At 71.1% G+C, this 115,343-nt stretch carries 103 protein-coding genes and 5 tRNA genes (1 of these 108 only partly in view); 76 read left to right on the top strand and 32 right to left on the bottom strand.

Annotation, left to right across the window (positions count from 1 at the left end; all coding sequences use genetic code 11):
• Window positions 1-216: 216 nt before the first annotated feature.
• The 9 genes from OG521_11475 (at window position 217) to OG521_11435 (ending at window position 13,631) form a co-directional block, all read left to right on the top strand.
• The gene (locus tag OG521_11475; GenBank protein ID WUW21371.1) at window positions 217-1,191 is read left to right on the top strand and encodes a LacI family transcriptional regulator; all 975 of its coding nucleotides are present in this window, start codon (window positions 217-219) and stop codon (window positions 1,189-1,191) included.
• Between the two features lie 113 nt (window positions 1,192-1,304).
• The gene (locus OG521_11470; protein WUW21370.1) at window positions 1,305-2,981 is read left to right on the top strand and encodes an ABC transporter substrate-binding protein; all 1,677 of its coding nucleotides are present in this window, start codon (window positions 1,305-1,307) and stop codon (window positions 2,979-2,981) included.
• A gap of 39 nt (window positions 2,982-3,020) precedes the next feature.
• On the top strand, window positions 3,021-4,082 hold the full coding sequence (locus OG521_11465) for an ABC transporter ATP-binding protein (protein WUW21369.1): 1,062 nt from the start codon (window positions 3,021-3,023) through the stop codon (window positions 4,080-4,082).
• Window positions 4,079-5,059: an ABC transporter permease gene (locus OG521_11460; protein ID WUW21368.1), complete on the top strand. Its 981-nt coding sequence runs from the start codon at window positions 4,079-4,081 to the stop codon at window positions 5,057-5,059. Before OG521_11465 ends, OG521_11460 begins: the two co-directional genes overlap by 4 nt.
• Window positions 5,060-5,064: 5 nt before the next feature.
• A complete protein-coding gene (locus tag OG521_11455) occupies window positions 5,065-6,042 on the top strand; it encodes an ABC transporter permease (protein ID WUW21367.1) in 978 nt (325 codons plus the stop codon).
• The gene (locus tag OG521_11450) at window positions 6,039-7,055 is read left to right on the top strand and encodes an ABC transporter ATP-binding protein (GenBank protein WUW21366.1); all 1,017 of its coding nucleotides are present in this window, start codon (window positions 6,039-6,041) and stop codon (window positions 7,053-7,055) included. The genes OG521_11455 and OG521_11450 overlap by 4 nt, the downstream gene beginning before the upstream one ends.
• Window positions 7,056-7,086: 31 nt before the next feature.
• Window positions 7,087-8,505, top strand: a complete 1,419-nt coding sequence (locus tag OG521_11445) for a GH1 family beta-glucosidase (protein ID WUW21365.1) — start codon at window positions 7,087-7,089, stop codon at window positions 8,503-8,505.
• Between the two features lie 55 nt (window positions 8,506-8,560).
• Window positions 8,561-10,435 (top strand): discoidin domain-containing protein, encoded by a 1,875-nt coding sequence (locus OG521_11440; GenBank protein ID WUW21364.1) that lies wholly within the window; start codon window positions 8,561-8,563, stop codon window positions 10,433-10,435.
• A 115-nt stretch (window positions 10,436-10,550) separates the two neighbouring features.
• The gene (locus tag OG521_11435; GenBank protein WUW21363.1) at window positions 10,551-13,631 is read left to right on the top strand and encodes a glycoside hydrolase family 3 C-terminal domain-containing protein; all 3,081 of its coding nucleotides are present in this window, start codon (window positions 10,551-10,553) and stop codon (window positions 13,629-13,631) included.
• A 61-nt stretch (window positions 13,632-13,692) separates the two neighbouring features.
• Here OG521_11435 and OG521_11430 read toward each other — a convergent pair whose 3' ends face one another.
• Both OG521_11430 and OG521_11425 read right to left on the bottom strand, forming a co-directional pair.
• On the bottom strand, window positions 13,693-14,361 hold the full coding sequence (locus OG521_11430) for a class I SAM-dependent methyltransferase (protein WUW21362.1): 669 nt from the start codon (window positions 14,359-14,361) through the stop codon (window positions 13,693-13,695).
• A 44-nt stretch (window positions 14,362-14,405) separates the two neighbouring features.
• Window positions 14,406-15,047: a TetR/AcrR family transcriptional regulator gene (locus OG521_11425; protein ID WUW21361.1), complete on the bottom strand. Its 642-nt coding sequence runs from the start codon at window positions 15,045-15,047 to the stop codon at window positions 14,406-14,408.
• A 126-nt stretch (window positions 15,048-15,173) separates the two neighbouring features.
• On the opposite strand from OG521_11425, the gene OG521_11420 reads away from it, so the two are divergent.
• From OG521_11420 to OG521_11410, 3 genes are all read left to right on the top strand, one after another.
• Window positions 15,174-15,953: an SDR family oxidoreductase gene (locus tag OG521_11420; GenBank protein WUW21360.1), complete on the top strand. Its 780-nt coding sequence runs from the start codon at window positions 15,174-15,176 to the stop codon at window positions 15,951-15,953.
• Window positions 15,954-16,017: 64 nt separating this feature from the next.
• On the top strand, window positions 16,018-17,436 hold the full coding sequence (locus tag OG521_11415; GenBank protein ID WUW21359.1) for a hypothetical protein: 1,419 nt from the start codon (window positions 16,018-16,020) through the stop codon (window positions 17,434-17,436).
• 90 nt (window positions 17,437-17,526) lie between these two features.
• The gene (locus tag OG521_11410; GenBank protein WUW21358.1) at window positions 17,527-18,123 is read left to right on the top strand and encodes a dihydrofolate reductase family protein; all 597 of its coding nucleotides are present in this window, start codon (window positions 17,527-17,529) and stop codon (window positions 18,121-18,123) included.
• Window positions 18,124-18,183: 60 nt separating this feature from the next.
• Here OG521_11410 and OG521_11405 read toward each other — a convergent pair whose 3' ends face one another.
• Complete coding sequence (locus OG521_11405) at window positions 18,184-19,797, bottom strand: adenosine deaminase (protein ID WUW21357.1); 1,614 nt, start codon at window positions 19,795-19,797, stop codon at window positions 18,184-18,186.
• 175 nt (window positions 19,798-19,972) lie between these two features.
• On the opposite strand from OG521_11405, the gene OG521_11400 reads away from it, so the two are divergent.
• The 4 genes from OG521_11400 to OG521_11385 are packed head-to-tail and all read left to right on the top strand — an operon-like array spanning window position 19,973 to window position 23,024.
• Window positions 19,973-20,362, top strand: coding sequence for a GntR family transcriptional regulator (locus OG521_11400; GenBank protein WUW21356.1), 390 nt, complete (start codon window positions 19,973-19,975; stop codon window positions 20,360-20,362).
• The gene (locus OG521_11395; GenBank protein WUW21355.1) at window positions 20,359-21,249 is read left to right on the top strand and encodes an ABC transporter ATP-binding protein; all 891 of its coding nucleotides are present in this window, start codon (window positions 20,359-20,361) and stop codon (window positions 21,247-21,249) included. The genes OG521_11400 and OG521_11395 overlap by 4 nt, the downstream gene beginning before the upstream one ends.
• A complete protein-coding gene (locus OG521_11390) occupies window positions 21,246-22,271 on the top strand; it encodes an ABC transporter permease (protein WUW21354.1) in 1,026 nt (341 codons plus the stop codon). The genes OG521_11395 and OG521_11390 overlap by 4 nt, the downstream gene beginning before the upstream one ends.
• A gap of 57 nt (window positions 22,272-22,328) precedes the next feature.
• Window positions 22,329-23,024 (top strand): methyltransferase domain-containing protein, encoded by a 696-nt coding sequence (locus OG521_11385; protein WUW21353.1) that lies wholly within the window; start codon window positions 22,329-22,331, stop codon window positions 23,022-23,024.
• On the opposite strand, the gene OG521_11380 is transcribed toward OG521_11385, so the two are convergent.
• The 3 genes from OG521_11380 to OG521_11370 all read right to left on the bottom strand — a co-directional run bounded on the left by OG521_11380 (window position 22,990) and on the right by OG521_11370 (window position 25,387).
• On the bottom strand, window positions 22,990-24,249 hold the full coding sequence (locus OG521_11380; GenBank protein ID WUW21352.1) for a PQQ-binding-like beta-propeller repeat protein: 1,260 nt from the start codon (window positions 24,247-24,249) through the stop codon (window positions 22,990-22,992). The genes OG521_11385 and OG521_11380 overlap by 35 nt on opposite strands.
• A gap of 68 nt (window positions 24,250-24,317) precedes the next feature.
• Window positions 24,318-24,569, bottom strand: coding sequence for a DUF397 domain-containing protein (locus tag OG521_11375; GenBank protein ID WUW21351.1), 252 nt, complete (start codon window positions 24,567-24,569; stop codon window positions 24,318-24,320).
• Entirely contained in the window at window positions 24,566-25,387 is an 822-nt protein-coding gene (locus OG521_11370; protein WUW21350.1) for a helix-turn-helix domain-containing protein, read from the bottom strand. The genes OG521_11375 and OG521_11370 overlap by 4 nt, the downstream gene beginning before the upstream one ends.
• Window positions 25,388-25,498: 111 nt before the next feature.
• Between OG521_11370 and OG521_11365 the strand changes: the two genes are divergently transcribed.
• The 3 genes from OG521_11365 to OG521_11355 are packed head-to-tail and all read left to right on the top strand — an operon-like array spanning window position 25,499 to window position 27,663.
• A complete protein-coding gene (locus tag OG521_11365) occupies window positions 25,499-25,969 on the top strand; it encodes an ATP-binding protein (GenBank protein ID WUW21349.1) in 471 nt (156 codons plus the stop codon).
• 15 nt (window positions 25,970-25,984) lie between these two features.
• Window positions 25,985-27,031 carry an NAD(P)/FAD-dependent oxidoreductase gene (locus tag OG521_11360; GenBank protein WUW21348.1) on the top strand — a complete coding sequence of 349 codons (1,047 nt, stop codon included), beginning with the start codon at window positions 25,985-25,987 and terminating at the stop codon, window positions 27,029-27,031.
• On the top strand, window positions 27,028-27,663 hold the full coding sequence (locus OG521_11355) for a class I SAM-dependent methyltransferase (protein ID WUW21347.1): 636 nt from the start codon (window positions 27,028-27,030) through the stop codon (window positions 27,661-27,663). Before OG521_11360 ends, OG521_11355 begins: the two co-directional genes overlap by 4 nt.
• A gap of 48 nt (window positions 27,664-27,711) precedes the next feature.
• Here OG521_11355 and OG521_11350 read toward each other — a convergent pair whose 3' ends face one another.
• Window positions 27,712-28,863 (bottom strand): FAD-dependent monooxygenase, encoded by a 1,152-nt coding sequence (locus tag OG521_11350; protein WUW21346.1) that lies wholly within the window; start codon window positions 28,861-28,863, stop codon window positions 27,712-27,714.
• A gap of 213 nt (window positions 28,864-29,076) precedes the next feature.
• Between OG521_11350 and OG521_11345 the strand changes: the two genes are divergently transcribed.
• Together OG521_11345 and OG521_11340 are read left to right on the top strand one after the other, a co-directional pair.
• On the top strand, window positions 29,077-29,697 hold the full coding sequence (locus OG521_11345) for a TetR/AcrR family transcriptional regulator (GenBank protein ID WUW21345.1): 621 nt from the start codon (window positions 29,077-29,079) through the stop codon (window positions 29,695-29,697).
• A 119-nt stretch (window positions 29,698-29,816) separates the two neighbouring features.
• Window positions 29,817-30,374 carry a DinB family protein gene (locus tag OG521_11340; protein WUW21344.1) on the top strand — a complete coding sequence of 186 codons (558 nt, stop codon included), beginning with the start codon at window positions 29,817-29,819 and terminating at the stop codon, window positions 30,372-30,374.
• 69 nt (window positions 30,375-30,443) lie between these two features.
• On the opposite strand, the gene OG521_11335 is transcribed toward OG521_11340, so the two are convergent.
• Both OG521_11335 and OG521_11330 read right to left on the bottom strand, forming a co-directional pair.
• Window positions 30,444-30,974, bottom strand: a complete 531-nt coding sequence (locus OG521_11335; protein WUW21343.1) for a hypothetical protein — start codon at window positions 30,972-30,974, stop codon at window positions 30,444-30,446.
• Window positions 30,971-31,216, bottom strand: coding sequence for a helix-turn-helix transcriptional regulator (locus OG521_11330; GenBank protein WUW21342.1), 246 nt, complete (start codon window positions 31,214-31,216; stop codon window positions 30,971-30,973). Before OG521_11330 ends, OG521_11335 begins: the two co-directional genes overlap by 4 nt.
• A gap of 67 nt (window positions 31,217-31,283) precedes the next feature.
• Here OG521_11330 and OG521_11325 point away from each other — a divergent pair, with 67 nt between their 5' ends.
• Complete coding sequence (locus OG521_11325) at window positions 31,284-31,802, top strand: proline dehydrogenase (protein WUW21341.1); 519 nt, start codon at window positions 31,284-31,286, stop codon at window positions 31,800-31,802.
• 96 nt (window positions 31,803-31,898) lie between these two features.
• Here OG521_11325 and OG521_11320 read toward each other — a convergent pair whose 3' ends face one another.
• Window positions 31,899-32,522: a YceI family protein gene (locus OG521_11320; GenBank protein WUW21340.1), complete on the bottom strand. Its 624-nt coding sequence runs from the start codon at window positions 32,520-32,522 to the stop codon at window positions 31,899-31,901.
• Window positions 32,523-32,748: 226 nt separating this feature from the next.
• On the opposite strand from OG521_11320, the gene OG521_11315 reads away from it, so the two are divergent.
• Entirely contained in the window at window positions 32,749-33,270 is a 522-nt protein-coding gene (locus OG521_11315; protein ID WUW21339.1) for a hypothetical protein, read from the top strand.
• Window positions 33,271-33,339: 69 nt separating this feature from the next.
• Here OG521_11315 and OG521_11310 read toward each other — a convergent pair whose 3' ends face one another.
• On the bottom strand, window positions 33,340-34,569 hold the full coding sequence (locus OG521_11310; GenBank protein WUW21338.1) for a glycoside hydrolase family 64 protein: 1,230 nt from the start codon (window positions 34,567-34,569) through the stop codon (window positions 33,340-33,342).
• Between the two features lie 348 nt (window positions 34,570-34,917).
• On the opposite strand from OG521_11310, the gene OG521_11305 reads away from it, so the two are divergent.
• The 9 genes from OG521_11305 to OG521_11265 all read left to right on the top strand — a co-directional run bounded on the left by OG521_11305 (window position 34,918) and on the right by OG521_11265 (window position 50,834).
• On the top strand, window positions 34,918-38,793 hold the full coding sequence (locus tag OG521_11305) for an endo-alpha-N-acetylgalactosaminidase family protein (GenBank protein ID WUW21337.1): 3,876 nt from the start codon (window positions 34,918-34,920) through the stop codon (window positions 38,791-38,793).
• Between the two features lie 220 nt (window positions 38,794-39,013).
• Entirely contained in the window at window positions 39,014-41,281 is a 2,268-nt protein-coding gene (locus OG521_11300) for a polysaccharide lyase 8 family protein (protein ID WUW26646.1), read from the top strand.
• A gap of 65 nt (window positions 41,282-41,346) precedes the next feature.
• Window positions 41,347-42,738, top strand: coding sequence for a serine protease (locus tag OG521_11295; protein ID WUW21336.1), 1,392 nt, complete (start codon window positions 41,347-41,349; stop codon window positions 42,736-42,738).
• Window positions 42,735-45,032 (top strand): tetratricopeptide repeat protein, encoded by a 2,298-nt coding sequence (locus OG521_11290; protein ID WUW21335.1) that lies wholly within the window; start codon window positions 42,735-42,737, stop codon window positions 45,030-45,032. Before OG521_11295 ends, OG521_11290 begins: the two co-directional genes overlap by 4 nt.
• 101 nt (window positions 45,033-45,133) lie before the next feature.
• Window positions 45,134-46,567 carry a zinc ribbon domain-containing protein gene (locus OG521_11285; GenBank protein ID WUW21334.1) on the top strand — a complete coding sequence of 478 codons (1,434 nt, stop codon included), beginning with the start codon at window positions 45,134-45,136 and terminating at the stop codon, window positions 46,565-46,567.
• The gene (locus tag OG521_11280; protein WUW21333.1) at window positions 46,567-47,592 is read left to right on the top strand and encodes a hypothetical protein; all 1,026 of its coding nucleotides are present in this window, start codon (window positions 46,567-46,569) and stop codon (window positions 47,590-47,592) included. Before OG521_11285 ends, OG521_11280 begins: the two co-directional genes overlap by 1 nt.
• On the top strand, window positions 47,589-48,827 hold the full coding sequence (locus tag OG521_11275) for a carbohydrate ABC transporter substrate-binding protein (GenBank protein ID WUW21332.1): 1,239 nt from the start codon (window positions 47,589-47,591) through the stop codon (window positions 48,825-48,827). Before OG521_11280 ends, OG521_11275 begins: the two co-directional genes overlap by 4 nt.
• 153 nt (window positions 48,828-48,980) lie before the next feature.
• Window positions 48,981-50,564: an acyl-CoA carboxylase subunit beta gene (locus OG521_11270; GenBank protein ID WUW21331.1), complete on the top strand. Its 1,584-nt coding sequence runs from the start codon at window positions 48,981-48,983 to the stop codon at window positions 50,562-50,564.
• Between the two features lie 66 nt (window positions 50,565-50,630).
• The gene (locus OG521_11265; GenBank protein ID WUW21330.1) at window positions 50,631-50,834 is read left to right on the top strand and encodes an acyl-CoA carboxylase subunit epsilon; all 204 of its coding nucleotides are present in this window, start codon (window positions 50,631-50,633) and stop codon (window positions 50,832-50,834) included.
• Between the two features lie 215 nt (window positions 50,835-51,049).
• On the opposite strand, the gene OG521_11260 is transcribed toward OG521_11265, so the two are convergent.
• From OG521_11260 to OG521_11225, 8 genes are all read right to left on the bottom strand, one after another.
• Window positions 51,050-51,631: an ATP/GTP-binding protein gene (locus OG521_11260; protein WUW21329.1), complete on the bottom strand. Its 582-nt coding sequence runs from the start codon at window positions 51,629-51,631 to the stop codon at window positions 51,050-51,052.
• Window positions 51,612-52,256, bottom strand: a complete 645-nt coding sequence (locus tag OG521_11255; GenBank protein ID WUW21328.1) for a DUF742 domain-containing protein — start codon at window positions 52,254-52,256, stop codon at window positions 51,612-51,614. The genes OG521_11260 and OG521_11255 overlap by 20 nt, the downstream gene beginning before the upstream one ends.
• 89 nt (window positions 52,257-52,345) lie before the next feature.
• On the bottom strand, window positions 52,346-52,759 hold the full coding sequence (locus tag OG521_11250) for a roadblock/LC7 domain-containing protein (GenBank protein ID WUW21327.1): 414 nt from the start codon (window positions 52,757-52,759) through the stop codon (window positions 52,346-52,348).
• A gap of 10 nt (window positions 52,760-52,769) precedes the next feature.
• Complete coding sequence (locus OG521_11245; protein WUW21326.1) at window positions 52,770-55,991, bottom strand: nitrate- and nitrite sensing domain-containing protein; 3,222 nt, start codon at window positions 55,989-55,991, stop codon at window positions 52,770-52,772.
• 346 nt (window positions 55,992-56,337) lie between these two features.
• Window positions 56,338-56,919 (bottom strand): ATP/GTP-binding protein, encoded by a 582-nt coding sequence (locus OG521_11240; GenBank protein WUW21325.1) that lies wholly within the window; start codon window positions 56,917-56,919, stop codon window positions 56,338-56,340.
• The gene (locus OG521_11235; GenBank protein WUW21324.1) at window positions 56,900-57,307 is read right to left on the bottom strand and encodes a DUF742 domain-containing protein; all 408 of its coding nucleotides are present in this window, start codon (window positions 57,305-57,307) and stop codon (window positions 56,900-56,902) included. Before OG521_11235 ends, OG521_11240 begins: the two co-directional genes overlap by 20 nt.
• 130 nt (window positions 57,308-57,437) lie before the next feature.
• The gene (locus OG521_11230) at window positions 57,438-57,851 is read right to left on the bottom strand and encodes a roadblock/LC7 domain-containing protein (GenBank protein ID WUW26645.1); all 414 of its coding nucleotides are present in this window, start codon (window positions 57,849-57,851) and stop codon (window positions 57,438-57,440) included.
• A gap of 9 nt (window positions 57,852-57,860) precedes the next feature.
• Entirely contained in the window at window positions 57,861-61,649 is a 3,789-nt protein-coding gene (locus OG521_11225; protein WUW21323.1) for a nitrate- and nitrite sensing domain-containing protein, read from the bottom strand.
• 577 nt (window positions 61,650-62,226) lie between these two features.
• Between OG521_11225 and OG521_11220 the strand changes: the two genes are divergently transcribed.
• From OG521_11220 to OG521_11180, 9 genes are all read left to right on the top strand, one after another.
• Complete coding sequence (locus OG521_11220) at window positions 62,227-62,418, top strand: hypothetical protein (GenBank protein WUW21322.1); 192 nt, start codon at window positions 62,227-62,229, stop codon at window positions 62,416-62,418.
• 246 nt (window positions 62,419-62,664) lie between these two features.
• Complete coding sequence (locus OG521_11215) at window positions 62,665-63,441, top strand: fumarylacetoacetate hydrolase family protein (protein ID WUW21321.1); 777 nt, start codon at window positions 62,665-62,667, stop codon at window positions 63,439-63,441.
• The gene (gltX, locus tag OG521_11210) at window positions 63,434-64,915 is read left to right on the top strand and encodes a glutamate--tRNA ligase (protein WUW21320.1); all 1,482 of its coding nucleotides are present in this window, start codon (window positions 63,434-63,436) and stop codon (window positions 64,913-64,915) included. The genes OG521_11215 and gltX overlap by 8 nt, the downstream gene beginning before the upstream one ends.
• Before the next feature lie 89 nt (window positions 64,916-65,004).
• Window positions 65,005-65,724, top strand: coding sequence for an HAD family hydrolase (locus tag OG521_11205; GenBank protein ID WUW21319.1), 720 nt, complete (start codon window positions 65,005-65,007; stop codon window positions 65,722-65,724).
• Between the two features lie 85 nt (window positions 65,725-65,809).
• Window positions 65,810-65,881 (top strand) — tRNA-Gln (locus OG521_11200).
• Between the two features lie 35 nt (window positions 65,882-65,916).
• A tRNA-Glu gene (locus OG521_11195) sits at window positions 65,917-65,989 on the top strand.
• 60 nt (window positions 65,990-66,049) lie between these two features.
• Window positions 66,050-66,122 (top strand) — tRNA-Glu (locus OG521_11190).
• 12 nt (window positions 66,123-66,134) lie between these two features.
• Window positions 66,135-66,206: transfer RNA gene (locus OG521_11185), tRNA-Gln, on the top strand.
• Between the two features lie 28 nt (window positions 66,207-66,234).
• Window positions 66,235-66,307 (top strand) — tRNA-Glu (locus OG521_11180).
• Window positions 66,308-66,411: 104 nt separating this feature from the next.
• Here the strand turns inward: OG521_11180 and OG521_11175 are convergent.
• Window positions 66,412-67,053, bottom strand: a complete 642-nt coding sequence (locus OG521_11175) for a MerR family transcriptional regulator (protein ID WUW21318.1) — start codon at window positions 67,051-67,053, stop codon at window positions 66,412-66,414.
• 90 nt (window positions 67,054-67,143) lie between these two features.
• Between OG521_11175 and OG521_11170 the strand changes: the two genes are divergently transcribed.
• A complete protein-coding gene (locus tag OG521_11170) occupies window positions 67,144-67,641 on the top strand; it encodes a DUF4188 domain-containing protein (protein ID WUW21317.1) in 498 nt (165 codons plus the stop codon).
• Window positions 67,642-67,734: 93 nt separating this feature from the next.
• Here OG521_11170 and ndgR read toward each other — a convergent pair whose 3' ends face one another.
• Window positions 67,735-68,451 (bottom strand): IclR family transcriptional regulator NdgR, encoded by a 717-nt coding sequence (gene ndgR, locus OG521_11165; GenBank protein WUW21316.1) that lies wholly within the window; start codon window positions 68,449-68,451, stop codon window positions 67,735-67,737.
• Window positions 68,452-68,625: 174 nt separating this feature from the next.
• On the opposite strand from ndgR, the gene leuC reads away from it, so the two are divergent.
• The 4 genes from leuC (at window position 68,626) to OG521_11145 (ending at window position 71,796) form a co-directional block, all read left to right on the top strand.
• The gene (leuC, locus tag OG521_11160) at window positions 68,626-70,050 is read left to right on the top strand and encodes a 3-isopropylmalate dehydratase large subunit (GenBank protein WUW21315.1); all 1,425 of its coding nucleotides are present in this window, start codon (window positions 68,626-68,628) and stop codon (window positions 70,048-70,050) included.
• A gap of 5 nt (window positions 70,051-70,055) precedes the next feature.
• Entirely contained in the window at window positions 70,056-70,649 is a 594-nt protein-coding gene (leuD, locus tag OG521_11155) for a 3-isopropylmalate dehydratase small subunit (protein ID WUW21314.1), read from the top strand.
• 104 nt (window positions 70,650-70,753) lie between these two features.
• On the top strand, window positions 70,754-70,981 hold the full coding sequence (locus OG521_11150; GenBank protein WUW21313.1) for a hypothetical protein: 228 nt from the start codon (window positions 70,754-70,756) through the stop codon (window positions 70,979-70,981).
• A 143-nt stretch (window positions 70,982-71,124) separates the two neighbouring features.
• Window positions 71,125-71,796: an HU family DNA-binding protein gene (locus OG521_11145; protein ID WUW21312.1), complete on the top strand. Its 672-nt coding sequence runs from the start codon at window positions 71,125-71,127 to the stop codon at window positions 71,794-71,796.
• A 141-nt stretch (window positions 71,797-71,937) separates the two neighbouring features.
• On the opposite strand, the gene OG521_11140 is transcribed toward OG521_11145, so the two are convergent.
• Together OG521_11140 and cofC are read right to left on the bottom strand one after the other, a co-directional pair.
• On the bottom strand, window positions 71,938-72,141 hold the full coding sequence (locus tag OG521_11140; protein WUW21311.1) for a hypothetical protein: 204 nt from the start codon (window positions 72,139-72,141) through the stop codon (window positions 71,938-71,940).
• Window positions 72,142-72,151: 10 nt separating this feature from the next.
• Window positions 72,152-72,835, bottom strand: a complete 684-nt coding sequence (cofC, locus tag OG521_11135; protein WUW21310.1) for a 2-phospho-L-lactate guanylyltransferase — start codon at window positions 72,833-72,835, stop codon at window positions 72,152-72,154.
• Window positions 72,836-72,995: 160 nt separating this feature from the next.
• Here cofC and OG521_11130 point away from each other — a divergent pair, with 160 nt between their 5' ends.
• The 3 genes from OG521_11130 (at window position 72,996) to OG521_11120 (ending at window position 75,985) form a co-directional block, all read left to right on the top strand.
• Complete coding sequence (locus tag OG521_11130) at window positions 72,996-73,751, top strand: 1-acyl-sn-glycerol-3-phosphate acyltransferase (protein ID WUW21309.1); 756 nt, start codon at window positions 72,996-72,998, stop codon at window positions 73,749-73,751.
• Window positions 73,748-74,758 carry an NAD(P)-dependent glycerol-3-phosphate dehydrogenase gene (locus OG521_11125; protein WUW21308.1) on the top strand — a complete coding sequence of 337 codons (1,011 nt, stop codon included), beginning with the start codon at window positions 73,748-73,750 and terminating at the stop codon, window positions 74,756-74,758. The genes OG521_11130 and OG521_11125 overlap by 4 nt, the downstream gene beginning before the upstream one ends.
• A gap of 69 nt (window positions 74,759-74,827) precedes the next feature.
• On the top strand, window positions 74,828-75,985 hold the full coding sequence (locus OG521_11120; protein WUW21307.1) for a D-alanine--D-alanine ligase: 1,158 nt from the start codon (window positions 74,828-74,830) through the stop codon (window positions 75,983-75,985).
• Between the two features lie 49 nt (window positions 75,986-76,034).
• Here the strand turns inward: OG521_11120 and OG521_11115 are convergent, their stop codons facing one another.
• Both OG521_11115 and OG521_11110 read right to left on the bottom strand, forming a co-directional pair.
• Window positions 76,035-76,523, bottom strand: coding sequence for a DUF3515 domain-containing protein (locus OG521_11115; protein ID WUW21306.1), 489 nt, complete (start codon window positions 76,521-76,523; stop codon window positions 76,035-76,037).
• A gap of 20 nt (window positions 76,524-76,543) precedes the next feature.
• Window positions 76,544-76,777, bottom strand: coding sequence for an Lrp/AsnC ligand binding domain-containing protein (locus tag OG521_11110; protein ID WUW21305.1), 234 nt, complete (start codon window positions 76,775-76,777; stop codon window positions 76,544-76,546).
• 308 nt (window positions 76,778-77,085) lie between these two features.
• Between OG521_11110 and OG521_11105 the strand changes: the two genes are divergently transcribed.
• Together OG521_11105 and thiD are read left to right on the top strand one after the other, a co-directional pair.
• Window positions 77,086-78,057 carry a thiamine-phosphate kinase gene (locus OG521_11105; GenBank protein ID WUW21304.1) on the top strand — a complete coding sequence of 324 codons (972 nt, stop codon included), beginning with the start codon at window positions 77,086-77,088 and terminating at the stop codon, window positions 78,055-78,057.
• 10 nt (window positions 78,058-78,067) lie between these two features.
• Window positions 78,068-78,877: a bifunctional hydroxymethylpyrimidine kinase/phosphomethylpyrimidine kinase gene (gene thiD / locus OG521_11100; protein ID WUW21303.1), complete on the top strand. Its 810-nt coding sequence runs from the start codon at window positions 78,068-78,070 to the stop codon at window positions 78,875-78,877.
• A 96-nt stretch (window positions 78,878-78,973) separates the two neighbouring features.
• Here the strand turns inward: thiD and rpmB are convergent, their stop codons facing one another.
• Window positions 78,974-79,159 (bottom strand): 50S ribosomal protein L28, encoded by a 186-nt coding sequence (rpmB, locus tag OG521_11095; GenBank protein ID WUW21302.1) that lies wholly within the window; start codon window positions 79,157-79,159, stop codon window positions 78,974-78,976.
• Between the two features lie 257 nt (window positions 79,160-79,416).
• Here rpmB and OG521_11090 point away from each other — a divergent pair, with 257 nt between their 5' ends.
• The 9 genes from OG521_11090 to mutM all read left to right on the top strand — a co-directional run bounded on the left by OG521_11090 (window position 79,417) and on the right by mutM (window position 88,504).
• Window positions 79,417-81,039 (top strand): DAK2 domain-containing protein, encoded by a 1,623-nt coding sequence (locus tag OG521_11090; GenBank protein WUW21301.1) that lies wholly within the window; start codon window positions 79,417-79,419, stop codon window positions 81,037-81,039.
• Between the two features lie 63 nt (window positions 81,040-81,102).
• Complete coding sequence (gene recG, locus OG521_11085) at window positions 81,103-83,319, top strand: ATP-dependent DNA helicase RecG (GenBank protein WUW21300.1); 2,217 nt, start codon at window positions 81,103-81,105, stop codon at window positions 83,317-83,319.
• Between the two features lie 124 nt (window positions 83,320-83,443).
• A complete protein-coding gene (gene rsmD, locus OG521_11080; GenBank protein WUW21299.1) occupies window positions 83,444-84,028 on the top strand; it encodes a 16S rRNA (guanine(966)-N(2))-methyltransferase RsmD in 585 nt (194 codons plus the stop codon).
• 26 nt (window positions 84,029-84,054) lie between these two features.
• The gene (gene coaD, locus OG521_11075; GenBank protein ID WUW26644.1) at window positions 84,055-84,534 is read left to right on the top strand and encodes a pantetheine-phosphate adenylyltransferase; all 480 of its coding nucleotides are present in this window, start codon (window positions 84,055-84,057) and stop codon (window positions 84,532-84,534) included.
• Between the two features lie 98 nt (window positions 84,535-84,632).
• Window positions 84,633-85,718 (top strand): cell division initiation protein, encoded by a 1,086-nt coding sequence (locus tag OG521_11070; GenBank protein WUW21298.1) that lies wholly within the window; start codon window positions 84,633-84,635, stop codon window positions 85,716-85,718.
• A 214-nt stretch (window positions 85,719-85,932) separates the two neighbouring features.
• A complete protein-coding gene (locus tag OG521_11065) occupies window positions 85,933-86,541 on the top strand; it encodes a DUF177 domain-containing protein (GenBank protein WUW26643.1) in 609 nt (202 codons plus the stop codon).
• Between the two features lie 2 nt (window positions 86,542-86,543).
• Window positions 86,544-86,717: a 50S ribosomal protein L32 gene (gene rpmF, locus OG521_11060; protein WUW21297.1), complete on the top strand. Its 174-nt coding sequence runs from the start codon at window positions 86,544-86,546 to the stop codon at window positions 86,715-86,717.
• 19 nt (window positions 86,718-86,736) lie between these two features.
• On the top strand, window positions 86,737-87,561 hold the full coding sequence (gene rnc / locus OG521_11055; protein ID WUW21296.1) for a ribonuclease III: 825 nt from the start codon (window positions 86,737-86,739) through the stop codon (window positions 87,559-87,561).
• An 88-nt stretch (window positions 87,562-87,649) separates the two neighbouring features.
• On the top strand, window positions 87,650-88,504 hold the full coding sequence (gene mutM / locus OG521_11050) for a bifunctional DNA-formamidopyrimidine glycosylase/DNA-(apurinic or apyrimidinic site) lyase (GenBank protein WUW21295.1): 855 nt from the start codon (window positions 87,650-87,652) through the stop codon (window positions 88,502-88,504).
• Window position 88,505: 1 nt separating this feature from the next.
• Here mutM and OG521_11045 read toward each other — a convergent pair whose 3' ends face one another.
• On the bottom strand, window positions 88,506-88,946 hold the full coding sequence (locus OG521_11045; protein ID WUW21294.1) for a helix-turn-helix transcriptional regulator: 441 nt from the start codon (window positions 88,944-88,946) through the stop codon (window positions 88,506-88,508).
• Between the two features lie 130 nt (window positions 88,947-89,076).
• Window positions 89,077-90,033 carry a CAP domain-containing protein gene (locus tag OG521_11040; GenBank protein ID WUW21293.1) on the bottom strand — a complete coding sequence of 319 codons (957 nt, stop codon included), beginning with the start codon at window positions 90,031-90,033 and terminating at the stop codon, window positions 89,077-89,079.
• Between the two features lie 144 nt (window positions 90,034-90,177).
• Between OG521_11040 and OG521_11035 the strand changes: the two genes are divergently transcribed.
• The 4 genes from OG521_11035 to OG521_11020 all read left to right on the top strand — a co-directional run bounded on the left by OG521_11035 (window position 90,178) and on the right by OG521_11020 (window position 96,879).
• Window positions 90,178-90,459, top strand: coding sequence for an acylphosphatase (locus OG521_11035; GenBank protein WUW21292.1), 282 nt, complete (start codon window positions 90,178-90,180; stop codon window positions 90,457-90,459).
• A gap of 439 nt (window positions 90,460-90,898) precedes the next feature.
• Window positions 90,899-91,111 carry a hypothetical protein gene (locus OG521_11030; GenBank protein WUW21291.1) on the top strand — a complete coding sequence of 71 codons (213 nt, stop codon included), beginning with the start codon at window positions 90,899-90,901 and terminating at the stop codon, window positions 91,109-91,111.
• A 348-nt stretch (window positions 91,112-91,459) separates the two neighbouring features.
• Window positions 91,460-95,251 carry an AAA family ATPase gene (locus OG521_11025; GenBank protein ID WUW21290.1) on the top strand — a complete coding sequence of 1,264 codons (3,792 nt, stop codon included), beginning with the start codon at window positions 91,460-91,462 and terminating at the stop codon, window positions 95,249-95,251.
• A 209-nt stretch (window positions 95,252-95,460) separates the two neighbouring features.
• Window positions 95,461-96,879 carry a sugar porter family MFS transporter gene (locus OG521_11020; GenBank protein WUW21289.1) on the top strand — a complete coding sequence of 473 codons (1,419 nt, stop codon included), beginning with the start codon at window positions 95,461-95,463 and terminating at the stop codon, window positions 96,877-96,879.
• Between the two features lie 73 nt (window positions 96,880-96,952).
• On the opposite strand, the gene OG521_11015 is transcribed toward OG521_11020, so the two are convergent.
• Both OG521_11015 and OG521_11010 read right to left on the bottom strand, forming a co-directional pair.
• The gene (locus tag OG521_11015) at window positions 96,953-97,918 is read right to left on the bottom strand and encodes an LLM class flavin-dependent oxidoreductase (protein WUW21288.1); all 966 of its coding nucleotides are present in this window, start codon (window positions 97,916-97,918) and stop codon (window positions 96,953-96,955) included.
• Window positions 97,919-97,981: 63 nt separating this feature from the next.
• Window positions 97,982-99,373: a cytosine permease gene (locus OG521_11010; protein ID WUW21287.1), complete on the bottom strand. Its 1,392-nt coding sequence runs from the start codon at window positions 99,371-99,373 to the stop codon at window positions 97,982-97,984.
• A gap of 139 nt (window positions 99,374-99,512) precedes the next feature.
• On the opposite strand from OG521_11010, the gene OG521_11005 reads away from it, so the two are divergent.
• Window positions 99,513-99,797: a hypothetical protein gene (locus OG521_11005; GenBank protein ID WUW21286.1), complete on the top strand. Its 285-nt coding sequence runs from the start codon at window positions 99,513-99,515 to the stop codon at window positions 99,795-99,797.
• 84 nt (window positions 99,798-99,881) lie between these two features.
• On the top strand, window positions 99,882-101,093 hold the full coding sequence (gene ftsY / locus OG521_11000; GenBank protein ID WUW21285.1) for a signal recognition particle-docking protein FtsY: 1,212 nt from the start codon (window positions 99,882-99,884) through the stop codon (window positions 101,091-101,093).
• A gap of 84 nt (window positions 101,094-101,177) precedes the next feature.
• Here ftsY and OG521_10995 read toward each other — a convergent pair whose 3' ends face one another.
• Window positions 101,178-101,837: a bifunctional DNA primase/polymerase gene (locus OG521_10995; GenBank protein WUW21284.1), complete on the bottom strand. Its 660-nt coding sequence runs from the start codon at window positions 101,835-101,837 to the stop codon at window positions 101,178-101,180.
• Between the two features lie 421 nt (window positions 101,838-102,258).
• Between OG521_10995 and OG521_10990 the strand changes: the two genes are divergently transcribed.
• The 6 genes from OG521_10990 to ftsH all read left to right on the top strand — a co-directional run bounded on the left by OG521_10990 (window position 102,259) and on the right by ftsH (window position 112,089).
• A complete protein-coding gene (locus OG521_10990; protein ID WUW21283.1) occupies window positions 102,259-103,734 on the top strand; it encodes a hypothetical protein in 1,476 nt (491 codons plus the stop codon).
• 408 nt (window positions 103,735-104,142) lie between these two features.
• Window positions 104,143-105,495: an ammonium transporter gene (locus OG521_10985; protein ID WUW21282.1), complete on the top strand. Its 1,353-nt coding sequence runs from the start codon at window positions 104,143-104,145 to the stop codon at window positions 105,493-105,495.
• Window positions 105,492-105,830: a P-II family nitrogen regulator gene (locus OG521_10980; protein ID WUW21281.1), complete on the top strand. Its 339-nt coding sequence runs from the start codon at window positions 105,492-105,494 to the stop codon at window positions 105,828-105,830. Before OG521_10985 ends, OG521_10980 begins: the two co-directional genes overlap by 4 nt.
• Before the next feature lie 31 nt (window positions 105,831-105,861).
• Window positions 105,862-108,315, top strand: a complete 2,454-nt coding sequence (locus OG521_10975; protein WUW21280.1) for a [protein-PII] uridylyltransferase — start codon at window positions 105,862-105,864, stop codon at window positions 108,313-108,315.
• A 131-nt stretch (window positions 108,316-108,446) separates the two neighbouring features.
• A complete protein-coding gene (gene ffh / locus OG521_10970) occupies window positions 108,447-110,000 on the top strand; it encodes a signal recognition particle protein (protein ID WUW21279.1) in 1,554 nt (517 codons plus the stop codon).
• 172 nt (window positions 110,001-110,172) lie between these two features.
• Window positions 110,173-112,089 (top strand): ATP-dependent zinc metalloprotease FtsH, encoded by a 1,917-nt coding sequence (gene ftsH, locus OG521_10965; protein ID WUW21278.1) that lies wholly within the window; start codon window positions 110,173-110,175, stop codon window positions 112,087-112,089.
• Window positions 112,090-112,152: 63 nt separating this feature from the next.
• On the opposite strand, the gene OG521_10960 is transcribed toward ftsH, so the two are convergent.
• Window positions 112,153-112,992: a class I SAM-dependent methyltransferase gene (locus OG521_10960; protein WUW21277.1), complete on the bottom strand. Its 840-nt coding sequence runs from the start codon at window positions 112,990-112,992 to the stop codon at window positions 112,153-112,155.
• A 582-nt stretch (window positions 112,993-113,574) separates the two neighbouring features.
• On the opposite strand from OG521_10960, the gene OG521_10955 reads away from it, so the two are divergent.
• From OG521_10955 to rimM, 4 genes are all read left to right on the top strand, one after another.
• A complete protein-coding gene (locus OG521_10955; GenBank protein WUW21276.1) occupies window positions 113,575-114,168 on the top strand; it encodes a hypothetical protein in 594 nt (197 codons plus the stop codon).
• A 157-nt stretch (window positions 114,169-114,325) separates the two neighbouring features.
• Window positions 114,326-114,769, top strand: coding sequence for a 30S ribosomal protein S16 (gene rpsP, locus OG521_10950; protein ID WUW21275.1), 444 nt, complete (start codon window positions 114,326-114,328; stop codon window positions 114,767-114,769).
• 2 nt (window positions 114,770-114,771) lie between these two features.
• Entirely contained in the window at window positions 114,772-115,011 is a 240-nt protein-coding gene (locus OG521_10945) for an RNA-binding protein (protein WUW21274.1), read from the top strand.
• Between the two features lie 79 nt (window positions 115,012-115,090).
• On the top strand, window positions 115,091-115,343 hold the 5' portion of the coding sequence (gene rimM, locus OG521_10940; GenBank protein WUW21273.1) for a ribosome maturation factor RimM. 344 nt of this gene lie beyond the right edge of the window; only the first 253 of its 597 coding nucleotides appear in the window; it begins with the start codon at window positions 115,091-115,093; the stop codon falls past the right edge of the window.

Below are 115,343 nucleotides of genomic sequence, written 5' to 3'. Positions count from 1 at the left end.
CCACGTCAAGAGGATGCGCGTTCAGGAATTGAACGCAAGGGCGTTCCTGGCCGCTCCGAGGATGGGTACGGACCAATCTCGACGTGAAGTATTGACGGCTCTGTTCCAGCGGGGTTAACTCACGCCACCAACGCCGGTACCGGTTCCGGAACCGGTTGCGGTACCGGTTCCACAGCCGGCCGTTCGCTCTGTCCGTTGTGTCCCTGGAGGCCCCCGATGCGAGTCACCATCGCTGATGTCGCCCGCGAGGCCGGCGTCAGCAAGACGACCGTGTCCCGGGTCATCAACACCAAGGGCGAAGTGGACGGTTCGACGGCTGCCCGTGTTCGTGAAGTGATCGCACAGCTCGGCTACGTGCCCAGCTCGGGCGCCGTCGGTCTGGCCCGCGGCAGCAGCCGCACCGTCGGCATGCTGGTGCCCTCGCTGACCTGGCCGTGGATGGGCGAGGTACTGCAGGGCGTCGTCGACACCGTCGAGGCCGCCGACTACGGGCTGCTGCTCTTCACCTGCAACCGCGGGGCCGAGTCCGTGGAGCGCTTCACCAGCCAGGTGTCGGCGCGCGCCTTCGACGGACTGGTCGTCGTCGAACCCGAGAACACCCTCGACCACCTCACCGCACTGCACCGCGGCGGCCTGCCGATCGTGCTGATCGACGATCGCGGCCACCACCCCGAATTCCCCTCCGTCGTGACCACCAACCACGAAGGAGGCGCGTCGGCCGCCCGCCATCTGCGGGCTGCCGGCCGCACCAGGCCGCTGGTCATCACCGGCCCCCAGGACTTCGGCTGCGTACGCGACCGGCTGGCGGGGTTCGTCTCCGTCCTGCCCACCGAGCTCGTCTTCCGCGGGGACTTCACCGAACGCTGCGGCCGCGTCGCCGTGGAGGAACTCCTGGCCTCCGGCGCGGAGTTCGACTCGGTCTTCGCGCACAACGACATCACCGCGGCAGGTGTGCTGCGGGCGCTGCGCGCCGCGGGGCGCACCGTGCCCGGCGACATCGCGGTGGTCGGCTTCGACGACATCCCGATGGCCGAGCACACCGAACCGCCCCTGACCACCGTGCGCCAGCCCACCCGGCAGATGGGTGAGACGGCCGCACGGATGCTGCTCTCCCACCTCGGCGGCACACCGGTACCCGACGCACCGGTCGTGCTGCCCACCGAACTGGTCGTGCGCCACTCGGCGCCCTAGCGGCGGGCCCCCGGCCCGTCCGCACCCGCACCACCCGTACCGCCCGTACCCGGCGCGCCGAGCGCTGCCCGTTTCCGGATCTCCCAGACCCGCCAGTCCCTCCTGGAGTCGCCATGTCCGCACGCCGTCACCACACGCTCAGAGCGGTCGCGCTCGCCACCGCGGTGGTCGCGCTCGCCGCCGGATGCTCGTCAGCCAACTCGAACAACAAGAAGGGCGGCAGCGGCGCCTCCGGTGTCCTGAACATCGGCAAGCCGGACGGGCCGCAGACGAACAACAGCAACCCGTTCCTGAACACCTCGGCCGGCGCCACCCTCGGCTACCGCTTCATGATCTACGAGCCGCTGGCGATGGTGAGCCAGATCCGGCCCACCGCCAAGGCCGACCCGTGGCTCGCGTCGGACTGGCAGTGGGAGCTCAACTTCACCAAGCTCACCTTCACCCTGGACGGCAAGGCGAAGTGGGCCGACGGCAAGCCGGTGACCGCGGACGACGTGGCGTACACCTTCAACCTGCTGAAGAAGCACCCGGCGCTCAACGGTGACGGCATCGCGTACGACGGGGTCGAGGTCCAGGGCAAGAAGGTCGTTCTGACCTTCGAGGACTCGCAGTACGTCAACCAGAACAAGATCCTTCAGCAGTTCGTCGTGCCCAAGCACATCTGGGAAGGCGTCAAGAACCCGGAGACCTGGCCCAACCGCACGCCCGTCGGCTCGGGCCCGTACAAGCTCAAGACGTTCACCCCGCAGACCACCACGCTGACCGCCACGCCCACGTACTGGAAGGGCGAGACGAAGGTCAAGGAGCTGCGCTACAGCACGTACAACGACAACAACGCCGCCACCACCGCGCTGGCCAGCGGCAAGCTCGAGTGGTCGTTCGTCTTCATGCCGGACTACAAGAAGCTGTTCATCGCCAAGGACCCGAAGAACCACAAGCTGTGGTTCCCCTCCGGGCTCGGCATCCACGGCCTCTGGTTCAACACCACCCGTAAGCCGTTCGACAACCCGGCGCTGCGCAAGGCCATGGCGATGGTCGTCGACCGCAACGCCATCTACACCCAGGCCGAGGCGACGCTCTACCCGGAGATCACCAGCCCCACCGGCATTCCGCTGCCGGCCGGCCAGTCCTTCATCGCCCCCGAGTACAAGAGCGCCACGACGAAGCCTGACGTCGAGGGCGCCAAGAAGGTCCTGGAGAAGGCCGGCTTCACGCTCAGCGGCGGTGTGCTGAAGGACCCGAGCGGCAAGGCGGTGAAGCTCACCTTCACCGACCCGGCGGGCTGGAACGACTACATCACGGGTCTGTCGATCATCAAGGACAACATCAAGAAGATCGGCATCGAGGCCAAGGTCAAGACGCAGACCGCCGACGCCTGGGGCGCGGACGTCGCCAACGGCAACTTCGACGCCACCCTGCACTGGACCAACAGCGGCGCCACCCCCTACGACATGTACCAGAACATCATGGACGGCGCGCTGCTCCAGCCGATCGGCAAGGCCTCCCAGCTCGGCAACTTCGGCCGCTTCAAGAGCCCCGAGGCCACCGAGGCGCTCAAGGACTTCGCCAACGCCACGACCGACACCGCCCGCACCGCCGCCATGAACACCCTCCAGAAGATCATGGTCGAGGAGGCGCCGATGATTCCCACCGCCGCCGCCCCCATCGGGGCCGAGTACTCCACCAAGAACTGGGTGGGCTGGCCCACCGAGGCCGACCCGTACGCCGACCCGCAGCACACCCAGCGCTCGGCGCTGGAAGTCGTGCTGAAGCTCAAGCCGTCGAAGTAGGGCCGTCGGCCTCACACCCCAGGGATCCAGGTACCGGCCATGTCTGAACAGCTCGAAAAGAACCACGTCGTGCTCGAAGCACGCGGAGTCACCAAACACTTCGCCGTGCGGCGCACCGGCCGCGATCTCCTCGCGGGCAAGCGCCGTACCGTCCACGCCGTCGACGACGTCTCGCTGCAACTGCGGCGCGGCACCGTCACGGCACTGGTGGGGGAGTCGGGCTCCGGGAAGTCCACCGTCGCCAGACTGCTCGCGCAGCTGTATCCGCTCACCAAGGGCGAGATCCACTTGGGCGGCCAGCCGGTGAAGGCCGGACGTGGCCGGTCCTTCCGCAGTTACGTACGCCGGGTCCAGCTCATCTTCCAGGACCCGTTCGCCTCGCTGAACCCGGTGCACACCGTGCGCTACCACCTCACCCGTGCCCTGAAGATCCACGGCCGGGCGGGCAGCGGCGAGGCGGAACTGGAACAGAACCTGACAGCTCTGCTGAACCGCGTCCAGCTGACTCCTCCTCATCAGTATCTGGACAAGTTCCCGCACGAGCTGTCGGGCGGTCAGCGCCAGCGCGTGGCCATCGCCCGCGCGCTCGGCGCCGACCCCCAGGTCCTCCTCGCCGACGAGCCCGTCTCGATGCTGGATGTCTCGATCCGGCTCGGAGTGCTCAACCTGCTCAAGGACCTCAAGGACCGCATGCACCTCGCGATCCTCTACATCACCCACGACATCGCGTCCGCCCGCTACTTCGCGGACTCCACGCTCGTGATGTACGCGGGCCGGATCGTGGAGGGCGGTGACAGCGAGACCGTCACCCAGCGCCCCGCGCACCCCTACACCCAGCTGCTGATCGCCTCGGCTCCCGACCCCGACCGGGTCGTCGACGAGGAGGAGCAGGAGGAGACCGGCAGCGGCGAGCCCCCGTCGCTCATCGACCCGCCGGCCGGCTGCCGCTTCCACCCCCGCTGCCCCAAGGCGATGGAGCGCTGCCGCACCGAACTCCCGCCGCGCTTCGACCTGGCCGACGGCCAGTGGGCCGCCTGCTGGCTGTACGACGGCACCGGCGCCGCCCGCACCGACGACCACGAGAAGGAGGCTGCGAAGTGAAGTTCCTGCTCCAACGGCTCGCCTTCTACCTGGTCACGGCCTGGGCCGCCATCACGATCAACTTCCTCATTCCGCGCATGATGCCCGGTGACCCCGTCCAGTCGCTCATCGCCCGCTTCCAGGGCCAGCTGGACACCAACGCCATCGCCTCGCTCAAGGCCCTGTTCGGCCTCGACAAGAAGCAGTCGATCTGGGAGCAGTACACCGACTACTGGTCGCACCTGCTCCACGGCGACCTCGGGCTCTCCTTCACCTTCTTCCCGACGCCGGTCAGCGAGGTCATCGCCCAGTCGCTGCCCTGGACCCTCGCCCTCGTCGGCATCACCACGCTGATCAGCTTCGTGCTCGGCACCGGCATCGGGGTCTTCACCGGCTGGCGGCGCGGCTCCTGGATGGACAGCCTGCTGCCCGTCACCACCTTCATCTCCGCCATCCCGTACTTCTGGCTCGGACTGATCGCCATCTCGCTGTTCGCGGTGAAGTGGCCGCTGTTCCCGGCCGACGGCGGCTACGACAACTCGCTGGTGCCCGCCTTCGACTGGCCGTTCATCTCCAGCGCGCTGTACCACGGGGTGCTGCCCGGGTTCACGATCGTCCTCAGCGCCGTGGCCGGCTGGATCCTCGGCATGCGCAACATGATGGTGACGGTGTCCAGCGAGGACTACGTCATGGTCGCCCAGGCCAAGGGCCTCTCCGAGCGCCGGGTGATGTTCGGTTACGCGGCACGCAACGCCATCCTGCCCAACATCTCCGGCTTCGCCCTCTCGCTCGGCTTCATCGTCGGCGGCACGCTCCTGGTGGAGATGGTCTTCTCCTACCCGGGCATCGGCTACCAGCTCTTCCAGGGCGTCGGCGCCAAGGACTATCCCCTCATGCAGGGCATCTTCCTCATCATCACGCTCTCCGTCCTCGCGGCGAACCTCCTCGCCGACGTCCTCTACATGCTCCTCGACCCCCGTACCCGAAGGGAGGCCTAGGACACATGGCTGTCACCGCCACAGAGGTCGCCGTACTCGACGCGATCGAGACCCCGGCCGCAAGCAAGCGCAGGTTCCGCTTCCTGCGCGGACGCAAGACCGTCGTCGGACTGTGCATCCTGCTCTTCTTCGTGCTGATCGCCGTCATCGGCCCGTGGATCGCCCCGTACGACCCCGACACGATGGGCAACGAACTGCTCCAGCCGCCCTCCGGATCCCACTGGTTCGGGACCACGCAGACCGGTCAGGACGTGCTCTCGCAGATCCTCGTCGGCACTCGCGGCGTCCTGGTCGTCGGCTTCATAGCGGGCATCCTCGCCACGATCCTCTCCGTGCTCATCGGGGTCAGCGCCGGCTTCCTCGGCGGCACCGCCGACGAGGTGCTCTCGCTGCTCTCCAACGTCTTCCTCGTCATCCCCGGACTGCCGCTGATCATCATCATCGCCAGCTTCGTCACCGACACCGGCGACCTCCTGATCGCGGGCGTCATCGCCCTCACCTCCTGGGCCTGGGGCGCCCGGGTGCTCCGCGCCCAGACGCTCTCGCTTCGCCGCCGGGACTACGTCGAGGCGGCCCGGGCCACCGGTGAGTCGACCTGGCGGATCATCCTCTTCGAGGTGATGCCCAACCTGACCGCCGTCATCGCCTCGGGCTTCGTCGGCACGGTCATCTTCGCGATCCTCTCCGAGATCACGCTCGCCTTCATCGGCGTCGCCGACATCTCGAACTGGAACTGGGGCACCGTGCTCTTCTGGGCGCAGTCCAACCAGGCACTCGCCCAGGGCGCCTGGTGGTGGTTCGTCCCCGCGGGGCTCTGCATCGCGCTGCTCGGCATGTCGCTCGCCCTCATCAACTTCGGCATCGACGAATTCGTCAACCCGCGCCTGCGCACCGAGACCGGCGGCTCCCGGAAGGTCCGCATGCGCGTCGGCTTCACCCCCGTGGCCCGTACGGGCACCTCCGAGAAGGAGCCCCGCTCATGAGCGAGCCCGTCCTCACCATCAGCGGCCTCAACGTGGACTACGGGACCGGGTCCGACGCCGTGCACGCCCTGCGCGACATCGACCTCACCCTGCACCGGGGCGAAGTCCTCGGCCTCGCGGGCGAGTCGGGCTCCGGCAAGTCCACCCTGGCCTACGCCGTCACCCGGCTGCTCTCCCCGCCCGGCGTCATCACCGGCGGCGAGGTCCACTACCACCAGCGCGACGGCCAGAAGCTCGACCTGCTGACCCTGTCGGCACCCGAGCTCCGCGCCTTCCGCTGGCAGGAGCTGTCGATCGTCTTCCAGGGCGCGATGAACTCCCTGAACCCGGTCCACACGGTCCACAGCCAGCTCACCGACGTACTCCAGGCCCACCGCCCGGAGATGCGGAAGGCGGCACGGACCGCGCGGGCCAGGGAGCTGCTGAACCTCGTCGGCATCTCCGCCGACCGGCTCGGCGCCTATCCGCACCAGCTGTCCGGCGGCATGCGCCAGCGCGTGATGATCGCGATGGCGCTCGCGCTGGAACCCGAGATCGTCATCATGGACGAGCCCACCACCGCACTCGACGTCGTCATGCAGCGCCAGATCCTGCGCCAGCTCGTCAGGCTCCGCGAGGAGCTCGGCTTCTCGGTCGTCTTCATCACGCACGACATCTCGCTCCTCATCGAGTTCTCCGACCGGATCGCGATCATGTACGGCGGCCGGATCGTCGAGGAGGCCGGCGCGTCCGAGATCTACCGCGACCCCCACCACCCGTACAGCGACGGACTGCTGCACTCCTTCCCCGCGCTGCACGGACCCCGCCGCGAGCTCAGCGGCATCCCCGGTTCGCCCCCGCACCTGTCCGCGATGCCGGCCGGCTGCGCCTTCCACCCCCGCTGCGCCAAGAAGGTCGAGGCCTGCGACAGCCACGTCCCGGTGCTCGCCGCCCCGGACGGGAGCGACGGCTCGCGCTCGGTGGCCTGCTGGCTCCACCGGGAGGCCCCGGCCCCCGCAGTCGCCCGTTCGTAGCGACATACGCACCGCACACCACAGGAGAACCATGAACCTCGTCACCCCCCAGGCCTACGCCCGCGAGATCGCCGCCCAGGCCGTACCCGGTCTGCCCGCCGACTTCCGCTGGGGCGTCGCCACAGCCGCGTACCAGATCGAGGGCGCGGCGGCCGAGGACGGCAGAACGCCGTCCATCTGGGACACGTACAGCAGGGTGCCGGGCATGGTCGTCCGCGGTGAGAACGGCGACGTGGCCTGCGACCACTACCACCGGATGCCCGAGGACGTCGCGCTGATCGCCGACCTGGGCGTCGACACCTACCGCTTCTCGCTGGCCTGGCCCCGCATCCAGCCGGGCGGCCGCGGCCCCGCCAACGCCAAGGGTCTGGACTTCTACAAGCGCCTGGTCGACGAGCTCGACGCCAAGGGCGTCACCCCGTGGATCACCCTCTACCACTGGGACCTGCCGCAGGAGCTGGAGGACGCGGGCGGCTGGCCGGCCCGCGACACCGCCTACCGCTTCGCCGAGTACGCCGCCCTCGCCTACGACGCCCTGGGCGACCGGGTGAAGCACTGGACCACGCTGAACGAGCCGTGGTGCTCGGCGATGCTCGGATACGCCTACGGCGCCCAGGCCCCCGGCCGGAAGAACCTCGGCGAGGCGATCCACGCCGTCCACCACCTGCTGCTGGGCCACGGCCTCGCCTCGCAGTACCTGCGGGAGCAGGCCGACGCCCGCGGCAACGAGCTCGAACTCGGCATCACCCTCAACCTCGGGACCGCCACCCCGGAGACCGACAGCCACGAGGACGCCGAGGCGGCCCGCCGCGCCGACGGGCTCGGTGCCCGTCTCTACCTGGATCCCGTCGTCAAGGGCGCCTACCCCGAGGACATCGTCACCGACCTCGCCGCCCAGGGCATCGAACTCCCCGTCCACGAAGGCGACCTGGCCGTCATCGCGACCCCGCTGGACGTCCTCGGCGTCAACTTCTACCGCGGCACGCTGTTCTCCGGCGTGACCGAGGACGGCGCGACGACGGACGCCGAAGGGCTGCCCGTCACCCGGGTCGTGGAGCGCGAGCTGCCCCGTACCGCCATGGACTGGGAGATCACCCCCACGGCCCTCACCGACCTGCTGGTCCGTCTGGAGAAGGACTACGCCCTCCCGACGGTCATCACCGAGAACGGTGCCGCGTTCGACGACACCGTCTCCGCGGACGGCGAGATCCACGACGCCGACCGCACCACCTATCTCGCCGACCACATCGCCGCCGTCGCCGACGCCCGCGCTCAGGGGGCCGACGTCCGGGGGTACTTCGCCTGGTCGCTGATGGACAACTTCGAGTGGTCCTACGGCTACGACAAGCGATTCGGCATCGTCCGCGTCGACTACGACACGCAGGTGCGGACGCTCAAGGACAGCGCCAAGTGGTACCGCGACACCATCCACCTCACCCGCAACGCGTAGCCGCGCCCGCGCGCGTGGCCGCGCAGCCTCCTTGGATACGAACGGGAGCCCCACCGTGCCCTCTCGTACGACTCTGGCAGCCACCACCGCCGCACTGATCGCCCTCGCCGCCCCCATGGCCTTCGCCGCTCCGGCCGCCCCCCGGCCGGCGGCGCAGGCCGCGGCCTGGGACACCGACCGGGCGGCCGCCGCCCACACCGCCGACCCCGGCGCCGTCACCGCGTCCGGCAGCGAGAACGACGCCACAGGACCGGGGGCCGCCGCCGACGGCAACGGCACCACCCGCTGGTCGAGCAACACCGCCGACGACGCCTGGATCCGGGTGGACCTCGGCGCCACCCTCCGCATCAGCCAGGTCACCCTGGACTGGGAGGCCGCCTACGGCAAGAAGTACGTCCTGGAGGTGTCGAAGAACGGTACCGACTGGACCGCCTTCTACACCGAGGACGACGGCACCGGCGGCAGCGTCACTGCGCACACCTACCCGCAGGAGGTCACCGGACGCTACGTCCGGATGCGCGGCATCCAGCGCGCGACCGCCTGGGGCTACTCCCTGTACTCCTTCAAGGTGTACGGAGGGGAGCAGGCCCCCGCCTCCACGACCCGCACCAACCTGGCCCTGAACCACCCCGCGTACGGCAACCTCTACCAGCACGCCGGCAACTCACCGGCCTTCGTCACCGACGGCGGCTGGCCGGCCGACCTCAAGGCGGACCAGTCGCGCTGGTCCAGCGACTGGAACGCGGACCGCTGGGTCGGCGTCGACCTGGGCGCCACCTCCACGATCGACACCGTCGACCTGTACTGGGAGGCGGCCTACGCCGTCGACTACCGGATCCAGGTCTCCGACGACAACCGCACCTGGCGCACCGTCTACCAGCCGTCCGCCGCCGACGTCGCCGCCCGCCGCGCCGATGTGAAGGCGCCGGGCGAGGCCGCCGGACGCCATGACACGGTCACCCTGCCCACCCCGGCGACCGGGCGCTACGTCCGGATGCTCGGTGTCGAACGCCGCTCGTTCTACAACCCGGCGCCCGCCACCGCCCAGTTCGGCTACTCCCTCTACGAGTTGCAGGTCTGGGGCACCGGAGGCAGCGCCGACGCCGCCTACCCGGCCCTGCCCAAGAACCCCGGCGGCGCCTACAGCACCACCTTCTTCGACGACTTCACCGGCTCGGGGCTGGACCGCTCCAAGTGGCGGGTGGTGCGCACCGGCACGGAGATGGGACCCGTCAACGGCGAGTCGCAGGCCTACGTCGACTCGGCGGACAACATCCGCACCGAGAACGGCGCCCTCGTCCTGGAGTCGAAGTACTGCAAGGCGTGCACCCCCACGCCCAACGGCACCTTCGACTTCACCTCCGGCCGGGTCGACACCAACACCAAGTTCGACTTCACCTACGGCAAGGTCAGCGCCCGTATGAAGCTGCCGGTCGGCGACGGCTTCTGGCCCGCCTTCTGGATGCTCGGCAGCAATGTCGACGACCCGTCCGTCTCCTGGCCCGGCTCGGGCGAGACGGACATCATGGAGAACATCGGCTACGGCGACTGGACCAGCTCCGCCCTGCACGGCCCGGGCTACTCGGCCGACGGCAACATCGGCAAGCAGCAGACGTATCCGAACGGCGGCCGCGCCGACGCGTGGCACACCTACGGCGTCGAGTGGACGCCCGAGGGCATGACGTTCACCGTCGACGACCGGGTCGTCCAGACGACCTCGCGCCAGAAGCTGGAGTCGACCCGCGGCCAGTGGGTCTTCGACCACAACCAGTACGTGATCCTCAACCTGGCCCTCGGCGGCGCCTATCCGGCCGGCTGGAACAAGGTCACCACGCCCTACTGGGGTCTTCCGCAGTCCAGCGTCGACCGGATCGCGCAGGGCGGCATCAAGGCGGAGATCGACTGGGTGCGCGTCGAGCAGAAGAAGTAACCGGCCCGTCCGGCAGAAGCACCCCCGCACCTCAAGGTCACACCCGCACCCCGCGCGCGGCACGGCATCCGCACCCCGCCGTGCCGCGCGCGGTCACCGTACCGAGGAGCCGCACATGCCACCACGCACCCGTCACCGCGCGAGACCCGCGACGGCCGCACTCGCCGCCGCCACCGTCCTCGCCGGCCTGCTCGCCGGCGCGGTCCCCAGCGCGGCGGCGCCCGCCGCGGCCGACGATCCGGCACCCGTGGCCGTCGACCGGTTCGAGGGCGAGGTCCCCTTCGCGAACCAGCCCGCCGAGGGCATCTTCACCTGGGGCGGCGACGCCGACGACCCGCCCGCCCTGGCACTGAAGGAACGCGCGGACGCGCCCGAGGGCGCCAAGGTCCTCGAAGGCACCTACGACATCAGCGGCTACGGCGGACTCAGCCACGACTACGCCGCCGACCGGCCCGCCCACGACTGGTCCGCGCACAAGGGCATCCGGTTCTGGTGGTACGGCCAGAACACCGCACCCCTGCCGCCCGGTTCGGGCAGGAAGATCAGCTTCGAGATCAAGGACGGCGGCGCCCACGGCGAGGCCTCCGAGCTGTGGACCACCTCCTTCACCGACGACTGGGAGGGCTGGCACCAGGTCGAGGTCCCCTTCGCCGACTTCACCTACCGCGGCGACTACCAGCCGGTCGGCGGTATCGACCAGGTACTGGGCCTCAACGAGATGTGGGGCTACGCCCTCACCCTGCCGCCCGGCGCCCCCGGCAAGTTCGCCATCGACGGCATGGAGCTGTACGGCAAGGCGGACGCCGCCCTGAAGGCGAGCGTCGTCACGGACGCGGCCGTCCACCCCGTCACGCAGGGCGCCACCGCGGACATCGACCTCTCCGTCGCCACCACCGGCTCCCTCCCGCTGGACGAGCCCGTGACCGTCGCCTACGAGACCAAGGGCGGCAGCGCGGCATCCGGCACCGACTACACCCCGGTCAGCGGCACGTACACCTTCCCCGCCGGCACGGCTTCCGGCACCGCGCACCGCGTCTCCGTCGACACGAAGAAGATCACCGGATCCGCCTCCGCGAAGACGGTCCCGCTCGAACTCACCGTCACCGGCGCCAGGCCGCCGAAGGAGAACCCGCAGGTCGTCATCGACGCCCACGGGCTGCCCTACCAGAACCCGAAGCTGCCGGTGAAGCAGCGGGTCGCCGACCTGCTCGCCCGGATGTCGCCCGCCGAGAAGGCCGGCCAGATGACCCAGGCCGAGCGCAACGCGCTCAGCTCCCAGGGCGACATCGCCACCTACGACCTCGGTTCGCTGCTCTCCGGCGGTGGCTCCGTCCCGACGCCCAACACCCCGGCCGCGTGGGCGAAGACGGTCGACTCCTACCAGCTGCGCGCCCAGGCGACCCGCTTCCAGATCCCGCTGATCTACGGCGTGGACGCGGTGCACGGCCACAACAACGTGATCGGCTCGACGATCATGCCGCACAACGTCGGTCTCGGCGCGACCCGCGACCCGCGGACCGTCGAGAAGACTGGCGCCGTCACGGCGAACGAGGTGCGCGCCACCGGTATCCCGTGGGACTTCGCCCCCTGCCTCTGCGTCTCGCGCGACGACCGCTGGGGCCGTGCCTACGAGGCGTACGGCGAGGACCCGGCGCTCGTGGAGTCGCTGGAGACGGTGATCCAGGGCATGCAGGGAGCGGCCTCCGGCAAGGACCTGGACCGCAACGACAAGGTGCTGGCGACCGCCAAGCACTACGTGGGCGACGGCGGTACGGAGTACGGCTCCTCCACCACCGGTTCGTACCCGATCGACCAAGGCGTCACCAAGGTCACCCGGCAGGAGCTGGAGGCCGTCCACCTCGCCCCGTTCACCGAGGCCGTCGAGCGCGGGGTCGGCACGGTCATGCCGTCCTACTCCTCGCTCGACATCCTCGGGGACGACGAGGGCCCGGTGAAGATGCACGCCAACGCCGCGATGATCAACGGCGTGCTGAAGGACCGGATGGGCTTCGACGGGTTCGTCATCAGCGACTGGCAGGCCATCGACCAGATCCCCGGCGACTACGCGAGCGACGTCCGCACCTCGGTCAACGCCGGCCTCGACATGATCATGGTGCCGACGGCGTACAAGGACTTCACGAGGACGCTCCAGGACGAGGTCACCGCGGGCCGCATCACCCAGGCCCGGATCGATGACGCGGTCTCCCGCATCCTGACGCAGAAGTTCAGGCTGGGCCTGTTCGAGAAGCCGTACGCCGACACCGCCAACCTCGGCAAGGTCGGCTCGGCCGAACACCGCGCCGTGGCCCGTGAGGCCGCGGCCAAGTCCCAGGTGCTGTTGAAGAACGACGGCGGCGTGCTGCCGCTGAAGTCCTCGCAGAAGGTGTACGTCGCCGGCTCCAACGCCGACGACATCGGTAACCAGGCCGGCGGCTGGACCGTCAGCTGGCAGGGCTCGTCCGGGAACATCACCCCGGGCACCACGATCCTTTCGGCCATGAGGAAGGACGCCGCCTCGGTCACGTACTCCAAGGACGCGTCGGCCGCGACGGACGGCTACGACGTCGGTGTCGTGGTGGTCGGCGAGACCCCGTACGCCGAGGGCATCGGCGACGTCGGCAACGGTCACGACCTGGAACTCTCCGCCGCCGACAAGGCCGCGGTCGACAAGGTGTGCGCCGCGATGAAGTGCGCCGTCCTGATCGTCTCGGGCCGCCCGCAGCTCATCGGCGACCGGCTGGGCGGCATCGACGCGCTGGTGGCCTCCTGGCTGCCGGGCACCGAGGGCGACGGCGTGGCCGACGTGCTCTACGGCAAGCGGGCCTTCACCGGACAGCTCCCGGTCACCTGGCCGAAGTCCGAGGCGCAGCTGCCGATCAACGTGGGCGACGCGGCGTACGACCCGCAGTTCCCCTACGGCTGGGGACTCACCACGCTGAGGAAGCCCCCGGCCGGCGGCGAGCTGACGCTCACCGCGCTGGCGCTGGCCGCCCAGGTGGCGGAGAGGACCGGTCTCGGCCGGACCGAGGTGGGCCGGACCATCGTCGGCCAGGCCCGGCTGCTGGTCCAGCAGAAGGCCGGCGGGAAGCTGACGGAGAAGGTGTCCAAGCCGTTCGCGGACGCCGATCACCTGCTGCTGACCGGTGACCTGACCGGTGCGGTGGCGAAGCTGAGGGCGGCCTACCGGGCCGTCTGAGACGGGGGAGCGGGCGGGCGGCACTGATGCCGCCCGCCCGCTCCCGTGTGCCGTCCGGCTCTCAGGCGGGCTTCCTGGCCATGACGACGACGCCGGGACCGGTGTGCTCGTCCGCGGGGATGCGGAGATCGGCGACCGGGTGCAGTCCGGCCTGCTCGATCAGCTCCACGAACTGCTCCGGGCGCCACTTGTGCGTCGTCCAGCTGACGGGCACACCGCCGTAGGCCTCGGTGCGCACCAGGTCCTCGTCGCCGACATGGGTGGCGGTGATGAAGTGTCCGCCCGGCTTCAGGGCGCGCACGAACCCGGCGAGCACCTGGGGCAGCACGGCACGGGGCAGGTTGAACAGCGACCACCAGCCGAGCACACCGCCGAGCGATGCCTCGGCGAGGTCGAGGTCGGTGGCGGAGGAGACGCTGAAGCGGCACTCCGGGTGCAGCCGGCGCGCGTTCTCGATCATGCGGGGGGAGAGGTCGACGCCGGACACGTCGAGGCCGCGTTCGGCGAGGTAGGCGGTGACCGTTCCGGGGCCGCAGCCGACGTCGAGGACGGGTCCGAGGCCGGTCACGGTGTCGGCGAAGGCGTCGATCGACGCCTTGAGCCAGGGATGGCGGCGGATGTCCCCGATTCCCGTCGTCAGCACCATGTGGGCGTAGTTGTCGGCGACGCGGTCGTAGGACTCGCGGACGGTGTCGAGGTCGGCCGGGCGGTCGACGGAGTGGGCGCGCATCGGCCAAAGATAAGGGGTGGTGGCCCAGTCGGGGCCGCTCGCCCTCAACTTCCGGCCGGTCCCGGTGAGTCGGCGGCGGGGTCCGTGGCGACGCCCCGGAACAGGTGGTCGACCAGCCGGTCGGCGAACTCCGTCGTCAGCGGCTGCGCGGGCATCAGCAGCCGGTGGTAGACGGCTCCCCAGAGCTGGTCGACGATCGTCTCCAGGTCGGCGTCGGCCCGGATCTGGCCCGCGTCGCGGGCGACTGCGAGGCGTTCGACGGCGAGGGCGCGGCGCGGGGTGACGTAGTGCGTCGAGAGCGCATCGGCGAGATCGGGATCGCCCTGGGCGGCCCCGATGATGCCGGCGACGACGGGACCGTTGCCGTTCAGGAGATCGATGAACGCGTGCAGCTGTGTCGTCAGATCACGCCGGATGTCGCCCGTGTCGGGGAAGGCGAGGGTGGCCTGAAAGGCGTTGAAGTACGCGTCGAAGGCCAGGGCCCCGGGGGAGGGCCACCACTTGTAGAGGGTCATCTTGCTGACGCCCGCGCGGGCGGCGACCTTGGAGAAGGTCAGGGCGCGGACGCCCTCGGCGAGCAGGAGATCGGCGGCCGCGGTCAGCGTCGCGTGCCGGACGTCCTCCGCCCGGCGCCGTCCGCGCCCGGGCGTGAGCGGGCCGGGTCCCCCGGCCTCTGTCCGTTCCATGCGTGTCCTCCTCGTCCGGCACGGCCCCCCGAGCCACTATATGGACACCCGGGCCACATATATATGGACCACTCGTCCACATGATGTTAATGTACTTATCGTCCACAAAATGAGAGGGAGGTCGCCATGACCACCACCGACGACAACGGCAACGGCACGACCACCGGCGAGCAGTCCGTGCCCCGGGTGGCGATCGTGACCGGGGGCTCGGGAGGGATCGGCGGTGCGGTCGCGCAGGCGCTGGCCGCCGACGGCATGCCGGTGGTCGTGCACTACTCCGGCAGCGCCGAGCGGGCCGAGCGGGTCATGGCCTCGATCCGGGAGGCGGGCGGCACGGCCGTCGCCCTGTCCGGCGACGTCGCGGACGAGACGGCGATGACGGCCCTGTTCGACACGGCCGAGGAGCGCCTCGGCGGCGTCGACGTGGTGGTCAACACCGCCGGGATCATGCTGCTCGCCCCGCTGGCGGAGATGGCCCTGGACGCCTTCGACCGGATGCACCGGGTCAATGTGCGGGGCACGTTCGTCGTCTCCCAGCTCGCCGCCCGGCGGCTGCGCACCGGCGGCGCGCTCGTCAACTTCTCCACGTCCGTCACCCGGCTCCAGCAGCCGGCCTACGCCGCCTACGCGGCGACCAAGGGCGCGGTCGAGGCGATGACGCTGATCCTCGCCCGCGAACTGCGCGGCCGGGACGTCACCGTCAACGCCGTGGCCCCCGGACCGACCGCGACCCCGCTCTTCCTGGACGGCAAGAGCCCCGAACTGATCGAGAGGATCGCCGGCGCCTCCCCGCTGGAGCGCCTCGGCACGCCCGAGGACATCGCCGCCGCCGTCGCCTTCCTGGCCGGTCCGGGCGGCCGGTGGATCAACGGCCAGGTCCTGTTCGCCAACGGCGGCATCGCCTGACCCCGGGCCCCTACCCGGCCTCGCTCGCCGGGCGCCGCTCACCCGAGTGGGCTAACTTCGAAGTATGAGGAACAGGGCGTTCCCTCACTTCCTGGTCCCGGCTTTCCTGGCGGGACTGCTCCTTCTGCTGTCGGCGGCCGCTCTGCTCGTGGCCCCCGCCGCGACCGGCGCGACCGGCGCGACCGGCGCGACCGGCGTGGACGAGGTGGCGCAGGCGCTGCGCAAGAATCCGGTGTACGTCGACCCGGCCGCGTCCGGCCAGCTCTCCCGGGCCGAGGCCGACGCCCTGGCGAAGAAGATCAAGGACGCCGACAAGCCGGTCTTCGTGGCCGTGCTCCCGCGGACCTCCGCGTTTCCCGCGGACAGCGTCCTGCGGACGCTGCGCACCGACACCGGGATCACCGGTGTCTACGCGATCCGCCTCGGTGACGGCTTCAACGCGGGCGCCGACCCGCGGGTGATGTCCGAGCAGGCCGTCCAGAACCTCACCGCCGCCGTGAAGACGCCCGGCGCGGACACGGACGCCGCGACCCAGCTCAACGCCTTCGTCGACCGCGCCGTCGAGCAGGCCCGGGGCAGCGCCCCCAGTTCCTGGGGCGGCGCCTCCTCAGGCAACAGCTCGGCGACCGCGGGCCTGATCGCGGTGGGCGCGGTGGTGGTCCTCGGCGGCGCGGGCGCCTACACGGTCGTGCGCCGGAACCGGAAGCGCAAGGAGGCCGAGGAACAGGCCGCCCTCGACAAGCTCCGGGTCGTCGTGGACGAGGACATCACGGCGTACGGCGAGACCCTGGACCGGCTCGACTTCCACCCCTCGGAGCCGGGCGCCGACGACACGATGCGCGCCGACTACGAACGCGCCCTCGACTCCTACGAGAGCGCCAAGTCCCGGATGGAACACGCCCAGCACCCCTCCGACGTGCGCGGGGTGACGCAGGCCCTGGAGGACGGGCGCTACTCGCTCGCCGTCCTGGACGCCCGCCGCACCGGCGGCGAACTCCCCGCCCGCAGGCCGCCCTGCTTCTTCGACCCGCGCCACGGCCCCTCCGTGGCCGACGCCCGCTGGACCCCGTCGGGCGGCACCGCCCGCGAGGTCCCGGTCTGCGGCGCCGACGAGATACGGCTGCGCGACGGCGAGGACCCGATGAGCCGCACCGTCGACATGGGCGACGGCAGCAGGCGCCCCTACTGGGAGGCCGGTCCGGCCTACGGCCCCTGGGCGGGCGGCTACTTCGGCGGCGGCCTGCTCCCCGGCCTGCTGGTCGGCACCATGCTCGGCTCGATGCTCGCCACCCCGGCCTACGCGGCGGAGTACGGCGGCGGCGACTTCGGCTCGGGCGGCGACTGGAGCGGCGGCGACTTCTCCGGCTCCGACTTCGACTCGTCGGGCTTCGGTGGCGGCGGCTTCGGTGACGGGGGCGGCGGCGGGTTCGGCGACGGCGGCGGCTTCGGTGGCGGCGGAGACTTCGGCGGCGGCGGCTTCTAGCAGGCGCCCGGTCCGATGAGTTCCGGGCGGCGTGGCAGTCTCTCCTCCCGTACCCGTGATCCGGAGCAGGAAGTGCGAGGAGCGAGCCACATGCGCATCGTCATCAGCGAGTTCATCAGCCTGGACGGCGTCGTGCAGGCGCCGGGCGGTCCCGAGGAGGACACCGACGGCGGCTTCGCCCACGGCGGCTGGTCGCACCCCTTCTTCGACCCCGAGGTGGTGGGCGGCGCCTTCGACAGCGCGATGAGCTCCGCCCGGGCGCTGCTGTTCGGCCGCCGCACCTGGCAGACGATGGCGGCGGCCTGGCCCGATCGGGCCGGCGACCCGTTCGCCGACCGGATGAACGCCATCGAGAAGTACGTCGTGACCGGCACCCTGGGCGACTCCGACCTGACCTGGAACAACACCGAGCGCATCGACGGCGAGAAGTTCGTGGGGCGCATTCAGGAGCTGCGCGACAAGGGCGACGGCGATCTGCTGGTCATGGGCAGCCCCACCCTGGTGCGCGGTCTGCTGAGTGAGGGCCTCGTCGACGAGCTCAAGCTCGTGATCATGCCGGTGCTGCTCGGTGGCGGAAAGTCGATCTTCCCTGCGGACGGCGGCCTGCGCACCCTGGAGCTGGTCTCGACGACCGTCAGCGGCGCCGGAGTTCAGGTCTGCACGTACCGGCCGGTGGCCAGGGACTAGAAACGCGAGGGGTGCGGGACCTCTCGGCCCCGCACCCCGGCACGACGCTTACCGGAAGGGTCAGCCCCGGCCGCCGTGGGCGCGCTCGAAGGCGGCGAAGGCCGACTCCTGACGCCACTGCGTCGCGGCCTTCGGGCTGTCGGCCAGGAAGCGGGCGCAGCGCGTGCTCGGACGGTCGCCGGGCCGGCTGCCGAGGCAGGCGGGGACCGGGCGGTAGCCGGAGGGGGCGGAACCGGTGGCCCACAGGCTGCGGCCGTCGCGGAAGGCGTACTCCAGCGAGGCGCGGGCCAGGTCCTTCAGTTCGGTGTAGCCGAGGCCGTACGTCCGGGCGGCGTACTGGTACTCGTGGGTGACGTCGATCCGTGAGACGCCCGGGTCGTCGGTGGACAGGACCACCGGGACGCCGTAGCGGCGGTAGGCGTTGAACGGGTGGTCGTCGCCCGAGATGCCGAGGATCTGCTTGTTGCTGGAGAACGGCACCTCGACCGCGACCCCGCGCCGCGCCATCGTCCGGGCGAGCTGCCGCCAGTCGTCCTCGTGGACCAGGTCCACACCGTGCCCGATGCGTTCGGCACCGGCGACCAGGACGGCCTCGCGGATGTGGAAGGTCAGGTCCTCCGGCTTGACCAGACCGGGGGCCAGCTCACCGGCGTGCAGGGTGAGGTGGGCACCGGGGTACTGGCCGCGCAGGTACTTCAGCATCCGCATCTGGAGGCTGTAGTTGCTCAGCGAGCTGTCCCAGTCCTCCGGCTGCACCAGGTTGACCGCGACGAACCGCGGGTCGCGCTCGGCCAGCCGCATGCCGACCGCCATCTGCGTGAACACCCGGGCCGGGGAGCTGCCCCGGGAGACCTGGGAGATCCAGCGGACGGGGAGCCGGCAGCCGGGGTCGGGGCTGGCGGTGTCGCAGTGCGCGGTCGCACGGAAGTCCGCGTCGCCGTCGTCGGCCTCCTTGACCGCCTCGTTCACGACCCGGTCGAGCTGCCCGCCGGCCAGCAGCCTGCGGTGGAAGGCGGCCAGGTCGGCGTCGTAACCCACCTCGTCGGCAAGCTTCTTGGCGCTGTCCGACGCGGGAGTGACCATGGTCTCCAGATAGAACTGGTTCTGCTTCACCACCGAGTTGGCCACATTGGCCAGCAGCTTGCCCCGGTCCCACGTCGCCAGGCCGAACTTGCCGAACGTGTCGAAGAAGTGGTCGTGCCCGGACTCGTCGGCCGGGAAGTCCTGCATGGACCAGGCCCGGATGATCTGCTGCCGGAAGTCCGCGTCCGTCCGCGCGTCGGCGGCCGGCCTCGTGCCCGTGCCGCAGGGCGGCGCGACGGCCGTCATCGTCGCGTCGATGCACAGGCCCCGGTCGATCGCGAGCTTGATCAGGTACTCGGTCGAGGCCGCGCCCGACAGGTGGTTGTGCAGGTCGCCGCCCTTGGGCAGCGCCCTGAAGAAGGCGTTCAGCCGCTCGGGCCTGCTCTGCGACGCGTCGAGGTACGCGGCGGTCCTGCGCTCGGCCGCGGTCACCACGCGGGGCGAGACGGACCGGACGCCCTGCGGCGACGCGTCGGCTCCCGGCGCGGCCTCGGCCGGGATCGCCGGGAGCAGAGCCAGCACGGCGAGTGAGCCGAGACCGGCCAGGAAGGGGTACTTGTGACGGCGTGCCGTCGGGGTGGTTGAGATCACCGCCGAATGATCGCGTCTGGTTCAGATGGATATCACCTGAATCGCGGCCGTGGCAGGGCACGTCCACTCGATCGAGTGGGGGACCGAATGATCCTCGCCTGCCCCGCGACGGCCCTTGACGTGACATACCGCCAGAGTCCTATAGTGCTAGGACCCTAGATGAATAGAGGAGACGGTGATCGAGTTTCACCTCGATGCCCGGTCAGGCGTCGCGCCGTACCTGCAACTGGTGCACCAGGTCCGACAGGCCATGCGGCTGGGGCTGTTGTTCGAGGGGGATCGCCTGCCCACGGTCAAGGACGTCGCGGCCAAGGTGGCGATCAACCCGAACACCGTGCTCAAGGCGTACCGGGAGCTCGAGTATGAGGGGCTGGTGTCCAAGAAGCCCGGCGTCGGCACCTTCGTGTCGAGCACTCTCAGTGACGCCTCTCTGTCCCAACACGAGCCCCTGCGGCAGGAGTTGCGTGGATGGCTGGAGCGGGCCCGGGCCGCCGGGCTGGACGAGGAAAGCATCGAGGCCCTGTTCCTGAGCACGTTCCGTACGGCCACCGAAGAGGAGCAATGACCGCCATTCTGGAAGCCATCGGCCTGGGCAAGCGCTACGGCCGCCGCCAGGCACTCTCGGACTGCACGCTCAGCGTGCCCGCCGGCCGGGTCGTGGGCCTCGTCGGCCCCAACGGGGCAGGGAAGTCAACGCTCCTGCAACTCGCCTGCGGGCTGATCACCCCGACCTCGGGCACCATCGAAGTCGTCGGCGGACGGCCCGCCGCCGACGCGGCCCAGCTGGCCAAGGTCGGCTTCGTCGCCCAGGACACCCCCACGTACACCGGGCTGTCCATCGCCGACCACCTGCACCTGGGCGCCCGCCTCAACCCCACCTGGGACAAGGGCCTCGCGGAGGGCCGGATCCGGGACCTCGGCCTCGACCCCGCCCAGCGGGTCGGCAAGCTCTCCGGCGGCCAGCGGGCCCAGGTCGCGCTGACGCTCGCCGTGGCCAAGCGCCCCGAACTGCTGATCCTGGACGAACCCGTGGCGGCCCTCGACCCGCTGGCCCGCCGCGAGTTCCTTCAGGGACTCATGAAGCACGTCGCCGAGCACGGCACCACCGTCATCCTCTCCTCGCACCTGGTCTCCGACCTGGAACGGGTCTGCGACCACCTGATCTCCCTGGTCGCCTCCCGGGTCCAGCTCGCCGGAGATGTCGACGACCTGATCTCCACCCACTTCCGGCTGACCACGGCCCGCCGTGACGCGTCGAGCCTCCCGGAGGGAATGCGGGTGCTCCAGGCCACGCACACCGAACGCCAGAGCACCTTCCTGGTGCGTGCCGACACCGCCGTTCACGACCCCGCCTGGGTTCTGGAGCCCCTCGATCTGGAGGACCTGGTCCTCACCTACATGGCCGAAGGCAGAACCACTGTCGCCACGATGACCCCGGAGGCACAGCGATGATCTGGCTGACCTGGCGCCAGTACCGCGTCCAGACCCTCCTGGCCCTGGCGGCGCTGGCCGCTGTCGGGATCGCCCTCGTGATCACGGGGACGCAGATGAGGACCTCGTACGACGGCGACGTGGCCGGCTGCTCCACCACCTGCGAAGCGGCCAAGAACGCGTTCGTCCACGAGTACGAGACCCTGGCCGCCCTCGTCACGGGACTGCTCGTCGCCGTACCGGGCGTCATAGGGATCTTCTGGGGAGCGCCGCTCATCGCCCGGGAACTGGAGGCGGGCACGCACCGGCTGATCTGGAACCAGAGCATCAGCCGCGGCCACTGGCTCGCCGTGAAGCTCACGGCCGTCGGCCTGTCGTCCGTCGCCGTCACCGGTCTGCTCAGCCTCATGGTGACCTGGTGGGCCCGGCCGCTCGACGAGATCACCAGCAACCGCTTCGACCCGCTGCTGTTCGACGGCCGGGGCGTCGCACCGCTCGGCTACGCCGCCTTCGCCTTCACCGTCGGAGTCTGCGCCGGACTGCTGATCCGCCGGACGGTCCCCGCGATGGCGGTGACCCTCGCCTTCTTCGCCGCGGTCCAGATCCTCATGCCGTACGCGATCCGGCCGCTGCTCATGGAGCCGGTGCGGGCGGAGGTGGCACTCGCCGGCCTCGGCATGGCGGCGCAGGAGGGGAGGCCCGCCGAGGGCGCCACATGGAGCGCCACCGACATCATGCTGTCGGGCGACGGGGAGAACGCCCAGGTGAAGGTGGGCCTGTCCAGGCCCGGGGCCTGGGTCCTGTCCGACCTCGGCCCGGTACTGAACTCCGACGGCAAGGAAATGCGTGGCAGCGCGGGCTGTGCCGCACGGGAGACCGACCCGCTGCGCTGCTTCGCGAAGTCGGACTTCCATGTGGCGGTGGAGTACCAGCCCGGGGACCGCTACTGGACCTTCCAGTGGATCGAGACGGGGATCTTCGTCGCGCTCGCGGGCATCCTTTCCGGGTTCAGCGCCTGGTGGCTGCGCCGGCGCCTGGACTGACCGCACGCCGCTGCCGGTGCCCTCGGGCACCGGCAGCGGTACCCCTACATTGGTGCGATGGCTGACCCGCGACCTTCCCCGCCGGAGCCCGGCAGCACCGCCGACGTCGTCCGCACCTGGGACGCACGCGCCGCCCACTATCTCCGGCTGTTCCGCGACGAGTTGGACACCAAGCCCTTCGACCGCGAGATCCTGCACGCCTTCGCCGGGCGCGTCACCGAGGGCGGCAGGGTGTACGACGCCGGCTGCGGGCCCTGCGGCCATGTGACCGAACTCCTGGCCGCCCACGGCCTCGACGTGCTGGGCATCGACCTCTCGCCGCGCTGCGTCGCCCTCGCCCGGCAGGAGAAGCCCGGCTGCCGGTTCGCGGTCATGGACCAGCGGGACATCGCGGGGGAGCGGCTCGACGGCCTCGTCTCGTACTACTCGCTCCACGACCGGCCCAAACGGCATCTGGCCGCCACCCTGATCTCATGGGCGGCGGCGGTCCGCCCCGGCGGCCAGCTGCTGATCGTGGCGAAGGAGGGGACGGGCGACCACGTCGTCGACGATCCGCTCGGCAGCGATCTGCGGGTGTACTGGGCGGAGTTCACGCCGTACGAGCTCCGCAGGGCGGCCCGGGACGCGGGCTTCCGCGTCGACGGCTGCACGGTCCGCGAGGCGTACGACGACGAGATCCCGACCCGCCGCATCTACCTCACGGCCAGTCGCGCGGGCCTCACACCGCCACCGCGCCGATCCCCGTGTCCGTGACCACGTACAGCCTGCCGCCGGCGACCAGCGGGACCCGGGCCGCGCCCGTCCTGCCCGCCACGCGCCAGAGCCGCGCCCCGGTCCGGGCGTCGTAGGCCCAGATGTGCGAGCCGTGGGCCAGCAGCACCGACCGGCCCGGCACCAGGGCCGGAGCGGAGGTGCAGTCGTCCGACGTCGTACGCCACAGCCGCTTCCCGTCGGACGCGGCCCGTGCGGTGACATAGCCGTCCGGCTCCTTCCCGCCACTGGAGCGCGACCCCCGGAAACCGTCACTCGTCGCCAGGAACACGGCGGACCCGCCCGACGCCGCCTCGGGCGTCACCGGCGAATCGACGGTCACGCGCCAGCGCCTGTCGCCCGTCGCCGTGTCGTACGCGTACACGGCCCCGGTCCCCGCCTCGCAGGCGTAGACCGTGCGCCCGTCGTCGGAGACGGTGACCCGCGCACCGGGGGAGCGGCCGGACTCCCTGGGCGGCGCGGGGGACCTCCAGAGCCGCGCACCGGTGGCGAGGTCGTACGCGACGACCTCGTTGGCCTTCCCGGCCCCGGTCGCGTACATCACCTTCGCCCCGAGTGCCACGCTGTCCTGCCGCGGCAGCGACCAGCGCGCGTCACCGGTGTCGGCGTCGAGCACGGACACCCGGTCGCCGTCCCGGCTCTCCGCCACGAGTTGTCCGCGGGGCCGGTCCGCGAGCAGCAGCCGGTTCCCTCCGGTGCGCCACTTGGTACGGCCGCTCGCCGCGTCCAGCCCGCACAGCACTCCCTCGACCAGGGTGTGCGTCGAACCGGCGTTGTCCGCCACCTTCTCCGTCTCCATCAGCACACACACCGTGGAGCCGATCACCACCGGTGCCACCGGAGGCCCACCGCCCAGTGCCCCGCTCGCCCAGCGCCGGCTGCCGTCGCCGGCCGCGAGGGCGTTGACCTGCCCGCCCTCGGCCGCGACGTAGAGGTTCGACCCGACGACCGCCACCGGCCCGAGCCCTGCTTCGGCCTTCACCTCGGCCACCCACCGCCCACGCCCGCTCGCGGCGTTCACCGCATGCACGGACGGCGGGCCGTCGGCTGTGGCGTAGAGGGACCCGCCCGAGACGCTCAGGCTGCTCAACGCGCCGGAGGCCCCGGCCATCGCGTACGACCAGGTGCGGGGCCGCTCGGGCGGTGCGGGTACGGCCTCGCGCGAGTCGCCGAACACCCGCCAGGCCACCAGCGACCCGGCCCCCACGACTCCGGCCCCGAGCACGGCCCGGCGACCGACGCGTTGTCCCTGACTGCCTGGGAGCCTGCGTGCCCTCACACCGTCGCGTCGAGAAACGCGGACCAGGCGTGCGGGGGGACGGTGAGGACGGGACCGTCGGTGACCTTGGAATCCCGGATGTGCACGGCGGCGGGGTGCGCGGAGACCTCGACGCAGTTGCCGCCTTCGCTGGCGCTGTGACTGGACTTGCGCCAGTCGTAGGCGACTTCGAGGCAGGCCCCGCCCTGGTCGCTGCTGTAGCTGGACTTGAACCAGCTGAGGCCTGTGCGGTGTGCTGCGCGGGTCATGTCTCTCCAAGCAGGTCATCCAGTAGGCGCACGCTCTTCTCGGGGGAGAGCGCCTGCGATCGGAGCATCCCATATTTCTGGTGGAGGACGCTGACCTCACCGAGATCATCGACGAGGAAGCTCACGCGCTGGCCCTCGATATAGGCGAGTTGATCGTGCTGGGGCGTCTCCAGCAACACCATCGGGCCATCCAGAGCCGCGTGCGCCTCGCGCCTGGTCTCCATGATCTGGAGACCGAGAAAGGGGAGCTCGGCGCACTGCCGGAGGTGCTGGATCTGCTCGCGCAACACCTGGCGGCCGCCTAGCGGCCGGTGCAGGATGACCTCTTCGAGCAGGAAGTTCATCATCGGCCTCGGTTTGCGTTCCAGGAGCCTTCGACGCTCCAGACGTGCGGCGACCCGCTCGTCCACCTCCTCCGATTCCAGGGGAGGATAGAGCGAGTTGAACACCGCCCGCGCGTACGCCTCGGTCTGAAGCAGCCCCGGTACGACCTGGTTCTCGTACGAGAGCAGCGTCAACGCCTCCTGCTCGTACTCCACGAAGTCCTGCACGAACGCCGGGAACCGCTCCTTCTGCGGGACCCTCGTCACGGCGACCTGCAACGCCCCCTTGGTGTCCAGGAGTTCGTCCAGCCGGCCCGCGAGATCGAACTGGAGGGGCCGCCGCCCCTGCTCGATCGACGCGATCGTGTCCTCGCCCACGCAGAACTGATCCGCGAGGGCCGCCTGGGTCATCCGGGCCGCTTTGCGGAAGGTGGCGAGCTGGGCGCCGATCACGTGCCAGGACGTGACGCGCTTGTTCCTCTTTGCGGACTGCATGGAATACCTCTCCCCGTCACGGCCCCCGGATGACCCGTCAGAGGTCGTACAGCCGCGTTGTACGACCTGACCCACTGATCAACCGTAGTGACGGTGTGTGACCTTCGTCTCATGAATGAGACAACTCAACTCCCGTGCTTCCGTGAGGCGTTCTACCGGCGCGAACGCAGGTCGATCCCGCTCGTACGGAGGTTCGCGCGCGAGGCGCTCGTCGAGTGGGCGTGCGGGGTGGAGGCGGCGGACCTCCTGCTCTGTGTGAGCGAGCTGGCCACCAACGCGCTCGTGCACGGGGTGCCGCCGGGGCGCGGGTTCCGTATGCACCTGTACTGGGAGCGGGCCGAGGGCAGGCTCCGTGTCGAGATGCACGACAGCGGCGACGGCGAGGTGCCGGCCGACCCGGTCGCCCGTGGCGCGGAGCCCGATGCGGAGGCCGAGGGCGGGCGGGGGCTGCTGCTGGTCTCGGCGCTCGCGGATGCGTGGGGGGTGGCGGAGCGGGACCCCGGGAAGATCGTCTGGTGCGAGTTTGCCGCTTCGGCAAGGAACTTTGCCGGATTGGGACCGGACGCGCACCATCTTCCGTAGATGGAGGTGTTTCGCATGAGCGACATGACGCAGACGTACGACGTGGTGGTGATCGGTGGCGGGGCCGCCGGTCTGAGCGGGGCGCTGTCCCTGGCGCGGGCCAGGCGTTCGGTGCTGGTGATCGACGCGGGCAGCCCGCGCAACGCACCCGCGTCCCACGTGCACAACTACCTGGGCCGGGAGGGCACCCCGCCCGCGGAGCTGGTGGCCGTCGGCCGCAAGGAAGTGGCCGGATACGGGGCCGAGGTCGTCGAGGGCGAGGTCGTGTCGGCCGGGCCGCTGCCGGGCGGGGCCGGATTCCGCGTCGTACTGACGGACGGCACCGCCGTGACGGCGCGCCGCCTGCTCGTCACCACCGGGCTGGTCGACGAGCTGCCGCCGATCGAGGGCCTGGCCGACCGCTGGGGCCGTGACGTGCTGCACTGCCCGTACTGCCACGGCTGGGAGGTGCGGGACGCGGCGATCGGCATCGTGGCGCTGTCCCCGATGGCCGTGCACCAGGCGCTGCTGTGGAGGCAGTGGAGCGCCGACGTCACTCTCTTCCTGCACGACGGGCCCGAGCCGGGCGACGAGGAGTACGAGCAGCTGGCGGCTCGGAACATCGCCGTGGTGGACGGGGAGGTGACCGGGCTGGAGGTGGGCGGCGACGACCGTCTCACCGGGGTGCGGCTGGCCGGTGGCCGGGTCGTTCCGCGCGAGGCCGTCGTGGTCCAGCCGCGGTTCACGGCGCGCTCGGGAGTGCTCGACGGGCTCGGGCTGCGCGCCACCCCGCTGGAGATGGGCGGGCACACGCTGGGCACGTACATCGCGGTCGACCCGGTCGGGGCGACGGAGGTGCCCGGGGTGTGGGCGGCCGGTAACGTCGCCAGCCTGATGGATCAGGTCATCGGAGCCGCCGCCGCGGGGCTGAAGGCCGGCGCCGCCATCAACGCGGACCTTGTCGCCGACGACACCCGCCGCGCGGTCGGGGCCCGCCGCGCCCCCTTCTCGGCCGAGGCCGAGCGCCAGGTCTGCGAGAAGGCCCTCGGAAACCGCCGTCACGGACTGCAGGAGACACGATGACCCACGACAGCACCTCGGCCGCATCGGACGCCGAACTCTGGGACGAGCGTTACCGCGAGAGCCACCGCATCTGGAGCGGGAACCCCAACACGATGCTCGTCCGTGAGGTGGAGGGCCTGAAGCCGGGGCGTGCCCTGGACCTCGGGTGCGGCGAGGGGGCCGACGCGGTCTGGCTGGCCCGCTGGGGCTGGCAGGTCACCGCCACCGACATCTCGCGCGTCGCGCTGGCCCGGGCCGCCGAGCACGGGGCCGAGGCGGACGTCGCCGACCGGATCGACTGGCAGTTCCACGACCTCGGGGTCTCGTTCCCGGAGGGGGAGTACGACCTGGTCTCCGCGCAGTTCCTGCACTCCATGGGTGACCTGCCGCGCGAGGAGATCCTCCGCCGGGCGGCCGCGGCGGTGGCCCCGGGCGGCGTGCTGCTGATCGTCGGCCACGCGGGATTCCCCGCCTGGGAGCACGACCACGCGGACATGGAGCTCCCCACCACGGACGAGGTGCTCGCCTCCCTCCGGCTCCCGGAAGGGGAATGGGAGGTGCTGCTCAGCGCGGAGCACGAGCGCGTGCAGAACGACCCGGACGGCAACCCGACCACCCGCACGGACAACGCGCTGAAGGTCCGTCGGCTCTGACGGCCGGTGCGACGGGGGCGGCGGGAGCGGAGAACGGACGCCGGAGCTTCAGTTGCTGTCGCTGTTGCTGTCGCTGTCGTCGGTCGCGAAGTCGGGCAGTTCGGCGGACAGCAGTTCCTCGGCGCCGTGGTCGAGCAGCTGCTGCATCTTGTGGGAGCGGGACAGCATGGTCCGCTCGTAGGTGCGGATCGCGTCGTCGACGGTGCCGGTGCCCGCCACGGCGAGGGCCAGTTCGCAGGCGTCGAGCATGGCGAGGTTGACGCCGACGCCGAGCGGGGGCATGAGGTGGGCCGCGTCGCCGAGCAGGGTGACGGTGGGGTCGTGCTCCCAGCTGTGGGGGACGGGCAGGGCGAGGATGGGCCGGTCGACGTAGCGGCCGTCGTTGTCGGTGAGCAGCCGGCGCATGCGGGGTGACCAGTCGCGGTACTGCTCCACGAGGTGGGCGCGGAGGGGGCCGGTGTCCTGGACGGTGAGGCCGTTCGCGGTGATCCAGTCGGCGGGGACGCGCTGGATGATGTAGACGCGGATGTGGTCGCCGCTGTTGCGCTGGGCGAACAGGCCTCGCTCGCCGTCGGCCGCGGCGGCGCTTCCCCGGCCGACTAGTCCGGCGATGTCGGGGTGCCGGTTCTCGACGTCGTGGAACCACGCTTCGAGGAAGCTGACACCGCTGTACCGGGGCGTGGCGGGGGAGACGGCGCGTCGCACCTTGGACCAAGAGCCGTCGGCGCCGATGACGAGGTCGGCCTCGACGCTGGTGCCGTCGGCGAAACGCAACAGGCGGGGGCCTTCGGAGGGGCCGTCGACGGACGTGAGGGTGTGTCCCCAGCGCACGGTGCCGGGCTCCAGGGAGTTCAGGAGGAGATCGCGCAGGTGGCCGCGGTCGATCTCCGGCTTGAAGCGTTCGCCCTCCTCCGGGGTGTGGTGGAAGAGGACCTTGCCGCCCGGGTCCAGCTGGCGCATCTCCTGCCCCTCGGGGCGGGAGAGCCGGAAGAACTCGTCGAGGAGCCCGGCCTCGCGCAGGGCGATCTGGCCGTTGTCCTCGTGCAGGTCCAGGGTGCCGCCCTGGTTGCGGGACCCGGGGCCGGTCTCGTGGTCGTGAACGGTGGCGGTGATGCCGTGCCGCTGGAGGATGCGGGCGCAGGTCAGGCCGCCGGGTCCGGCGCCGATGATCGCGATGCGGGGAGGGGGTGCGGTGGTCATGGTGGTGCTCCGTTCGTGTGGGTGGCGCCGCGTCGCGGTGAAGGGGGCGTCAGCCGGCCGTGCCGGCGAGCATCACGCCCGGCAGCACCGCCTCATCCGATGGACGGTGGGCGGCGGGCCGGGCCCTGCGGCGCCATTCCAGAAAAACACACTCACCAAAAAAGTGCAACGGTGCAACTTTTGCTATCAGGCACTTTTGCGTACGATGACTGCATGACGACTCCGACTCCGCCCGCGGCTCCCGTGGGGCGCCGCGAACGCAAGAAGGCCGCCACCCGCCGGGCACTCGCCGACGCGGCCCTGGATCTCTTCCTCGCGCGCGGGTACGACGCGGTGACCCTGCACGAGATCGCCGAGGCGGCCGACGTCTCCACCACCACGCTCCTCAAGCACTTCCCCGGCAAGGAGGCCCTCGTCTTCGACGAGGACGCCGACCAGGAGGCCGGGCTCGTCGCCGCGGTCCGCGACCGCGCCCCAGGCGCGACCGTCCTCGATGCGCTGTGCGCGCACGTGAAGAGCGTTCGCCTCCGCCCGGCGGACTCCGACCCCCGCTACGCCGACTTCTTCGACCTGGTGGCGAACACCCCGGCTCTCGGCGACTACGCCCACCGCATGTGGATGCGCCACCAGGGCGCCCTCGCCCGCGCCATCGCCGATGACGCCGGCGCCCCGCCCGGCGATCCCCGTACCACGGCCCTGGCCCGCTTCGTCCTGGAGACGTCGGCGCTCGCCCACCGGGCCGAGGATCCGGAACGCGCGGTCGACGCCGCCTTCGACCTGCTCGAACACGGCTGGAACGGCACCGCGGCCCGACGGTCCGACGCCGGCCGTTGAGCCTCGTCCGGGCAGACAACGGAGTTCAGGCCGGCAGCGGAATTCAGGTCGGGAACTGACCTATACGGTCTCTAGTGTCTTCCTCGACCGGCCCACAGGAACGACAGAAGGCGGACATCATGACTGTCAGCGAGGCGACCACCCGCGACGTGACCGAGGCCCCGGCCGCCACCGGCGAGCGTGCCGACTGGCTGGAGGCGCTGGCCAAGCAGCGGCACTTCCTCCGCTTCACCACCCGTGACCTCACCGACGAGCAGGCCGGGATGCGCACCACGGCGAGCGAGCTGTGTCTGGGCGGGCTCATCAAGCACGTCACGGGGGCCGAGCGGGGCTGGGCGCGCTTCATCGTGGACGGTGCGTCGGGCATGCCGGACTTCACCGCGATGACCGAGGCCGACTGGGCGCAGCGCGCCGACGAGATGCGGATGCTGCCCGGCGAGACGCTGGCCGGGGTGCTGGACGACTACGCCGAGGTGGCCCGCCGCACCGACGAACTGGTCGCCGGCCTGCCCGACCTGGACGCCACCCAGCAGCTGCCCAGGGCGCCGTGGTTCGAGGGTGACGTGCGGTGGTCGGCGCGTCGGGTGCTGATGCACATCGTGAGCGAGACCGCCCAGCACTCCGGGCACGCCGACATCATCAGGGAGTCGATCGACGGCGCGAAGAGCATGGGCTGACCGCGGTCTGCCGATGGACGATGAACAACGGGCGGCGGGCGGCCGACGACGAGCGGCGGGGGAGTCGGCTCAGAACAGCTCCGATTCCGGTTCCGGCTCGTCCCGGACGGTCAGCCCCGCCACCCACAGCGGCATCAGCCAGTGCGCGACGAACACCGTGGCCAGCACGGGGACGAGCAGCGTCCCCGCCTCGGCCCGCCCGGTCCAGTCGCCGCCGGCGACGACACCGAGGGCGACCGCCAGCAGGAATGTGGTCAGGCGGTGCGCCCGGGCCCGCACCCGGTCCCGCTCCGCCACCTGGCGCTCGTCCAGGACGGGCGTCCGCAGTTCGAGCAGACCGCGGGTGGCGGCGTTGAGCACGCCCGTGGCCATGCACCACGGAAGGACCACGGCGAGCAGGGCGAAGGCGGGCCAGACCCGGTCGCTCGCGTAGGCGCCGGTGCCCGCGGCCAGGCCGGCCGCGGTGAGCGTGACGTGGGCGGCGACGGCCGTGCGGCGGCGCGTGGCCGTCGCGTACAGCGCACTCGCCCGGCGGTCGTTCATGAGGGCGAACATGCGCCGGTCGTACCGCGTGGGTCCCGCCATGCGTGTGGTGGTCATTGCTTCCTCCCGTAGACCTCGTCCGTGAGCGGGCGGAACGGCCGGAGGGAGAAGAGTGCTTCCACCGGCAGTCCGAAGAACTCGGCGATGCGCAGGGCCAGATCGAGGCTCGGGTTGTACTGCCCGCGCTCGATGTATCCGATGGTCTGGTAGTGGGCGCCGACCGCTTCGGCCAACGCCTGCCGGGACACCTTGCGTTCCGCGCGCACCATCGCCAACCTGTTGTGCACCTGCTCGCTCATGTATAAGAAGTACTACATTCCATGGTGGTACGACAACAGGTTCGACGGGCGGCGGCACAATGCGTCCATGGACGCAGAAGTTGCCGCGCTGCTCGGAGCCGCCGTCGGCTCGCTCGCCACGCTCGGCGCGGCGTTCGTGACCGGACGCGCGGCGGCGCGCTCGCAGTTCGACCAGTGGCGCAGACAGCACCGCAGGGACGCCTGTGTGTTCTACCTCGGCGCCCTGCACGACCGTGACATCGCCATGGACGCCGTGTTCGAGGCGCTGCGGCCGGACCGTCCCGACCTGGCGCAGGTCGAGGAGCGGGTGGGGCGCTTCGTCGGTCTGGCGCGTGAGGTGCACCGCGCGGCCGAAGTCGTCATCCTCGAAGGGCCGCCCCCTCTGGCGAAGGCCGTGGGCCGGCTGGGCCGGGCGTCCGGTGAACTCGCCGAGGTCATGCGGCGCATGGTGAAGGACGCGCACGCGGGGGACACCGCGGGCAAGGCGGCGGACACCGCCCTGGCCACCCTGCGGGAACGCGCCCTGCATCAAGAGGTGAAGAGCTTCCGCTCGGCCGCCGCCGACGTCTTCGGCAAGCCGCGCTGACGGGCGCCGGAACGCACCCCGCCGCCCCGGACGCCGAGCGCCCGCCGTCCTCCCCCGGAGGGGCGGAAGGCGGGCGCGCTCGGTTCAGGGGGTCGCTCAGGCCTGCGGGGCGGCGGCCTTGATCGCGGAGATGTCGAAGTTCAGCTTGACCTTGTCGCTGACCATCACGCCGCCGGTCTCCAGCGCCGCGTTCCAGGTCAGGCCCCAGTCGGAGCGCAGGATGTCCGCGCTGCCCTCGAAGCCGACGCGCTCGTTGCCGTACACGTCGGTCGCGGAGCCGTTGAACTCCAGGTCGATGGCGAGCGGACGGGTGACGTCCTTGATCGTGAGGTCGCCGGTGACGCGGTACTTGTCGCCGCCGAGCTGCTCGGCAGCCGTGGAGCGGAACGTCATGAGGGGGAACTTCTCGGCGTCGAAGAAGTCGCCGCTGACCAGGTGGCCGTCGCGGTCGGCGATGCCGGTGTCCACGCTGGCGATCCTGACGTCGATCGTCGCGGCGGAGTTGGCCGGGTTGCTGCCGTCCAGCGTCAGGCTGCCCTCGTGCTCACCGAAGGAGCCGCGCACGTTGGTCACCATGGCGTGGCGCACGGTGAAGCCGATGCTGCTGTGGGCCGGGTCGATCGCGTAGTCACCGGTGAGGGCGGCCAGGGCGGGGTCGACGACGACGGTGGTGGCAGCGGCGGCGGGGGTGTCGTTGTTCCGGCGGTTGAACAGAGCCATGGCTCCTCCTCGGGGACGTGATCGAGCGGGGCCCGACCTAGTTGTTTAACCTTCAACGAGATTCACTGTAGACCCATCTTGTTCAAAGTTCAACATCTAGGTTCGCGACTGTTACGGGCGACGCCGGGTGTTCACGACGCCGTTACACCGGGCCCTCTGGCGGACGCGCGTAGAACTCGGGCACTATCTCCTTGCCCACCTTGTCATGCACAGGAGGAGTCCCCCCATGGTGTCCCGTATGACGCTGCGCCCCGTCCTGACCGTCCTCGCCCTGGTCCTGGGCGTCCTCTTCGCCCCCGGAATCGGTGTCGTCACCGGTACGACGGACGCCTACGCCGTCACCAAGCTCACCCACAGCCAGGCGACCGCCAGATTCAGCTCGTCCGGCGTGACCTGGTCGTCCTCCGGCGGCTGCTCCAACCGGAACGTCGCCACCTGCACCTCCTTCGACCAGCTCAACCTGCCGACCGCCCAGGGGGCCCAGACCCTCAAGAGCGCCACCGGCTGCGCGCTCAACATCACCGGCGGCACCGAGACCGGGCACGCCGGTGGCACGTACTCGCACTGGAACGGCTACAAGCTCGACTTCGGCAAGACCACCTGTCTCACCAACTACGTGCACGGCGTGTTCAGTTACATCGGCCTGCGTGGTGACGGCGCACCCCAGTACAAGTCCGGCTCCGGCAACATCTACGCGGACGAGGGCAACCACTGGGACGTGACGTACTACAACTGCGGCGGCTGCTGATCCCGTCATCCGCCCCCGGACATGCCTGTGCCCCCGTCCCGCCCGGACGGGGGCACAGGGGCACCAGGGTCAGGAACCCACCGACACCGTGAAGCGCCGCGGGTTGCCGTCGTTGGCGGCGCCCGAGACGTCCGGCTCCCCGTCGGGGCGCACGTCGTCGTACGGGAAGGCGTAGCCGATCGGGCTGTTGGCGTGCACGATCCGCGACCAGTGGTTGGTCACCGCGCCCTGGTAGTAGTCCGCCACCGTGGTGCCGTTCGGCTGGTCGGGGTGGCTGAGCATGATCGACCGGTTGAAGCCGGCCGCGAGCCGGGCCAGCAGGCCCTTCTTGTCGTCGGAGTCGCCCGGGTTGTTGGTGAACGGCCCGTGGTTGCAGGTGAAGATGTCCTTGGAGACGGGCTTGGTGAAGGTGTGCCCGCCGTTGAAGGTCAGCGTGTCGCCGCTGACCCGCCCGGTGAAGACACCGCGGCCGCCCTGGAGGTCGATCCGCAGATCGGTCGAGCGGTACTTGTCCCAGACCTCGTCGATCTGCGCCGTGAACAGATCGCGGAACGGCATCTGGTCCGGGCGGTCGAAGAACGGCGCCATCAGGTTCTGCGGGGAGATGACCCGCAGCACGCCGCCGTCCGAGCCGCGCGTCACCAGCTGGTCCCACGGCTGCCCGTCGGCCGCGGCCTGGGCGGTGAGACCGTCGGCGATCCTCTGGACGGCGCCGTCCGGGAGCGGGGCCACCGTGTGTGTGGCGTCGCCCTCCAGCGTCAGGCCGATCGGCAGTGCGGTCACCAGGTCGACGTAGCTGATGTTCGCGTACAGCTGCTGCGGGTTGAAGGTGAACTCGCAGAACGACCAGGTGCGCCCGTAGTTCGCGTCCGTGGACGTGGCGAAGGCCGGCTCGACCAGGGAGGGGCCCGGGTTGAGATAGAAGTCCAGGGTGTCGTCGCGGACGAAGTAGACCCGCGCCCCGTACATCTGGGGAAGCGTCACCACGACCGGTGCGCCGCCCGCCGCGTTCAGCGGGATGGCGCAGTCGACCGGCAGCGGGGTCTGCGGCGCGGCGGGGGAGTCCGGGCGGTAGACGCTGCCGTCGGCCCGGAGCAGGATCCAGCGGTCGGTGCCCTGTTCGTGACCGGTGACGTACGCGTTGACCCGGCCCGGCAGGGACTTGTTCTCCAGGGCCAGTTCGCAGGTCGCGGCCGCGGCCGATGCGCTCGGGCTCAGCGTGCTCCCCCAGAGGGGGTAGGTGAGCGCGGTCGCGGAGGCGGCGACGCCGCCGGAGAGGAACATTCTGCGCGAAATCATGAGGCGACTCCGAGACTGTGGGGGGTCGCGGACGGGGTATCCGTGCGGGGAGGTGGAGCGGATCCGTCCGCGGTGCGCACCACTCTTGCGAGGGGCGGCGCGAGCGTCAAGACTTGTGACTGAGAGCGCTCTCAAAAAAGAGAACTCTTCACAACCCGACACATCCGAACGGCACTTGGCGGCTCGGGCGGCCCGTCCCGCGAACACCGTGATCAGGAACTGAACGCGGCGGCCGCGATGACCCGCACACCCCTCACTTGGACTTACGCGGAGCGGTTGTTGGACTGGAGGAGCCCTCGGGACCGTACGTCGTTGACGGTGTCCGGACACGGCGACTACGCAGAGCACATGTCGCCAAGATTCGCTTCGGTGGGCGCCGCAGCCGCCGCCTCAGCCGCCGTCCTGGCTCTGGTGGGGACCGCCCTCCCCGCCTCAGCCGCCGCCCCCTCTCCCGCCGGTGCGGCGCAGACCCCCGCACCGGCCGACGCCCGCGTCATCGGATCGGCGCAGCTCTCCGTCGCCGTCGCCGACGACTTCCCGCGCGTCCTCTCGTACACCGACCTGGCCTCCGGGAACCAGCTGGCGGGCAGCACCCGGCCGGTCACCGCCGTCACCCTGAACGGCACCGCGCACCCCGTGCACCTCAAGGGCGCCCCCGCGGTCACCGGGTCGGCCGCCCGCTACACGCTCGTCTTCGGCGACCTGCCCGGTGTCGAGATCGACGCCTCGCTGTCCGTCTCCGGGCGCGCCACCACGTTCAGGGTGACGGCGGTCCGGGACACCGAGGCGTTCCGCGTCGGCACCATCGACATCCCCGGCCACGACCTGGTCTCCGTCGCGAGCACCGACACCGGAGCCGCGACCGCCTTCACGAAGCTCGACCCCGACTCGACGAAGACCGCCGACGTCTTCGCGAAGGTCACCGACGCCACCAAGGCCGACGCGGCACCCGTCGGCGGCACCTACGCCATCGTGAACACCGGTGCGCTCGCGGCCGCCGTCGAGTCCAACTCCTCGTACGACAAGCCCGCCGGCGCCACCGGCGGCGACGACGCCCGCTTCTGGCACCAGGCCCGCAAGGACGACGACGGCACCACCCGGGTCGGCGTCTGGTCCGGCCAGTGGACCTACCGCGGCGAGGGCGCGCCCAAGCCGGAGAGCGGCGACAGCCTGCCGTGGGCCAAGGTCGTCGTCACGCCCGACGCCAACGGCGACAAGACCGTCGACTGGCAGGACGGCGCCGTCGCCTTCCGCTCCATCGGCGTGGTCGCCCCGGGCAGCGAGGACACCGCGGACCGGGTCGTCACCCACATCCCGTTCAACTTCGCCAGCCAGGCCACCCACCCCTTCCTGCGCACCCTCGACGACGTCAAGCGGATCTCGCTCTCCACCGACGGCCTCGGCCAGCTCGCGCTGCTCAAGGGCTACGCCTCCGAGGGCCACGACTCCGCCCACCCCGACTACGGCGGCAACTACAACAAGCGCGCCGGCGGGCTGAAGGACCTCAACGAGCTGCTCAAGGACGGCAAGAAGTGGGGCGCCACCTTCGGCGTCCACGTCAATGCCACCGAGGCATACCCGGAGGCGAAGGCCTTCGACGAGAAGCTCGTCGACAAGACGAAGCCCGGCTGGAACTGGCTCAACCAGAGCTACTACATCGACCAGCGCCGCGACATCAACAGCGGCGACCTGGCCCAGCGCTTCCAGCAGCTGCGCGACGAGACGGACAGCAACCTCAGCATGCTGTACATCGACGTCTACTACACGCACGGCTGGATCGCCGACAAGACCCTCCAGTCCCTCCAGAAGCAGGGCTGGAACGTCTCCAGCGAATGGGCCGACAAGTTCGAGCGCGGCTCGCTCTGGTCGCACTGGGCCAATGACCTCGACTACGGCGGCGCCACCAACAAGGGCCTGAACTCGCAGATCATCCGGTTCATCCGCAACGGCGAGAAGGACGTCTGGAACAACGACCCGGTCCTCGGCCAGAGCGCCATCGACGAGTTCGAGGGCTGGACGGGCGAGACCGACTGGAACGCCTTCTACGACAACATCTGGCAGCGCAACCTGCCCGCCAAGTACCTCCAGCAGCAGAAGATCACCCGCTGGGACGGCAACGACATCACGTTCACCGGCGGGGTGAGCGGCACCGTCGAGGACGGGAAGCGCACCTTCTACGACCACGGCCGCAAGGTGCTCAGCGGCACCGACTACCTGCTGCCGTGGGACGGCGGCAAGAAGCTGTACCACTACAGCAAGTCCGGTGGCACGAGCAGCTGGGCGGTGCCGTCCAAGGGTGCGTACACCGTCTACGAGCTCACCGACAACGGCCGGGTGAAGACCGGCACCGTGCGTCCCGTGGACGGGAGGATCACGCTGACGGCCGAGGCCGGTCAGCCGTACGTCCTCTACCCGGACAAGGCCCCGAAGGCCGCCGACGCCAAGTGGGGCGAGGGCACCCTCGTCGACGACCCCGGCTTCAACGACGGCAGGCTGGCCGACTGGTCGCGCACCGGCACCGCCGCCCGCGACACCGACGGCCAGGGCCGCAACAGCGCGAAGCTGTCCGGCACCGGCAAGGCCGCCCTCTCCCAGTCCATCGGCGGACTGAAGCCCGGCGCGCGCTACACCGCGTCCGCGCTCATCGAGGTCCAGCCGGGCAAGACCCGGCACACCGTCCTCTCGGCCGGCGGGACGTCCGTCGCCGTGGACCGCTCCACCGCGAAGGACCAGGTCGCCGCGTCCGACTGGCACGGCACCTACTTCCAGCGCGCGAAGGTGAACTTCACCGCACCGGCCAGCGGGCGCACCACCCTGCGCATCGAGGCGGCCGGCGGCAGCGCGGCGACCGTCCGCGCCGATGACGTACGCATCGTCGCCAACGCACCCGCCACCAGGAAGAACACCGTCGTCCACGAGGACTTCGAGGACGTCGACCAGGGCTGGGGCCCCTTCCTCAAGGGCGACGCGGGCGGTGACACCGACCCCCGCACCAGCATCTCCCAGCTGCACGCCCCGTACACCCAGGCCGGCTGGAACGGGAAGCTGATCGACGACGTGCTCGGCGGCAAGGAGTCCCTCAAGGCCCACGAGGAGAACGCGGGCATCGTCTACCGGACCGCGCCCTGGACCGTCCCGATGACGGACGGCCACCGCTACAAGGTCGAGTACGACTACCAGTCCAGCCACGCCGGTGCCTACGAGTGGGTCGACGGCTACGACCGGATCACCGCGGACGGCGCACCCGACTCCGTCGAGACCCGGAACACCGCGATCGGCGCCCAGCACACCACGGGCCACTTCGCCGAGACCGTCACGGCGGGCTGCGGCGACACCTGGACCGGGCTGCGCAAGCGCGGCGACGCCCCCGAGGGCGCCGACTTCGTCCTCGACGGCTTCACCGTGACCGACCTCGGCGCGGCCCCCGCCGGTGAGCAGGCCGCCTGCGGCACACTCACCGTCGCGCCGGCCGCGGAGACCCTGGAGCCGGGCACGGCCAACACCGTGAAGGCGAGCTTCACCAACTACGAGGCCACCGCCGCCACCGGCGTCTCGGTCGGCCTCACCGTCCCCGAGGGCTGGCGGGCGGAGCCCTCGGGCGCCGTCACCTTCGACTCGGTCGCCGCCGGTGCCAAGGTCACCGCGAGCTGGCAGGTCACCCCGCCGGTGGACGCCGAGTACCGGACGTACGGCCTGAGTTCCGAGGCCGCCTACACGGTCGGCGGTGCGCGGCGGACGCTCGGCGCGCAGACCTCCGTACGGACCCTGCCGCCGCCGCCCACCACGGACAGCTGGGCCAGCGACCTCGACTGGACGGCCTCCGAGAACGGCTGGGGACCGGTCGAGCGCGACCTCTCCAACGGTGAGACCGGCGCCGGCGACGGCACCGCGCTGACCATCGGCTCCACGGTGTACGAGAAGGGCCTCGGCAGCCACGCCCCGGCGAAGGTCCGCTACTACCTGGGCGGCAAGTGCACCTCGTTCACCGCCGAGGTGGGCGTGGACGACGTGCAGAAGAGCGCCGGCAGCGTGCAGTTCTCCGTGACCGCCGACGGCACCGAGAAGGTGAAGTCCCCGGTCCTCAAGGCCGCCGACTCCGCCTGGTCGCTGACGGCGGACGTCACCGGCGCGAAGTACGTCGAGCTGATCGCCGGTGACGGCGGCGACGGCAACGGCAACGACCACGCCGACTGGGGCAGCGCCCGCTTCCACTGCGGAAGCTGAACGGCTCCATGAGGGAAGGGGGCGGGCCGTCATCGGTCCGCCCCCTCTCCCGTCGGGGCGGACCGTCGTCGTCCGCCCCCTTCCCCGTCGTAGTAAGCGCGTGCTAGACCAACTCCCGACCGGTCTAAACCACTTGTCCACCGGAGGTAGTCCCGTGTCACTCCTGCCCGCCTGGTCCCGCCGTGCCTTCCTCGCCACCGGCAGTGCCACCGCACTCGGCCTGGCGCTCGCCCCGACGGCCCGCGCGGCGCAGGACGAGTTCGAGACGCTCCGGCTGCGCTGGAACGACCTCTCGCTCGGCACCGGCTACGACCCCGCCGCCGAGCCCTACGCCGCCAAGCTGGCCGAGACCGGCGAACTCGCCGCGGAGTTCCGCTCGACGATGGCCCCCGCCGCCGGCTCCCTCTGGGACGGGCACACCTTCGACCCGCCGTCCGGCATCACCTGGAGCTACGGCCGGCTGTGGACGATGACCCAGGCGTACGCCCAGCAGGGCACCGGCCACACCGGCGACGAGGGCCTCCTCGCCGACATCCTCCGCGGCCTGGACCACCTCTCCGCGACGGTCTACAACACCACCACGGCCCGGTACGGGAACTGGTGGGAGTGGCAGATCGGCAGCCCGCGCCTGCTCATGGACATCGTCGCCGTCCTCCGCCCCCATCTCGGCGAGGAGCGCGTCGCGGCCGCCTGCGCCGCCGTCGACCACTTCATCCCCGACACCATGCTCACCGACTACAGCGGCACCTCGACCGGCGCCAACCGGGTCGACCTGTGCCGCTCCGTCGCGCTGCGCGGCATCCTCGGCCGGGACCCGGCGAAGACCGCGCTCGCACGCGATGCCCTTTCGCCCGTCTTCCCGTACGTGACGACGGGCGACGGGCTCTACGCCGACGGCTCGTTCGTCCAGCACACCTGGGTCGCCTACTCGGGCACGTACGGCCAGGTCATGCTCGACGGCCTCGGCCGGCTCTTCGCCCTGCTGGCCGGATCGACCTGGGCGGTCACCGACCCCAACCGGCAGATCATCCTCGACAGCGTCGAGCACGCCTACGCCCCGCTCATCCACGACGGACTGATGATGGACAGCGTCAACGGCCGTGCCATCAGCCGGGGCCTCCTCAAGAGCGACGAGCTCCGCATCATGCGCAGCGACCACTTCCACGGCCAGGGCCTGATCGCCGCCGTCGCCCTGCTCGCGGGCGGCGCCTCCGCCGCCGAACGCGACCGGTGGAACGGCATGGTCAAGGGCTGGATCGAACGCGACACCGTCAGCCCGGTCCTCGCCGCCCCGCAGTTCGGGGTCGCCGACCTGTCCAGGCTCCAGGCGGCGGCCGACGCCCCCGTACCGGCAGCGCCCGAACCCGTCGGGCACACCCTGTTCGCCGCGATGGACCGGGCCGTGCACCGCCGCCCCGGCTGGGTCGCGAACGTGTCCATGGCCTCGGAGCGGATCAGCGCCTACGAGTGCGGCAACGGCGAGAACCCGCGCGGCTGGCACACCGGGGCCGGAATGCTCTACTGGTGGGCCGGACCGGCCGGCGGCGGCCAGTACACCGACTGGTTCTGGCCCACCGTCGACTGGTACCGGCTGCCCGGCACCACCGTCTCCACCAAGCGCCTCGCCGACCGGGCCGGCGGCGAATGGGGCGAACCCCGCCCGGCCGTGCAGTGGGTCGGCGGTGCCCACGACGGCGAGTTCGCCGCGGTCGGACAGCACGTGAAGGGCCTCGGCTCCACCCTGGAGGCCCGCAAGTCCTGGTTCTGCGCCGCCGACACGGTCATCTGCCTCGGGGCGGGCATCACCGCGGCCGACGGGGTCCCCGTCGAGACCGTCGTCGACAACCGCAACCTCGGCCCGGACGACAGCCAGGCCCTCACCGTCGACGACCGCGAACGCCCCCGCTGGGCCCATCTGGAGGGCCACGGCGGCTGGGTGCTCCCCGGCGGCGCCGAGCTGCACACCCTGCGCGAGGCCAGGACCGGCGCCTGGTCCGACATCAACACCACCAGCTCCACCGAACAGCAGACCCGCCACTGGCAGACCCTCTGGCTCGACCACGGCACCGACCCCGCCGACGACGGCTACCTCTACCTCCTGATGCCGGGCGCGTCCCGGCGCACCGTCGCAGCCCGCGCCGCCGACCGGCACTGGCTGACCGTGCTCGCCAACACCGCCGCCGTCCAGGGCGTCGCCGTGCGCTCGCTCGGGCTGACCGCCGCCAACTTCTGGCAGCCCGGCACCGCCGGACGGCTCTCCTCGACCGGTCCGGCCAGTGTGCTCGTACGGGAGGGCCGGGGCGCCACGACGGTCCGGATCAGCGGGCCCGACCGCAGCGGCACCCCGTTCGACGTGGTCTGGGACCGTCCGGTGCGCGAGGCCCTCCCGGCGGACCCGGGCATCGAGGTCCGCGCCACCGGCCGCCGCCTCGTGCTCCGCGTCGACCCGGGAACGGCCGGCGCCACCCTGCGGTGTGACGTCCGGTAGCCCGTTGGACGGACTGTGCGCGCGGTCTGGGAACCATGCGTGGTGCACGCGTACTCTCGGTAGCTATGGGGGAGTTGAGAGCGGACTGGCGGCTCCGGTTGCGCCGCGGCGGAGCGGACGGACCCGTGTGCGGGGCCGGTGTGCTCCTCACCCAGGACCGGGCGCTGACCTGCGCCCATGTCCTCGGTGAACCGGGCGTCCGGATGTGGGTCGAGTTCGCCGAGAGCCCCGGCATCCCGCCGGTCGGCGCCCGGGTCGCCCCGGACGGCTGGCTGCCGGGCCTCGACGGGGCCACCGGCGAGGACATCGCCGTGCTCGCCCTGGACAGCCCACGCCCGCAGGCCGCGCCCGCACCGCTGGCCCGCCGGCTGGAGCGCGGCCGGGAGGTGTGGATCGGCGGCTACGCCCAGGCCTACGACGACGGGATGTGGCTCAGCGGCCGGATCAGCGGACTGCACGGTGACTGGGTGCAAATCGCCTCCGGGTCCGAAGCCGAGGCGGTGCGCCCCGGGTTCAGCGGCGCCGCCGTCCAGACCCGCGGCGAGCTGCCGGGGACGGAGGAGGTCGTCGGCCTCGTCGTCAGCTACCGGCCCGGTACGGACCCGGCGCCGCCCGGCGGGCACGGCCTGGCGATCTCGTACATGATCCCCGTCGACCGCATCGCCGCCCTCGTGCCGCTCGTCGCCGAGCTCAGCGGGCCGGACGGCTGGGACCGCGGCCTGGAGCGGCGGCTGCGGCAGTGGTTCGCGGGCGGCGAGGAGCCCGGCGTGCGGTTCGGCGTCGTCGCCCGCGGCAGCGGCCGCGACCGCGCCCTGCAGCACCAGCTCCACCGGGCCCACCTCGTCTGCCGGGGCGGCAGCACCCGGCCCGAGGAACTCGTCGACACCCTGGTCGCGCAGCTGCGCCCGCCCCGCTACCAGCGCAACGCCTACCGCGACTGGCTGCTGGAGGGCGGCAGGGCACCGGACCGCTCGGACGGCGGCCGGCCCGCCGGATCCGGTCCGGTGCTCGCCGTGATCGGCCTGGACGAGGACCCCGACCCGGCCGCCCTGGTGCCGCTCCTGGCCCGGGTGCGCACCCTCGGATTCCGGCTGCTCGTCATCTTCCGCCGCAGCGACGGCGAAGGGCTCACCGAGGTGGCGCGGCAGCTCCTGGTGCCCGCCCTCCAGGAGCGCGCGGACGTGCTGGTGCGCCGGGTCGAGCGCATCGAACGGGAGTGGACCGGACTGCGCGGCATGGTGGAGTCGGCCTCCCTCGTCCCGCGGCCCGCGGTCGAGGCATCGGTCCGCCGCCACCGGCTGCACGAACTGAGTCTGCTGGCCGACCCGCAGGACCAGCTGACCGAACTGAAGCAGCTGCTGCGCGAGTTAGGCGACGACCTCGACCGGTCGCACCGGTCCGGGCAGCCGGATCTGCCGGGCCAGCGCGGCGGACCCGGCCCGGCGGAGCGCCGATGAGGATTCCCTGCCCGCACCGGCGCTTCACCGGCGCCCCCTGCGGCGGCGGCGTACTCACCACCGGGTACTGCGACACCTGCGGCCGGGACGAGACGGCCCGCGGACTTCCGCCGCTGCCCGCCGAACCCGAACGCCAGGGCCCCGCGGGACTGCTCGAACTGCCGCTGCTGGACCCCGGCACCCCCGCCGAGCGGCTCGCCGCCGCCGAACGCCCGGTGCGCATCGTGATGACGTGTTCGGCCGAGGCGTGCGACACCGCGTTCGTCCCGCCCCACACGGCCGCCCCGCCCCCGGACGCGGGGTACTGCCCGCAGTGCGGCGCCCCGTACTCCTACCGCCCGGAGCTGACGAAGGACGGGCCGCCGCTCCAGGACCAGTACCGCATCCGCGGCCCGATCGCCCACGGCGGCCAGGGCTGGGTCTACCTGGCCGAGGACACCCACCTGGAGGACTTCGTCGCGGTCAAGGGACTCCTCAACCGCTACGCGGAACGCGGCGCCGCCCAGGCCGGCGAGGAACGCCGCAGCCTGGTCGCCATCCGGCACGAACGCATCGTCCAGATCCGCGACTTCGTCAGCACCCGCAACACGGACGGCACCGTCTCCGGCGGCTACATCGTGATGGAGGACGTCGGCGACCGGACGCTGTCCGCCGTCGTGGAGTCGACCCGGCAGGGCGCCTTCGTCCTCGACATCGAGCACGTCATCACCTACGGCTGCCAGATCCTGGAGGCCCTCGCCCATCTGCACGGCATGGGCTTCCTGTACGGCGACATGAAGCCGTCCAACGTGATCCACCACCTCGACGGCATCAAGGTCATCGACCTCGGCGGGGTCCGCAAGGCGGGGGCCACCGACCCGCCGCCCGTCATCACCCCGTGGTTCGCCGCCCCCGAGATGGACGGCAGCAAACCCCTCACCGTCGCCCACGACGTCCACACGGTCGGGGTCACCCTGGCCGAACTGGCCGGCTGGGCGGTCGGCGACGACGTGCCGGGGCTCGGCACCAGCTCCTTCCGGCTGGTCGTGGAGCGGGCCACGGCCCACGACCCGGAGCGCAGATTCGGCTCGGCCGAGGACATGGCCGGCCAATTGCGCGGCGTGCTCCGCGAGATCCGGGCCCTGCGCGGCAAGCGCGACCAGCCCGAACCTTCCGACTACTTCACCCCGTCCACCGAACTGCTGGGCGCGCGGCTGGGCTCGGTGCCCGGCTACGCGCACTGGCTGAGCCGCCCGCTGCACGGACGCCGGGCGACGCCCCAGGCACCCGCGCTCGACACCGGACGGCCCACCCCGACCGAGATCGCCCGCAGGCTGCCGGTGCCCCGCCCCTATCCGCGGGACCCGCAGGCCGCCCGGTTCGGGGTCAGCAGCTACGACCCGGCGCAGCCGCTGACCCAGCCCGCCGAGGGGGAGCCGTCGGTGGAGATCTGTCTGCACAACGCCCGGCTGCTGCTCGGCCAGGACGGGGACGAGGCGCTGTCGGCGGCCAGGGAGCAGGTCCAGGCCGCCGCCGCCATACCCGGCCCCGGTCCGGTCCGGCAGTGGCGGCTCAGCTGGCACTGGGGACTCGTCGCGCTGCGCAGCGCCGATGTGCTGGACGACCGGCAGCCGATGCTCGAAGCGGCCCTGGAGCACTTCTCCGCCGTGCACCGGGCGCTGCCCGGCGAGTACGCGGCCAAACTGGCGCTGGCCTACTGCGCCGAGCAGCTCGGCGAGGACCGGCCGGACACCGCGGGCCCCTCCGCGTACGAACTCTTCCGGGCCGTGCACGCCCGCAACCCCTCGCACGTCGGCGCGGCACTCGGACTGGCCAGGCTCGCTCTCGCGCGCGGCGACCGGGCCGCGGCGACCGAGGTCCTGGACCAGGTGCCGGACGAGTCGCGGGACCACACCGTCGCCCGGATCGCCGCCCTCCGCATCCGGGCGGCCCGGCTCGCGACGGGGGAGCGGCCGCTGCCCGACGAGACGGAGATCGACGCCTGCCTCGCCGCGCTCGCACCCGTGCGGGGCGCGCCGGGTCCGGTGGTCACGGGGGACGAACCCGCCTGGCTGCTGCGGACCGAGCTGTACGAGTGGAAGCTCGACGCCGTCCGGGACGCGCACCCGGTCCCGCGGCCCCGCGGCGGCCGGCTGCGGATCGGGCTGCCGCCCCCGGCCGTGCCCGGTGAGCGGGCCGTGCGGGCGGAGCTGGAGCGGTGCTACCGCTGGCTGGCCCGGCAGCGGCAGAGACAGGCCGAGTACGAACGGCTGATCGACCTCTCCCACGCGGTCCGCCCGCAGACCGGCTTCTGACCGGCCCCCGGCCGGTCCGTGACGGACGAGTCCGACGAGACCCGGGAGACCGGGGCCGTGTCCCACCCGCACCCCCGCCCGTAACCGCTGGAGGCAGTCCCATGGGCGCTACCGCCCCGTCGTCCGGGCTGGAGTTCAAGGTGTCCGTCGACGTCCGGCGCGACCAGCAGCCGCACCACGACGCCCGGATCGACGCCCATCTGCGGGTCAAGGCCACCGGCATCGGCCCCCGCGACCAGGTGCCCGCCGTCGAACTCGCCGTCGTCATCGCCCTGGACGTCGCCGCGGCCCGCCGGGAGAGTGCGGCTGCCGCCCTCGCCGCCGCGCTGCGCGCCCTGCCCGACGGGATCTCCTTCGCCGTCCTGGGCGGCGCCGGCGCGAGCGGGGAGCCGACCCGCTGCTACCCGCTGCGCGGACGCTGGGCGCTGGCCGACACCATGGAGAAGCGCCGGGCCGCGTTCAGCGCGGGCCGGGTCGCCCCCGCCACGGACGAGCACCCGCCGCCCGGCTACCCGGCCTGGCTCGCCGCCGCCCGCGCCCTCTTCGCGGAACGCCCGCTGCCACTGCGTCACCTGCTGCTGATCACCGACGGCAGCGGCCACGACCCGGCGGACGCCGACGATGCGGACGCCACCGGTACGGACGGCGGCGCGCTGCGGGCGGAACTCGCCGACTGCGCGGGCGCGTTCACCGCGGACGTGATCGCGTTCGGCGCGGACTGGGACCCCGCCCCCCTGCTCACCGTCGTCGAGACCCTGCACGGCGCCGCCGAGCACGCCCCCGACCGCTTCGGCCCCGCCGTCACCGAGGCGCTGCGGCGCCAGCGCCGGGTCCGCAGCCCCGAACTGCCCGTCGTGGTCGCCGCCCGCCCGGCCGTGCACGCCGTCGAACTGACCGAGACCGCACCCCGCCAGCAACGCCTCGCCCCCGAACTGCGGCCGCGGGAGCCGCACCGGATCGGCTTCCCCACCCACCAGTGGGAGCCGGGCACCCGTGACTACCTCCTCACCCTCCACGTCGACGCGAGCACCGACCCGCTCGGCGTGCTGCTGCAACTGGCCACCGTCTCCGTCGGCGACACCACCGCCCCGCTGCTGACGCGCTGGCTGCCCCCCGGCGTCGCCGTGGGCGCGGGCGCGACCGGTGACGGGGGCGGCACGCTCCAGGCGATGAACGTCGCCACCCAGATGCGCACCGCCCTCAACCGCGGCTACGCCGCACTCGACCCGATGAGCCGCGAGGAGGCCGAGCAGCAGTTCGGCCTGGCGGTCCGGCTCGCCACCGAGATCGGCGCCGGCTGGGTCCTCCAGGACGTGCGCCAGGTCGCCGACATCGTCGACGGCCCGCGCGGACTGGTCCGGGTCGGCCCGACCGTCGACCGGGGGACCGTGCGCCGGGGCCGGCTGCACATCGCCTCGGGCCACCGGCTCGAACTGCCCGAGCACGCCGCCGGGAAGCCGGTCACCTGCCCGCACTGCCGCCATCTCGCCGGACCGCACGCCCGGTTCTGCATCGCCTGCGGGAGGAGCCTGTGATGACCCGGCCGACCCGATGGACCCGCCCCCTCCTGACCCGCCGGCCGCCCGGTTCGCACACCCGACGGCTGCTCGAACGGCACCTGGCCGTCATGGCGGTGACCGCGGTCGTCTCGATGACCGCGCTGCTCGTCTCGTACTGGAGTGTGCAGACCGCCGCGGGCGAGATGCGCACCCGTGCCGCGCCCGCCGTCCAGCTCGTCGCCTCCACCCAGCTGGCGCTGCTGCGCGCCCACGAGGAGGCAGAGCTCTCGGCCGACCGGCGGATCGACCAGGTGGTGGGCGCGGGCGCGCGGTACGAGAACCAGCTGTCCGCCGCCGACCAGGGCCTGTCCCGGCTCTCCGACGTACAGATCGACGGGGAACGCGGCCGGGGCGTCCTCAATACGGCCAGCGCCCTGCTGACCTCGTACAGCAGCTCCATCACACCCGGCGCGGTGAAGTACGTGCGCGACGAGGACGACCTGATGCAGAAGGAGAAGTTCACGGAGGCCGAGACCCTCCTCGTCCGGCCGGGCACCGGCGTGGTGCCCCGCCTGGACGTCCTCCAGGACCACCAGATGCGGCGCATGGACCGGGTCAGCTCCCTGGGCACGCTCCAGCAGAGCGGCTGGGCCGTAGCCGAACTGGGCCTGCTCGTCCTGGCGGTGACCGCGCTCAGCGCGCTGTGGGTGCTGCGCACCCGCTGCGGCCGCAGCCGCGACCCCTGGCTGCTGGCGGCGCTGCTGGTCACACTCGCCCTGGCGGTCGTCCCGCTGTGGGCCACCGTCCACACCCAGGAACGGCTGGACACCGCCCGCCACCGGCTGGTCGCGATCGAGGAACGGGCCCACGACGAAACCGACCTGGCGGAGTCCCAGCGGGACGTCACCGACAAGTCCACCGACCTGCGCGGCGTACTGGCCGCCCACCGCTGGCAGAGCGGCACGTACTACGGGGCGCTGGGCGGGGCCGTGCTGATCGTCCTGCTGCCGGCCGTCGGCATCGTCCGGCGCCTCAACGCCGACTACTGGAGGGCCGGATGACCCGGCACACCCGCGCAACTCTGCTCGTCCTGGCCCTGCTGATGACCGCGGCCGGCTGCGGACTCGCGGCCCCCGGCGGCAGCGACGCCGAACCGAAGGTGACCATCCTCGGCCCGTGGACCGACGAACAGGAGCGGCAGTTCAAGGACGTTCTGGACGGGTTCGGGATCCCGTACACCTACCAGGGCACCGCCGCCACCCGCGAGGTGCTGCTCGCCGAGGTGCAGGCCGGCGACCCGCCCGACATCGCGATCCTGCCGGGCGTCGGCGAACTCGTGGAGTACGCGGACGAGAGACGGCTGCGCTCGCTGGAGGGGCTGTACGAGCCGCAGCAGTACGGCAACCCCTGGCGGCCCCGGGCGGACGGCATCCCCGGCGATCTGTGGTTTCCGCTCAAGGCCGACCTCAAGTCCATCGTCTGGTACCGCGAGGGCACGTCCCCGGCACGCGGCCCGGCACCGCTGGCCTCCTGGTGCATCGGCATGGTCGACGACGGCGCGTCGGGCTGGCCCGGCAGCGACTGGATCGAGGACCTCATCCTCCAGCGCGCCGGCCCCGGGCTGTACGAGCGCTGGGCGACCGGCGACCTGGCGTGGACCGACGACCGGGTGGTCGCCGCCTGGACCGCCTGGGCCGGGATGCTCGCCCAGGACAAGGGGACGGCCGAGGACATGCTGATGGCCGACCACCGCGGCCCGGCCGGGGGCCACGGGCTGCTCTTCGGCGGCGGCTGCGACCTGGAACACCAGGGCTCCTTCGCCCGCGCCTTCTACGGGGACCGCGGCGGCCGGGCGGTCTTCGAGGACTCCGCACGCCTGCTGCCCGGCGGTCCCTACCGGGTGAGGGCCCACGAGGTGTCGGCCGACTTCGCCGCGCTGTTCGGCGGTAGTGGCGCTGCCCGCGGCCTGATCCGGCGGCTGGCCTCCCTGGACGCCCAGGAGGACTGGGGCCGCAAGGGCGGGGTGTTCTCGCCGAACGCCGCGGTCCCGCCCAAGACGGGCCCGGTCGACAAGGAGGTGAGCCGGCGGCTCACGGGCCAGCAGGTGCCGCTCTGCCTGGACGCGTCGGACGTCATGCCGGCGGCGGTGCGGGATGCTTTCTACGAGGCCGTGCTGCTGACCGTGGCGCACCCCTCCGATCCGGTACGGGACCGGCTGGCGGACGTCCAGAAGGTCCAGGACACCCAGCGCTCGGAGACCCCCCGGCTGAGGGGGGTGTGCGGCAGACCACAGTGAACCCTTGTGGAACCCCCACAAACGAATGCGGGTAAGCGCTGGTACTTCGCCTGCATGGACCCAGGGTTCTGTCAGGCTCCACCAGGAAACCGGGCAGGAGACTGTACAGAGTCGACGGCAGGATTTTCTTGGTCGGGTTCGTAGGGTCGATACATGACCGTTGTGGACGAAACCCAGGGCGAGCCGAGCGACACCCGTGGCCGTGTGGCGGAACTGCTGGCACTGCGCGAGCAGGCCCGGCGCGGGCCGAGTGACCGGGCGACCGAGGCGCAGCACGCCAAGGGCAAGCTGACGGCGCGCGAGCGCATCGAGCTGCTCCTGGACGAGGGTTCGTTCAAGGAGGTCGAGCAGCTCCGCAGGCACCGCGCCACGGGCTTCGGCCTGGAGGAGAAGAAGCCCTACACCGACGGTGTCATCACCGGCTGGGGCACCGTCGAGGGCCGGACGGTCTTCGTCTACGCACACGACTTCCGGATCTTCGGCGGCGCGCTGGGCGAGGCCCACGCCACGAAGATCCACAAGATCATGGACATGGCCATCTCGGCCGGTGCCCCGCTGGTCTCGCTGAACGACGGCGCCGGCGCCCGTATCCAGGAGGGCGTCTCGGCGCTCGCCGGCTACGGCGGCATCTTCCAGCGCAACACCCGCGCCTCCGGTGTCATCCCGCAGATCAGCGTGATGCTCGGCCCGTGCGCGGGCGGCGCCGCCTACAGCCCGGCGCTCACCGACTTCGTCTTCATGGTCCGTGAGACCTCGCAGATGTTCATCACCGGACCGGACGTCGTCAAGGCGGTCACCGGCGAGGAGATCACGCAGAACGGCCTCGGCGGCGCCGATGTGCACGCCGAGACCTCGGGCGTCGCGCACTTCGCGTACGACGACGAGGAGACCTGCATCGCCGAGGTCCGCTACCTGATCGGGATGCTGCCCTCGAACAACCGGGAGAACCCGCCCACCGTGGCGAGCGACGACCCGGCCGACCGCCGCGGCGACGTCCTGCTGGACCTGGTCCCCGCCGACGGCAACCGTCCGTACGACATGCACAAGGTCATCGAGGAGCTCGTCGACGACGGCGACTTCCTGGAGATCCACGAGCGCTGGGCCCGCAACATCATCTGCGCGCTGGCCCGCCTGGACGGCCAGGTCGTCGGCATCGTGGCCAACCAGCCGCAGGCCCTGGCGGGCGTCCTGGACATCGAGGCGAGCGAGAAGGCCGCCCGCTTCGTCCAGATGTGTGACGCGTTCAACATTCCCATCGTCACTCTTCTGGACGTACCCGGCTTCCTGCCCGGCGTCGATCAGGAGCACGGTGGAATCATCCGGCACGGAGCGAAGCTGCTCTACGCCTACTGCAACGCGACGGTCCCGAGGATCTCCCTGATCCTGCGCAAGGCCTACGGCGGCGCCTACATCGTCATGGACAGCCAGTCCATCGGTGCGGACCTCACCTACGCCTGGCCGACGAACGAGATCGCGGTGATGGGCGCCGAAGGTGCCGCCAACGTCATCTTCCGCCGGCAGATCGCCGACGCCGAGGACCCGGAGGCCATGCGGACCCGCATGGTCAAGGAGTACAAGGCCGAACTGATGCACCCGTACTACGCCGCCGAGCGCGGCCTGGTCGACGACGTCATCGACCCTGCCGAGACCCGCGAGGTCCTGATCGCCTCGCTGGCGATGCTCCGCTCCAAGCACGCCGACCTGCCGTCCCGCAAGCACGGCAACCCCCCGCAGTAGTCCGCGGCCCCGCAGCAACCCTGCAAGGCCCCCGCGAAGACCTGCCGAGAAGACGGAGAGACACCCATGAGCACTGCCGCCGAGTCCGTGCTGCGCGTCGAGAAGGGTCTTGCCGACCCCGAGGAGCTGGCCGCCATAACCGCGGTCCTGCTCGCCCGCGCCGCCGCCCAGCCGACCGACGCCCCCGCCCACCGAGGCCGCGACACCGCCGGCTGGCGACGCCTGGAGCGCACCCCGGGCTTCCGTGCCCCCCACAGCTGGCAGGGCTGACGTCCAAGCCCCACAGATGCGGCCACACCGATGCGGTGTGGCCGCATCGTGCTGTTGCAGGCCCAGCCACTTCGATCAAGGCCTGCGCCGGCCGAAATCGAGCCCGTCCGGCGATTGAGGACGAAGCACGGCCGAAGGCCGGGCGCCCCAGACGAAAGGCCCCGCACTCCCAACAGGGAGTGCGGGGCCTTTCGTCTGGGGCGCCCGGCAGGGCCCTACCGCAGGCGGGCCATCAGCGCGTGCTCCACCAACGTGATCAGCGCACTCTTCGCATCCGCCCGGTGCCGCGCGTCCGTCGTCAGGATCGGGGTGTCGGGTCCGATCTGGAGGGCTTCGCGGACTTCGTCGGGGGTGTAGGGCTGGTGTCCGTCGAAGCCGTTGAGGGCGATGACGAACGGCAGTCCGCTGTTCTCGAAGTAGTCGACGGCGGGGAAGCAGTCGGCGAGGCGCCGGGTGTCGACCAGGACGACGGCGCCGATGGCGCCGCGTACGAGGTCGTCCCACATGAACCAGAAGCGGTCCTGTCCGGGTGTACCGAAGAGGTACAGGATCAGGTCCTGGTCCAGGGTGATGCGGCCGAAGTCCATGGCCACCGTCGTGGTGGTCTTGTCCCCGGTGTGCGTCAGGTCGTCGATGCCCGCGGAGGCGGACGTCATCACGGCTTCGGTACGCAGCGGATTGATCTCCGAAACGGCACCGACAAACGTGGTCTTACCCACGCCGAAGCCCCCTGCCACCACGATCTTCGCCGAGGTAGTGGAGCGGGCCGCTCCGCCGCTAGAGCTTGCGAAGTCCACTGAGCACCCTTTCGAGCAGTGTCACATCTGGCTGGCCGCCGGCGGACTCGTCGCCGCCGGGCTGGTGGATAGCGACGAGTCCGGCCTCAGCCAGGTCGGCTACGAGGATCCGGGCAACGCCGAGGGGGATCGAGAGCAGGGCCGAGATCTCGGCCACCGACTTGATCTCGATGCACAGCCGGCAGATCCGCTGGTGCTCGGGCAACTGCCCTTGCAGCCGGGACGGATCGGCCGTCGTACTGACCAACGCCTCAATGGCGAGTTGGTAGCGCGGTCGGGTCCGTCCACCTGTCATGGCGTACGGACGGACCAGCGGATTGTGAGCGGCGGGCGCGGCCGGCTCGGGGGCCCGCCGCGGCTGCACCGGCTGAATGCGGGGCGGCTGCTGCGGGGAGTCGTACCGGTGCGGGCGCTGCGGCCGGTTCGGCTGCTGCGGCTGCTGCGGCCAGTCCGAGCCCCGGACGTGCTGCGGCGGCTGCGGCTGCTGTGGCTGCCGATACGGCTGGTAAGGCTGCTGCGCGCCCTGTCTGCCGGGTGTGGAGGGGAACCCGTAACCATGGTCCCCGTGCTCACCCGGTACCTGCTGACCACCGTTGAACTGGTGCCCGCCTGGGGGTGTACCCACGATTCCTCCTCCGCCTGCCGGTCCCGATCCCAGTGGGTCCGCGCCACCGCACCTTATGGCGCGGTGACGCGAAACGCACTGTCTGTCTACTAGTTAAGAAGACTTCCCTGAAGCTCGGCACGGAGGTCCGGGGTGAGGACACTGCCGGCACGGTCGACAAGAAGGGCCATTTCGTACCCAACCAGACCGATATCGGCGTCCGGGTGTGCGAGAACGGCCAACGAAGATCCATCGGAAACGGACATGATGAAGAGGAATCCTCGCTCCATCTCCACAACCGTCTGATTAACGGCGCCGCCCTCGAAGATCCGCGAGGCACCCGCGGTCAGCGAGGTCAGACCGGAGGCGACAGCCGCCAGCTGGTCGGCGCGGTCACGCGGAAATCCCTCGGACATCGCCAGCAGGAGTCCGTCGGCGGAGACCACCACCGTGTGCGACACCCCAGGGGTGTTGTCCACGAAGTTGGTGATCAACCAGTTCAGATTCTGCGCCGCCTGGCTCATCGGGCTCACACTAACGCTCCTGGTTGTAGGTATTACTGGTGTCCGAACCCGCGTTACGTCCCCGCAGCACGCCACGTCGCAGGTTGCTCAACCTGCCACGCACGTCCTCCGGGGCGCGGGAGACCTGGGGGCCGCCCTGCTGGGTCTGTTCGGCCGTGCCCTCGACCAGGTTGGCCTTGGGCACGCGCCGGGGAAGACCGGAGGGGGTGACCCCGCCCGCCTTCGGCTCCCGGAGCTTCTCGGCCCGCTCCCAGCGCTCGTCGTTCGCCGAGCGCCAGTCCTCGGTGCCCTCGGTTCCGCCGGTGCCGTCGGCGTCCCGCTGCGCGGGCGTCGGCTGCTGCGGCGGTTCCTGCTGCTCCTGCTGCTGCGGGGCCGCGGGCCGCTCGTTCCCGCGGCCGGTGGGCTGCCAGTGCTGCTGGCCGCCGCGGCGGGGCAGACCGGCGTTGGTCAGCTCGTGGCCGGAGTTCGGGACGGGTCCCGAATGGTCGAAGCCTACGCGTTCGCGGGGTTCCGCGGGTGCGCTCGGACGAGATTCCGGTTCGGCCTGCGCCACCGGTTCGAACGCGCCCTGGTACGTGCCCTGATCAGCCCACTCTGCCTGCTGGGGCTGGGCGGCGTACTGCTCGTCATAGGCCGGCCCGGACGCCTCGGGCGTCCCGTAAGCCGCCTCCGGATAACCGTTCTGGCCGTTGTCGTAGCCGGTCTGCCCGGCATAGCCGGTGTCACCGCGGTACGGGTCGTAGGTGCCTTCGTACGAGGGCTGCTCGTACGTCTGCTCCTGCGGGGCACCCTGCTGCGGTTCCTGGGCGTACTGCTCCGGAGCGTAGGACGTCTCGCCGTACCCGGCCTCGGCGTAGGGCTGCTGCTCCTGCTGCTGCGGGAACGGCGGGCGCTCGCCGCCGGTCTGCGCCTCCAGCGCGGCCCGGCGCTCCTCACGCATCAGCGAGCGGCCCACCGGGTCCAGCTGCGGGCCGTCCGCGGACGGGTCCTCGTAGCGGGAGTCGTCGAAGCCGAGCTCCGCCGCCGTACGCAGCTGCGGCTGCTGCGGCACCGGCTCGAAGGCCTGCTGCTGCTGCGGAATGATCGAGGAGACGGTGAAGTCGTCCTGGGCGGGGGCGTCGCCGCCACCGCCGTGGGTGATCGCGTCCGGCAGCATGACCAGGGAGGTGGTCCCGGCCTGCTCGCCCGAGGGGCGCAGCTGGACCCGGATGCCGTGCCGGTCGGCGAGGCGGCCGACCACGAACAGGCCCATGCGCTGCGAGACCGCGGCGTCCACCGTCGGCGGGTTGGCCAGCTTGTGGTTGATGTCGGCGAAGTCCTCGGCGGTGAGGCCGATGCCCTTGTCGTGGATCTCGATCATCACGCGGCTGTCGGGCAGCCGGGTCGCGGTGACCCGCACCTTGGTCTGCGGCGAGGAGAACGTGGTGGCGTTCTCCAGCAGCTCGGCCAGCAGGTGCACGAGGTCGGTGACGGACTGGCCGTGGATCTCGGTCTCCGGGACACCGGAGAGCTCGATGCGCTCGTAGGACTCCACCTCGGAGGAGGCGGCCCGCAGCACGTCCACCAGCGGCACCGGCTGGTTCCAGCGGCGGCCGGGCTCCTCGCCGGCGAGGACCAGGAGGTTCTCGCCGTTGCGGCGCATACGCGTCGCCAGGTGGTCCAGCCGGAAGAGGCTCTCCAGCTGGTCCGGGTCGGCCTCGTTGTTCTCCAGGTCGGTGATGAGGGTCAGCTGGCCCTCGATGAGCGACTGGTTGCGGCGCGAGAGGTTGGTGAAGATCGCGTTGACGTTGCCCCGCAGCATGGCCTGCTCGGCCGCGAGCCGGACCGCCTCGCGGTGCACCTGGTCGAAGGCGCGGGCGACCTCGCCGATCTCGTCCTGGCTGTTGATCGGGATCGGCTGGACGCGGGTGTCGACCCGGCCCGGGTCGGTCCGCGAGAGCTGGTCGACGAGCGAGGGCAGCCGCTGCTCGGCGATGGAGAAGGCGGCCGTACGGAGCCGGCGCATCGAGCGGCTCATCTGGCGGGCCACCAGACCGGCCAGCACGAAGGCGGCCAGCAGGGCGATGATCACGATCGCCGCGTTGACGATGGCGTCGGTCCGGGCGCTGGAGGAGATCTCCGCGGCCTCGGTCACCGCCTTGTCGACGAGCTCGTCCTCGACCGTGGTGTAACCGTCGAACTTCGCGGTGGCGGCGGCCGTCCAGGTCTCGGGGGTGATCCCCTTCGCCTTCAGCGCACTGGGGTTCTGGCCCTGGCCGATCTCCTGGGCCATGCCGTCGTAGACGGAGCCGTCGACGGTGGGCGGCGTCACGAACGGCACACCGGCCGCGTCGGCCTGCTCCTTGGCGGTCTTGAGCTTGGCGGCGCCCTCGGCGGCCTTGCCGGCCATGACCTGCTTCAGCCGGGCGGCGTCGGCCTCGGTGCCACCGGAGACGAACTCACCGAGGGCGATCTGCTCCAGGTAGTTGTACGAGCCGAAGGCCTTGACCTGGTCGTTGAACTTGCCGTTCTCCTGGCTGGGCCGCACCAGGAGGTGCATGCCGATGGAGCGCTGAAGCGATTCTGCAGCCTTGGCCAGCTCGATCGCGTAGACGGTACGGCCGTAGCTGGTGATGTTCCCGGTGCCGAGGCCGAGTTCGTTGCAGAACTCCATGAGGGAGTGCTGGACCTGGGTGTAGCCCTCTTCGGTCTTCACCGGGTCCATAGCGGCGGTGTAGGCGGCCTTGCGCAGCTGCGGGAGCTTGGGCTCCTCCAGCTTGAACAGCTTGAGGCGGCGCTCCAGGCCCTGCTTGGACGGCATGTCCTGCACGGCCGCGTCGAACTTCTTCGCCGCCGCGTCGGTGGTCGCCCGGACCTGCGTGACGACCTCGTCGTCGCGCTTGTTGGACAGCAGCGGCTGGGCGCTGAGGTCGCGCTCGTTGAGCAGTGCCTGTCCGTACTCGGCGGCCGCACGCACGATCAGCGCGGTCTTCTCGGCGCTCTGGGCTTCCTGCCAGGTGTCGACGGAACCCTTCACCTGGAATCCGCCCATGACCAGGCCGACGAGCACCGGGATCAGGAGGATCGCGTTCAGCCGGGTGGCCACCCGCCAGTTGCGCGGGGACAGCCGGCTGGTACTGCCACCGGCCGGTATCCCTTCGGACACCTCGGCGGACGGCGCCGCGGTGCGCGGCGGCGGGGTGAAGTTGCCCCGCTCCGTCTGCCCCGTGGAGCCCTCGCTGTTACGCCTCACTCGACCAACAACCTCTCGGCGTCGGCACCTACGTTGTGCCGTGTTTGTTCAGGGCCGTACTACTCGGGAGTTCGTCGAATTGCAGCACGGCTACCGGCCGCCTTCCAAACAGTCGGAATGGGCGATTCCGAGTGGCGCAGACCTCAGATAAAACGGGCATAAAGAACGAGCCCCGCCAAAAGGCGGGGCTCATGTGAGCACAGTGGTACCGATCGTGTGCATCGGGTGCTGACCGTGGGGCAATTCTCTTTCGAAACGTTATGAATACGGGGGTGGATCGTGTCAAAGGACACAGTCCACCCCCGTGTGACTACTGTAATTGCCGTATGGCAATACCGACTTGTGCCTACTTGAGCCGCGCCATCAACGCGTGCTCCACCAGCGTGATCAGGCCGCTCTTGGCGTCACCGCGATGCCGGGCATCGGTGGTGATGATCGGGGTGTCGGGTCCGATCTGGAGGGCTTCGCGGACTTCGTCGGGGGTGTAGGGCTGGTGTCCGTCGAAGCCGTTGAGGGCGATGACGAACGGCAGTCCGCTGTTCTCGAAGTAGTCGACGGCGGGGAAGCAGTCGGCGAGGCGCCGGGTGTCGACCAGGACGACGGCGCCGATGGCGCCGCGTACGAGGTCGTCCCACATGAACCAGAAGCGGTCCTGTCCGGGTGTACCGAAGAGGTACAGGATCAGGTCCTGGTCCAGGGTGATGCGGCCGAAGTCCATGGCCACCGTCGTGGTGGTCTTGCCGCCGGTGTGCGTCAGGTCGTCGATGCCCGCGGAGGCGGACGTCATCACGGCTTCGGTACGCAGCGGATTGATCTCCGAAACGGCACCGACAAACGTGGTCTTGCCCACGCCGAATCCGCCCGCCACCACGATCTTCGCCGACGTGGTGGCCCGGGCCGCACCGCCACTAGAGCTTGCGAAGTCCACTGAGCACCCTTTCGAGCAGTGTCACATCCGGCGCGCCGCCGGCCTCTCCATTGCCCGGCTGGTGGATGGCCACCATGCCGGCTTCCGCCAGGTCCGCGACGAGGATCCGGGCCACACCGAGCGGCATCGACAGCAGGGCCGACACCTCCGCCACCGACTTGACCTCACGGCAGAGGTGGCAGATCCGCTGGTGCTCGGGGAGCAGGGTCCCCAGGTGCGCGGGGTCGGCCGTGGTGCTGACCAGCGCCTCTATCGCTAGTTGGTAGCGCGGTCGGGTCCGGCCGCCGGTCATGGCGTACGGACGGACCAGCGGCTGGTCGCCTTCACCTTCGTACGACGCGTGGTTCAACGCGCCGTACGGATCGGGTGAGGCGGGTGGCGGGGTCATGAATCCTCCGGGCGTGACAGCAGGGTGTCGGCTTGCCGTCTGAAGGGGCCGGTGGGGGGCTGTAAGCGGCCGGACGGGCGAGTGATGAGTGCGGTCTTGCTAATCGTCTGTGTCACCGGTTCACGGCCGCCTAATGGAGCAGGCTGCCCTGGAGCTCGGCGCGGAGGTCCGGGGTGAGGACGGTTCCCGCCCGGTCCACCAGCAGCGCCATTTCGTACCCGACCAGACCGATGTCGGCGTCCGGATGGGCCAGCACGGCCAGCGAGGAGCCGTCCGAGATGGACATCAGGAAGAGGAACCCGCGTTCCATCTCCACCACGGTCTGGCTGACGGCGCCGCCCTCGAAGATCCGGGAGGCACCCGCGGTCAGCGAGGTCAGACCGGAGGCGACGGCCGCCAGCTGGTCGGCGCGGTCGCGCGGGAAACCTTCGGACATCGCCAGCAGCAGGCCGTCTGCGGAGACCACCACCGTGTGCGACACCCCGGGGGTGTTGTCCACGAAGTTGGTGATCAACCAGTTCAGATTCTGCGCGGCCTGACTCATCGGGCTCAACTAACGCTCCTGCTGGTGAGTGGGGCCGATAGGGAAACTGCCGGTCGACGGGCCGTTGTTGGCCTGACGTCCCTGCTGGATGCCCCGGCGGAGATTGGTCAGTCGCCCGCGCACATCATCGGGCGCACGCGACACCTGGGGACCGGACTGGTGGTTCTGCTGCTGGGCGGTGCCCGGCACCAGATTGGCACGCGGGACCCGGCGAGGCAGACCGGACGTGGTTATTCCGCCTGCTGCGGGCTTCTTCACCCGCTCCGCCTGCCGGACGAGTTCGTCGTTCGGCGAGGCGCGCCAGGAGCTCGTGACGCCGTTGGTGTCACCGGCACCGCGCTGCGGTGCGGCGGGAGCGGGACGCTCCTCGGCGGGCTGCTGGGGGAAGGCAGGTGCCTGCGGTGCGGCGGGCGGCTGCTGGCCACCCTGCTGCGGTCCGTGGAACCAGTTCGTCTCCAGCGTGTCGTACAGCGGGGTGCGGCCGTCACCCGGACCGGCCGGCGGCAGCTCGGACTGCGGCTGCTGCGGCTGCTGCGGCAGGGCGGGGCGGTACTCCCCGCCGGGGGCCGGCGCGACGGGCGGACGCGGAGCACCGAAGTCCCCGTTCTCACGGTCGCGCTGGCGCGGGGCGGGCTGCCCCTGCGCGGGCTGACCGAAGTCCGGGCGGGCGAACTGCGCGGTGCTCGCCGGGTCCGGCGCCTGCTGCTGCGGCACCGGCCGCTGCTGCGGCGGCGGCCCCGAGAAGTCCGGGCGGGCGAACTCGGCGGTGGAGCCGGGCCCCTGCTGGTTGTCCATCGGCTGACGCGGGCTGAGCGGCGGCGGGTTCAGCGGACGCTGGAACTGTCCGGTGGACTCGGGCTCCTCGTGACCGCGGGGCGCGTCGAGCGGGGAGCGCCGCGGTGCGGGCGGCTCCTCGTTCGAACCCCAGCTGGTGGTCTGCGGGCGCTGCGGCTGGGGGTTGCCACCGGGAAGCTCCGCACGCGGACCGCCGACCGGAGGCAGCTGCCGGCTGTTCTGGCCGGGCTGCTGGAAACCGCCCTGGCCGGGCTGCTGGAAACCGCCCTGGCCGGGCTGCTGGAAACCGCCCTGGCCGGGCTGCTGGAAACCGCCCTGGCCACCCTGGTTCTGGTTCTGCTGCTGGGGCTGCGGGGCCTGCCGTCCGGGACCGTTCTGCTCCGGGCGCTTCTGGTCGAACAGGCTCGGCTGACCCGAGTCCGTACGCCCGCCGTCACCCTGGCCGCGGGCACCCAGCCGGGCACCGCCGCCGAAGGCGCCGGAGAGGCCGCCGCCCTGACGCGGCGGCTCGGGGCGCGAGGCGTCCGGCTGCCGGCCCTGCGGACCGTCGGCCGGGAACCCGGGGCTCTGGAACGCGGAGTTCTGCTGGCCGTTCTGCTGACCCGGCTGACCGGGCTGGCCCTGCTGGTTCTGGGGCCGGCCGGCGCCGCCGTCGCGGGCCGGCAGGGCCGCCCGCGGACCGGAACCCGCACCGACCTGGCCACGCGTGGCACCGGGACCGGCGGCGAGCCGCCCGGCCGGGGCCGAGGACGCGCTGTCGAGACCGGGACGGGGCGCGTTGCCGCCGGCCAGGAGCCCGCCGGGGGCGGGGGTCTGCTGACCCGGGGCCTGCTTGGGGATCGGCTGCTTGCCGCCGTGCGCGACGTCGACCGGGAGCATGACCAGCGCGGTCGTGCCACCGGAGTCGGACGGGCGCAGCTGGATGCGGATGCCGTGACGCAGGGACAGCCGGCCGACCACGAACAGACCCATGCGGCGGGAGACCGAGACGTCCACGGTGGGCGGCGAGGCGAGCCGCTCGTTGATCGCCGCGAGGTCCTCGGGGGAGAGGCCGATGCCGGTGTCGTGGATCTCGACCAGCACCCGGCCGTCGGGCAGCGCGTGACCGGTGACCCGGACCTTCGTCTGCGGCGAGGAGAACGACGTGGCGTTCTCCAGCAGCTCGGCGAGGAGGTGCACGAGGTCGTTGACGACCCGGCCGGCGACCTCGGTCGCGGGCACCGCGGCCAGTTCGATGCGCTCGTACTGCTCCACCTCGGACGCGGCGGCACGGAGCACGTCGACCAGCGGCACCGGACGGGTCCACCGGCGGCCCGGCTCCTCGCCCGCGAGGACGAGGAGGTTCTCGCCGTTACGGCGCATACGGGTCGCGAGGTGGTCGAGCTTGAAGAGCGAGGACAGCTGGTCCGGGTCGGCCTCGCGCGACTCCAGCTCGGAGATGAGTGAGAGCTGACGCTGGATGAGGCCCTGCGAACGGCGCGAGAGGTTGGTGAACATCGCGTTGACGTTGCCCCGGAGGAGGGCCTGCTCGGCGGCGAGACGGACGGCCTCGCGGTGCACGTCGTCGAAGGCCGCGGCCACCTTGCCGATCTCGTCACGGGAGTGCACACCGACCGACTCGACGGAGGTGTCCACATCCTGCGGGTCGGCCTCGGACAGCTGCTTGACGAGCTCGGGCAGCCGGTCCTGGGCGACGCGCGTGGCCGTGTCCTGCAGCCGGCGCAGCGAGCGGATCATGGACCGGGCGACGACGAAGGCGCCGACCAGCGAGACACCGAGCACGAGCAGGATCAGCGCACCGGAGATGATCGCCTCGCGCTGGGACTCGTCGCGCAGTTCGCGCGCCTTGCCCTCCATGTCGCTGAGGAGCGTCTCCTCGATCTGCTTCATGGCCTGGATCTTGGTGGAGTCCTGGTCGTACCAGTCCATGTACGAACGGCGGGCGCCGGGACCGGCCATGCCGTTCGCGTTGTCGAGCACCTTCTTGGCGTAGGTGTCGGCGGCCTTGATCTCGGGCTGGCCCTCGTCGAGCGTGGAGGTCAGCTCGTCGGCGCTCTTGCCCGTGGTGGTGTAGATCGCCTCGAAGGAGCGGCGGGCCGCGTCCTCCTTGCGCTGGGCCGCCAGACCGAACTGCTGGTCGTTGCGGTCGAGGTGGGGCTGCTTGTCGTTGCCGCCCGGCAGCGCGGCGGCGATGATCGCGCGCTGGACCGAGGCGTACTCCTTGGCGGAGGAGAAGGCCGCCAGGGCACGGGTCCGCTTGATCATCTCCGGGCTGCTGGTCGCCTGCGCCATGTCCTGGGAGAGGCTCAGCAGCGAGGTGATCAGCTGGCTGTAGGCGTCGACGGTCTGGAGACTCGGACTGTCCTTCGCGTACGCCTGCTTGCGGATGTCGCGGATGGAGCCGAGCTGCGAGGCGATCTGCTGGATGCTGGAGTGGATGCTCTCCAGCGCCTCGTCACCGGTGGTGTCACCGATGTCGTTCGTCGCGTTGAAGAACGCCTTCTTCGCACGGTCGGTCTTCTTCCGCGGCTCCGTGACCTTGAAGTCGTCCGCCGGCACGCCGTTGGACAGCGGTCCCGCCGACCGGTCGCGCTCCTCCTGGAGCGCCTGGGCCAGCGAGGTCGCCTGCTTCGTCATCCGGGTCAGCAGCTGCATGTGCTCCAGCTGCTGGATGTCGTTCATGGAGTCATTGATACGGAGACCACCCAGCGTGGTCGCGGCGACCACGGGGAGGGCGAGCAGGGAGACCAGGCGCGTGCTGATGCGCCAGTTGCGGAGAGCTACCCGGGAGCCGGTGTTGACCGGGCCCCGTGGCTTGAGCGCGGACACCGGATCGGACCCACCGCCCGTCGCCGGGCCGGGCCGCCGCTCGCGGTCGCTGTTGTCGCCGGCCGCGGCCGGTCCGGGGTTCTGGGCGTGCTGGGGCGAGGAACCGCGGTCGGTCCCGCCGCGCGGCTCCTGTTCCGCCGCAGCGCTGCCATCCCTCTTGAAACGTCCCTGCACTAGCGTCGCAACCTCTGGACCAGGCGTTCTTCCGTCATGGACGGATGAACGGTGTCGGCGTCGTGGGGCGTTGTACCGCCCCATGGTGGTCGTGAGTGACCGGCGCTCTTCCCCTTCCCGCCGCCACTCGGCGCTGCGTTGCGCCCCTGCGCGCCGGCTTGAAACCCGCGGCGGTGCGTGGAATTCCAGCACAGTGGCGGATCTCCAACAAGGGCCAGGTACCGGGCTGTGACCTGCGTGACACGTTGTGATGGAGGGGTAACAAGCCGTGGAGACCCTTCCCTGACATAACGGACGATCACGGGTGAATCAGATGGGGGTGGAGGGTGTCCCAGTCGACATGATCAGGAGCGGAATGGTGGATTCAGGGATGCAATGACCGTTTCGTCCACCCACGCGAGCCGCCCGAATTGGAGTAATTGTCGGCTGCTTCGTGAGCAAACTCACATGATGATCGCCGTCTCTTCACGACCTTCGGAGGGAATTGGATGTTTAGCCTGACGCTTTACAGGGATGGCAGAACCGACAACCGGCGCCCCCGTGAGTGGCGCCCCTACCGACAGGGTCCGTACGGCAGATGAAGACGACGATGATGTTCCGCAACATTGCCAACCCCCGGCGCACCACGCTGGCGCACCTCAAGGACGCCGAAGCGCTGCGGACGCCGGAGCAGCCGGAGCACGCAGTCGCCCTGCCGACGCAGACGGCCAACCCGCGCCGCACCATCCTCATGACGGCCCCCGCGGCCGTCACCGCCGCCGCGGAGTAATCCGCGCAGCGTCACCCCTCACCCGCGCCAGCGCCTCGCCCGGCGAGGTTTGCCCCGTCGCGCCGCCCGGCACACGCGCTCGCGGCGTTGCCGAAACGCCCACGTGGCTCCGCCACGAGGACGCTCCGGCGCCTTGCGATCGCACGCACCGGACGGCGCTCCTAACGGGGCAAACCTCGCCGGGCGAGGCGCTAGCCTGGAGCATCAGTCTTCAGCCACCCAGCAAGTGAGGGGCGACAGCTTCCCGTGCGCATCGCCAGGTTCTCCATCGACGGCAATGTCGCCTTCGGCGCCGTCGAGGGCGACGGGCCCGATGGTCTCGTCCTCGACATCATCAAGGGCATCCCGTACGCCGACTTCGAGCTCTCCGGGACCAAGGTCCCGCTGAGCAAGGTCCGGCTGCTGCCGCCCGTGCTCCCCAACAAGGTCGTGGCCATCGGCCGCAACTACGCGGAGCACGCCGCGGAACTCGGCAACGAGGTCCCCGACGTCCCGGTCGCCTTCTTCAAGCCCACCACCTCGGTGATCGGCTCCGGCGACGCCATCGAGTACCCCTCCTTCTCCGAAGAGGTGCACCACGAGGCCGAGCTGGCCGTGGTCATCGGCCGGATGTGCCGCGAAGTGCCGCGGGAGCGGGTCAAGGACGTCATCTTCGGCTACACCTGCGCCAACGACGTGACCGCCCGCGACGCCCAGAAGCGCGAGAAGCAGTGGGCCCGGGCCAAGGGCTTCGACACCTCGTGCCCGCTCGGCCCCTGGGTGGAGACCGACCTCGACCCCGCCGACCTCGCCATCCAGGCCACGGTCAATGGCGAGCAACGGCAACTCGGCCGGACGAGCGAAATGATCCGCTCGATCGAGGACCTGGTCGTCCACATCACGGAAGCCATGACGCTGCTCCCGGGCGATGTGATCCTCACCGGTACTCCCGCAGGGGTCGGACCCCTCCATGTCGGCGACGAGGTCGCCGTCACCATCGAAGGCATCGGCACTCTCACCAACAAGGTGATCAAGCGTGGCTAACACCGACGTACGCGTACGTTTCTGTCCCTCCCCGACCGGCAACCCCCACGTGGGCCTGGTCCGGACAGCCCTCTTCAACTGGGCCTTCGCCCGACACCACCAGGGCACCCTGGTCTTCCGCATCGAGGACACCGACGCGGCGCGCGACTCCGAGGAGTCGTACGAGCAGCTCCTCGGCGCGATGCGCTGGCTCGGCCTCGACTGGGACGAGGGCCCCGAGACCGGCGGCCCGCACGCCCCGTACCGCCAGTCGCAGCGCATGGACCTCTACAAGGACGTCGCCGAGAAGCTCCTCGCCGCCGGCCACGCGTACCCCTGCTACTGCACCACCGAGGAGCTCGACGCCCGCCGCGACGCCGCCCGCGCCGCAGGCAAGGCGTCCGGGTACGACGGCCACTGCCGCGACCTGAGCGCGGAGCAGAAGGCGGCGTACGAGGCCGAGGGCCGCACCTCCATCGTCCGCTTCCGGATGCCCGACGAGGCCATCACCTTCACCGACCTGGTCCGCGGCGACATCACCGTCCAGCCGGAGAACGTGCCGGACTACGGCATCGTCCGCGCCAACGGCGCCCCGCTCTACACGCTGGTCAACCCGGTCGACGACGCGCTGATGGAGATCACCCACGTCCTGCGCGGCGAGGACCTGCTCTCCTCCACCCCGCGCCAGATCGCGCTGTACCGGGCGCTGATCGAGCTGGGCATCGCCAAGCAGACCCCCGCGTTCGGCCACCTGCCGTACGTCATGGGCGAGGGCAACAAGAAGCTCTCCAAGCGCGACCCGCAGGCCTCGCTCAACCTCTACCGCGAGCGCGGCTTCCTGCCGGAGGGGCTGCTCAACTACCTCTCGCTGCTCGGCTGGTCGATCGCCGAGGACCGCGACATCTTCGACATCGACGAGATGGTCGCCGCGTTCGACATCAAGGACGTCAACGCCAACCCGGCCCGCTTCGACCTCAAGAAGTGTGAGCACGTCAACGCCGAGCACATCCGCCGGCTCGACGTGAAGACCTTCACCGAGGCCTGCGGCCCGTGGCTGAAGGCGCCGTTCGCCCCCTGGGCCCCGGAGGCCTTCGACGCGGACCTGTTCGCGGCGATCGCCCCGCACGCCCAGACGCGCGTCACGGTCCTCTCCGAGATCACGGCCAACGTCGACTTCCTCTTCCTCGACGAGCCGGCGACCGACGAGGCGTCCTGGGCCAAGGCCATGAAGGAGGGCTCCGACGCCCTGCTCGTCACGGCCCGCGCCAAGCTGGCCGACGCCGAGTGGAACGCGGACGCCCTGAAGACCGCCATCCTCACCGCCGGTGAGGAGCACGGCCTCAAGCTCGGCAAGGCCCAGGCCCCGGTCCGCGTCGCCGTCACCGGCCGCACGATCGGCCTGCCGCTCTTCGAGTCCCTGGAGATCCTCGGCCGCGAGAAGACGCTGGCCCGGGTGGACGCGGCACTGGCGAAGCTGGCGGCGCAGCGGTCGTAACCGCCGTACACGCGCGGAGGGGCCCGGCAGCCGCACACAGCGGCTGCCGGGCCCCTCCGCGTGGGGTGGGGCGCGGGTAGAGTCGGATCATGCCGATCAGGGCCGTCCTCTGGGACATCGACGACACGCTCTTCGACTACACGAGCGCCGCCGCCGCCGGAATGACCCGGCACCTCGCGGCGGAGGGCCTGCCCGGGGGGTACGCATCGGCGGACGAGGCCCTCGACGCCTGGCAGCGGCTCACCCGGGAGCACTGGGCGCGGTTCGCCGCCGGTGAGACCGACTGGCAGGGCCAGCGCCGGGACCGGGCCAGGGACTTCCTCGGCCGCCCGCTGGACGACGCCGAGGCGGATGCCTGGTTCGACCGGCACATCGCCCACTACGAAGCGTCCTGGGCACTCTTCCCGGACACCGTTCCCGTGCTCGACGCCCTGGCCGGGACCCACCGGCACGGCGTGCTGTCCAATTCCGCCCTCGAACAGCAGCACCACAAACTGACCGTGCTCGGTGTGCGCGACCGCTTCGAGACCCTCCTGTGCGCTGCGGAGCTGGGCATCTCCAAGCCCGCCCCCGAGGCCTTCCACGCCGCCTGCGAGGCGCTGGACCTGCCGCCCGCGGAGGTCGTGTACGTGGGGGACGAACCCGACATCGACGCCCGGGGTGCGGTGTCCGCCGGTCTCGCGGGTGTCTGGCTCGACCGCCGCGGCCGGGGCGGACGGCCCGAACTCGTCCGGATCACGGCCCTCGACCAGCTTCCCGGCCTGCTGGCGGGCAATACCCGTTTTGGAGCGCCGGACACCTTCAGGTAATGTTCTTCCTGCGCCGCCCGAGCGGGACGAAAGATCCGGACGGGAAGCGCAGACAGGGACAAGGCCCCAAGGGGTTGCGTTTCAGTGGGCTATGGTGTAATTGGCAACACTACGGTTTCTGGTACCGTCATTCTAGGTTCGAGTCCTGGTAGCCCAGCGCAAGACAGCAAGACCAGCAAGTTGCAGGAACAAGCCCCCGTTGTGTAGCGGCCTAGCACGCTGCCCTCTCACGGCAGTAGCGCCGGTTCGAATCCGGTCGGGGGTACAGATCCTTCCCGCGAGAACATCTGGGTCGCACCCACGTTCTTGATGCAGGATCGCTAGGGCCCCCGTTGTGTAGCGGCCTAGCACGCTGCCCTCTCACGGCAGTAGCGCCGGTTCGAATCCGGTCGGGGGTACTTGTAACACCATGGGCTATGGTGTAATTGGCAACACTACGGTTTCTGGTACCGTCATTCTAGGTTCGAGTCCTGGTAGCCCAGCGCAAGACCAGCAAGTCGCAGTATCCAAGCCCCCGTTGTGTAGCGGCCTAGCACGCTGCCCTCTCACGGCAGTAGCGCCGGTTCAAATCCGGTCGGGGGTACAACAGAGCATCAGGCGAAGGCCCTTCACTCCGGTGAGGGGCCTTCTGCTGTGTGTGCGCGGGGCGTTGGGACCCGGGTGGCCGCCTGAGTCCGCGCGCCGCGCTCACAGGCCGTACCGCCTGGCCGACTCCTCCTCCTGGGCCAGCCGTCGCAGGGCGGTGAGCACCGGTTCGTACAGCACCGCGGAGGCGACCGCCATCTCCACCTGTTCCGACTGTGTGGGGTACGTCTCCATCATGTCCAGGTCGCGGGCCGCCGCCTCGTGCATGAGGCGGGCGTGGTCCGCCAGATAGTCGTCCCGGAACGGGTAGCCGAGCCGGATCAGGGTCGCCAGGGACGCCACCAGCGACCGGTGGGAGGGGGAGAGGGGGCCGATCTCCCGGGCGGTCGTCCAGCCCAGCCGGTCCAGCAGGCGGTCCACCTCCGCGGTGGCGGCCGCCGTCTCCGGGGCCTCCGGGTCCGCGTCCGGGCCGTGCGGCAGCGACCAGAGGGCCGCGCCCAGCCGGATCGTCCGGCCGAGGGACTCGTCGTCGGCGTGGCTCAGCACCTCCCGGGCCGTGGCCACCGGGAGCCGGCCCACCTGGAGCAGGGCCCGGACCAGTCGCAGCCGGCGCACATGGCTCTCGTCGTACTCGGCCTGCGTCGCGCTCACCCGCTGCCCCGGCGCCAACAGCCCCTCGCGCAGGTAGTACTTGATCGTCGCCGTGCTGACGCCGCTCTGCTCGCTCAGTTCCGAGAGTCGCATTCCGCCCCTTCCCTTGCGCCGCCCGCCGGGCGGTGCCACGATCCAACCATTGGATAGTTCCACTCTCCAACAAGGTGCCAGGGGGCCCGCATGTTTGCGAAACCGATTCCGGGACGGACGACCGCCGCGGCCGAGGGTGATGTGGTGGTCCTGCTGATCGGCATGCGCATCAACCACTTCCGGGGAGTGCACCACTGGCTTCCCGTGCTTCTCGCGATGCCGCGCATGCTCCGGGAGTTGAGGCGGGACAGGAGCAGGGGCCTGCTCGGCTGCACCCTGCTGTCCGGGTCGCCCAGGACCTACTACGTCGTCCAGTACTGGGAGTCGAAGGAGAAGCTGTACGCGTACGCCGCCGCGCCCGACATGTTCCACCGCAGGGCGTGGGCGATGATCAACCGCAAGGAGAAGAAGTCCCGGCAGCACGTGGGGCTGTGGCACGAGACCTATGTGGTGCCCGAGGGCGGCTACGAGTCCATCTACGCCGACATGCCGTTGTACGGACTGGCCGCGGCGACCGGTTCGCTGCCGATCGAGGGGCGGGGCCGCCGTGCGGCGGACCGTTTCGCACATCGCTCGTCGGCCGGTTGAGGCCCTGAGGGGCGGGCGCGGAGGGGCCGGAGAAGGAGAAGGGGCCGCCACGACGCTGGGGCGGCTGCTGGGGGAAGCGGGACGGGCGCCGGTTCAGCCCGTGCGGCGCAGCGCCTCGCTCAGCCGGGCGGCCGAGTCGATGATCGCCTGGGCGTGCATCCGGCCCGGGTGGCGGGTCAGCCGCTCGATCGGCCCGGAGACCGAGACCGCCGCGACGACCCGGTTCGAGGGGCCGCGCACCGGAGCGGAGACCGAGGCCACGCCCGGTTCGCGCTCACCGATCGACTGGGCCCAGCCCCGACGCCGTACGCCGGAGAGCGCCGTCGCCGTGAAGCGGGCGCCCTGGAGGCCGCGGTGCAGACGCTCCGGCTCCTCCCAGGCCATCAGGATCTGGGCGGAGGATCCCGCCTTCATGGTGAGCGTGGAGCCGACCGGCACGGTGTCCCGCAGTCCGGACAGCCGCTCCGCCGCCGCCACGCAGATCCGCATGTCGCCCTGCCGGCGGTAGAGCTGGGCGCTCTCGCCGGTGATGTCGCGGAGGTGGGTGAGCACCGGTCCCGCCGTGGCGAGCAGCCGGTCCTCGCCCGCCGCCGCGGCGAGCTCCGACAGGCGGGGGCCGAGAATGAAACGGCCCTGCATGTCCCTCGCCACCATGCGGTGGTGTTCCAGTGCCACGGCCAGTCGATGGGCCGTGGGTCGTGCGAGCCCGGTCGCCGCTACCAGCCCGGCGAGGGTGGCAGGCCCGGACTCCAGGGCGCTCAATACCAGAGCTGCCTTGTCGAGAACGCCGACGCCGCTAGAGTTGTCCATACGACGATACTCGCGTCTCACTCTGTGAAACGCAAGTTCAATTTTCCGGGGAAGTTGCGAACCTGTAGGGGCGGCCGCACAACGGCCCGTAGCCACCGCCCCGTACGGGGGTCCGGACGGGGGCGCACCGAATCTCTAGTTGGGCCGGCGAAGACGCCGGCCGGAGGGAAAGCGATGGGTAGGACACTCGCGGAGAAGGTTTGGGACGACCATGTCGTCCGGCGCGCCGAAGGTGAGCCCGACCTCCTCTTCATCGATCTGCACCTGCTGCACGAGGTGACCAGCCCGCAGGCCTTCGACGGTCTGCGGCAGGCCGGACGCCCGGTGCGGCGCCTCGACCTCACCATCGCCACCGAGGACCACAACACCCCGACCCTCGACATCGACAAGCCGATCGCCGACCCGGTCTCCCGCGCCCAGCTGGAGACCCTGCGCAAGAACTGCGCGGAGTTCGGCGTCCGGCTGCACTCGCTGGGTGACGTCGAGCAGGGCGTCGTGCACGTGGTCGGCCCGCAGCTGGGGCTGACCCAGCCGGGCACCACCGTCGTCTGCGGCGACTCCCACACGTCCACGCACGGCGCGTTCGGCGCCCTCGCGTTCGGCATCGGGACCAGCCAGGTCGAACACGTGCTGGCCACCCAGACGCTGCCGCTGGCCCGTCCGAAGACGATGGCGATCACCGTCGAGGGCGAACTGCCCGACAGCGTCACCGCCAAGGACCTGATCCTCGCGATCATCGCCCGGATCGGCACCGGCGGCGGCCAGGGCTACATCCTCGAATACCGCGGCTCCGCCATCGAGAAGCTCTCGATGGAGGCCCGGATGACCATCTGCAACATGTCGATCGAGGCCGGGGCGCGGGCCGGGATGATCGCCCCCGACCAGGCCACCTTCGACTACCTGCAGGGCCGCGACCACGCCCCGCAGGGCGCGGACTGGGACGCCGCCGTGGCGTACTGGAAGACCCTGCGCTCGGACGACGACGCGGTCTTCGACGCCGAGGTGGTCATCGAGGCCGCCGAGCTGGCGCCGTTCGTCACCTGGGGCACCAACCCCGGCCAGGGCGCGCCGCTGTCGGCCAACGTCCCCGATCCTGCTTCGTACGAGGACGCCTCGGAGCGCAACGCCGCCGAAAAGGCCCTGGAGTACATGGGGTTGACCGCCGGCCAGCCGCTGCGCGACATCAATGTCGACACCGTCTTCGTAGGCTCCTGCACCAACGGCCGGATCGAGGACCTGCGCAACGCGGCCGCGATCCTGGACGGCCGCAAAGTCGCCGACGGCGTACGGATGCTGGTCGTCCCGGGCTCCGTCCGGGTCGCCCTGCAGGCCGTCGAGGAGGGCCTGGACAAGGTCTTCACCGCCGCCGGCGCCGAATGGCGGCACGCGGGCTGCTCGATGTGTCTCGGCATGAACCCCGACCAGCTGGCCCCCGGCGAGCGCTCCGCCTCGACCTCGAACCGTAACTTCGAGGGCCGGCAGGGCAAGGGCGGCCGTACGCACCTGGTCTCCCCGCAGGTCGCCGCCGCCACCGCCGTGCTGGGCCATCTGGCCTCGCCGGCCGACCTGTCCGACGACCGCACGCCCGCCGGAGTCTGAGAATCATGGAAGCTTTCACCGCACACACCGGCCGGGCCGTCCCGCTGCGCCGCAGCAACGTCGACACCGACCAGATCATCCCCGCCCACTGGCTGAAGAAGGTCACCCGGGACGGCTTCGAGGACGGGCTCTTCGAGGCCTGGCGCAAGGACGAGAAATTCGTCCTCAACCGCCCGGAGCGCAAGGGTGCCTCGGTCCTGGTGGCCGGCCCCGACTTCGGCACCGGCTCGTCCCGCGAGCACGCCGTCTGGGCCCTGCAGAACTACGGCTTCAAGACCGTCATCTCCTCCCGGTTCGCCGACATCTTCCGCGGCAACTCGCTGAAGAACGGTCTGCTGACCGTGGTTCTGGACCAGCAGACCGTCGACGCGCTGTGGGACCTGACCGAGGCCGACCCCACGGCCGAGGTCACCGTCGACCTGGAGAAGCGGCAGGTCCTCGCCGAGGGCATCACCGCCGACTTCGAGCTCGACGAGAACGCCCGCTGGCGGCTGCTGAACGGTCTGGACGACATCAGCCTCACCCTTCAGAACGAAGCGGACATCGCGGCCTACGAGGCGGCCAGGCCGGCCCACAAGCCCCGTACAATTAACGCCTGAGCAGCGCTTTTCCAGTACTGCGCCCCCTGCCATCTGGTAGGGGGCGCAGTCGCTTGTTGAGCCCCCGTCGGGCGACAACTCGCCCCAGATGGCACAATCGGTGCATGGAACGCGACAGCCAACTCAAGCTTTACGGCCAAGTCGCCGACCGATTGAAGGAAGCGCACTCACAAGTGCGTGCACTGCAAGTCCCGGAGGGCGTACGGATGGCGCTGAACCGGAAGCTGTTGGTCGTCACGGCCGCGGCGAAGCACGATCTCCCAGATGCAGCAAGGCGTCTGGACCGGTTGATGAAGGACCTCGATGAGGGCCGATTCCCCGAAGGTGACTGACTCTGCGGAACTGCGCAGCGGTCGACTTCGTTGCGGCACTAGGGTGATTAGCCCGTTTCGTGTTTGATTTGCGGTATATATCTGCCTAACGTGCGAAAAAGCCTGAACAGTTTCGTTCTGGCAATGTCTCCGAAGGGGAAGACGTGAACAAGGCGCAGCTCGTAGAAGCGATTGCCGACAAGGTCGGCGGCCGTCAGCAGGCCGCGGACGCCGTCGATGCGGTGCTCGACGCGATCGTTCGTGCGGTTGTCGCAGGTGACCGGGTTTCGGTCACCGGCTTCGGCTCGTTCGAGAAGGTCGACCGCCCGGCCCGTTACGCCCGCAACCCGCAGACGGGTGAGCGCGTACGGGTCAAGAAGACCTCGGTGCCCCGCTTCCGTGCGGGACAGGGCTTCAAGGACCTGGTGAGCGGCTCGAAGAAGCTCCCCAAGAACGACGTGGCCGTGAAGAAGGCCCCCAAGGGCAGCCTCTCGGGAGGTTCTTCCACCCGGACGACGGCCAAGGCCGCCGCCAAGAAGGCCACCGCGAAGAAGGCCGTGGCGAAGAAGGCCACCGCCAAGAAGACCGTGGCAGCGGCGAAGAAGACCACCGCCACCGCCAAGAAGACCACCGCGAAGAAGACGTCCGCGGCGGCGAAGAAGACCACGGCGGCCGCGAAGAAGGCGACCCCCGCGGCGAAGAAGACGACGACCGCCAAGAAGGCCGTCGCCAGCAAGACCGCGCCCGCCAAGAAGACCACGGCGAAGAAGGCGCCCGCGAAGAAGACCACGGCGCGCAAGACCACGGCCAAGAAGGCCACTGCACGCAAGAAGTGAGACCGGGCCGCACAGGCTCCTCACACGCGCCGGGCCGGGCTCCCCTCGGGGGAGCCCGGCCCGCGGGCTGTCCGGGGGAGTGGCGGCCGGGCTGTCCCGGGGAGGGCTTGCGGGGCCGTTCCGGGTCGGCGGCCGCCGGGTTCAGAAGGTCTGCAGCGTCACCAGGGTGATGCGCAGTCCGCCGCCCTCGCCCTCGCCCTCGATCCGCACCCGTTGCCCCGGACGCAGCAGCCGCAGCCCGCCGGCGTCGAAGGCCGGGGCGTCGAAGTCCACCGGGGTGCCGTCGTCGAGCAGCACGCTGCCGGTCCGGGTCTCGGGGTCGTACGTGTACGAGGTCGCCTGCATGAACGGCAGCCTATCGGTCCATCGCGGGGACGCCCGCGGCCCAGCGCCCCGCCGTGTACGGGCCCACGCCCAGGGCCAGCGCCGCCCGCAGGTCCGCTCCGGTGTCCACGTCCCGGCGCACCGAATCGATACCGGACAGGGTGATCTCCGCCGCGCCCGAAGCGAGATGCCGGGCCCTGGACGGACCGCCGAAAGCGGGCCGCAATTCCACTCCCGGCCCAGCGGACAGAAATGTTGTTCCGATTCCCGCGGCGTCGGCCACAAAAGCCCGCGGAAAAGCGGCAGAAAATTCGAGTACGCGGGACAATTCCGCCGGACGCAGCGCGGGCAGGTCGGCGTTGAGCGCGGCGACGGCGGCCCGGGGCCGGACCGACCGCACGGCATGCTCACCGTGGGCGAGGGCCGCGTTGAGCCCGGCGGCCGGGGCGTCGGCCACGACCCGGGCCCCGAGCGCCGCCAGTGCGGCACCGGCCGCCGTGTCGTCCGTGACGACCACCACACCGGCCACCTCCGGGCAGGCCAGTGCGGCGGACACGGTGTCCCGGGCGAACGCCAGGGCCAGCCGGGGCCGCAGCAGGGCGCCCGACGCGGGCATCAGCCTGCTCTTGGCCCGCGCCAGGGGCTTCAACGGGACGACCAGCGACCAGGGGCCGGTCGGGTCGGTGTTCGTGGCGGTCTCCCCCTCGATGCGCATGGCCGCCTATTCTCGCCTGCCGGTGCGACAACCCGGAGGGTCGGTCCCGAAGGCGAGGCGTACGGTGTTCTCGACAGAGCAGGGGCCTGGGGCGAGACTTGACCGTCGGTAGTCAGTCAGCAGTCGGCTCCGCAGTCAGGTCCTAGAGGAAGGTGTCCGAGTGTCCCGCCGCAGAATCGGCTTCTGGTACCGCCTGGCGGCGGTCATCGCAAAACCGCCGCTGGTGGTTCTGTTCAAGCGCGACTGGCGGGGAATGGAACACATTCCGGCCGACGGCGGATTCATCACCGCGGTCAATCACAACTCGTATCTGGACCCGCTTTCGTACGGGCACTTCCAGTACAACACCGGACGGGTGCCGCGGCTCCTGGCCAAGGCGGGACTCTTCAAGACCCCCTTCGTCGGCATGATGCTGCGCGGCACCGGCCAGATCCCCGTGTACCGCGAGACCACCAACGCGCTGGACGCCTTCCGGGCCGCCGTCGACGCCATCGAGCGCGGCGAGTGCGTGGCCTTCTACCCGGAGGGCACGCTCACCCGCGACCCCGCGATGTGGCCGATGGCCGGCAAGACCGGTGCCGCCCGCGTCGCGTTGATGACCCGCGCTCCCGTCATCCCCGTCGCCCAGTGGGGCGCCAACCTGGCGGTGCCGCCCTACGCCACGGAGAAGAAGGTACGGCTCTTCCCCCGCAAGACCCTCCAGGTCCAGGCAGGACCGCCGGTCGACCTCACCCGCTTCTACGACCGGGAGCCGACGCCCGAGGTGCTGCGCGAGGCGACCGAGGTCATCATGCTCGCGGTCACCGCGCAGCTGGAGGAGGTGCGCGGCGAGAAGGCGCCCGCCGAGCTCTACGACCACCGCAAGGCCCGTGCCGAACAACGGCGCAAGGCTGCCGAAGGAGAGGGACCCAAGTGACACACCCCGTGAAGGCAGCCGTCTTCGGAACCGGCTCCTGGGGTACGGCCTTCGCCATGGTCCTCGCCGACGCGGGCTGCGAGGTCACCCTCTGGGGGCGCCGGGCCGAGGTCACCGAGGCCATCAACACCACCCGGACCAACCCCGGCTACCTGCCGGGCATCGAGCTCCCCGCATCGGTCCGGGCCACCACGGACGCCGCCGACGCCCTGCGCGGCGCCGACTTCGCGGTGCTCGTCGTACCGTCGCAGACCCTGCGCGCCAACCTCGCCGACTGGGCCCCGCACCTGGAGCCGCAGACGGTGCTGGTCTCGCTCATGAAGGGCGTCGAACTCGGTACCGCGAAGCGGATGAGCGAGGTCATCGAGGACGCCACCTCGGTCTCCGCCGACCGCATCGCCGTCGTCACCGGGCCCAACCTCGCCAAGGAGATCGCCGAACGCCGCCCCGCCGCGGCCGTCGTCGCCTGCCGGGACGAGGCCGTCGCGCGCCGCCTCCAGGCCGCCTGCCACACCCCCTACTTCCGCCCGTACACCAGCACCGACGTGGTCGGCTGCGAACTCGGCGGCGCCGTCAAGAACGTCATCGGGCTGGCCGTGGGCATCGCCGACGGCATGGGACTCGGCGACAACACCAAGGGCTCGCTCATCACCCGGGGCCTCGCCGAGACCATCCGGCTGGGCGTCGCCATGGGCGCGGACCCGCTGACCTTCTCCGGACTCGCCGGTCTCGGCGACCTGGTGGCGACCTGCTCGTCGCCGCTCTCGCGCAACCACACCTTCGGCACCAACCTCGGCCGCGGCATGACGCTCCAGGAGACCATCGCGGTCACCAAGCAGACCGCCGAGGGCGTCAAGTCGTGCGAGTCGGTGCTCGACCTGGCCCGCCGGCACGGCGTCGACATGCCCCTCACCGAGACGGTCGTCGGCATCGTTCACGAGGGCAAGCCGCCGATGGTCGCGCTCAAGGAGCTCATGTCGCGCAGCGCCAAGGCCGAGCGGCACTGACCCCGTTCGGCCCCGGGCGGCCCCGGCCGCGCTGACGTCACCCGTACCAGCAGGTACGCTCATCGCGATATGAGCAGCGAGAACCTCCCCCAGAGCACGGAGCAGCAGCTCCGCAAGCCGCGTGTGGCCGTCGTGTTCGGCGGCCGCAGCTCCGAACACGGCATTTCGGTGGTCACGGCCGGTGCGGTCCTGAACGCGATCGACCGGACGAAGTACGACGTCCTGCCGATCGGCATCACGACGGACGGCCGCTGGGCGCTCACCGCCGACGCACCCGAACGCATGGCCATCACGGACCGGAAGATGCCGGACGTGGCGCAGCTGGCCGAGTCCGACGAGGGCGGCGTGGTGCTGTCCGTCGATCCCGGCAGCCGTGAAGTGGTCTACAGCGAGCCCGGATCGGTCCCCAAGGTGCTCGGCGACGTCGACGTCGTCTTCCCCGTCCTGCACGGCCCCTACGGTGAGGACGGCACGCTCCAGGGCCTCCTGGAGCTCTCCGGTGTGCCGTACGTCGGCGCCGGTGTGCTCGCCTCGGCGGTCGGCCAGGACAAGGAGTACATGAAGCGGGTCTTCACCTCCTTCGGACTCCCGGTCGGCCCGTACGTCGTCGTGCGCCCCCGCGAGTGGGACAACGACCCGCAGGGCGCCCGCAAGCGGATCGTGGACTTCGCCGGAGACCACGGCTGGCCGCTCTTCGTCAAGCCCGCCCGGGCCGGCTCGTCCATCGGCATCACCAAGGTCGAGGACCCCGCCGGACTCGACGAGGCGATCGAGGAGGCCCGCCGCCACGACCCCAAGTTCCTCGTGGAGTCACTGCTGCGGGGCCGCGAGATCGAGTGCGGGGTACTGGAGTTCGAGGACGGACCGCGTGCCAGCGTGCCGGCCGAGATCCCGCCGGTCACCTCGCACGACTTCTACGACTTCGAGGCCAAGTACATCGACGCGGCGTCCGGGATCGTGCCCGCGCCGCTCACCGACGAGCAGACCGCCGAGGTCCAGCGGCTCGCGGTCGACGCCTTCGAGGCCGCCTCCTGCGAGGGCCTGGTGCGCGCCGACTTCTTCCTCACGGAGGACGGCGGCTTCGTCATCAACGAGATCAACACCCTGCCGGGCTTCACCCCGATCTCCATGTACCCGCGGATGTGGCAGGAGAGCGGCGTCAGCTACCAGCAGTTGGTGGACCGGCTGATCCAGGCGGCGCTCGACCGGCCGACCGGTCTGCGCTGACACCCCGCCGACGCGGCCGAGGGCGTGCGCTCCGCACCGGAGCGCACGCCTACAGGCTGCTGGGAACCGTCTTCTTCACCGCCGGGGCGAACGCCGCCAGCGGGGTCGCGTCGTGCTCGTACGCCTTCGAGAGCGTGACCTCGACATACGCCTTGCGCAGGGTCGTCGTGAAGCGCGGCCCGTCGCCGTCCCGCTGCTCCAGCATCCAGTTGACGCCGTTCGCCTCGGCGGCCTTCGCCTGGGAGTCGTCCATCTTCGCGGGGCGCGGAACACCGCAGCGCAGTACGATCGCCCCGTCACCCCACCCGGCGGTCAGGTCCGAACGGGGCGCGGGATCACCGCGCTCCAGACCGGCGACGGAACTCGGCAGTTCCCTGTGCAACGCACGGCAGTAGGCTGCGGCTTCCGAGGACGGAGTGGGCACCGTGACCGATGCCGACGCGTCCGTGGAGGTGCAGCCCGCCGCGGCCATGAGCACCAGGGCTGCGGACGGACCGAGGAGCACGGGGTGGGGGAGCCGGCGGCGGGAAGACGTCACCGGCCCAGCGTAGACGGGGGCTACAGGTGAACGACCGGGCAGGTCAGGGTTCGGGTGATGCCGTCCACTTGCTGGACCTTGGCGACCACCATGCGTCCGAGCTCGTCGACCGTGTCGGCCTGAGCACGCACGATCACGTCGTAGGGACCGGTGACGTCCTCTGCCTGGATCACTCCCGGAATCTTGGCGATGGTCTCGGCGACGGTCGACGCCTTGCCCACCTCGGTCTGAATAAGGATGTACGCCTGTACCACGGAACCTCCAGGGCGGCCACGAGGATCATGTGGGGGAAAGGGACGCCACGGTATCGCGTTGCCGCGGGCCGCGGGGAGACCTGTGGGCCGGATGACGCCCACAGCGTGGCGTACAGAACGCACAAGTTGACGTATCTCTTGACAGTACCGACAGCAGTGACGGCCCGCGACCGCAAGCTCGGTGGCGCGGACGGGGGACAGGCGGTGCGGGCGTGCCCGTGACCACCAGGGCGGCGCACGGTCCGGGCGCCCGGCCGCTGAAGCAGGCCGGACGCCCGTCCGGCCCCATAGATGAGAGGTGAGACTCGGTGAAGGGAACCGTGGGCGAGTTGGGGGAGTTCGGGCTCATCAGGGAACTGACGTCCCGGCTCACCACCACTCCGGCGGTACGGCTGGGGCCCGGCGACGACGCCGCGGTCGTGACCGCCCCCGACCGCAGGGTCGTGGCCAGCACGGACATCCTGCTGGAGGGGCGGCACTTCCGGCGTGACTGGTCGACGGCGTACGACGTCGGCCGCAAGGCAGCCGCGCAGAACCTCGCCGACATCGCCGCCATGGGCGCCGTGCCCACCGCGCTGCTCCTCGGCCTCGTCGTCCCCGCCGAACTCCCGGTCACCTGGGCCGGGGAACTGATGGACGGCATCCGTGACGAGTGCCAGGTCGCGGGGGCGGCCGTCGTCGGCGGCGACGTCGTGCGCGGCGACACCATCACCGTCGCGATCACCGCGCTCGGCGATCTGCGCAACCACGAACCCGTCACCAGGGCGGGCGCCCAGCCCGGCGACGTCGTCGCCGTCACCGGCTGGCTCGGCTGGTCCGCCGCCGGGTACGCCGTCCTCTCCCGGGGCTTCCGCTCGCCGCGCGCCTTCGTCGAGGCCCACCGGCGTCCCGAACCGCCGTACCACGCGGGCCCCGCGGCGGCCGGTCTCGGCGCCACCGCGATGACCGACGTCAGCGACGGGCTCGTCGCCGACCTCGGCCACATCGCCGAGGCCAGCAAGGTCCGGATCGACCTGCGCTCCGGGCTCATCGACATCCCCTCCCAGATGTCCGACATCGGGCAGGCCGTCGGCGTGGACCCGCTGCAGTGGGTGCTCACCGGGGGCGAGGACCACGCGATCGTCGCGACGTTCCCGCCCGACGTGAAGCTGCCGGCCCGCTGGAAGGTGATCGGCGAGGTCCTCAACCCCTCGGCGCTGCCCCAGGTGACGGTCGACGGGGCGCCCTGGACCGCCAAGAGCGGGTGGGACCACTTCGGCGACATCGAGGACGCCCAGTAGATTGCGGCGTATGCCCATACCTTCCGCCGTACCGCCCCGAGTGCTCACCGTCGCCGGATCCGATTCCGGCGGCGGTGCGGGCATCCAGGCCGACCTGAAGACGATGCTGGCCCTCGGCACTCACGGCATGAGCGTGCTGACCGCCGTGACCGCCCAGAACTCGCTGGGCGTGCAGGGTGCCTGGGAACTGCCCGCCGAGGCCGTGCGCGCCCAGTACCGCAGCGTCGTCGACGACATCGGCGTGAGCGCCGTCAAGACCGGCATGCTGTCGTCCGCGCTGCTCGTCGAGACCGTTGCCGCGCTCCTCGCCGGGACGGACGCCCCCGTCGTCGTCGACCCGGTCGGCGTCTCCAAGCACGGAGACCCACTGCTGGCCGCCGAGGCGCTCGACTCGGTCCGTACGAAGCTGCTGCCCGTCGCGACCGTGGCGACCCCGAACCTCGACGAAGTGGCGCAGCTCACCGGCATCACCGTCACCGACGAGACCGGAATGCGCCGGGCTGCGGCCGAACTGCTCGGCTTCGGACCCCGCTGGGTCGTCGTCAAGGGCGGGCACCTGCCGGGCGAACCCGTCGACCTGCTGACGGACGGCACCGAGGAACACTGGCTGCGCGCCCCCCGCCACGACAACCGCCACACGCACGGCACGGGCTGCACCCTGGCCTCGGCGATCGCCTGCGGACTGGCGCTGGGCCAGGACGTGCCCACGGCGGTCCGGGCCGCGAAGACCTACGTCACCGGGGCCATCGCGGCCGGCTTCGCGCTGGGCGCGGGGATCGGCCCGGTCGACCACGGGTGGCGGCTGCGGGACGCCCGCTGAGCCGCCCGGCGCCCTGTCCGGGCACAGCAAAAAGCCGGTCCACCGAGGTGGACCGGCTTTTTGGGCAACCGGTAAGGCTGCGCTACGACGGGAACGTCAGCGCGCGACCTTGCCGGCCTTGATGCACGAGGTGCAGACGTTGAGCCGCTTCGGCGTCCGCCCGACCACGGCACGCACGCGCTGGATGTTGGGATTCCAGCGACGGGACGTACGGCGGTGCGAGTGCGAAATGCTGTTGCCGAAGCTCGGCCCCTTGCCGCAAACGTCGCAGTTGGCAGCCACGGGTCACTCCAAAACTTCAGATGCACTTACAGTGAATTCCGGCACGCCGGAATCATTGACTGAAGTGGCGGTACCGGGGGAATGTCCCGACTCTCGTCGGGCAACCGAAGCAGCATACAACGGCTGCGTCGGAGATACGAAACTACCATGGGTTCCACAGCCGCCCGCCCCGCCCCGGGGCCCGTCCCACCGGCCGGCCGGGGCTACTCTGCGGGGCAGCCCGCCGCCCCGGTACGCGTTTCGAGGAGGACCATCAGGTGCCGCAGACCGCCGACGACCTGGACGCCGTCGCGGTGCGTACCTGGTGCTCACTGGCGCTGGACGCACTGGGCCGGGAGCGCGAGGCCATCGACGCGATCAACGTGTACCCCGTCGCCGACGGCGACACCGGGACCAATCTCTACCTGACCGTGGAATCCGCGGCCGCGGCCGTCGAAGCCGTCTTCGCCGCCCATGAGACCGGCACCTCCGCGCCCTCCACCGCCGACGCGGTACGCGCCATGGCGCACGGCGCGCTCATCGGGGCCCGCGGCAACTCCGGCACGATCCTGGCCCAGCTGCTGCGCGGCATGGCCGGGGTGCTGGCGGAGGGAGCCGGCCCCGGCCGGCTGGCCCCGGCCCTGGCCTTCGCCGCGGCATCGGCCCGTGAGGCGGTCGCCCGTCCGGTGGAGGGCACCGTCCTCACGGTGGCCGCCGAGGCCGCCGCAGCCGCCGGACGGGTGGCGGAGGGCGCCGGAGCGTCCACGGTGGTACGGGCGGCGTACGAGGGGGCGCGGACGGCCCTGGACGCGACCCCGGGACAGCTCGCCGTCCTCGGCCGGGCCGGAGTCGTCGACGCCGGCGGACAGGGACTGGTGGCCGTGCTCGGCGCCCTGGTCGAGGCCGTCTCGGGCCGGGCCCCGGAACGCGCGCCCGCACCGTCCGCCGCCCCGTCCGCCGTCGTGGACTGCCCCGCGTCCGACGCCCCCCAGGACGGTCCGGCCTTCGAGGTCATCTACCTGCTGGAGGCCGAGGACCCGGCCGTCGAACGGCTGCGGGCCCGCCTCGACACCCTGGGCGACTCCCTCGTGGTGGTCGGCGGCGACGGGCTGTGGAACGTCCATGTGCACGTCGACGACGCGGGAGCGGCGGTGGAGGCCGGGGTCGAGGCCGGACGGCCGTACCGCATCCGCATCACCCACTTCGCCGCTGACCGGCTCCACGCCCGCCCCGAACCCGCCCAGCGCGCCGTCGTCGTGGTCGTCCCGGGCGACGGCCTCGGCGGCCTGTGCACGGAGGCCGGCGCGACGACCGTGCTCGCGCGGCCCGGGGAGCCGCCCGCCAGCGGCGAACTCGTCGACGCGATCCGCCGCGCCCACGCCCGCGAGGTGGTGCTCCTGCCCAACGACGGGGACCTGCGCCACACCGCCGCGGCCGCCGCCGAGCAGGCCAGGACCGAGGGCGTCCGGGTCGCCCTGATCCCGACCCGCGCCGCCGTCCAGGGCATAGCCGCCCTGGCCGTACACGAACCGGACCGCAGCTTCGACGAGGACGTGGTCGCGATGACCGCGGCGGCCGGCGCCACCCGGTACGCCGAACTGGCCGTCGCCGAACGGCAGTCCTGGACCATGGCGGGCATCTGCCAGGCCGGCGACATCCTGGGCCTGATCGACGGCGATGTGGCCGTCATCGGCGAGGACGTCCCCGAGACCGCCCGCAAGGTGCTGGACCGCATGCTCTCGGCGGGCGGCGAACTGGTCACGCTGGTCCTCGGCGAGGACGTCCCGGACACCCTCGCCGACGCCCTGGAGGAACACGTCCGCGAGGGCTACCTGGCCGTGGACACGGTGGTGTACCGCGGCGGCCACCAGTGCGCTCCGCTGCTCATCGGGGTGGAGTAGCGCCCGCGGACTTCGGGCGCTCCGGTGGCGCCCGCCGGACAACTGTCAGTGCCGTGGTGTGCAATGGACCGCGTGTCTGCGTTCGACGAACCCCTCAAGAAGCTGCTCGGCGGCCCCACCGCGAAGGTGATGGCCGAGCACCTCGACCTGCACACCGTCGGTGATCTCCTCCATCACTACCCGCGGCGGTACGAGGAGCGCGGCCGTCTCACGGCACTGACCGACCTCCCGCTGGACGAGCACGTGACGGTCGTCGCCCAGGTCGAGGACGCCCGCGTGATGATGTTCAACGGCGGCCGGGGCAAGCGCCTCGAAGTGACCCTCGGCGACGGCCACGGCCGCCTCCAGCTGGTCTTCTTCGGCCACGGCGTGCACAAGCCGCACAAGGAGCTGCTGCCGGGCCGGCGCGCCATGTTCGCCGGCAAGGTCTCCGTCTTCAACCGGAAGATGCAGCTCGCCCACCCCACGTACCAGCTGCTCGACGCCGGGGCCGACGACGAGGCCGGGGCGACCGAGGCCGTGGACGCGTTCGCCGGCAAGCTGCTCCCGATCTACCCGGCCTGCAAGCAGCTCGACTCCTGGCGGATCGCCAAGGCGGTCGACACGGTGCTGCCGAGCGCCCAGGAGGCCGTCGATCCGCTGCCGGCCGCGCTGCGCGAGGGCCGGGGGTTCACCTCGCTCCCCGAGGCGCTGCTGAAGATCCACCGGCCACAGACCAAGGCCGATGTCGCGGCGGCCAGGGACCGGCTGAAGTGGGACGAGGCCTTCGTCCTCCAGGTCGCCCTGGCCCGCCGCCGGTACGCGGACACCCAGCTCCCCGCGGTGGCGCGGCGGCCCGTCCCCGGCGGGCTGCTGGACGCCTTCGACGCCAAGCTGCCCTTCACCCTCACCGACGGCCAGCTCAAGGTCTCCAAGGAGATCTTCGACGACCTGGCCACCGAGCACCCGATGCACCGGCTGCTCCAGGGCGAGGTCGGCTCGGGCAAGACCATGGTCGCTCTGCGCGCGATGCTCGCCGTCGTCGACGCGGGCGGGCAGGCCGCCATGCTCGCGCCCACCGAGGTCCTCGCCCAGCAGCACCACCGGTCCATCACCGAGATGATGGGCGAGCTCGCGGAGGGAGGCATGCTCGGTGGCTCCGACCAGGGCACGAAGGTCGTCGTGCTGACCGGCTCCATGGGTATGGCCGGCCGCCGTCAGGCGCTGCTCGACCTGGTCACAGGCGAGGCCGGGATCGTCATCGGGACGCACGCCCTGATCGAGGACAAGGTGCAGTTCCACGACCTGGGACTCGTCGTCGTCGACGAACAGCACCGCTTCGGCGTGGAACAGCGCGACGCCCTGCGCTCCAAGGGGAAGCAGCCGCCGCACCTCCTCGTCATGACCGCCACCCCCATCCCGCGCACGGTCGCCATGACCGTCTTCGGCGACCTGGAGACCTCCGTCCTGGACCAGCTGCCGGCCGGCCGTTCGCCGATCGCCAGCCATGTCGTCCCCGCCAAGGACAAGCCCCACTTCCTCAGCCGCGCCTGGGAACGGGTCCGCGAGGAAGTGGAGAACGGCCACCAGGCGTACGTGGTCTGCCCCCGCATCGGTGACGACGAGGACGACGCGAAGAAGAAGGGGAGCGGGAAGAAGAAGGCCGCCGACGAGGAGGGGGACAAGCGCCCGCCGCTCGCCGTCCTGGAGATCGCCGAGCAGCTCGCCAAGGGGCCGCTCGCGGGACTCCGCATCGAGGTGCTGCACGGCAGGATGCACCCCGACGACAAGGACGACGTGATGCGCCGCTTCGCCGCGGGCCAGGTGGACGTCCTGGTGGCCACCACCGTCATCGAGGTCGGGGTCAACGTCCCCAACGCCACCGCGATGGTGATCATGGACGCCGACCGGTTCGGCGTCTCCCAGCTCCACCAGCTCCGCGGCCGGGTGGGCCGCGGCGCCGCGCCCGGACTCTGCCTGCTGGTCAGCGAGGCCCACGAGGCGAGCCCCGCCCGCGCCCGGCTCTCCGCCGTCGCCGCCACCCTCGACGGCTTCGAGCTGTCCCGGATCGACCTCGAACAGCGCCGCGAGGGCGATGTCCTCGGCCAGGCCCAGTCCGGCGTCCGCTCCTCGCTCCGGGTGCTGAGCGTCATCGACGACGAGGAGGTCATCGCCGCCGCCCGCGAGGAGGCCGTCACGGTGGTGGCCGCCGACCCGGACCTGGAGCACCTGCCCGAGCTGCGCATCGCCCTGGACGCCCTGCTCGACAAGGACCGCGAGGAGTACCTCGACAAGGGATGACCCGCGGGGCACGGGAGACGGCGGGGGACCGCCGCGGGCGCCCCGGCCGCCCCGACGCCATATCGTGGGAGGCACGGCGCCCGCAGCACCCTGCGCGCCGCCCCGACCCGAGGACCAGACACCCATGACCCGCGTGATCGCCGGCTCGGCCGGCGGACGCCGCCTGGCCGTCCCGCCCGGCACCGGCACCCGCCCCACCTCCGACCGCGCGCGCGAGGGCCTGTTCTCCACCTGGCAGGCGCTCCTGGGCACCCTCGACGGCATCCGGATCGCCGACCTGTACGCGGGCTCCGGGGCCGTCGGCCTCGAGGCGCTCTCCCGCGGCGCGGTCCACGCCCTGCTCGTCGAGGCCGACGCGAAGGCCGTCCGCACCGTCCGGGACAACGTCCGGACCCTGGGCCTGCCCGGCGCCGAGGTCCGGGCCGGCAAAGCGGAGCAGATCGTGACAGGACCGGCGCCCGAGGATCCGTACGACGTGGTCTTCCTGGACCCGCCGTACGCCGTCACCGACGACGATCTTGGCGAGATCCTGCTCACACTCCGTACCCAGGGGTGGCTCACGGGCGATGCGCTCGTCACGGTGGAACGCAGCACCAGAGGCGGAGAATTCAGCTGGCCCAAGGGTTTCGAGCCATTGCGGGCCCGTCGCTACGGCGAGGGAACGCTTTGGTACGGTCGCGCCGCCGCTACGTGCGAAGACGCACGATGACCGGACCGGAGAGCGAGGGAAACAAGTTGCGCCGCGCCGTCTGCCCGGGGTCGTTCGACCCCATCACCAACGGACATCTCGACATCATCGGCCGTGCCTCGAAGCTGTACGACGTCGTACATGTCGCGGTCATGATCAACCAGTCGAAGAAGGGCCTGTTCACGGTCGACGAGCGGATCGAACTGATCCGCCAGGTCACCGCGGACTTCGGCAACGTCCAGGTCGAGGCCTTCCACGGCCTGCTGGTCGACTTCTGCAAGCAGCGCGACATCCCGGCGATCGTGAAGGGCCTGCGGGCCGTCAGCGACTTCGACTACGAGCTCCAGATGGCCCAGATGAACAACGGGCTCTCCGGCGTCGAGACGCTCTTCGTGCCGACCAACCCGACCTACAGTTTCCTGTCGTCCTCGCTGGTCAAGGAGGTGGCGACGTGGGGCGGAGACGTCTCGCACCTGCTGCCCCCGCTGGTCCACGAGGCCCTGACCGAACGCCTCGCTCAGCAGTGAGGCGCTGACAGTCCGTCACCAGGTGTCGGGCGGGCGCCGACTGGCCGTACAGTCGTCCCGTCCGTCTCCAATCGGCAGTAGAGAGTGGCGAGCACACGGTGGACGTGCAGAAGAAGCTCGACGAGATCGTCGAAGCGGTCGGGAACGCCCGGTCCATGCCCATGTCGGCATCCTGCGTGGTCAACCGCGCCGAACTCCTCTCCATGCTGGAAGAGGTGCGCGAGGCCCTGCCCGGCTCGCTCGCCCAGGCCGCGCAGGTCATCGGCGGCCACGAGCAGCTCGTCGAGCAGGCCCGCCAGGAGGCGGGGCGGATCATCGAGACCGCCCACGCCGAGCGAGGCACCCTCATCTCCGAGACGGAGATCGTCCGGCGCTCCCAGGCCGAGGCCGACCGGGTCCTCGGCGAGGCCCGCAAGGACGCCGACGAGATCCGCGCCGAGGCCGACGAGTACGTCGACAGCAAGCTCGCGAACTTCGAGGTCGTCCTCACCAAGACCATCGGCTCCGTCGACCGGGGCCGCGAGAAGCTCCTCGGCCGCGGCCAGGGCTTCGACGAGCAGGGCTACGAGGACCCGGACTTCGCCGAGGCCCCCGAGCGCAGCGCCGACCCGGCCACGCTCCAGCGCCGGGCCGACGAGTACGTGGACACCAAGCTCGGCGCCTTCGAGGCGGTGCTCGCCAAGACCCTGGAAGCGGTCGGCCGGGGCCGGCAGAAGCTGCACGGCCGGGTCGCCACCGACGACCTCGGCGCACACATGGCCGCGCAGGACGCCGCGGGCAGCCAGGGCCACACCAGCGACGAGGACCACTGGGCGGGACTGGCCGAGATCGCCACCCCGGAACCGCTCCAGGTGCCCCAGCAGCAGACGGAACCGCAGTACCCCGTCCAGACGGAGCCGCAGTACGCGCAGACGTACGGGTACCAGGACCAGCCGCAGCAGGACGTGTACGGCTACCAGCAGCAGCCCGACCCCTACGCGGCGTACCAGCAGCAGGGCTACGACCCGAACCAGGGCCAGGTCCCGATGCCCGCGCAGGGTTACGACGCCTGGCAGCAGCAGCCCGCGCAGCCCCAGCAGGAGCCCTATCCGCAGCACGGCGAGGGCGCCCTGGACGAGACCAGCCTGTTCGACACCGGCATGATCGACCTGGATCAGCTCCGCCGGTACGAACAGGAGCGCTGACCGGTCCCGGGGCCCTGCCCCGGGGCGGATCAGGGGCGGATTGGGAGCTGGGCGATGTGTCCAGTATCCTGGCTCTTCGGTCGCGCGTATGTCCGCGATCCCGGCTGCCCGCTTCGGCTCCGAACCGGTCGGCCCACTCCCCACCACGCGTGATGCGCATGATTCGAAAGCAGGAAAAGCCCTGAACGGCCACCTCGACCACCGAAACCCTCTCGTGTTCGATACGCACGAGCTGGGTCGGCGTCCCGGTGCCCTGAAGCGGCTGACCCGCTCCGCGGAAGCTCCCAAGGACCTCGGTATCGACGGGGTCATCGGTGTGCCGGAAGGCGCACCCGTGGAGCTGGACGTCCGCCTCGAATCGGTCATGGAAGGTGTGCTCGTCACAGGCACCGCCCGTGCATCCGCCGAGGGGGAGTGCGTAAGGTGTCTGGAGCCGGTCGACCTCCAGGTCGAGGCGGACTTCCAGGAAATGTTCTCGTACCCTGACGCCGATGACCGGAACCGCAGCAAGACGGCGGATCCGGTCGACGACGCCGAGGACGACGAGGACAGGTTCTTCCTCGAGGACGGCTTGTTCGACCTCGAGTCGGTGCTGCGTGATGCGGTGGTGCTCGCACTGCCGATGCAGCCGGTGTGCAAGGAGACCTGTGCCGGTCTGTGTTCCGAATGCGGAATCAGGCTGGACGAGAATCCGGGCCACCACCACGATGTCGTCGATGCTCGTTGGGCGGCATTGCAAGGACTCGCCGAGACCGTTCAGGACGGCGAGAAGGACAACATGGGCGGCGCCGGTCCCGGCGTCGACGAGAAGCAGGAGAAGTAGCCGTGGCTGTTCCGAAGCGGAAGATGTCGCGCAGCAACACGCGCCACCGCCGGTCGCAGTGGAAGGCTGCGGTCCCCACCCTGGTTTCGTGTGAGCGTTGCCAGGAGCCGAAGCTGCAGCACATCGCGTGCCCCAGCTGCGGCACGTACAACAAGCGCCAGGTCCTCGAGGTCTGAGCGGCTGGTGAGAGGCCCGATGTCTGAGTTGTCCCACGCCAAGAAGCAGGCAGACAACGTCAACACAGCCTCGTCCCACACGCTTCTGGAAGGGCGGCTCGGGTACCACCTCGAGTCCGCCCTTCTGGTGCGTGCGCTGACCCATCGTTCGTACGCGTACGAGAACGGCGGTCTGCCCACCAACGAGCGGCTCGAATTCCTCGGGGATTCGGTGCTCGGCCTGGTGGTCACGGACACGCTGTACCGCACTCACCCCGACCTGCCTGAAGGCCAGCTGGCCAAATTGCGGGCCGCGGTGGTCAACTCGCGTGCGCTTGCGGAAGTGGGCCGCGGCCTCGAACTCGGCTCCTTCATCCGGCTCGGCCGCGGTGAAGAGGGCACGGGTGGCCGGGACAAGGCGTCCATCCTCGCCGACACCCTGGAAGCGGTGCTCGGTGCGGTCTATCTCGATCAGGGCCTCAGCGCGGCCTCGGAGCTGGTTCACCGGCTCTTCGACCCGCTGATCGACCGGTCCTCGAACCTCGGCGCCGGCCTGGACTGGAAGACCAGTCTCCAGGAACTCACCGCGAGCGAGAGCCTCGGAGTCCCCGAGTACCTCGTCACGGAGACCGGCCCGGACCACGAGAAGACCTTTACTGCTGCCGCTCGCGTCGGTGGTGTCTCGTACGGCACCGGCACCGGCCGTAGCAAGAAGGAAGCGGAGCAGCAGGCGGCTGAATCCGCCTGGCGTGAGATCAGCGCCGCCGCGGAGGCGCGGGAGGCTGCGGCGAAGGCCGCTGCCGACGGAGGGGCCGCCGACACCCCTGCCGACCCGTCGTCGTCCACGGACGTCGCTCCGGCCTGACCCGGAAACCCCTCGGTGCCCTGGCACCGGGGGGTTTTCCCTGTCCGGAACCGCCATCACATCCAGATCCAGATCCAGGAGCGACACCGTGCCCGAGCTGCCCGAGGTCGAAGTCGTCCGGCGCGGTCTCGAACGCTGGGTCACCGGGCGCACGGTCGGCGAGGTCGAGGTCCTGCATCCGCGGGCGGTCCGCCGGCACCTCGCGGGCGGTGCGGACTTCGCTGCCCGGCTTGGCGGCGTCCGCCTGGGCACGGCGATGCGCCGCGGCAAGTACCTGTGGGTGCCGCTCGACGAGGAGGCCACCTCGCTCCTGGGCCACCTCGGGATGAGCGGCCAGCTCCTCGTACAGCCCGAGGACGCACCCGACGAGAAGCACCTGCGGATCAGGATCCGGTTCGACGACTCCACCGGCACCGAGCTGCGCTTCGTCGACCAGCGCACCTTCGGCGGCCTCTCCCTCCACGAGAACACCGCCGAGGGACTGCCCGACACCATCGCGCACATCGCCCGCGACCCACTGGACCCGGCCTTCGACGACGCGGTGTTCCACACCGCGCTGCGCCTGCGCCGTACGACGGTCAAGCGCGCCCTGCTCGACCAGTCCCTGATCAGCGGCGTCGGCAACATCTACGCGGACGAGGCGCTCTGGCGGGCGAAACTGCACTACGACCGTCCGACCGCGACCCTGACCCGCCCCAAGTCGGCCGAGCTGCTCGGCCATGTCCGCGACGTCATGAACGCGGCGCTGGCGCAGGGCGGCACGAGCTTCGACAGTCTCTACGTGAACGTCAACGGCGAGTCCGGCTACTTCGACCGCTCGCTCGACGCCTACGGGCGCGAGGACGAGCCGTGCCACCGCTGCGGTACGCCGATGCGGCGCCGCGCCTGGATGAACCGGTCCAGCTATTTCTGCCCGCGCTGCCAGCGCCCGCCCCGCGTCTGACTCAGACCCCGCGGACCGCGTGGGACTCGTCGTAACGCCCCCGGGCCACCAGGACCTCGGACATCCGGCCCTCGACGAGGTGGATCAGACCGAGCAGCTGTTCGGCGACCTGCCGCCCGAGGGGTGTGAGTTCGTAGTCGACGCGCGGCGGATTGGTCGGCTGGGCCTCGCGGTGCACCAGTCCGTCCCGCTCCAGCGCGTGCAGCGTCTGCGAGAGCATCTTCTCGCTCACCCCGTCGACCCGGCGGCGCAGCGCGTTGAACCGGAGGCTCTCCTCGTACAGGGCGCCGAGTGTCAGGCTGCCCCAGCGGCCGGTGACGTGTTCCAGGGTGCCGCGCGAGGGGCACTGCTTGGAGAACACGTCGAAGGGCAGGTCGCCGTTCGGACAGCCGCCGTCCGCAGCGTTGCCGTCGAGGTGTCCATTGCCGCCGGTCTCGTCCATGAAAACCAGCGTACGCCCGCACAGCGCCCTCCACGGGATTGCGCAATCCGTGAGTGAGCGTGTGGGGCGTACGGGGATGGAGCGGGTGGTGATGCGGGACGGGCGGGGCTCAGCAGGAGCCCCGTGGACCTCAGAAGCCGAAGTCCTGGGTCCACCAGGGGCCGCCGGCCCCGAGGTGGACACCCACGCCGAGCGTCTTGTAGTCGCAGTTGAGAATGTTTGCTCGGTGGCCTTCGCTGTTCATCCAGGCCTCCATCACGGCCTCGGCGTCGGCCTGGCCGCGGGCGATGTTCTCCCCGCCGAGTCCGGAGACACCGGCCGCGGCGGCACGGTCCCACGGGGACTTCCCGTCCGGGTCCGTGTGGTCGAAGAACCCGCGGGCCGCCATGTCGTCGCTGAAGTTCTGGGCGAGCGAGGTCAGCGAGGAACTGGTCGTGACCGGGCTGCAGCCGACCTTGGCGCGCTCCTGGTTGACCAGGGCGAGCACGGCGGCCTGGGTCGAGGCGGGCGCGGCCGGCGCGGTGGACTTGCGGGCGGCCGGGGCAGAGGCCGAGGCCTTGGTGGAGGCCGGGCTCGACGTCTTCACCGGGGCCGAGGAGCTCTTCGTGGCCTCCGCCGTCGGTGCCTTGGCGGAGGCGGACGGCTTCGTCCGCTCCTTCGCGGGGCTCTTCGACGGCGCGGAGGTCTTCGACGGGGACGCCGACGCGGAAGGGGAACCGGTCTTGGGGGAGTGCGACTTCGTGGGCGCCTTCGCGCGCTCGGTACCCCGGCTGGCCTGGGCCGACGCGGATGCGCGGTCGGGCGGCGGGGTGGTGGAACCGCCCTGCGTCAGCAGGTCCGGGGCCGCCTCCGAGCGCACCTGGTCGGCGGCCGGACCGCCGCCCACGTTGTAGTTGTCGCCGCCGGGCAGCAGACCGGAGGCGACGGCGACGGCGCCGACGGCCATGGCGGCGGAGACGCCGAGCAGTCCCGTGCGTACCGGTATGCGCGACCGCTTCCTGCGGCGCGAACCCTGGTCCCGGCCGTCGGTCCCCTCCGCGTACGGTTCAGCGGCGGGAGCTGCGGCGGAGCGTCGATGGCGTCCCATCTGCTGTGCCCTTCTGACGATCTGGACGCCGTTGTCGGCGCACCTTTGCTCACCCGATCGAGTGAAGCTATTGCGAGGGGACTGTACGCCATCGCGAATCGGCGAGAAGTGCTCAGAGAGCAATTGGCCGGTTAGCGTTCGGGCATGAACGAAGATGTGCGACTCACCGCTTGGGTACGCGGCCGAGTACAGCAAGTAGGGTTCCGCTGGTTCACCAGGGCAAACGCTTTGGAGATCGGTGGTCTCACCGGATTCGCCCTCAATCTCGACGACGGCCGGGTGCAGGTCGTGGCCGAGGGGCGGCGTGACAATTGCCACCGTCTGCTGGATTGGCTGCGTTCGGACGACACACCCGGCCGCGTTGACGGCGTCACTGAGATCTGGGACACGCCGCGAGGCGGATATGAGGGATTCGCGATCCGCTGATCCGGCTCCCGGGCGGGGTGGAAACACAGCCCGTGTTCGGAATGTGTTCGAGGCGCGGCGCGGGGTGACGGCGAGGGGTGCGGTCATGCCTACACATGAAATGACCTGCGGAGGGACCCGGTGGTTGCCAAGATTCGGTTGCCATGCCAGGCTGCGGCAGTAAGGATGATCTCCGTGCCCCTGAGGGCCCCGCTGGAGAGTCGCGCCGCATGATCGTCAAGCCGCGCGCCCCCGGGACGCCCGCCTCTACAGGGTGTGATCGTGTTGACCGTCAAACTTTTTGGTGAGACGCTGAAAACCCCGCGCACCTTAGCTGTTCGGCAGAGCTGTTTGGCAGCAGAACAGCAGTGAACACAGAGCACTGCCGAGCACCGCGGGTGCGATTCCCTCACGACCCACACCGCATCGGTCGGTCACTCAGTGTGGAGGACCATCCATCATGGCAAAGGCGCTTCTCGGTTACGTCGGCGGTTCCGACCCGCGACTCCTCGCCGAGATGCGACGGCTTCAGCAGCGCGTCCAGGATCTTGAGTCCGAGCTCGTACGGATTCAGGACGAGAACGACGCGCTCAACGCCGCCGCCCAGCACCAAGAGTCGCTGCTCGACAGCATCGACATCGACGTACCTCAGGCGGAGCCGGCGCTGACCTGACCGATGGCCCCATGGGGCCGGTCGGGCTGCACGCGTCAGCCGCACGGGATCATCGCCGGATCGTCACCGGATCATTGAAGATCAATTCACTCTTGGTCTGCTTCTCCATCTGCCTTGTCACTGATCCGGCACGCGCGCCTTCATGGAGGCCGCGGATCCGCAGACACAGCACCGCACACGTTTTGTCGGCATGCCACAAGATTTGCAGGGGACGCTTCGGCGTCCCTTCTTTCTTTTCCCCTCCGGCCTGCGCAGGTCCCGCCCCGGACATGCACCCCTTCCCTTACCGTCTGATGTGCCCTGCACCTTCATCAGCGAAACCGAGAGCGAAAGGTAGAGTCCGGCGGCGTGCACCTCAAGGCCCTGACCCTGCGTGGTTTCAAATCGTTCGCCTCCGCCACGACCCTGCGGTTCGAACCCGGGATCACCTGCGTGGTCGGTCCCAATGGATCGGGCAAGTCCAATGTGGTGGACGCGCTCTCCTGGGTCATGGGGGAGCAGGGCGCCAAATCCCTGCGCGGCGGCAAGATGGAGGACGTCATCTTCGCCGGTACGACCGGGCGTCCGCCGCTCGGCCGGGCGGAGGTGTCGCTGACCATCGACAATTCCGACGGTGCACTGCCCATCGAGTACGCCGAAGTGACGATCACTCGGATCATGTTCCGCAACGGCGGCAGCGAATACCAGATCAATGGTGACACCTGCCGGCTGCTGGACATCCAGGAACTCCTCTCGGACTCCGGTATCGGCCGGGAGATGCACGTCATCGTCGGCCAGGGCCAGCTGGATTCCGTGCTCCACGCGGACCCGATGGGGCGCCGCGCCTTCATCGAGGAGGCCGCGGGCGTCCTCAAGCACCGCAAGCGCAAGGAGAAGGCGCTGCGGAAGCTGGACGCGATGGGGGCCAATCTGGCCCGGGTGCAGGACCTCACCGACGAACTGCGGCGGCAGCTGAAACCGCTCGGCCGGCAGGCGGCCGTGGCCCGCCGCGCCGCTGTCATCCAGGCCGACCTGCGTGACGCCCGGCTGCGGCTCCTGGCCGACGACCTGGTCCGGCTGCACACCGCGCTGCGCGGCGAGATCGCGGACGAGGCGGCCCTGAAGCAGCGCCGCGAGGCGGCCGAGACGGAACTGAAGGCGGCCCTGGCCCGCGAGGCCGAACTGGAGGACGAGGTACGACGGCTGACCCCGAGGCTCCAGCGGGCCCAGCAGACCTGGTACGAGCTGTCGCAGCTGGCCGAACGGGTGCGCGGCACCATCTCGCTGGCCGACGCCCGGGTGAAGAGCGCCACCGCGCCCGCCGAGGAGGAGCGGCGCGGGCGCGACCCCGAGGACATGGAGCGCGAGGCGGCCCGGATCCGCGAGCAGGAGGCGGAGCTGACCGCCGCGCTGGAGGCGGCGGAGCACGCACTGGAGGACACCGCGTCCCACCGGTCCGAACTGGAGCGGGAGTTGGTGGCCGAGGAGCGCCGGCTCAAGGACGCGGCCCGGGCCCTGGCGGACCGCCGCGAAGGGCTCGCCCGGCTGAACGGCCAGGTCAACGCGGCCCGCAGCCGGGCCGGTTCGGCGCAGTCGGAGATCGACCGGCTGGCCGCATCGCGCGACGAGGCCCAGGAGCGGGCGGTCGCGGCCCAGGAGGAGTACGAGCAGCTGAAGGCCGAGGTCGACGGCCTGGACGCCGACGACACGGAGCTCGGCGAGCGGCACGAGGCCGCACGGCGCGAGCTGAAGGAGGCGGAGGGGGCGCTGTCCGCGGCCCGGGAGGACGCCACCACCGCCGAACGCGAGCGCGCGGCGGTCGCGGCCCGTCATGACGCACTGGCCCTCGGGCTGCGCCGGAAGGACGGGACCGGGGCGCTGCTCGGCGCCCGGGACCAGCTCGCGGGCCTGCTCGGGCCGGCCGCCGAACTGCTCACGGTGGCCCCGGGTCACGAGATCGCGGTGGCGGCCGCACTGGGTGCGGCGGCGGACGCGGTGGCGGTGACGGACCCGGCCACGGCCGCCGAGGCGATCCGGCTGCTGCGCAAGCAGGACGCGGGACGAGCGGCGCTGCTCCTCGGCGGCCGGCGCGGGGGCGCCGGCCCCGCGGGGCCGGATGCGCGGGGCCACGTACCCGGGCAGGGCCCGGAGGCACAGCCCGCGCCAGGGGCCGGTGTCGCACACCTGCCCGGACAGAGCACGGAGCCCGCGCACGACGGCACGGGCCCGGAGCCGGCCGTATCCCTCGCGGGTCAGCGGCCCGCCGGGACCGGAGCAGGAACCGGCCCCGCCGGGACCGGGGCCGAGAGCGCCGGGCACCCGGCAGCCCTGGCGCTCGCCGGCGGCCGGAGGGTGCCCGCCGTCGCCGATCTCGTCAGCGGTCCCGTCGAACTGATGGCCGCCGTCCGCAGGCTGGTCCGGGACATGGTGGTCGTCGGGACACTGGAGGACGCCGAGGACCTGGTCGCCGCCCACCCGGAGCTGACCGCCGTCACCGGCGAGGGCGACGTCCTGTCGGCGCACTTCGCGCACGGGGGTTCCGCGGGGGCGCCCAGCCTCCTCGAAGTCCAGGCGTCCGTGGACGAGGCGGCGGCCGAACTGGCCGACCTGGCCGTGCGGTGCACGGAGCTGGCCGGCACCCAGCGGCTCGCGGCGGAGCGGCGCGGGAGCTGCGCCGCGCTCGTCGAGGAGCTGGGGGAGCGCCGCCGGGCCGCCGAGCGGGAGAAGTCCGGGGTGGCCCAGCAGCTCGGCCGGCTGGCCGGGCAGGCCCGCGGCGCCGCGGGCGAGGCCGAGCGGATGGCCGCGTCCGCCGCCCGCGCCCAGGAGGCGCTGGAGCGCGCGACCCAGGAGGCCGAGGAGCTGGCCGAGCGGCTGCTGGTGGCCGAGGAGGCGTCGGAGGACGGCGCGGACGAGGAACCGGACACCGCCGTGCGCGACCGGCTCGCCGCCGACGGGGCCAACGCCCGCCAGACCGAGATGGAGGCCCGGCTCCAGGTCCGTACCCACGAGGAACGCGTCAAGGCGCTCGCCGGCCGCGCCGACTCCCTCGACCGGGGCGCCCGCGCCGAGCGCGAGGCCCGCGCCCGTGTCGAGCAGCGCCGCGCCCGGCTGCGTCACGAGGCCGCGGTGGCCTCGGCCGTCGCGTCCGGCGCCCGTCAGCTGCTGGCCCACGTCGAGGTGTCCGTCGTACGGGCACAGGAGGAGCGGGCCGCGGCCGAGGCGTCGAAGGCCGAGCGCGAGCGGGAGCTGGCGGCCGAGCGCCACCGGGGCCGGGAACTCAAGGGCGAGCTCGACAAGCTGACGGACTCGGTCCACCGGGGCGAGGTGCTCGGTGCCGAGAAGCGGCTGCGCATAGAGCAGCTGGAGGCGAAGGCGCTGGAGGAGCTCGGCGTGGAGCCGGCCGGGCTGGCCGCGGAGTACGGACCCGACCAGCTCGTGCCGCCGTCGCCCGCGGCGGAGGGCGAGGAGCTGCCGGAGGATCCGGAGCATCCGCGCAACCAGCCGAAGCCGTTCGTCCGGGCCGAGCAGGAGAAGCGGCTGAAGTCGGCCGAACGGGCGTATCAGCAACTCGGGAAGGTGAATCCGCTCGCTCTTGAGGAGTTCTCCGCGCTGGAGGAGCGGCACAAGTTCCTCTCCGAACAGCTGGAGGACCTGAAGAAGACCCGGGCCGATCTGATGCAGGTCATCAAGGAGGTCGACGAGCGGGTCGAGCAGGTCTTCACCGAGGCGTACCGGGACACGGCGCGGGAGTTCGAGGGCGTCTTCTCGCGCCTCTTCCCGGGCGGCGAGGGACGGCTGATCCTGACCGATCCGGACAACATGCTGGCGACCGGCGTCGACGTCGAGGCCAGGCCGCCGGGCAAGAAGGTCAAGCGGCTCTCCCTGCTGTCGGGCGGCGAAAGGTCGCTCACGGCCGTGGCGTTGCTGGTGTCGATCTTCAAGGCCAGGCCGAGTCCGTTCTATGTGATGGACGAGGTCGAGGCGGCTCTCGACGACACCAATCTGCAGCGGCTGATCCGGATCATGGAGGAGCTCCAGGAGAGCTCGCAGCTCATCGTGATCACGCACCAGAAGCGGACGATGGAGGTCGCCGACGCGCTCTACGGCGTCTCGATGCAGGGCGACGGAGTCTCCAAGGTCATCAGTCAGCGGCTGCGCTGAGCCTTTACCCAATCTTCAAAGCTTCAACGCACCTTTTGGGTGTTCCTGGGTAGATGTCAGACCGGACCCCGAGATTGACTTCATAACTTGAACGCATAGTCTCTGCAACGTCGTTTTTACCTTCAAGTGGTGGCAGAGATGAAGTTGTGCGCCACTGAGAAGAGCTCGCCCCCCACGCCTGACGTTGCGGCCAGGCCCGAGGAGTTCACGTGACCAGCACATCGCAGGGACCAGAGTCCGGAGCCCGAGGGGCCCACCCGGACCATCTCGGCCATGTCATCTTCATCACCGCTGCAGCCGCGATGGGTGGCTTCCTCTTCGGCTACGACAGCTCCGTCATCAACGGTGCCGTCGAAGCCATCCGCGACCGGTACGACATCGGCTCCGGAACCCTCGCCCAGGTCATCGCCATCGCCCTGATCGGCTGTGCGATCGGCGCCGCCACGGCCGGCCGGATCGCCGACCGCATCGGCCGCATCCGCTGCATGCAGATCTCCTCGGTCCTCTTCACCGTCAGCGCCGTGGGCTCCGCGCTCCCGTTCGCGCTCTGGGACCTGGCGATGTGGCGCATCATCGGCGGCTTCGCCATCGGCATGGCCTCGGTGATCGGCCCGGCCTACATCGCCGAGGTCTCCCCGCCCGCCTACCGGGGCCGTCTCGGCTCCTTCCAGCAGGCGGCGATCGTCATCGGCATCGCCATCTCCCAGCTGGTCAACTACGGCATCCTGCAGATCGCCGACGGCGACCAGCGCGGCAAGATCGGCGGGCTCGAGGCCTGGCAGTGGATGCTCGGTGTGATGGTCCTGCCCGCGATCCTGTACGGGCTCCTCTCGTTCGCGATCCCCGAGTCGCCGCGGTTCCTGATCTCGGTCGGCAAGAAGGACCGGGCCCGGAAGATCCTCGAAGAGGTCGAGGGCAAGGGCGTCGACCTCGACGCCCGGGTCACCGAGATCGAGACCGCGATGCACCGCGAGCACAAGTCGACCTTCAAGGACCTGCTCGGCAGCCGCTTCGGCTTCCTGCCCATCGTCTGGGTCGGTATCGGCCTGTCGGTCTTCCAGCAGCTCGTCGGCATCAACGTGGCGTTCTACTACTCGGCGACGCTCTGGCAGTCCGTCGGCATCGACCCGACCGACTCGTTCTTCTACTCGTTCACGACCTCGATCATCAACATCATCGGTACGGTCATCGCGATGGTCCTGGTCGACCGGGTGGGCCGCCGCCCGCTGGCCCTCGTCGGCTCCTGCGGTATGGCCGTCGCCCTCGCCTTCGAGGCATGGGCCTTCTCCGCCGACCTGGTCGACGGCAAGCTCCCCAACACCCAGGGCGTGGTCGCCCTCGTCGCGGCCCACGTCTTCGTGCTCTTCTTCGCCCTCTCGTGGGGCGTCGTGGTCTGGGTCTTCCTCGGCGAGATGTTCCCGAACCGGATCCGCGCCGCCGCACTCGGCGTCGCCGCGTCCGCGCAGTGGATCGCCAACTGGGCGATCACCGCGAGCTTCCCGAGCCTCGCCGACTGGAACCTGTCGGGCACGTACATCATCTACGCCTGCTTCGCCACGCTCTCGATCCCCTTCGTCATCAAGTTCGTGAAGGAGACCAAGGGCAAGGCGCTGGAGGAGATGGGCTGACCCCCGCTGCCCCGCTCTCCTCGACGTCGTACGGCCCCGGCCCGCATCCGCGAACCGGGGCCGTACGCGCGTCTCACCCCCCGGTCGCCCCGCAGAACAACCGCAGGCTGCGCCACCCCTCCTCGACCGGCATCCCGCCGCACAGCGGGTGCAGCACCAGGCTGTCCAGCTCCCCGGCGAGGCCCGCGCACGCCTCCGGGGTGACGATCCGGTAGACGCCCTCGTCCCGCAGTTCCGCCACCGTCGTCGCCGCCGAGCGGACGGCCGAGCGGATGTCCTTGGACTGCCAGGAGGCGTACGTACGCGCCTCGTGCAGGAAGTGCTCCCCGTGCTCCGCCCACGTCCGGTCCGGGTCCTCGGACACGTGCAGCAACGGCGTCTCGGCCGACGGCATCATGCAGAAGCCCTCCGTGCCGTGCACCGCGCGCTGCTCGTGGTAGTACGCCTCCAGCTCCGGCAGATGCGCGCTCGGGAACAGCGGCAGCCCCAGCCGGGCCGCCCGCCGCGCCGCCGCCCGTGAGCTGCCGCCCACCAGCATCAGCGGATGCGGCCGGGTGAACGGCCGGGGGGTGACCGTGACCGTCCGGCCGCGGAACTCGAACGGCTCCCCGGTCCACGCCTTCAGCAGCGTCTCCAGCAGTTCGTCCTGGAGCCGTCCGCGCCTGCCCCATTCGACGCCCGCCCGTTCGTACTCCTCCGGCCGGTAGCCGATCCCCGCGACCGTCACCAGCCGGCCCGCGCTCAGCAGATCGAGCACCGCGATGTCCTCGGCCAGCCGCAGCGGATCGTGCAGCGGCCCGATGACCGCGGAGACCGTGACCGCGATGCGGCGGGTGGCCCCGAAGACGGCCCCCGCGAAGGTGAAGGGGGACGGCAGCCAGGAGTTGGCGGCCCCGTGGTGCTCCTCGGTCTGCACGGTGTCGACGCCGTGCTCGTCCGCGTACGCGGCCATGTCCAGCGCCGCTCGGTAGCGGGCCGAGAGGGAGTCCGGCGTGGCTGCCGGATCGACGAGGTTGAACCGGACGACGGTGAAGGCCATGACGCTGTCCCCCTGGGTCCTGTCTGGCGGGCTGGGCGAGGCCGGACCTTAGCTGACGCAGCGTCAGAAGTGTAGGGATGCGGACCGCCGCCGTGCCCCGGGCCGCGGCAGCGCCGCGTACAGGCCGCCGGAGACCACGACCGTCGCGGCCCAGCCGAGCCCGTTGCGCCCGGTCCAGGTTGTGGCGAGCGGGCCGGTGAACCACTCCACGGCGGTGAACAGCAGCCCCACCACCAGACCCGTGGCCCACGCCGCCACGGCGCTCCACGCGAATCCGCCGCGGTACCAGTACGCACTGGTCGCGGTGGTGTCCATCAGTGCCGCCGGGTCGTAGTCGCGGCCCCGCAGCAGATCCACGGCGAAGACGCCGATCCACGCCGAGAACGTCACCGCGAGCAGATTGAGAAAGGAGATGAACGAATCGATGAAACTGTTCGCCACCAGCATCAGCAGTGATCCCAGGAAGAGGCTGATCGCGGCATTCACCCCGACGGCCCAGGTGCGCGGGACCGTGAATCCCAGGGTCTGCGCGGTGAATCCGGCCGAATACATCGACATCGCGTTGATCAGCACCATGCCGAGCACGGCGACGGCCAGATAAGGAACGGAGATCCAGTCGGGCAGCAGTTCGCCGATGAACGAGACCGGATCACGGGTGACGGCGAGCCCCGGCGTACCCACCGCCATCACGGCCCCCATCAGCACCATCGGCACGATCACCAGCCCCGCGCCGCCCACGGTCGCCGCCACCATCGCCCGGCCCGACGCGGTGCGCGGCAGATAGCGGGTGAAGTCCGGCCCCGTGGGTGCCCAGCTGATGCCGCCGGCCGCCAGGGTGCCGATCCCGGCGATCATCAGCGACGTCGGCCCGGCCGGCCGGTCCAGCACCGCCCGCCACGCCGTCGTCCCGGCCAGGTGCACCAGGACCAGGACGCTGAACCCCCCGAAGAGGTACGCCGACCAGGTGCAGCACAGCCGCAGGGCCCGGGCGCCCAGGCCCGACAGCAGGAAGCTGCCCGAGACGAAGGCGAACAGGGTCACCACGATCAGGGCCGAGGTGCTGCGCACCCCGAAGAGCAGGCCGAGCACGGCCAGCAGGGCGTACGACCCGGTGACCGCGTTCACCGTCTCCCACCCCCAGCGGGCCACCCAGATCAGCGCCCCGGGCGCCAGGTTGCCCCGCTGGCCGAACACGGCGCGGGACAGGGCCATGCCGGGGGCGCCGCCGTCGCGGCCCGCGACCGAGATCAGTCCGACCATCCCGAACGAGACGGCCGGTGCCACGGCCGCGACGACCAGCACCTGCCAGAAACCCAGCCGGTCGAAGACGACGAGTCCCGCGCCGATCGTCAGCAGCAGCACCGTCATGTTGGCCGCGACCCAGGTCGGAAAGAGGGACCGGACCCGGCCGGTGCGCTCGCTGTCGGGCACGGGCTCAAGCCCACGGGTCTCCACGGCCAGGATCGTACCTTTCCCGGCATACGGGGCGTAACGACCGGCGGAATTCGGAGGCGCCACCGACCCCCGACTGCCACACTGACCGGGCTCCGGGCGGTGGACGCCGACCGGACCGGACGCGGAGGACGCCGTGGAGATGACCCTCGCCCGTGTGGTGCAGACCTGCTACGGGTGCCCCTCCCAGTGGGACGCCTGGACGACCGACGGCCAGTACCTGTACCTGCGCTACCGGCACGGCAACGGCTCGGTCGAGCGCCAGGAGGGCCCGGACACCGACACCTGGCTCGACCACCCGGACCAGATCGTGACGGAATGGGACGACGACACCCTGCTCGGTGAGATCGAGCTCGACGACTTCCTCGCCCGGGCCGGGCTGCGGCTGGCCCCCGGGGCCGAGGTCGTCCGGGGCTGGGTGACCTGACGCCACCCGTCGGGCGCGCACGCAGCCCGCTGCGGCCCGCGCATTCGCCGATTGCCGTCGCACGTGACTGATACTGGGTGGGTTATGGAATTCGTCATCCTTGCTGTAGTCATCGCCCTGGTCGCGGTCGGCGTGATCAGCGGGCTCGTGGTCAGCAGCCGCAAGAAGAAGCAGCTGCCCCCGGCACCGTCGAGCACGCCGACCCTCACTCCTCCCGCCGAGCCCCATGTCGGCGAGGAGGCCGAGACGCCGCGCGACGCATCGCGCCGCACCATCGAGGAGGTCGGCCTTCCGCCCGCCGGGGAGGCCGCCGGGCAGGCCCCGGAGACCGTCGAGCCGGAGGCGCCCGCCGCCCCCGCGCTGGACGTCCCCGAGCCCACCGCCGGCCGTCTGGTCCGGCTGCGGGCCCGGCTCGCCCGCTCACAGAACTCCCTCGGCAAGGGGCTGCTCACGCTCCTGTCCCGGGACAACCTCGACGAGGACACCTGGGAGGAGATCGAGGACACCCTCCTCACCGCCGACGTCGGCGTCGCCCCCACCCAGGAGCTGGTGGAACGGCTCCGGGAGCGCGTCCGCGTCCTCGGCACCCGTACCCCCGAGGACCTCCGCGCGCTGCTGCGCGAGGAACTCCTCACCCTGCTCGGCACCGACTTCGACCGTGCGGTCAAGACCGAGAGCGGCGTCGACACCCCCGGCGTCGTGATGGTCGTCGGCGTCAACGGCACCGGCAAGACCACCACCACGGGCAAGCTGGCCCGGGTGCTCGTGGCCGACGGCCGCAGCGTCGTGCTCGGCGCGGCCGACACCTTCCGCGCCGCCGCCGCCGACCAGCTCCAGACCTGGGGCGAGCGCGTCGGTGCCCGCACCGTGCGCGGACCCGAGGGCGGCGACCCGGCGTCGATCGCCTTCGACGCCGTGAAGGAGGGCATCGCCGAGGGCGCCGACGTCGTCCTCATCGACACGGCGGGCCGGCTGCACACCAAGACCGGGCTGATGGACGAGCTCGGCAAGGTCAAGCGGGTCGTCGAGAAGCACGGACCGCTCGACGAGATCCTGCTCGTCCTCGACGCCACCACCGGGCAGAACGGCCTGGTGCAGGCCCGGGTGTTCGCCGAGGTCGTCGACATCACCGGCATCGTCCTCACCAAGCTCGACGGCACCGCCAAGGGCGGCATCGTCATCGCCGTCCAGCGCGAGCTGGGCGTACCGGTGAAGCTGATCGGGCTCGGCGAGGGGCCGGACGATCTGGCTCCGTTCGAGCCGGAGGCGTTCGTGGACGCCCTGATCGGGGACTGAACCCCCGCAGCCACGGCGAGGAGCCCGGACGCACCCACGGTGTGTCCGGGCTCCTCGCCGTTTCGGGGGGTGTCCGCGGGACGCTCAGCCGCAGAGGGCCAGCCGGTGGCAGACGTACGCCAGCGTGCCCAGCAGCAGACGCGCCTCGGGGGGTGCCGCCGCGGTGTCCAGCGCCGGCGGCAGCAGCCAGCGGACCGGGCCGAGACCGCCCTGGTCCGAGGGCGGTGCGGTGATGTGGCAGCCGGCGCCGAAGGCCCGCAGGTCCAGGTCCGCGTCGTCCCAGCCCATCCGGTAGAGCAGCCGGGGGAGTTCGGCGGCCGCGCCCGGCGCGACGAAGAACTGCGCCCGGCCGGCCGGGGTCACCGCCACCGGGCCCAGCGGCAGCCCCATCCGTTCCATCCGCACCAGCGCCCGGCGTCCGGCCGGCTCGGCGACGTCGAGCACGTCGAAGCTGCGGCCCACCGGCAGCAGCATCGAGGCGCCCGGCACCTCGGACCACGCGCGCGCCGCCGTGTCGAGCGTCGCCCCGGCGGGCACCTCCCGCGCGAAATCCAGCGGATGAGCCCCGGGGGAGGGGCAGCGGGTGTCCCCGCACGAGCAGCGGCCGTCCGCGGCGCGCGCTCCCGGCGCCACCGCCCAGCCCCACAGTCCCGTGTACTCGGCCACCGCGGTGCCCTCGGCCGCACGGCCGCGGCGCCGTGAGCCGGATCGCATCTCACGGATGCCGCCGATCGTGAAGCCCATGCCCCCTCCAACGGGTCCAACTCGCCGGTGGTTACGAAACGGAGCGCTCCCGTGACGCTCCGTCGTTCCTTGCGGTCGGGGCGGGTGCGGGCGTGCCCCGGGGTGTGCGCGCTCCTCCGCGCGCCCCTGAATGCATCCCTGCGCCTACCGCTGATCGCTGTCTGTCAAGTGAATCGCGCCCGGCCGTGGTGGCGTTCATTCGAAGGGGTGGCGAATGGTGGCGTTTCCGCAATCGCCCTCGCCGGACGGGTGATCGTAGGATTACCGTCGGTACACGAACCATGGGAGTATGTGCGCTCGTGGGTATGCCGGAGGCAACCCGATTTTCTGTTCGATGGTGCGCAACGTGCATACGGACGGGGTCGGTTCACGGCATTCTTGTGGTTCGCGCGACGGTATTCGGCGGGATGGGGGCGTTCCAGTGAGTGGCAGCGGCGCAGGCGATACGCATGCCGGTAAGCGCCCCAACGGGCAATTGGGATCCTGGTTCGTGCGCAGCGGCTGGTCGAAGGGCGAGCTGGCCCGCCAGGTGAACCGCAGAGCGCGCCAGATGGGTGCCCACCACATCAGCACCGACACCTCCCGGGTGCGGCGCTGGCTGGACGGCGAGCAGCCGCGCGAACCGATTCCGCGCATCCTGTCCGAGCTGTTCTCGGAGCGCTTCGGCTCCGTCGTCGCCGTCGAGGACCTGGGGCTGCGCGCCGCCCACCAGGCGCCCTCCGTGGCCGGCGTCGACCTGCCCTGGGCCGGACCGCAGACGGTCGCCCTGCTCAGCGAGTTCTCCCGCAGCGACCTGATGCTCGCCCGCCGCGGATTCCTCGGCAGCTCGCTCGCCCTCGCCGCCGGACCCGCCCTCATCGAACCCATGCAGCGCTGGCTGGTGCCCGTCGCCTCCGCCGGGCCGGTGGAGCCGGAGTCGGACGCCGCCGCCCGCCGCCCCTCCCGGCTCTCCGGCCCCGAGCTCGACCTGCTGGAGTCCACCACCGCGATGTTCCGCCAGTGGGACGCCCAGTGCGGCGGCGGACTGCGCCGCAAGGCCGTCGTCGGCCAGCTCCACGAGGTCACCGACCTGCTCCAGGAGCCGCAGCCGGCCGCCACCGCCAAGCGGCTGTTCCGCTGCGCGGCCGAACTGGCCGAGCTGGCGGGCTGGATGAGTTACGACGTAGGCCTCCAGCCCACCGCCCAGAAGTACTTCGTCCTCGCCCTGCACGCCTCCAAGGAGGCCGGTGACAAACCGCTCGGCTCGTACGTGCTGTCCAGCATGAGCCGGCAGATGATCCACCTCGGCCGCCCCGACGACGCACTCGAACTGATCCACCTCGCGCAGTACGGCAGCCGCGACTGCGCCACCCCGCGCACCCAGGCCATGCTGTATGCGATGGAGGCCCGCGCCTACGCCAACATGGGCCAGCCCAGCAAGTGCAAGCGGGCGGTCCGGATGGCCGAGGACACCTTCCTCGACGCGGGTCTCGACGGCGAGCCCGAGCCCGACTGGATCCGCTTCTTCTCCGAGGCCGAGCTCAACGGCGAGAACTCCCACTCCTACCGCGACCTGGCCTACGTGGCCGGCCGCAGCCCCACCTACGCCTCCCTCGCCGAACCCGTCATGCAGAAGGCGGTCGAGCTCTTCGGCGACGACGACGAGCACCAGCGCTCGTACGCGCTCAACCTCATCGGCCTCGCCACCGTGCACCTCCTCAAGCGCGAGCCCGAGCAGTCCACCGTGCTGGCCGAGAAGGCCCTGCGCGTCGCCAAGAAGGTCCGCTCCGAGCGCGTCAACACCCGGCTCCGCAAGACCGTCGACACCGCGGCCAGGGACTTCGGGGACATCCCCGAGGTGGCCCGGCTCACCGATCTCCTCACCGAGCAGCTGCCCGAGACCGCCGAAGCGGTCTAGAGCCCCGTCCGGCGGAAATCCGCCGGTCAGGGCGCTTGACGGCACCCTCTGCCCCGGCCACGACGGCCACCCCGCACGGACCGACTTCGGCTCCCCCGATTGCCAGGTCAGCGGGTGGTCGCCGTGGCCGGTTCGTGTGGTCGTTCCCCTGCCCGTGCGTCGCAACCGCACCGTATGCGGCTCCGGCCGCAGAGTAGGCCCGAGCGCGGGTACGGCACGGGCGGTTCATGGGGACGTAACACGGCAGTCCTCTTAGTCACTGTGGCGAAACATCGTGTGGCATCGGCGGAAACGGCGCTGGGCGAATCTCATGGCGCATAACGGCCCGCACCTTTTCCCCAGTGGTCCCGCACGTGGTTGTACCCCCACTCGCCCGCACGCGGCCGCACCGACGACGAGGAGACGCCGATGCCCCCAGGCATCACGACGCTTGCAGCAGACGCCCCGACGCTGTCTGCCGCCAACACCGGGTTCATGCTCATCTGCTCGGCCCTGGTGATGCTCATGACCCCGGCCCTGGCCTTCTTCTACGGAGGCATGGTCCGCGTCAAGAGCACCCTCAACATGCTGATGATGAGCTTCATCAGCCTCGGGATCGTCACGATCCTGTGGGTGCTCTACGGATTCAGCCTCGCCTTCGGCACCGACGCCGGCTCGATCATCGGATGGAGCCAGGACTTCGTCGGCCTCAGCGGGATCGGCGTCACCGAACTCTGGGACGGCTACACCATCCCGGTGTACGTCTTCGCCGTGTTCCAGCTGATGTTCGCCGTGCTCACCCCGGCCCTGATAAGCGGTGCGCTCGCCGACCGGGTCAAGTTCACCTCGTGGGCGCTCTTCATCACCCTCTGGGTCACCGTCGTCTACTTCCCGGTCGCGCACTGGGTCTGGGGCGCCGGCGGCTGGCTCTTCGAGCTGGGCGTCATCGACTTCGCCGGCGGTACGGCCGTCCACATCAACGCGGGTGCCGCGGCCCTCGGCGTGATCCTCGTCATCGGCAAGCGCGTCGGCTTCAAGAAGGACCCGATGCGGCCGCACAGCCTGCCGCTCGTCATGCTCGGCGCCGGTCTCCTCTGGTTCGGCTGGTTCGGCTTCAACGCCGGCTCGTGGCTCGGCAACGACGACGGCGTCGGCGCGGTCATGTTCGTCAACACGCAGGTCGCCACCGCCGCCGCGATGCTCGCCTGGCTCGGCTACGAGAAGCTCCGCCACGGCTCCTTCACCACCCTCGGTGCCGCCTCCGGCGCCGTCGCAGGACTCGTCGCCATCACCCCGGCCGGCGGTGCGGTCAGCCCGCTCGGAGCCATCGCCGTCGGTGCCATCGCCGGTGTGCTGTGCGCCATGGCCGTCGGCCTCAAGTACAAGTTCGGCTACGACGACTCCCTGGACGTCGTCGGCGTCCACCTCGTCGGCGGTGTCGTCGGATCCCTCCTCATCGGCTTCTTCGCCACCGGCGGTGTCCAGTCCGACGCCAAGGGCCTCTTCTACGGCGGCGGACTCGACCAGCTCGGCAAGCAGGCCGTCGGTGTCTTCGCCGTCCTCGCGTACTCTCTGGTCGTCTCCGCGATCCTCGCCTTCCTGGTCGACAGGACGATCGGGATGCGGGTCGAGGAGGACGACGAGGTCTCCGGTATCGACCAGGTCGAGCACGCCGAGACGGCGTACGACTTCAGCGGCGCCGGCGGCGGTTCGACCGCCCGCTCCACGGCCCCCGGGCCCGGCACCACGGCAGCCCCGACGAACAAGAAGGTGGACGCATGAAGCTCATCACCGCAGTCGTGAAGCCCCACCGGCTTGACGAGATCAAGGAGGCCCTCCAGGCCTTCGGCGTCCAGGGCCTCACGGTCACGGAAGCCAGCGGCTACGGGCGTCAGCGCGGCCACACCGAGGTCTACCGGGGCGCCGAGTACACCGTCGACCTCGTCCCGAAGATCCGCATCGAGGTACTCGTCGAGGACGAGGACTCCGAACAGCTCATCGATGTCGTGGTCAAGGCCGCCCGGACCGGCAAGATCGGTGACGGCAAGGTCTGGAGCGTCCCGGTCGAGACCGCGATCCGGGTACGCACCGGGGAACGCGGCCCCGACGCACTCTGACCGACTGTTCCGCACACGGAAAGGCAGCTGGGTGACGAGCACCGAAGTGACCACCGAATCCGAGGAATCGGGACCCAGCGGCTACGCGGCGGCCCGGCTGCGCCTTCTCCAGGAGAAGGCGCAGTCCGGGCCGCCGCGCCGTGCGGCCCTCGCCGCCCTCACCGACGAGTGGCTGACCGCCCTCTTCGCCGCGGCGGCCGAACACGCGGGGGTCCGCGGCGCCGCACTCGTCGCCGTCGGCGGCTACGGCCGCGGCGAACTCTCCCCGCGCAGCGACCTCGACCTCCTGCTCCTGCACGACGGCAGCGCCGACGCCGGAGCGGTGGCCGCACTCGCCGACCGCATCTGGTACCCCGTCTGGGACCTGGGCCTGGCCCTGGACCACTCCGTACGCACCCCGGCCGAAGCCCGCAAGACGGCCGGCGAGGACCTCAAGGTCCAGCTCGGCCTGCTCGACGCCCGGCCCGTCGCCGGGGACCTCGGCCTCGTCGCCTCGCTGCGCACCGCGATCCTCGCCGACTGGCGCAACCAGGCCCCCAAGCGGCTGCCCGCACTCGACGAGCTCTGCCGCGAACGGGCCGAGCGCCAGGGCGAGCTCCAGTTCCTCCTGGAACCCGACCTCAAGGAGGCCCGCGGCGGACTGCGCGACGCCACCGCGCTGCGGGCCGTCGCCGCCTCCTGGGTCGCCGACGCCCCCCGCGAGGGACTCGCCGAGGCCCGCCGCGTCCTCCTCGACGCCCGCGACGCCCTGCACCTCACCACCGGCCGCGCCACCGACCGCCTCGCCCTCCAGGAACAGGACCAGGTCGCCACCGCCCTCGGCCTGCTGGACGCCGACGCGCTGCTGCGCCAGGTCTACGAGGCCGCCCGCACCGTCTCGTACGCCACCGACGTCACCTGGCGCGAGGTCAACCGGGTGCTGCGGGCCCGCTCGGTCCGCCCCCGGCTGCGCGCCATGCTGGGCGGCGGCAGGCCCCCCGCCACCGACCGGACCCCACTCGCCGACGGCGTCGTCGAGGCCGACGGCGAGGTCGTGCTCGCCCGCACCGCCCGCCCGGAACGCGACCCGGTCCTCGTCCTGCGCGCCGCCGCGGCGGCCGCCCAGTCCGAACTCCCGCTCTCCCGGCACGTCGTACGCCACCTCGCGACCTCCGCCAAACCGCTGCCGGTGCCCTGGCCGTCCGAGGCCCGGGAGGAACTCGTCACCCTCCTCGGCGCGGGCGAGGCCACCGTCCCCGTCTGGGAGGCACTGGAGGCCGAAGGGCTGATCACCCGGCTGCTGCCCGACTGGGAACGCGTCCACTGCCGGCCCCAGCGCAACCCCGTCCACACCTGGACCGTCGACCGGCACCTCGTCGAGGCGGCCGTCCGCGCCTCCACCCTCACCCGCCGCGTCGGCCGCCCCGACCTCCTGCTCGTCGCCGCGCTGCTGCACGACATCGGCAAGGGCTGGCCCGGCGACCACTCCGTCGCCGGTGAGGTCATCGCCCGCGACATGGCCGCCCGGATCGGCTTCGACCAGCACGACGTGGGCGTCATCGCCACCCTCGTACGCCACCACCTGCTGCTCATCGAGACCGCCACCCGCCGCGACCTCGACGACCCGGCGACCGTCCGCTCCGTCGCCACCTCGGTCGGCACCGCCTCCACGCTGGAGCTCCTGCACGCCCTCACCGAGGCCGACGCCCTCGCCACCGGGCCCGCCGCCTGGTCCACCTGGCGCGCCTCCCTCGTCACCGACCTGGTCAAGCGGGTCGCGGCGCTCCTGGCCGGCGAGGCACCCGAGGAGCCCGAGGAGGCGGCGCCCAGCGCCGAGCAGGAACGCCTGGCCGTCGAGGCCCTGCGCACCGGCGAACCGGTCCTCGCCCTGCACCCCCAGACGGAGACCCCGGTCGAGGAGGGCGCCACCGAGCCCGTCGGCGTCGAACTCCTCATCGCCCTCCCCGACCGGCCCGGGGTGCTCCCGGCCGCCGCCGGGGTGCTGGCCCTGCACCGGCTCACCGTCCGCGCCGCCGACCTGCGGGCCGTGGAGCTCCCCACCGAGCTGGGCGAGCGGGCCGACCTGCTGCTGCTCAGCTGGCGGGTCGCCGCGGAGTACGGCTCCCTGCCCCAGGCCGCCCGGCTGCGCGCCGACCTCGTCCGGGCGCTCGACGGATCCCTGGACATCCGGGCCCGTCTCGCCGAGCGCGAGGCCGCCTATCCGCGCCGCCGCGGGGTGAAGGCCCCGCCGCCGAGGGTGACGGTCGCCGCGGCCGGCTCCCAGCTGGCCACGGTGATCGAGGTACGCGCCCAGGACGCCCCGGGGCTGCTGCACCGGATCGGCCGGGCGCTGGAACAGAGCGCGGTACGGGTCCGCAGCGCGCATGTGTCGACGCTGGGGGCGAACGCGGTGGACGCCTTCTACGTCACCGACGCGGACGGCGAGCCACTGCCCGCCGAGCGGGCGGCCGAGCTGGCCCGGGAGGTCGAGAAGGCGCTCGGCTGAGCCGTGCGGCCACGCGAAAAGGCCCTCGTCCGTCACGTATACCGGGCGAGGGCTTTGCGTTCCCCGGCGTCCGGATACCCTGGGGGACGACTACCCGACCCCGCCCCCGACCCTGAGGACCGACGAGCGCCGTGTTCGATACTCTCTCCGACCGCCTTGCCGCGACTTTCAAGAACCTCAGGGGCAAGGGCCGCTTGTCCGAGGCGGACATCGACGCCACGGCTCGCGAGATCCGTATCGCCCTGCTGGAAGCCGATGTCGCGCTCCCCGTCGTCCGGTCCTTCATCGCCAACGTCAAGGAGCGGGCGCGCGGCGTCGAGGTCTCCCAGGCGCTGAACCCCGCACAGCAGATGATCAAGATCGTCAACGAGGAGCTCGTCTCCATCCTCGGTGGCGAGACCCGGCGGCTGCGGTTCGCGAAGACCGCGCCCACCGTGATCATGCTCGCCGGCCTCCAGGGTGCAGGCAAGACGACCCTCGCCGGAAAGCTCGGCGTCTGGCTCAAGGGCCAGGGCCACTCCCCGCTGCTCGTCGCCTGTGACCTCCAGCGCCCCAACGCCGTGAACCAGCTGAGCGTCGTCGCCGAGCGCGCGGGCGTCGCCGTGTACGCGCCGGAGCCCGGCAACGGCGTCGGCGACCCGGTCAAGGTCGCCAAGGACTCGATCGAGTTCGCCCGGTCCAAGCAGTTCGACATCGTCGTCGTCGACACCGCCGGCCGCCTCGGCATCGACCAGGAGCTGATGCGGCAGGCCGCGGACATCCGCGACGCCGTCAGCCCCGACGAGATCCTCTTCGTCGTCGACGCGATGATCGGCCAGGACGCGGTCAACACCGCGGAGGCCTTCCGCGACGGCGTCGGCTTCGACGGCGTGGTGCTCTCCAAGCTCGACGGCGACGCCCGTGGTGGTGCTGCCCTGTCGATCGCCCACGTCACGGGCAAGCAGATCATGTTCGCGTCGAACGGTGAGAAGCTCGAGGACTTCGACGCCTTCCACCCCGACCGCATGGCGTCCCGCATCCTCGACATGGGTGACCTGCTCACCCTGATCGAGCAGGCGGAGAAGACCTTCAGCCAGGAAGAGGCCGCTCAAATGGCCTCCAAGCTGGCGTCCAGCAAGGGCGGGAAGGACTTCACGCTCGACGACTTCCTGGCCCAGATGGAGCAGGTCCGGAAGATGGGCTCCATCTCCAAGCTGCTCGGGATGCTGCCCGGCATGGGGCAGATCAAGGACCAGATCAACAACATCGACGAGCGTGACGTCGACCGCACCGCCGCGATCATCAAGTCGATGACCCCGAAGGAGCGCGCCGAGCCGACGATCATCAACGGCTCGCGCCGGGCCCGTATCGCCAAGGGTTCCGGTGTCGACGTCAGCGCCGTGAAGAACCTGGTCGAGCGGTTCTTCGACGCCCGCAAGATGATGTCGAAGATGGCGCAGGGCGGCGGCATGCCGGGGATGCCCGGGATGCCGGGCATGGGCGGCGGCCCCGGCCGGCAGAAGAAGCAGGTCAAGCAGGCCAAGGGCAAGCGCAAGAGCGGTAACCCGATGAAGCGCAAGGCCGACGAGCAGGCCGCGGCGGCCCGCCGCGAGCAGGCGGCCCAGGGCGGCGCACTCGGACTGCCGGCCGGCCAGGAGGACAAGAACTTCGAGCTGCCGGACGAGTTCAAGAAGTTCATGGGCTGACCGACGGTCTTCGGCCGTACGTCCCGGAGGGGGCGCCCGCTTCACGGCGGGCGCCCCCTCCGGCGTGCGGGGCGGCGGGTCCCTCCATGGGCCCAGCAGGCCGCTCCTCCGAGGGCTTCGCCCGCCTTTCTCCCTTAATGTCGGCTCAACGGCAGTCGGCAGAGGAGAGCGTGTGACCAGTCCCGTACCTCCCCGCGACCGCACCGACCAGCCCTGGCGGTCCGAAGGCGCACCGCCGCCCCCGCCGCCGGGCCGGAAGATGCCGGGAGGCTGGGGCGGACTCCTGCTGACCGCCCTGGCGGTCTATCTGATCGCCAACCTGGTGCTCTCCTTCTTCAACGGGGACGAAGAGCCGACGATCGCGTACACGGAGTTCAGCAAGCAGGTCACCTCGGGCAACGTCTCCAAGATCTACTCCAAGGGCGATGCCATCCAGGGGCAGCTGAAGAAGGAGGCGAAGGTCCCGGGCAAGGACGACAAGTACACCAAGTTCGTCACGCAGCGGCCCGCCTTCGCCGACGACAACCTCTGGGCGGAACTGGTCAAGGACGACGTCACGGTCACCGCCGAACCCGTCGTCAAGGAGCGCAGCTTCCTCGCCAACCTGCTGATCTCGCTCGCCCCGATGCTGCTGCTGGTCCTGCTCTGGGTGTTCATCGCCCGCCGGATGTCCCGCGGGGGCATGGGCGGCGGCATGGGCGGCTTCGGCCGCAAGGCGCCGCCCAAGCCGGTCGAGCTGGAGGGGAGCCGGCGCACGACCTTCAAGGACGTGGCCGGCATCGACGAGGTCGAGGGCGAGCTCAACGACGTCGTCGACTTCCTGAAGAACCCGGACGCCTACCGGAGGATGGGTGCCCGGATGCCCGGGGGAGTGCTCCTCGCGGGCCCTCCCGGCACCGGCAAGACGCTGCTGGCGCGGGCGGTCGCGGGAGAGGCGGGGGTGCCGTTCTTCTCCGCCTCGGCCTCCGAGTTCATCGAGATGATCGTCGGGGTCGGCGCCGGCCGGGTCCGCGAACTCTTCGCCGAGGCGCGCAAGGTCGCCCCCGCCATCGTGTTCATCGACGAGATCGACACCATCGGGCGGGCCCGCGGCGGCGGCTCCGGCATGGGCGGCCACGACGAGCGCGAACAGACGCTCAACCAGATCCTCACCGAGATGGACGGCTTCTCCGGTTCGGAGGGCGTGATCGTCCTCGCCGCCACCAACCGCGCCGACGTCCTCGACCCGGCGCTCACCCGGCCCGGCCGCTTCGACCGGATCGTCCAGGTCAGCCCGCCGGACAAGAACGGCCGGGAGGCCATCCTGGAGATCCACACCCGGCAGATCCCGATGGCCGGTGACGTGGACCTGGCCCAGGTGGCCCGCACGACTCCCGGGATGACCGGCGCCGATCTCGCCAACCTCGCCAACGAGGCCGCGCTGCTCGCCGTGAAGCGGGGGCAGCCGGAGGTCGACGGGGCCGACTTCTCGGACGCCCTGGAGAAGGTCCAGCTCGGCGCGGAGCGCTCGCTCGTGATGTCGGACGAGGAGCGCCGCAGGACCGCGTTCCACGAGAGCGGGCACGCGCTGCTGGGGATGCTCCAGCCGGGCGCCGACCCGGTCCGCAAGGTCACCATCGTGCCGCGGGGCCGGGCGCTGGGCGTCACGCTCTCGACGCCGGACGCGGACAAGTACGCGTACACCGAGGAGTACCTGCGCGGCCGGATCACCGGAGCGCTCGGCGGCATGGCCGCCGAGCAGGTGGTGTTCGGCGTCATCACGACCGGCGCGGAGAGCGACCTGGAGCAGGTCACGAGTCTGGCCCGGGGGATGGTGGGCCGCTGGGGCATGAGCCACCGGGTGGGACGCCTGACGGCGATCCCGGGCGACGCCCAGCAGGCGTACGGTCTGTCGGCCGCGCCCGCGACGCTGGACGCGGTGGACGACGAGATGCGCCGGATCGTCGACGAGTGCTACGAGGAGGCGTGCCGGCTGCTGCGCGAGAACCGGGACCGGCTGGACTCGCTGGCCACGGCGCTGCTGGCGAACGAGACGCTGGACGAGGCGGACGCCTACCGGGCGGCGGGCATCACCCGGCTGGCCAAGTAGCGCCCGCGGCCCGCTTCCGCCGCCCGGTACGGGGCCGGTCCCCGCCGGCCGGCCCGGCGGGGCCTACGTCGTGCAGACGAGATAGCGGAACACGTTGGGCATCCAGACCGTGCCGTCCCGGCGCAGATGCGGATGCAGGGCCTCCGCGACCTCCTTCTCCACCTGGGAGCGGTCGGTCGCCCGTACCGCCGCGTCGAAGAGCCGGGTCGACAGCAGACCGCGTACCGCGCTGTCCAGGTCCGCGTAGCCGAACGGGCAGGCCACCCGTCCCGAGCCGTCCGGATTCAGCCCGGACCGGAACGCCACGTTCTCCAGATCGTCCCGCCGGGCTCCCCTGGGTACGTCAGGTCCCTCCGCGAGCCGGGTCGCCACCTGGAGCACCGCGTCGGTGGCACACCGCTCGGGCGGTCCCCAGCCGGTCAGGACGACGGTGCTGCCCCGGCCCGCCATGGGCACCGCGGCACCGAGCGCCCGCACCAGTTCGTCCCCGTCGCCGGCCGAGCAGCCGATCGGGGTGAACGCGGTGATCAGGTTGCAGGAGCTTCCGGCGGCCGCGGTCGCCGGCAGGGACTCCAGGAGCTGCGGCTCGGCGGCGGCAGGCCCGCCCTCGCCCTCCGGGCCGGGCAGCAGCCGGACCCGCGCGAGCGCGAGACGCTCCGGGTCGGCGTCGACTCCGGTGACGCGCGCTCCGCGGCCTGCCGCGATCAGCAGTGCGAGCCCGGAGCCGCAGCCGAGCGAGAGCATCCGCGTGGCGGGGCCCACTTCGAGCCGCCTGTACACCGCCTCGTACAGCGGTGCGAGCATCCGCTCCTGGATCTCGGCCCAGTCACGGGCACGGGAACCGGTGTCCACGGGGGCGGAAGGCTCCGCCTGCCTGTGGTGCCGGACGAGCGTTGGTGTCATGGAATGCGCCCCAATCCGCCGAGATGCCGGTCATGCCGGTCGGTCGTGCCTGAATGGACGGTTTCCCCGTGGTCGTGCGCGCTTCCCCCGTATGCCAGAGAACTGCGCATCCGCCGCCGCGTCCAGGGGTCTACGGGCAAATGGTTGCCCGCGGTGGCGCCCGGCGATGCGCGCGGGGACCGGAACACCCGCGGAACACGGGTGCCCGGAGGTTCCGTGCCCCGCACCGGGGTCCCAGTCTCACCCGGCGGGCCGGGGCGGGCACGTCGAGCGCTCCGGCCCGGGTCGCGCGGGGTGTGCGCGGGGGTGCGGGATGCCGCCCGGTAGTGTCGGTGTCCGCGCCCCCGCCCACAGCACCTCCGGGCACCCGGGCCCGCCCGGCCGACGGGGGCGTACGGCCCGTCTACGCGCCCGGGCGTACACGGCGCTACGTACCACCTTGGTGTGAGCTGTGAGACTTCTCCGCAGATCAGCGCACCCGCCCTCGTCAGGACGCATGAACGGCAACTGACTGGTACGTGCAAAATATTTGGGATGGCCCGGAATCGGAACACCGAGGGCCCCGCGCTCGTTGGTCACGACGTGAGCACGACACCACCTGTACTTGCCGCAGAGCTGGCACAGGCGTGGGCCGACATTCAGCGGTACCACCCCGAGCTGCCCGATCTTGCCGCGCCCGAGTCCCTGATCGGAGAGTCCTCGTCCGCCTGTGGCGCCGAACTCTCCTTCGAGCGACTGCTCCACGAGGCAGTCCACGGCATCGCCGCCGCCCGAGGTGTCCGAGACACCTCGCGCGCCGGCCGCTACCACAACCGTCGATTCCTCGCGATCGCCGAGGAGCTGGGCCTCGATCACGCCGAGGAACCCCACCCCAGCAGTGGCTTCTCCCTGGTCACGCTCAACCCCGAGGCCAAACGCCGGTACCGGCCGACGATGGAACGGCTCCAGCGCGCCCTCAAGGCGCACACCGTCGCCACCGCCGCCGACACCAAGCGCTCGTTCCGCGGCCCCGCCGCCCGGCACGGCTCCTCCGGAGGGGGCGTGCGGGTCAAGGCCGTCTGTGACTGCGGTCGCAACGTCCGCGTGGTCCCCTCGGTCCTCGCACAGGCCCCGATCGTCTGCGGCGGCTGCGGAAAGCCGTTCCGGATCCCGGAGGCAGTGGTCGCGGTGGGGTGAGGCGATGTGGTGTGGCACAATGGCTAGCTGTACTCGACAGTCGCATAGGACCCCTCTCTCCTCCGGCTGACGCGTCCATCGGGCACTCCGAGTACCGCAACCCCACGTGGCATCTTGTTGTGCCCAACCACGTCATAGACCAGGAGACACCACTTCCGTGGCAGTCAAGATCAAGCTGAAGCGTCTGGGCAAGATCCGTTCGCCTCACTACCGCATCGTCGTCGCCGACTCCCGTACCCGCCGTGACGGCCGGGCCATCGAGGAGATCGGCCTGTACCACCCGGTGCAGAACCCCTCGCGCATCGAGGTCAACGCAGAGCGCGCGCAGTACTGGCTGTCCGTCGGCGCCCAGCCGACCGAGCCGGTCCTCGCGATCCTGAAGCTCACCGGTGACTGGCAGGCGCACAAGGGCCTCCCGGCCCCCGCGCCGCTGCTGCAGCCGGAGCCCAAGGCTGACAAGCGCGCCCTGTTCGAGGCCCTCACCAAGGACGCCGGCGAGGAGTCCAAGGGCGAGGCCATCACGCAGAAGGCGAAGAAGGCCGACAAGAAGGCGGACGACGCTGCTGACGCAGCTGCGCCCGCCGAGTCGACCGAGGCCTGAGCATGCTCGAGGAGGCTCTCGAGCACCTCGTGAAAGGCATCGTCGACAACCCCGACGACGTGCAGGTCGCCTCGCGCAACCTGCGTCGTGGTCGCGTGCTCGAGGTTCGGGTCCACCCCGATGACCTCGGCAAGGTGATCGGTCGCAACGGCCGCACCGCACGCGCGCTGCGCACCGTCGTGGGCGCCATCGGCGGCCGTGGTATCCGCGTCGACCTCGTCGATGTGGATCAGGTTCGCTGACAGAGTTGAACACCGGCACGGGCCGGGGAGGGCCATGCGCCCGCCCCGGCCCGTCGTCGTACGACAGGAGAGACACAAGGTGCAGTTGGTAGTCGCGCGGATCGGTCGCGCCCACGGCATCAAGGGCGAGGTCACCGTCGAGGTGCGCACGGACGAGCCGGAGCTCCGGCTCGGGCCCGGTGCCGTACTGGCCACCGAGCCGGCCTCGACCGGGCCGCTGACGATCGAGACCGGCCGGGTGCACAGCGGCAGGCTGCTGCTGCGCTTCGAGGGCGTACGCGACCGTACGGCCGCCGAGGCGCTGCGCAACACGCTGCTGATCGCCGACGTCG

The sequence above is a fragment of the Streptomyces sp. NBC_01463 genome, from assembly GCA_036227345.1.
Taxonomy (GTDB): Bacteria; Actinomycetota; Actinomycetes; order Streptomycetales; family Streptomycetaceae; genus Streptomyces.
The sequence above is the reverse complement of the archived record's forward strand: the minus strand, read 5'-3'. Positions and strand labels throughout refer to the sequence as shown.

Bases quoted from the DNA above. Each gene is read 5' to 3' on its own strand.
- OG521_11250 (WUW21327.1), bottom strand. From the start codon at position 52,759: ATGAGCCAGGCGGCGCAGAATCTGAACTGGTTGATCACCAACTTCGTG.
- OG521_11320 (WUW21340.1), bottom strand. From the start codon at position 32,522: ATGGCTCTGTTCAACCGCCGGAACAACGACACCCCCGCCGCCGCTGCC.
- OG521_11175 (WUW21318.1), bottom strand. From the start codon at position 67,053: ATGCGACTCTCGGAACTGAGCGAGCAGAGCGGCGTCAGCACGGCGACG.
- OG521_11285 (WUW21334.1), top strand. From the start codon at position 45,134: ATGGGCGCTACCGCCCCGTCGTCCGGGCTGGAGTTCAAGGTGTCCGTC.
- OG521_11340 (WUW21344.1), top strand. From the start codon at position 29,817: ATGACTGTCAGCGAGGCGACCACCCGCGACGTGACCGAGGCCCCGGCC.
- OG521_11230 (WUW26645.1), bottom strand. From the start codon at position 57,851: ATGAGTCAGGCCGCGCAGAATCTGAACTGGTTGATCACCAACTTCGTG.
- leuD (WUW21314.1), top strand. From the start codon at position 70,056: ATGGAAGCTTTCACCGCACACACCGGCCGGGCCGTCCCGCTGCGCCGC.
- OG521_11170 (WUW21317.1), top strand. From the start codon at position 67,144: ATGTTTGCGAAACCGATTCCGGGACGGACGACCGCCGCGGCCGAGGGT.
- rnc (WUW21296.1), top strand. From the start codon at position 86,737: ATGTCTGAGTTGTCCCACGCCAAGAAGCAGGCAGACAACGTCAACACA.
- OG521_11290 (WUW21335.1), top strand. From the start codon at position 42,735: ATGAGGATTCCCTGCCCGCACCGGCGCTTCACCGGCGCCCCCTGCGGC.
- rsmD (WUW21299.1), top strand. From the start codon at position 83,444: ATGACCCGCGTGATCGCCGGCTCGGCCGGCGGACGCCGCCTGGCCGTC.
- OG521_11350 (WUW21346.1), bottom strand. From the start codon at position 28,863: ATGACCACCGCACCCCCTCCCCGCATCGCGATCATCGGCGCCGGACCC.
- OG521_11410 (WUW21358.1), top strand. From the start codon at position 17,527: ATGCGCATCGTCATCAGCGAGTTCATCAGCCTGGACGGCGTCGTGCAG.
- ftsY (WUW21285.1), top strand. From the start codon at position 99,882: ATGGAATTCGTCATCCTTGCTGTAGTCATCGCCCTGGTCGCGGTCGGC.
- OG521_11280 (WUW21333.1), top strand. From the start codon at position 46,567: ATGACCCGGCCGACCCGATGGACCCGCCCCCTCCTGACCCGCCGGCCG.
- OG521_11040 (WUW21293.1), bottom strand. From the start codon at position 90,033: ATGGGACGCCATCGACGCTCCGCCGCAGCTCCCGCCGCTGAACCGTAC.
- OG521_11295 (WUW21336.1), top strand. From the start codon at position 41,347: ATGGGGGAGTTGAGAGCGGACTGGCGGCTCCGGTTGCGCCGCGGCGGA.
- OG521_10980 (WUW21281.1), top strand. From the start codon at position 105,492: ATGAAGCTCATCACCGCAGTCGTGAAGCCCCACCGGCTTGACGAGATC.
- OG521_11455 (WUW21367.1), top strand. From the start codon at position 5,065: ATGGCTGTCACCGCCACAGAGGTCGCCGTACTCGACGCGATCGAGACC.
- OG521_11385 (WUW21353.1), top strand. From the start codon at position 22,329: ATGGCTGACCCGCGACCTTCCCCGCCGGAGCCCGGCAGCACCGCCGAC.
- OG521_10985 (WUW21282.1), top strand. From the start codon at position 104,143: ATGCCCCCAGGCATCACGACGCTTGCAGCAGACGCCCCGACGCTGTCT.
- OG521_11395 (WUW21355.1), top strand. From the start codon at position 20,359: ATGACCGCCATTCTGGAAGCCATCGGCCTGGGCAAGCGCTACGGCCGC.
- OG521_11360 (WUW21348.1), top strand. From the start codon at position 25,985: ATGAGCGACATGACGCAGACGTACGACGTGGTGGTGATCGGTGGCGGG.
- OG521_11415 (WUW21359.1), top strand. From the start codon at position 16,018: ATGAGGAACAGGGCGTTCCCTCACTTCCTGGTCCCGGCTTTCCTGGCG.
- OG521_11220 (WUW21322.1), top strand. From the start codon at position 62,227: ATGAAGACGACGATGATGTTCCGCAACATTGCCAACCCCCGGCGCACC.
- OG521_11015 (WUW21288.1), bottom strand. From the start codon at position 97,918: ATGGCCTTCACCGTCGTCCGGTTCAACCTCGTCGATCCGGCAGCCACG.
- OG521_11330 (WUW21342.1), bottom strand. From the start codon at position 31,216: ATGAGCGAGCAGGTGCACAACAGGTTGGCGATGGTGCGCGCGGAACGC.
- OG521_11310 (WUW21338.1), bottom strand. From the start codon at position 34,569: ATGATTTCGCGCAGAATGTTCCTCTCCGGCGGCGTCGCCGCCTCCGCG.
- OG521_11275 (WUW21332.1), top strand. From the start codon at position 47,589: ATGACCCGGCACACCCGCGCAACTCTGCTCGTCCTGGCCCTGCTGATG.
- OG521_10995 (WUW21284.1), bottom strand. From the start codon at position 101,837: ATGGGCTTCACGATCGGCGGCATCCGTGAGATGCGATCCGGCTCACGG.
- OG521_11305 (WUW21337.1), top strand. From the start codon at position 34,918: ATGTCGCCAAGATTCGCTTCGGTGGGCGCCGCAGCCGCCGCCTCAGCC.
- OG521_11335 (WUW21343.1), bottom strand. From the start codon at position 30,974: ATGACCACCACACGCATGGCGGGACCCACGCGGTACGACCGGCGCATG.
- OG521_11470 (WUW21370.1), top strand. From the start codon at position 1,305: ATGTCCGCACGCCGTCACCACACGCTCAGAGCGGTCGCGCTCGCCACC.
- OG521_11030 (WUW21291.1), top strand. From the start codon at position 90,899: ATGGCAAAGGCGCTTCTCGGTTACGTCGGCGGTTCCGACCCGCGACTC.
- OG521_11465 (WUW21369.1), top strand. From the start codon at position 3,021: ATGTCTGAACAGCTCGAAAAGAACCACGTCGTGCTCGAAGCACGCGGA.
- OG521_11315 (WUW21339.1), top strand. From the start codon at position 32,749: ATGGTGTCCCGTATGACGCTGCGCCCCGTCCTGACCGTCCTCGCCCTG.
- thiD (WUW21303.1), top strand. From the start codon at position 78,068: ATGCCCATACCTTCCGCCGTACCGCCCCGAGTGCTCACCGTCGCCGGA.
- OG521_11370 (WUW21350.1), bottom strand. From the start codon at position 25,387: ATGCAGTCCGCAAAGAGGAACAAGCGCGTCACGTCCTGGCACGTGATC.
- OG521_11035 (WUW21292.1), top strand. From the start codon at position 90,178: ATGAACGAAGATGTGCGACTCACCGCTTGGGTACGCGGCCGAGTACAG.
- OG521_11325 (WUW21341.1), top strand. From the start codon at position 31,284: ATGGACGCAGAAGTTGCCGCGCTGCTCGGAGCCGCCGTCGGCTCGCTC.
- OG521_11365 (WUW21349.1), top strand. From the start codon at position 25,499: ATGAATGAGACAACTCAACTCCCGTGCTTCCGTGAGGCGTTCTACCGG.
- OG521_11150 (WUW21313.1), top strand. From the start codon at position 70,754: ATGGAACGCGACAGCCAACTCAAGCTTTACGGCCAAGTCGCCGACCGA.
- recG (WUW21300.1), top strand. From the start codon at position 81,103: ATGGACCGCGTGTCTGCGTTCGACGAACCCCTCAAGAAGCTGCTCGGC.
- OG521_10945 (WUW21274.1), top strand. From the start codon at position 114,772: ATGCTCGAGGAGGCTCTCGAGCACCTCGTGAAAGGCATCGTCGACAAC.
- ndgR (WUW21316.1), bottom strand. From the start codon at position 68,451: ATGGACAACTCTAGCGGCGTCGGCGTTCTCGACAAGGCAGCTCTGGTA.
- OG521_11265 (WUW21330.1), top strand. From the start codon at position 50,631: ATGAGCACTGCCGCCGAGTCCGTGCTGCGCGTCGAGAAGGGTCTTGCC.
- OG521_11235 (WUW21324.1), bottom strand. From the start codon at position 57,307: ATGACCCCGCCACCCGCCTCACCCGATCCGTACGGCGCGTTGAACCAC.
- OG521_11345 (WUW21345.1), top strand. From the start codon at position 29,077: ATGACGACTCCGACTCCGCCCGCGGCTCCCGTGGGGCGCCGCGAACGC.
- leuC (WUW21315.1), top strand. From the start codon at position 68,626: ATGGGTAGGACACTCGCGGAGAAGGTTTGGGACGACCATGTCGTCCGG.
- OG521_11420 (WUW21360.1), top strand. From the start codon at position 15,174: ATGACCACCACCGACGACAACGGCAACGGCACGACCACCGGCGAGCAG.
- OG521_11005 (WUW21286.1), top strand. From the start codon at position 99,513: ATGACCCTCGCCCGTGTGGTGCAGACCTGCTACGGGTGCCCCTCCCAG.
- OG521_11425 (WUW21361.1), bottom strand. From the start codon at position 15,047: ATGGAACGGACAGAGGCCGGGGGACCCGGCCCGCTCACGCCCGGGCGC.
- OG521_11270 (WUW21331.1), top strand. From the start codon at position 48,981: ATGACCGTTGTGGACGAAACCCAGGGCGAGCCGAGCGACACCCGTGGC.
- OG521_11375 (WUW21351.1), bottom strand. From the start codon at position 24,569: ATGACCCGCGCAGCACACCGCACAGGCCTCAGCTGGTTCAAGTCCAGC.
- OG521_11045 (WUW21294.1), bottom strand. From the start codon at position 88,946: ATGGACGAGACCGGCGGCAATGGACACCTCGACGGCAACGCTGCGGAC.
- cofC (WUW21310.1), bottom strand. From the start codon at position 72,835: ATGCGCATCGAGGGGGAGACCGCCACGAACACCGACCCGACCGGCCCC.
- OG521_11120 (WUW21307.1), top strand. From the start codon at position 74,828: ATGAGCAGCGAGAACCTCCCCCAGAGCACGGAGCAGCAGCTCCGCAAG.
- OG521_11450 (WUW21366.1), top strand. From the start codon at position 6,039: ATGAGCGAGCCCGTCCTCACCATCAGCGGCCTCAACGTGGACTACGGG.
- OG521_11390 (WUW21354.1), top strand. From the start codon at position 21,246: ATGATCTGGCTGACCTGGCGCCAGTACCGCGTCCAGACCCTCCTGGCC.
- OG521_10960 (WUW21277.1), bottom strand. From the start codon at position 112,992: ATGACACCAACGCTCGTCCGGCACCACAGGCAGGCGGAGCCTTCCGCC.
- OG521_11435 (WUW21363.1), top strand. From the start codon at position 10,551: ATGCCACCACGCACCCGTCACCGCGCGAGACCCGCGACGGCCGCACTC.
- OG521_11445 (WUW21365.1), top strand. From the start codon at position 7,087: ATGAACCTCGTCACCCCCCAGGCCTACGCCCGCGAGATCGCCGCCCAG.
- OG521_11430 (WUW21362.1), bottom strand. From the start codon at position 14,361: ATGCGCGCCCACTCCGTCGACCGCCCGGCCGACCTCGACACCGTCCGC.
- OG521_11475 (WUW21371.1), top strand. From the start codon at position 217: ATGCGAGTCACCATCGCTGATGTCGCCCGCGAGGCCGGCGTCAGCAAG.
- OG521_11355 (WUW21347.1), top strand. From the start codon at position 27,028: ATGACCCACGACAGCACCTCGGCCGCATCGGACGCCGAACTCTGGGAC.
- OG521_11140 (WUW21311.1), bottom strand. From the start codon at position 72,141: ATGCAGGCGACCTCGTACACGTACGACCCCGAGACCCGGACCGGCAGC.
- OG521_11205 (WUW21319.1), top strand. From the start codon at position 65,005: ATGCCGATCAGGGCCGTCCTCTGGGACATCGACGACACGCTCTTCGAC.